General features: G+C 42.4%; 95 protein-coding genes, 1 tRNA gene and 1 riboswitch (2 of these 97 only partly in view). Of the genes, 50 read left to right on the forward strand and 46 right to left on the reverse strand.

Annotation, left to right across the window (positions count from 1 at the left end; translation table 11 throughout):
* Positions 1–691, forward strand: partial view of an FAD-binding and (Fe-S)-binding domain-containing protein gene (locus tag LX64_RS05230; RefSeq protein WP_245952556.1) — the final stretch only. It extends 2,237 nt beyond the left edge of the window; only the last 691 of its 2,928 coding nucleotides appear in the window; its start codon lies off the left edge, out of view; it ends in the stop codon at positions 689–691.
* 60 nt (positions 692–751) lie between these two features.
* On the opposite strand, the gene LX64_RS05235 is transcribed toward LX64_RS05230, so the two are convergent.
* Together LX64_RS05235 and LX64_RS05240 are read right to left on the reverse strand one after the other, a co-directional pair.
* Positions 752–1,177, reverse strand: coding sequence for a hypothetical protein (locus LX64_RS05235; RefSeq protein WP_111596570.1), 426 nt, complete (start codon positions 1,175–1,177; stop codon positions 752–754).
* Positions 1,178–1,400: 223 nt separating this feature from the next.
* Positions 1,401–3,647, reverse strand: coding sequence for a TonB-dependent receptor (locus LX64_RS05240; protein ID WP_111597036.1), 2,247 nt, complete (start codon positions 3,645–3,647; stop codon positions 1,401–1,403).
* Positions 3,648–3,821: 174 nt separating this feature from the next.
* On the opposite strand from LX64_RS05240, the gene LX64_RS05245 reads away from it, so the two are divergent.
* The 9 genes from LX64_RS05245 (at position 3,822) to LX64_RS05285 (ending at position 13,273) form a co-directional block, all read left to right on the forward strand.
* Positions 3,822–5,276, forward strand: a complete 1,455-nt coding sequence (locus LX64_RS05245; protein WP_111596571.1) for a TolC family protein — start codon at positions 3,822–3,824, stop codon at positions 5,274–5,276.
* Positions 5,273–6,262, forward strand: a complete 990-nt coding sequence (locus tag LX64_RS05250) for an HlyD family secretion protein (protein WP_111596572.1) — start codon at positions 5,273–5,275, stop codon at positions 6,260–6,262. Before LX64_RS05245 ends, LX64_RS05250 begins: the two co-directional genes overlap by 4 nt.
* Positions 6,259–7,431, forward strand: coding sequence for an ABC transporter permease (locus LX64_RS05255; RefSeq protein WP_111596573.1), 1,173 nt, complete (start codon positions 6,259–6,261; stop codon positions 7,429–7,431). Before LX64_RS05250 ends, LX64_RS05255 begins: the two co-directional genes overlap by 4 nt.
* The gene (locus LX64_RS05260; protein WP_111596574.1) at positions 7,418–8,617 is read left to right on the forward strand and encodes an ABC transporter permease; all 1,200 of its coding nucleotides are present in this window, start codon (positions 7,418–7,420) and stop codon (positions 8,615–8,617) included. The genes LX64_RS05255 and LX64_RS05260 overlap by 14 nt, the downstream gene beginning before the upstream one ends.
* Positions 8,607–10,034, forward strand: coding sequence for a DHA2 family efflux MFS transporter permease subunit (locus LX64_RS05265; protein WP_111596575.1), 1,428 nt, complete (start codon positions 8,607–8,609; stop codon positions 10,032–10,034). The genes LX64_RS05260 and LX64_RS05265 overlap by 11 nt, the downstream gene beginning before the upstream one ends.
* 84 nt (positions 10,035–10,118) lie before the next feature.
* The gene (gene murI / locus LX64_RS05270) at positions 10,119–10,943 is read left to right on the forward strand and encodes a glutamate racemase (RefSeq protein ID WP_111596576.1); all 825 of its coding nucleotides are present in this window, start codon (positions 10,119–10,121) and stop codon (positions 10,941–10,943) included.
* Positions 10,944–10,987: 44 nt separating this feature from the next.
* Positions 10,988–11,503 carry a ferritin gene (locus LX64_RS05275; protein ID WP_111596577.1) on the forward strand — a complete coding sequence of 172 codons (516 nt, stop codon included), beginning with the start codon at positions 10,988–10,990 and terminating at the stop codon, positions 11,501–11,503.
* Positions 11,504–11,572: 69 nt separating this feature from the next.
* Complete coding sequence (locus LX64_RS05280) at positions 11,573–12,445, forward strand: helix-turn-helix domain-containing protein (RefSeq protein ID WP_111596578.1); 873 nt, start codon at positions 11,573–11,575, stop codon at positions 12,443–12,445.
* 60 nt (positions 12,446–12,505) lie between these two features.
* Complete coding sequence (locus LX64_RS05285; RefSeq protein WP_111596579.1) at positions 12,506–13,273, forward strand: MBL fold metallo-hydrolase; 768 nt, start codon at positions 12,506–12,508, stop codon at positions 13,271–13,273.
* Positions 13,274–13,307: 34 nt separating this feature from the next.
* Here the strand turns inward: LX64_RS05285 and LX64_RS05290 are convergent, their stop codons facing one another.
* Positions 13,308–14,429: a hypothetical protein gene (locus LX64_RS05290; RefSeq protein ID WP_111596580.1), complete on the reverse strand. Its 1,122-nt coding sequence runs from the start codon at positions 14,427–14,429 to the stop codon at positions 13,308–13,310.
* Positions 14,426–15,058, reverse strand: a complete 633-nt coding sequence (locus LX64_RS05295; protein ID WP_111596581.1) for an ABC transporter ATP-binding protein — start codon at positions 15,056–15,058, stop codon at positions 14,426–14,428. The genes LX64_RS05290 and LX64_RS05295 overlap by 4 nt, the downstream gene beginning before the upstream one ends.
* Before the next feature lie 270 nt (positions 15,059–15,328).
* Between LX64_RS05295 and LX64_RS05300 the strand changes: the two genes are divergently transcribed.
* Entirely contained in the window at positions 15,329–15,961 is a 633-nt protein-coding gene (locus tag LX64_RS05300) for a tetratricopeptide repeat protein (RefSeq protein WP_111596582.1), read from the forward strand.
* On the opposite strand, the gene LX64_RS05305 is transcribed toward LX64_RS05300, so the two are convergent.
* The gene (locus tag LX64_RS05305; protein ID WP_111596583.1) at positions 15,955–16,488 is read right to left on the reverse strand and encodes a GNAT family N-acetyltransferase; all 534 of its coding nucleotides are present in this window, start codon (positions 16,486–16,488) and stop codon (positions 15,955–15,957) included. The genes LX64_RS05300 and LX64_RS05305 overlap by 7 nt on opposite strands.
* 439 nt (positions 16,489–16,927) lie before the next feature.
* On the opposite strand from LX64_RS05305, the gene LX64_RS05310 reads away from it, so the two are divergent.
* Positions 16,928–18,991 (forward strand): copper-translocating P-type ATPase, encoded by a 2,064-nt coding sequence (locus tag LX64_RS05310; protein WP_111596584.1) that lies wholly within the window; start codon positions 16,928–16,930, stop codon positions 18,989–18,991.
* A 593-nt stretch (positions 18,992–19,584) separates the two neighbouring features.
* On the opposite strand, the gene LX64_RS05315 is transcribed toward LX64_RS05310, so the two are convergent.
* Entirely contained in the window at positions 19,585–20,061 is a 477-nt protein-coding gene (locus tag LX64_RS05315; RefSeq protein WP_111596585.1) for a DUF4265 domain-containing protein, read from the reverse strand.
* A gap of 392 nt (positions 20,062–20,453) precedes the next feature.
* Between LX64_RS05315 and LX64_RS05320 the strand changes: the two genes are divergently transcribed.
* Positions 20,454–22,088, forward strand: coding sequence for an LVIVD repeat-containing protein (locus LX64_RS05320; protein ID WP_111596586.1), 1,635 nt, complete (start codon positions 20,454–20,456; stop codon positions 22,086–22,088).
* A 1,517-nt stretch (positions 22,089–23,605) separates the two neighbouring features.
* Here LX64_RS05320 and LX64_RS05335 read toward each other — a convergent pair.
* Entirely contained in the window at positions 23,606–25,228 is a 1,623-nt protein-coding gene (locus LX64_RS05335; RefSeq protein WP_111596589.1) for a hypothetical protein, read from the reverse strand.
* Positions 25,229–25,624: 396 nt separating this feature from the next.
* On the opposite strand from LX64_RS05335, the gene pepE reads away from it, so the two are divergent.
* The 6 genes from pepE (at position 25,625) to LX64_RS05365 (ending at position 32,190) form a co-directional block, all read left to right on the forward strand.
* Positions 25,625–26,329: a dipeptidase PepE gene (pepE, locus tag LX64_RS05340; RefSeq protein ID WP_111596590.1), complete on the forward strand. Its 705-nt coding sequence runs from the start codon at positions 25,625–25,627 to the stop codon at positions 26,327–26,329.
* A gap of 285 nt (positions 26,330–26,614) precedes the next feature.
* On the forward strand, positions 26,615–27,709 hold the full coding sequence (gene dinB / locus LX64_RS05345; protein WP_111596591.1) for a DNA polymerase IV: 1,095 nt from the start codon (positions 26,615–26,617) through the stop codon (positions 27,707–27,709).
* A gap of 9 nt (positions 27,710–27,718) precedes the next feature.
* Positions 27,719–28,459, forward strand: a complete 741-nt coding sequence (locus LX64_RS05350) for a YqjF family protein (protein ID WP_111596592.1) — start codon at positions 27,719–27,721, stop codon at positions 28,457–28,459.
* A gap of 41 nt (positions 28,460–28,500) precedes the next feature.
* A complete protein-coding gene (locus LX64_RS05355; RefSeq protein ID WP_111596593.1) occupies positions 28,501–29,346 on the forward strand; it encodes a tetratricopeptide repeat protein in 846 nt (281 codons plus the stop codon).
* Between the two features lie 164 nt (positions 29,347–29,510).
* Positions 29,511–29,903, forward strand: coding sequence for a BlaI/MecI/CopY family transcriptional regulator (locus LX64_RS05360; protein WP_111596594.1), 393 nt, complete (start codon positions 29,511–29,513; stop codon positions 29,901–29,903).
* Positions 29,904–29,937: 34 nt separating this feature from the next.
* Positions 29,938–32,190, forward strand: a complete 2,253-nt coding sequence (locus LX64_RS05365; RefSeq protein ID WP_111596595.1) for a M56 family metallopeptidase — start codon at positions 29,938–29,940, stop codon at positions 32,188–32,190.
* A 94-nt stretch (positions 32,191–32,284) separates the two neighbouring features.
* Here LX64_RS05365 and LX64_RS05370 read toward each other — a convergent pair whose 3' ends face one another.
* Positions 32,285–32,767, reverse strand: a complete 483-nt coding sequence (locus tag LX64_RS05370) for an SRPBCC family protein (RefSeq protein ID WP_111596596.1) — start codon at positions 32,765–32,767, stop codon at positions 32,285–32,287.
* A gap of 277 nt (positions 32,768–33,044) precedes the next feature.
* Here LX64_RS05370 and LX64_RS05375 point away from each other — a divergent pair, with 277 nt between their 5' ends.
* A complete protein-coding gene (locus LX64_RS05375; RefSeq protein ID WP_111596597.1) occupies positions 33,045–33,470 on the forward strand; it encodes a VOC family protein in 426 nt (141 codons plus the stop codon).
* 75 nt (positions 33,471–33,545) lie between these two features.
* On the opposite strand, the gene LX64_RS05380 is transcribed toward LX64_RS05375, so the two are convergent.
* A complete protein-coding gene (locus LX64_RS05380) occupies positions 33,546–33,953 on the reverse strand; it encodes a VOC family protein (RefSeq protein ID WP_111596598.1) in 408 nt (135 codons plus the stop codon).
* Positions 33,954–34,175: 222 nt separating this feature from the next.
* Between LX64_RS05380 and LX64_RS05385 the strand changes: the two genes are divergently transcribed.
* Positions 34,176–35,216: an Atu2307/SP_0267 family LLM class monooxygenase gene (locus LX64_RS05385; RefSeq protein ID WP_111596599.1), complete on the forward strand. Its 1,041-nt coding sequence runs from the start codon at positions 34,176–34,178 to the stop codon at positions 35,214–35,216.
* A gap of 113 nt (positions 35,217–35,329) precedes the next feature.
* Positions 35,330–36,286 carry a glycosyl hydrolase family 18 protein gene (locus LX64_RS05390; protein ID WP_158538532.1) on the forward strand — a complete coding sequence of 319 codons (957 nt, stop codon included), beginning with the start codon at positions 35,330–35,332 and terminating at the stop codon, positions 36,284–36,286.
* 60 nt (positions 36,287–36,346) lie between these two features.
* Here LX64_RS05390 and LX64_RS05395 read toward each other — a convergent pair whose 3' ends face one another.
* The 3 genes from LX64_RS05395 to LX64_RS05405 all read right to left on the reverse strand — a co-directional run bounded on the left by LX64_RS05395 (position 36,347) and on the right by LX64_RS05405 (position 37,748).
* Positions 36,347–36,760: a hypothetical protein gene (locus tag LX64_RS05395; protein ID WP_111596601.1), complete on the reverse strand. Its 414-nt coding sequence runs from the start codon at positions 36,758–36,760 to the stop codon at positions 36,347–36,349.
* A 4-nt stretch (positions 36,761–36,764) separates the two neighbouring features.
* Positions 36,765–37,121, reverse strand: coding sequence for a hypothetical protein (locus tag LX64_RS05400; protein ID WP_111596602.1), 357 nt, complete (start codon positions 37,119–37,121; stop codon positions 36,765–36,767).
* Between the two features lie 126 nt (positions 37,122–37,247).
* Positions 37,248–37,748: a DinB family protein gene (locus LX64_RS05405; protein ID WP_111596603.1), complete on the reverse strand. Its 501-nt coding sequence runs from the start codon at positions 37,746–37,748 to the stop codon at positions 37,248–37,250.
* A gap of 646 nt (positions 37,749–38,394) precedes the next feature.
* On the opposite strand from LX64_RS05405, the gene LX64_RS05410 reads away from it, so the two are divergent.
* The 8 genes from LX64_RS05410 to LX64_RS05445 all read left to right on the forward strand — a co-directional run bounded on the left by LX64_RS05410 (position 38,395) and on the right by LX64_RS05445 (position 48,136).
* Positions 38,395–38,736, forward strand: a complete 342-nt coding sequence (locus LX64_RS05410) for a hypothetical protein (protein WP_111596604.1) — start codon at positions 38,395–38,397, stop codon at positions 38,734–38,736.
* 29 nt (positions 38,737–38,765) lie between these two features.
* Positions 38,766–38,838 (forward strand) — tRNA-Lys (locus LX64_RS05415).
* Positions 38,839–39,095: 257 nt separating this feature from the next.
* Positions 39,096–39,680, forward strand: coding sequence for an RNA polymerase sigma-70 factor (locus LX64_RS05420; RefSeq protein WP_111596605.1), 585 nt, complete (start codon positions 39,096–39,098; stop codon positions 39,678–39,680).
* A 93-nt stretch (positions 39,681–39,773) separates the two neighbouring features.
* A complete protein-coding gene (locus LX64_RS05425; protein WP_111596606.1) occupies positions 39,774–41,030 on the forward strand; it encodes a FecR family protein in 1,257 nt (418 codons plus the stop codon).
* Positions 41,031–41,225: 195 nt separating this feature from the next.
* Positions 41,226–44,717, forward strand: coding sequence for a SusC/RagA family TonB-linked outer membrane protein (locus tag LX64_RS05430; protein ID WP_158538533.1), 3,492 nt, complete (start codon positions 41,226–41,228; stop codon positions 44,715–44,717).
* A gap of 10 nt (positions 44,718–44,727) precedes the next feature.
* On the forward strand, positions 44,728–46,248 hold the full coding sequence (locus LX64_RS05435) for a RagB/SusD family nutrient uptake outer membrane protein (protein ID WP_111596608.1): 1,521 nt from the start codon (positions 44,728–44,730) through the stop codon (positions 46,246–46,248).
* Positions 46,249–46,265: 17 nt separating this feature from the next.
* Positions 46,266–47,378, forward strand: coding sequence for a TlpA family protein disulfide reductase (locus LX64_RS05440; protein ID WP_111596609.1), 1,113 nt, complete (start codon positions 46,266–46,268; stop codon positions 47,376–47,378).
* Between the two features lie 179 nt (positions 47,379–47,557).
* On the forward strand, positions 47,558–48,136 hold the full coding sequence (locus LX64_RS05445) for a Crp/Fnr family transcriptional regulator (protein ID WP_111597037.1): 579 nt from the start codon (positions 47,558–47,560) through the stop codon (positions 48,134–48,136).
* Between the two features lie 70 nt (positions 48,137–48,206).
* Here LX64_RS05445 and LX64_RS05450 read toward each other — a convergent pair whose 3' ends face one another.
* Both LX64_RS05450 and LX64_RS05455 read right to left on the reverse strand, forming a co-directional pair.
* Complete coding sequence (locus LX64_RS05450; RefSeq protein WP_111597038.1) at positions 48,207–48,947, reverse strand: SDR family oxidoreductase; 741 nt, start codon at positions 48,945–48,947, stop codon at positions 48,207–48,209.
* Positions 48,948–49,067: 120 nt separating this feature from the next.
* A complete protein-coding gene (locus LX64_RS05455) occupies positions 49,068–49,859 on the reverse strand; it encodes an SPFH domain-containing protein (RefSeq protein ID WP_158538534.1) in 792 nt (263 codons plus the stop codon).
* Between the two features lie 163 nt (positions 49,860–50,022).
* Between LX64_RS05455 and LX64_RS05460 the strand changes: the two genes are divergently transcribed.
* Positions 50,023–51,441 (forward strand): S41 family peptidase, encoded by a 1,419-nt coding sequence (locus LX64_RS05460; protein ID WP_111596611.1) that lies wholly within the window; start codon positions 50,023–50,025, stop codon positions 51,439–51,441.
* 63 nt (positions 51,442–51,504) lie between these two features.
* Here LX64_RS05460 and LX64_RS05465 read toward each other — a convergent pair whose 3' ends face one another.
* Both LX64_RS05465 and LX64_RS05470 read right to left on the reverse strand, forming a co-directional pair.
* A complete protein-coding gene (locus LX64_RS05465) occupies positions 51,505–52,422 on the reverse strand; it encodes a YybH family protein (RefSeq protein WP_111596612.1) in 918 nt (305 codons plus the stop codon).
* 147 nt (positions 52,423–52,569) lie between these two features.
* Positions 52,570–53,091, reverse strand: coding sequence for a GNAT family N-acetyltransferase (locus tag LX64_RS05470; RefSeq protein ID WP_111596613.1), 522 nt, complete (start codon positions 53,089–53,091; stop codon positions 52,570–52,572).
* A 185-nt stretch (positions 53,092–53,276) separates the two neighbouring features.
* Between LX64_RS05470 and LX64_RS05475 the strand changes: the two genes are divergently transcribed.
* Complete coding sequence (locus LX64_RS05475; protein ID WP_111596614.1) at positions 53,277–54,008, forward strand: protein phosphatase 2C domain-containing protein; 732 nt, start codon at positions 53,277–53,279, stop codon at positions 54,006–54,008.
* Positions 54,009–54,061: 53 nt separating this feature from the next.
* On the opposite strand, the gene LX64_RS05480 is transcribed toward LX64_RS05475, so the two are convergent.
* From LX64_RS05480 to LX64_RS05505, 6 genes are all read right to left on the reverse strand, one after another.
* Positions 54,062–55,420: a TlpA family protein disulfide reductase gene (locus LX64_RS05480; RefSeq protein WP_111596615.1), complete on the reverse strand. Its 1,359-nt coding sequence runs from the start codon at positions 55,418–55,420 to the stop codon at positions 54,062–54,064.
* A complete protein-coding gene (locus LX64_RS05485; RefSeq protein WP_111596616.1) occupies positions 55,420–57,519 on the reverse strand; it encodes a S9 family peptidase in 2,100 nt (699 codons plus the stop codon). The genes LX64_RS05480 and LX64_RS05485 overlap by 1 nt, the downstream gene beginning before the upstream one ends.
* A gap of 18 nt (positions 57,520–57,537) precedes the next feature.
* Positions 57,538–58,968, reverse strand: a complete 1,431-nt coding sequence (locus LX64_RS05490; protein WP_158538536.1) for a RagB/SusD family nutrient uptake outer membrane protein — start codon at positions 58,966–58,968, stop codon at positions 57,538–57,540.
* Between the two features lie 10 nt (positions 58,969–58,978).
* Complete coding sequence (locus LX64_RS05495) at positions 58,979–62,731, reverse strand: SusC/RagA family TonB-linked outer membrane protein (protein WP_158538537.1); 3,753 nt, start codon at positions 62,729–62,731, stop codon at positions 58,979–58,981.
* A 174-nt stretch (positions 62,732–62,905) separates the two neighbouring features.
* The gene (locus LX64_RS05500; protein WP_111596619.1) at positions 62,906–64,075 is read right to left on the reverse strand and encodes a FecR family protein; all 1,170 of its coding nucleotides are present in this window, start codon (positions 64,073–64,075) and stop codon (positions 62,906–62,908) included.
* Between the two features lie 82 nt (positions 64,076–64,157).
* Positions 64,158–64,769, reverse strand: coding sequence for an RNA polymerase sigma factor (locus LX64_RS05505; RefSeq protein WP_111596620.1), 612 nt, complete (start codon positions 64,767–64,769; stop codon positions 64,158–64,160).
* A 182-nt stretch (positions 64,770–64,951) separates the two neighbouring features.
* Here LX64_RS05505 and LX64_RS05510 point away from each other — a divergent pair, with 182 nt between their 5' ends.
* The 6 genes from LX64_RS05510 to LX64_RS25960 all read left to right on the forward strand — a co-directional run bounded on the left by LX64_RS05510 (position 64,952) and on the right by LX64_RS25960 (position 69,387).
* Positions 64,952–65,170, forward strand: coding sequence for a helix-turn-helix domain-containing protein (locus tag LX64_RS05510; RefSeq protein WP_211324737.1), 219 nt, complete (start codon positions 64,952–64,954; stop codon positions 65,168–65,170).
* A gap of 7 nt (positions 65,171–65,177) precedes the next feature.
* Positions 65,178–65,513, forward strand: coding sequence for a HipA N-terminal domain-containing protein (locus LX64_RS05515; RefSeq protein WP_111596621.1), 336 nt, complete (start codon positions 65,178–65,180; stop codon positions 65,511–65,513).
* Positions 65,494–66,489: a type II toxin-antitoxin system HipA family toxin gene (locus LX64_RS05520; RefSeq protein WP_111596622.1), complete on the forward strand. Its 996-nt coding sequence runs from the start codon at positions 65,494–65,496 to the stop codon at positions 66,487–66,489. The genes LX64_RS05515 and LX64_RS05520 overlap by 20 nt, the downstream gene beginning before the upstream one ends.
* A 424-nt stretch (positions 66,490–66,913) precedes the next feature.
* Complete coding sequence (locus tag LX64_RS05525; RefSeq protein ID WP_111596623.1) at positions 66,914–68,518, forward strand: Na+/H+ antiporter; 1,605 nt, start codon at positions 66,914–66,916, stop codon at positions 68,516–68,518.
* 141 nt (positions 68,519–68,659) lie between these two features.
* Complete coding sequence (locus LX64_RS05530; RefSeq protein WP_148707201.1) at positions 68,660–69,196, forward strand: hypothetical protein; 537 nt, start codon at positions 68,660–68,662, stop codon at positions 69,194–69,196.
* A gap of 29 nt (positions 69,197–69,225) precedes the next feature.
* Positions 69,226–69,387, forward strand: a complete 162-nt coding sequence (locus LX64_RS25960; RefSeq protein ID WP_158538538.1) for a hypothetical protein — start codon at positions 69,226–69,228, stop codon at positions 69,385–69,387.
* Here the strand turns inward: LX64_RS25960 and LX64_RS05535 are convergent.
* Positions 69,384–69,593, reverse strand: coding sequence for a helix-hairpin-helix domain-containing protein (locus tag LX64_RS05535; RefSeq protein WP_148707202.1), 210 nt, complete (start codon positions 69,591–69,593; stop codon positions 69,384–69,386). The genes LX64_RS25960 and LX64_RS05535 overlap by 4 nt on opposite strands.
* Positions 69,594–69,636: 43 nt before the next feature.
* Here LX64_RS05535 and LX64_RS05540 point away from each other — a divergent pair, with 43 nt between their 5' ends.
* Positions 69,637–70,176, forward strand: coding sequence for a DUF4269 domain-containing protein (locus LX64_RS05540; protein ID WP_111596626.1), 540 nt, complete (start codon positions 69,637–69,639; stop codon positions 70,174–70,176).
* Between the two features lie 57 nt (positions 70,177–70,233).
* On the opposite strand, the gene LX64_RS05545 is transcribed toward LX64_RS05540, so the two are convergent.
* The 5 genes from LX64_RS05545 to LX64_RS05565 form a co-directional block, all read right to left on the reverse strand.
* A complete protein-coding gene (locus tag LX64_RS05545) occupies positions 70,234–72,516 on the reverse strand; it encodes a GH92 family glycosyl hydrolase (RefSeq protein ID WP_211324738.1) in 2,283 nt (760 codons plus the stop codon).
* A gap of 436 nt (positions 72,517–72,952) precedes the next feature.
* Positions 72,953–74,194 (reverse strand): NAD(P)/FAD-dependent oxidoreductase, encoded by a 1,242-nt coding sequence (locus tag LX64_RS05550; RefSeq protein ID WP_111596628.1) that lies wholly within the window; start codon positions 74,192–74,194, stop codon positions 72,953–72,955.
* A gap of 17 nt (positions 74,195–74,211) precedes the next feature.
* Positions 74,212–75,213, reverse strand: a complete 1,002-nt coding sequence (locus LX64_RS05555) for a 4-hydroxyproline epimerase (RefSeq protein ID WP_111596629.1) — start codon at positions 75,211–75,213, stop codon at positions 74,212–74,214.
* A gap of 31 nt (positions 75,214–75,244) precedes the next feature.
* Complete coding sequence (locus tag LX64_RS05560; RefSeq protein WP_111596630.1) at positions 75,245–76,771, reverse strand: aldehyde dehydrogenase (NADP(+)); 1,527 nt, start codon at positions 76,769–76,771, stop codon at positions 75,245–75,247.
* Positions 76,752–77,693 carry a dihydrodipicolinate synthase family protein gene (locus LX64_RS05565; RefSeq protein ID WP_111596631.1) on the reverse strand — a complete coding sequence of 314 codons (942 nt, stop codon included), beginning with the start codon at positions 77,691–77,693 and terminating at the stop codon, positions 76,752–76,754. The genes LX64_RS05560 and LX64_RS05565 overlap by 20 nt, the downstream gene beginning before the upstream one ends.
* 134 nt (positions 77,694–77,827) lie before the next feature.
* On the opposite strand from LX64_RS05565, the gene LX64_RS05570 reads away from it, so the two are divergent.
* Positions 77,828–78,706 carry a helix-turn-helix domain-containing protein gene (locus tag LX64_RS05570; RefSeq protein WP_148707203.1) on the forward strand — a complete coding sequence of 293 codons (879 nt, stop codon included), beginning with the start codon at positions 77,828–77,830 and terminating at the stop codon, positions 78,704–78,706.
* A gap of 6 nt (positions 78,707–78,712) precedes the next feature.
* Here LX64_RS05570 and LX64_RS05575 read toward each other — a convergent pair whose 3' ends face one another.
* The 6 genes from LX64_RS05575 to LX64_RS05600 all read right to left on the reverse strand — a co-directional run bounded on the left by LX64_RS05575 (position 78,713) and on the right by LX64_RS05600 (position 87,250).
* Positions 78,713–80,923 (reverse strand): DUF4838 domain-containing protein, encoded by a 2,211-nt coding sequence (locus tag LX64_RS05575; RefSeq protein ID WP_111596633.1) that lies wholly within the window; start codon positions 80,921–80,923, stop codon positions 78,713–78,715.
* A gap of 6 nt (positions 80,924–80,929) precedes the next feature.
* Entirely contained in the window at positions 80,930–82,801 is a 1,872-nt protein-coding gene (locus LX64_RS05580; protein WP_111596634.1) for a YaiO family outer membrane beta-barrel protein, read from the reverse strand.
* 5 nt (positions 82,802–82,806) lie between these two features.
* Positions 82,807–84,258: a glycosyltransferase family 2 protein gene (locus LX64_RS05585; RefSeq protein WP_111596635.1), complete on the reverse strand. Its 1,452-nt coding sequence runs from the start codon at positions 84,256–84,258 to the stop codon at positions 82,807–82,809.
* The gene (locus tag LX64_RS05590) at positions 84,258–85,409 is read right to left on the reverse strand and encodes a HEAT repeat domain-containing protein (protein ID WP_111596636.1); all 1,152 of its coding nucleotides are present in this window, start codon (positions 85,407–85,409) and stop codon (positions 84,258–84,260) included. The genes LX64_RS05585 and LX64_RS05590 overlap by 1 nt, the downstream gene beginning before the upstream one ends.
* Complete coding sequence (locus tag LX64_RS05595; RefSeq protein WP_211324739.1) at positions 85,406–85,780, reverse strand: response regulator transcription factor; 375 nt, start codon at positions 85,778–85,780, stop codon at positions 85,406–85,408. The genes LX64_RS05590 and LX64_RS05595 overlap by 4 nt, the downstream gene beginning before the upstream one ends.
* Positions 85,781–86,551: 771 nt before the next feature.
* Positions 86,552–87,250 carry a uracil-DNA glycosylase family protein gene (locus LX64_RS05600; protein ID WP_148707204.1) on the reverse strand — a complete coding sequence of 233 codons (699 nt, stop codon included), beginning with the start codon at positions 87,248–87,250 and terminating at the stop codon, positions 86,552–86,554.
* 104 nt (positions 87,251–87,354) lie between these two features.
* Here LX64_RS05600 and LX64_RS05605 point away from each other — a divergent pair, with 104 nt between their 5' ends.
* Together LX64_RS05605 and LX64_RS05610 are read left to right on the forward strand one after the other, a co-directional pair.
* Positions 87,355–88,593 (forward strand): thioredoxin family protein, encoded by a 1,239-nt coding sequence (locus LX64_RS05605; protein WP_111596638.1) that lies wholly within the window; start codon positions 87,355–87,357, stop codon positions 88,591–88,593.
* A gap of 59 nt (positions 88,594–88,652) precedes the next feature.
* A complete protein-coding gene (locus tag LX64_RS05610) occupies positions 88,653–89,819 on the forward strand; it encodes a TlpA family protein disulfide reductase (protein ID WP_111596639.1) in 1,167 nt (388 codons plus the stop codon).
* A gap of 687 nt (positions 89,820–90,506) precedes the next feature.
* On the opposite strand, the gene LX64_RS05615 is transcribed toward LX64_RS05610, so the two are convergent.
* The 7 genes from LX64_RS05615 to LX64_RS05645 form a co-directional block, all read right to left on the reverse strand.
* A complete protein-coding gene (locus tag LX64_RS05615; protein WP_111596640.1) occupies positions 90,507–92,000 on the reverse strand; it encodes a PKD-like family lipoprotein in 1,494 nt (497 codons plus the stop codon).
* A 24-nt stretch (positions 92,001–92,024) separates the two neighbouring features.
* Positions 92,025–92,795, reverse strand: coding sequence for a DUF4843 domain-containing protein (locus tag LX64_RS05620; protein WP_111596641.1), 771 nt, complete (start codon positions 92,793–92,795; stop codon positions 92,025–92,027).
* A gap of 12 nt (positions 92,796–92,807) precedes the next feature.
* Positions 92,808–94,253, reverse strand: a complete 1,446-nt coding sequence (locus tag LX64_RS05625) for a RagB/SusD family nutrient uptake outer membrane protein (RefSeq protein WP_111596642.1) — start codon at positions 94,251–94,253, stop codon at positions 92,808–92,810.
* A gap of 9 nt (positions 94,254–94,262) precedes the next feature.
* Positions 94,263–97,583, reverse strand: a complete 3,321-nt coding sequence (locus LX64_RS05630; RefSeq protein WP_148707205.1) for a SusC/RagA family TonB-linked outer membrane protein — start codon at positions 97,581–97,583, stop codon at positions 94,263–94,265.
* Between the two features lie 138 nt (positions 97,584–97,721).
* Positions 97,722–98,861, reverse strand: coding sequence for a FecR family protein (locus LX64_RS05635; protein ID WP_111596644.1), 1,140 nt, complete (start codon positions 98,859–98,861; stop codon positions 97,722–97,724).
* Positions 98,862–98,943: 82 nt separating this feature from the next.
* Positions 98,944–99,486 carry an RNA polymerase sigma-70 factor gene (locus LX64_RS05640; protein ID WP_111596645.1) on the reverse strand — a complete coding sequence of 181 codons (543 nt, stop codon included), beginning with the start codon at positions 99,484–99,486 and terminating at the stop codon, positions 98,944–98,946.
* Positions 99,487–99,603: 117 nt separating this feature from the next.
* Positions 99,604–99,843 (reverse strand): hypothetical protein, encoded by a 240-nt coding sequence (locus LX64_RS05645; RefSeq protein WP_111596646.1) that lies wholly within the window; start codon positions 99,841–99,843, stop codon positions 99,604–99,606.
* Positions 99,844–100,052: 209 nt separating this feature from the next.
* A riboswitch (cobalamin riboswitch) is annotated at positions 100,053–100,250 on the forward strand.
* Positions 100,251–100,404: 154 nt separating this feature from the next.
* On the opposite strand from LX64_RS05645, the gene LX64_RS05650 reads away from it, so the two are divergent.
* The 5 genes from LX64_RS05650 (at position 100,405) to LX64_RS05670 (ending at position 103,150) form a co-directional block, all read left to right on the forward strand.
* Positions 100,405–101,595 carry a uroporphyrinogen decarboxylase/cobalamine-independent methonine synthase family protein gene (locus tag LX64_RS05650; RefSeq protein WP_111596647.1) on the forward strand — a complete coding sequence of 397 codons (1,191 nt, stop codon included), beginning with the start codon at positions 100,405–100,407 and terminating at the stop codon, positions 101,593–101,595.
* Positions 101,596–101,675: 80 nt separating this feature from the next.
* On the forward strand, positions 101,676–101,909 hold the full coding sequence (locus LX64_RS05655) for a cysteine-rich CWC family protein (RefSeq protein ID WP_111597041.1): 234 nt from the start codon (positions 101,676–101,678) through the stop codon (positions 101,907–101,909).
* Positions 101,909–102,298: an acyl-CoA thioesterase gene (locus LX64_RS05660; RefSeq protein ID WP_111596648.1), complete on the forward strand. Its 390-nt coding sequence runs from the start codon at positions 101,909–101,911 to the stop codon at positions 102,296–102,298. Before LX64_RS05655 ends, LX64_RS05660 begins: the two co-directional genes overlap by 1 nt.
* 89 nt (positions 102,299–102,387) lie before the next feature.
* The gene (locus LX64_RS05665; protein ID WP_111596649.1) at positions 102,388–102,840 is read left to right on the forward strand and encodes a nuclear transport factor 2 family protein; all 453 of its coding nucleotides are present in this window, start codon (positions 102,388–102,390) and stop codon (positions 102,838–102,840) included.
* 64 nt (positions 102,841–102,904) lie between these two features.
* Positions 102,905–103,150, forward strand: coding sequence for a hypothetical protein (locus LX64_RS05670; protein WP_111596650.1), 246 nt, complete (start codon positions 102,905–102,907; stop codon positions 103,148–103,150).
* Here LX64_RS05670 and LX64_RS05675 read toward each other — a convergent pair.
* The 3 genes from LX64_RS05675 to LX64_RS05685 form a co-directional block, all read right to left on the reverse strand.
* Positions 103,117–103,542: a hypothetical protein gene (locus LX64_RS05675; RefSeq protein WP_111596651.1), complete on the reverse strand. Its 426-nt coding sequence runs from the start codon at positions 103,540–103,542 to the stop codon at positions 103,117–103,119. The genes LX64_RS05670 and LX64_RS05675 overlap by 34 nt on opposite strands.
* A gap of 68 nt (positions 103,543–103,610) precedes the next feature.
* The gene (locus LX64_RS05680; protein WP_111596652.1) at positions 103,611–107,039 is read right to left on the reverse strand and encodes an ABC transporter permease/M1 family aminopeptidase; all 3,429 of its coding nucleotides are present in this window, start codon (positions 107,037–107,039) and stop codon (positions 103,611–103,613) included.
* 1 nt (position 107,040) lies between these two features.
* Entirely contained in the window at positions 107,041–107,928 is an 888-nt protein-coding gene (locus LX64_RS05685) for an ABC transporter ATP-binding protein (RefSeq protein ID WP_111596653.1), read from the reverse strand.
* A gap of 194 nt (positions 107,929–108,122) precedes the next feature.
* On the opposite strand from LX64_RS05685, the gene LX64_RS05690 reads away from it, so the two are divergent.
* From LX64_RS05690 to LX64_RS05700, 3 genes are all read left to right on the forward strand, one after another.
* Positions 108,123–109,604 carry a sensor histidine kinase gene (locus LX64_RS05690; protein ID WP_158538539.1) on the forward strand — a complete coding sequence of 494 codons (1,482 nt, stop codon included), beginning with the start codon at positions 108,123–108,125 and terminating at the stop codon, positions 109,602–109,604.
* Positions 109,576–110,292, forward strand: coding sequence for a LytR/AlgR family response regulator transcription factor (locus LX64_RS05695; protein ID WP_111596655.1), 717 nt, complete (start codon positions 109,576–109,578; stop codon positions 110,290–110,292). The genes LX64_RS05690 and LX64_RS05695 overlap by 29 nt, the downstream gene beginning before the upstream one ends.
* 82 nt (positions 110,293–110,374) lie before the next feature.
* Positions 110,375–111,466 carry a metallophosphoesterase gene (locus LX64_RS05700; RefSeq protein ID WP_111596656.1) on the forward strand — a complete coding sequence of 364 codons (1,092 nt, stop codon included), beginning with the start codon at positions 110,375–110,377 and terminating at the stop codon, positions 111,464–111,466.
* A 183-nt stretch (positions 111,467–111,649) separates the two neighbouring features.
* Here LX64_RS05700 and LX64_RS05705 read toward each other — a convergent pair whose 3' ends face one another.
* Positions 111,650–113,401, reverse strand: coding sequence for a glycoside hydrolase family 9 protein (locus LX64_RS05705; protein WP_111597042.1), 1,752 nt, complete (start codon positions 113,399–113,401; stop codon positions 111,650–111,652).
* A 256-nt stretch (positions 113,402–113,657) separates the two neighbouring features.
* On the reverse strand, positions 113,658–115,343 hold the 3' portion of the coding sequence (locus LX64_RS05710) for a TIM-barrel domain-containing protein (protein WP_245952561.1). The gene runs 1,116 nt beyond the window's last position; only the last 1,686 of its 2,802 coding nucleotides appear in the window; its start codon lies off the right edge, out of view; it ends in the stop codon at positions 113,658–113,660.

Genomic DNA, 115,343 nt, shown 5'->3' on the forward strand with positions numbered 1-115,343 from the left:
CAACGATACGAGTGTTGGTATTAAAGCATTACAACTTTTGCAACGTTTGGGGTATACGGTAGAAATGATTGATCACCCGGAAAGTGCGCGAGCATTGATGTCGAAAGGCATGTTACGGAAAGCGAAGAAGATAGCAGAACAAAACGTACAAATCTTCCATGGTATTGTTTCAGAAAATACACCATTGCTAGGAATTGAACCTTCCGCGATTTTGAGTTTTAGAGATGAATATCCCGATTTAGTAAGTGCCGAACTGCGTACGAAAGCACAACAATTAGCGAAGCATGTGTACTTAATCGATGAGTTTATTGCCAATGAAATCGATAAAGGTCATATCACCGCTGCGCAGTTTACCGATGCACCGCAACAAATCAAATTGCACGGTCATTGCCAGCAGAAAGCGTTATCGGGTACAGCACACAGTAAGAAAATGTTGAGCTTACCGGCCAACTACAGCGTAGATGTTATTCCATCGGGCTGTTGCGGTATGGCGGGTTCATTTGGTTACGAGAAGGAGCACTTTGATATTTCCATGCAAATTGGCGAATTGGTATTATTCCCAGCCGTAAGAAAAGCGGCACCTGGCACTATTATAGCCGCACCGGGTACGAGCTGTAGGCACCAAGTGAAAGATGGCACCGGCGTAATAGCCAAGCATCCTGTAGAAGTGTTGTTTGAGGCTTTGAAATAATAGATAGCTTATCAATGATTGATATATACGCCTCACGGGTTTCGTGGGGCGTTTTTTTTATTATTCTTCGCTCAATGGTGCTTGCCCTTCAACGAAGTATTTTTTTGCATCTTTTTTGAAGTAACCATACAACACCCAGCCCTTGCCTTTCGGTTTCAAATATGCCCAAGAACCGGCATTCAATTCAAATTGCATTTCATTTCCATTTACGAGTACAGTTCCTACATACGAGCAAGGCCACGTGTTGTAGAGGTCGTGCAAAGTGGGGCCATCCATTTGCTTCATGTTCAACAATAAGTAGGCAATTTTATCAGCCGTTAATGTCCATTTTTCACAATCAACTTTTGAATCTTTCCACCAGCGACTAGATGTATCGTACTCTTTTTTGAAGGAGCATACTTTGATAGTGGGCTTTTTGGCTTGAAATGAAGTGAGGGTTGTAGTTATTCCTACAATGAGGAATACAACGAACAATGATTTTAACATGGCATAATTGGGTTTAATGTTGCTTGAATGTTTACGTCGTAACTCCTATCATTGTATAATTCTCTTCGAATGTTTCTATGTGTATCGTTCAAATAGCTTCGTTACCTTGGCGACTTATGTTGTTAGCTGTATTTGCTTGGGCTATAGCATCATCCCCATTTATTTTACCGGCCGAGATATTATCTTCCAACCGGTAAAATAAGATGTAGTATTTTATTTATTCTTAAAAGAAATACGACAAGCTCGCCTTTAAGAAAAATGGCGTACCCGGTGTAAAGTGTATTTCCGACACAGGCGCTACTTCATTGGCTAGCCTGCTTTCTGTATCGAATTGTGTTTCTTTCCACTTGGTATCGAATACGTTCTGCACATTCAAGCCTATTTCGAACTTGCGTTTGCTATAGGTTACGCCGGCATCGGCTACGAAATAACCTTTTGCGATTACGCTATTATCTTCGTTGGCTGGGCGATCGCCCATGTAGCGGTAACGCATAAACGCGTTGATACCCATTTTACTACGGTAGGTAATGCCGCCTGTGCTTGTAAAACGTGGGCTGAGTGGTAAGTAATTCTCGCCTTTGGCTTCTTCTACCGCGCGACCGTGGGCATAGTTTGCATCGGCATCGAGATACAACCAGTTAGTGGGTTGGTAACGAACGGATACATCGAATCCCATGCGGCGACTTTTCCCACTGGGTTCAACCACGCCTTCATCACCCACATATACAAACTCTTGGTCGAGCCAGAGGTACCACAAAGCAGCATTAATCAACAAGTTCTTCGTTGGTTTCAAGATAGTACCCAAATCGCTGCCATAACCTGCCGGTAAAACTTGGCGGCCATCTTGCTTTACTACTACGCGGGTATCGTTCGAGTGGAAGCCTTTACCGGAATTAAGGTACAAGTAAGCGAATTCGCTCGCTTTATATTGTAGGTTCAATTTCGGGCTTACCGTGTTGCCACCTGCGGTAGATTTGGTGTTATTCTCCAGCTTGTCTTTATACCCCATTTCGAAATGATCGAAACGTAGGCCACCACTGAGGGTAAAACGTTGACTTAATTCGATGGATTCCATCCAATAGGCCGCTAGGTTTAATTCGTTAATATCGCCTAGCTTAATAGGATCGATCAAAGTAGACCTGTCTTTTGTATGCGACAATTCCGAGTTATTGGTTTTATCGTACCGCACATTGATGCCTACTTCTGAAGATAGCTTCTTATTCCCCCAATACCCATTCTTCACATAGCTACCATTGTAGCCAAACAAATTACGATCCTCGTGTTGCTTAATTTGATCACCATTCACCTCGTCGTTGAGGAAAAAAGTGAAATTAGAGAACAAGGTGAATTTATAATGCGAGTAGAACACTTGGTTCTTCAAATACGCATCGTGGTTCAAAGTAGTAACTGTTTGTACATTCGCATTGGTACGCGACGTTTTACCACCTTCATTTGGATCAATAGCCCCAAACCAAGAGATACTGCCATCTTTCACCGCGCGATCGGGAATTTGGCCCGATGCATCCCAACTACTTGTAAAGGTAGAAGCACTGGCCGTTAACGTTGTTTGGGGTGAAATACGACCATGGTACTTCCCAAACAAGTTCAAACGGTTAAAATCTTGCGGATGATCGAAATATCCTTTGCTATACATGTATTCACTGGCAATGAAAGCAGATTGTTCGTTTGCTTTGGCTTTTTCTCCTAACAAATCGAACATACCTACACCCCGCCAAGTATTAAAGGCACCGGCTTCAAGTTTTACCATGCTATTCGTTAGTACATCCTTCGTTTTGAAATCGACGAAACCGGCTGTATTTAGGTTGCCTTTATCGGCATAGTAAGGCCCCTTCTTAAAATCGACTTGCTGAATGAGTTCCGGGATGAGGAAGTGCAAATCGGCATAACCTTGCCCGTGTGCGTGCGACACCATGTTCACCGGCATACCATCGGCCGTGATATTGATATCGGTACCATGATCGATATCGAAACCACGGAGGAAGATTTGTTCGGCTTTACCGCCACCGGCATGTTGACCAATAAACAACCCGGGAACCATGCGTAATACCTCTTGCGAGTTATTGACAGCCCGGAGTTTGATATCCATTTGGCTAATAGGCTTAAACGGGTTGTTGGCGGCCTGTGCCACGGACACTTCCTTTAGTTGAACACTCACCGCTGCGAGTGCCACTTTAAAATCGGCTTGTAGCTGAGCAACTGCGAAGGCTTGGGTGGTATAGCCAATCGCGGAAATATATACTGAATCTGTACCGGCTGGAATTTTCACTGTAAAGCGGCCGTGTACATCGGTATTAACTTGTTGGGTAGAGGAACGGAAACGCAGGTTAGCTGCTTCTATGGGTTGTTGGGTGCTAGCGTCGATCACGCGACCTTTGGCCGTTCGCTCTTGCGCTTGCACTGAAGCGCTGAAACATAACAATAGGGTAAAGAAAAGTAGATTTCTCCGCATAATAAGCATAGGTCAATTTGGTTGATGGGCGAAATTACTAAAAAGCGCCCGCTTTATCCTCTTAAATAGATAAGCGGTGCATACAATTGATTGTTTAACAAAATTTATGATTTGGGTGTTATAGTGGGAAATACGAACAATTTTAACCGGTATTACCAACAAATTATACCATGCATGAATTGGAATTTGCCACTAGCAACAATACTATCCGTACTGGTTTTTAGCATCCCTGCAGCCGCCCAAGAGGGCCACACCACGTTGGCAACATGTTTATCGATTGCACATCGCAATAACATCGCCATCAACCAAGCACAACGATCGCTGAACGCTCGTCAATACCAAGTAAAAGCCGAAAATGCCACGTATTATCCCAAGGTGGATTTATTGGCCGGTTACAACTATCTTTCTAAACCATTGGAAGTAAACTTGGAGCAGGTGCGGGGTGGGATTATTAATGGTTCTTCGGCACAAGTCACCAACGGCGCGAACGAGGTATTCAAACAAATTACGGGGAACGATTTACCACAAAATGTGCAAGACAATATCAACAAAGTATCGAAAGATATTTTGGGTGCATTTTATCCTAACTACAACCCGGCATTAGCCCAACAATCGTATTTCACTTCATCGCTCATATTACGACAACCTATTTACCTCGGCGGCAAATTAGCCGTTGCCAGGGATGTAGCCCATGCCGAACTCCGTTCTGGCGAAGCCAATATAGAATTGGTAGGTAAAGAATTGGATTACGCGGTGGCTACGAACTACATCCGCGTGTTATACAGCAATACACTTATGCGGGCGCAAGACCGGATTATATTGGCAATGGAACGGTATGAACGTATGGCAGAATCGTTGGTTCGCAACGAAATCATTCCTCCTTATCAAAAAAACTGGGCCAGCGTGGCCGTCATCCATGCGCGTACCCGTAAGAACAACCAGGAGTTGGATAAGATGAATGCCATGGTGGAGTTGAAGCGTTTATTGCAAATACCGCAAGATTCGAACCTCGTGATTACCGATACCCTTCGCTATGCTGTTACCGAAGTAGAGCAACCCCAAGCAGATTTCTGGCGCTCCTCGCCTACTTATAAAGCCATTGAAACAAAAACAGCACTGGCACAATCGACTGTTAAGGCGAGTAAATCGTTGCAGTTACCTAATATTTTCGCTATTGCGAATGTGCAATTGTACCAACACGATTTACCTATTACTATTCCGCCATGGTTAGTAGGCGTTGAATTACAATGGAACCTATTCAGCGGTTTCGCCAATACACGCCGGGTGAAAGCATCGCAGGAATTTTTAGCGGCGGCTAAACTAGCCAATGCTAATACCCAACAAATTATTGAAGCCGGTGCGCAAGTTTCCCGCAACCAAGTGATGATGTTACAGAAAGACATTGCCGCCTTAGATGCTGCTTGGAAGCAAGCGATGGTAACAACGAAGCAAATTAGTGAGCGATTGGAAAACCAAATGTCGTCGGTAAAGGACGTAAATGACGCGTTGTTGGTAGAAGAGGAAATCGGTAAAGCGTATAACACGGCGGTGCTGGGTTATTGGATTGCACTCGCCACATATTATAACATCTTGGGCACGCCCCAACAAATCGTATCGTATATCCCATGAAGCAATTTTTAAAGAATTACTGGGCCTTGTTCATCCCCGTGGTCATTCTCTTGATCGCCTTGTATTACTTGATGAAGTCGCCCGCGGAAAACACCAAACAACCCATTGGCATGGTGGATGCTTCTTACGTTGACGTAGCAGCAGAATTCCCCGGCCGGTTGGATTCATTGCTCGTGCATGAAGGCGATACAGTGCGTAAAGGTCAGCTCCTGGGCGTGTTACGAACCACGGAAATTGATGCCATTCGTAAACAAGCATTGGCAGCTATAGAAGCAGCGGAAAGCCAGGTGAAGTTATTGGAAAAAGGGGCGCGGCCGGAATTGGTACAATCGGCAGGGAAGCTGTACAAGATCGCCCAAGATCAATACGATTTAGCACAGAAAACTTTCCAGCGTATGGAAAGGTTGTACAATGATAGCGTAGTATCTGGTCAAGAAAAAGACATCATTTACTTCAAATACCAAGCGGCTAAAAAGGAAATGGAAATTGCCCGGCTCAACCAGCAGATGTTAGAAAAAGGAACACAACCAGAGATTGTACAAACAGCCACTGCTATTTTAAAGCAAGCGCAACAAGGCTACGAGCTTACCAAGGCGCTCACGGATAATACCCGTATATATGCGCCTGCCGATGGGATCATTTCATCTCTCATTACCCACGAAGGCGAGATTGTATCGATTGGTTACCCGATGATGACCTTGCAGAAAGACAATTCCTACATTTTGCGTTTCAATATCCGGCAGGATTTGGGAGGCAAATTCCCTGTAGGCGCAGTAACGAAAGCGACAGTACCGGGATGTACGCCCGAGCAGTTCGATGTACGCGTAAGTACCGTATCGCCTTCGTTAGATTTTGCGAATTGGGTGCCTACGAGCGACAAAGGCAAATTTGAAATGAAAACCTTCACGATAGAATTTAAACCCGTTGACTTGTCGTCTATTAAAGGCTTGCGCCCCGGGATGACGGCAGCGATTGCTATACCATGAGAAATGGATTGCTATATATCATCCTCCGTGAATGGAAGCGTATATTTTCGCGGCCCGATCATTACTTGGTATTGATTGTACTGCCGCCGATTATATTCTTTTTCTATGCCTTCATTTATAACAAACAAAAAGCAGAGGATTTACCCGTAGCTATTTGGGACGAAGACCGTACCGCGCTTTCTCGCCAATTGATGTTTATGCTGGAAGAAACCCCGAGCATGCACATTACCTACCAAATTTCGAGCATGACGGAGTTAGAGCAGCTGATGCGCGAAGGCAAGATATTCGGCGCTGTGCACTTTCCAAAACGCATGGAAAAGCAAATCAAAAGCAGGCACCCGGTAAACATTAGCGTATACACCAATGCTTCTAACTTAGTACCGGGCAAACTGGTGTATGCCGATGCATCGAAAGTGTTGATCACAGCAGGATCGGGTGTAGTACTCCAGAAGTTTGTAAAAACGGGCATGTCGCCCGCGAAAGCAATGGCCTTGGTACAACCTTTGAAACTGAACATCCAACAACTCTATAACCCTAATTATAACTACCAGCAGTACTTGGTGCCGGGATTGGTAACGGTGGCATTGCAGATGATGATTATTATGGTGGTGGTATTGGCGATTAATACGGAATGGAATGAAGGCACGATGCTGGAAATATTGCCCAAAGCGAATTATAGTGCCGGCAATATCGTGGTAGGTAAAACTATTGCACATTTGGGCGTATCCTGGTTGAATTTCATTCTCATGGTAGGTGTTTTATTCCCCTACTTCAACCTTACCCGCGATGGTAGTACTTTCCAACTATTTATACTTTTCAACTTTTTATCCTTGGCCTGTATCGGCATTGGGATGATGATTTCTACTTTAGCCAATGATACCATGTTGGCCGCCGATGTGGGGTTATTTTATACTTCGCCGGCCTTCGTGTTTAGCGGGTTCACCTTCCCACGTTGGGCGATGCCATGGTACGACCAATACTATGCGCAGTTAATGCCCTATACCGCTTTCTTAGACGGGTTTTTCCAAGTTTATTTTATGGGTTTGCCATTGCATTATGCGCAACCTTACATCTTGAAGTTATTGCTGTTTATCGGGGTAACCTTCTTCGTGTCGGTTTTCTTCCTTCATAAACGCATTCAAAAAATACATGCTTATGCAACCGCCTAGAACACGCAACCATACTACGTGGCGCTTGCTATTACGGGAAGTGCAAATGATTGCCAAGGATCATAGTTTACTGTTGACGTTACTGATTGCGCCCCTCCTCTACGCTTTCTTTTACGGTAGTATTTACATGAATAAAGCCGAAGAAAAAGTACCCCTCGATATTGTAGATAATGATCGTACTGGTTTATCGCGTACTTATATCCAGCAGATCAATAATATGCAAATGGTGCAGGTGAACCAGTTCACGAACTTGGAAACTGCGATGGAGAATATGCGCACAGGCAAAACCCAAGGCTTCTTAATGATCGAAAAGAATATGGAACGCAAGGTAATGTCGCTACAACAAAGCACCGTTACCTTGGTGGTGAATGCCGCGAAATTCTTACCTAGCAGCGACTTAATGCAAGCCATTACAACGGCCACCTTAACAGTAGGTGCAGGCGTACGTTTACAATATAATCTTAAGCAAGGCTACAACAACGATATTGCTTTGCAGGAAACGCAACCTGCCAACGTCGACTTTCACCCGCTGTTTAATTCCGGGGTGAACTATGGTACCTTTTTACTGCCGGGGTTGTTGGCCCTTATTTTGCAACAAACCTTGTTAATAGGCCTAGCCGGTGGCACAGCGGCAGAGCGACAAAAGCATACGTTCTACGACTGGTTGCAAGTGGCTAATGGGAACTATAGCCTGGCTTTATGGGGAAAGGGGCTTTTCTACTTCGTGTTATTTGCCGTGTACGGGTATTTCTTCATGAACGTTAACTATAGCGTACTCAATTTGGATCGTATGGGCAGTTCATTCCAATTAAGCATATTAATCGCGCTTTTTATACTCACCCTCATTCCCATGGCGATGTGGATTGGGATGCTATTTAAGTCGCAATTGCTTTGTACACAAATGATGGCATTCTCCACGTACCCAATTTTCCTTATTACGGGGTATACATGGCCCATATCTGAGCTACCGAAAGGTTTACAGTTGATCACCGCGTTATTGCCTACTACGCCCTTTATAAATGTATATACAGCCATTGTGCAACAAAATGCCAGCATGATAGAACGCATGCCGGCGGTGGTACATTTATGCGTGTTGTGGTTGTTCTACACGGTATTGTGTATATGGAAGATGCACCGTTTAGCGAAAGCGGGCAGCTCGTCATTAATTGTATTGCATGAAAAGTAAAGCAGGCTTACTGGTAACACTCATTCTTAGCACGCTAATGGCGGGTTTGGATTCTAGTATTGTGAATATTTCGCTGCCTACCATGCAAAAACAATTCGATGTACGCATGGATGAGCTGCAATGGATTGTAACGGCTTACATGTTGGCTTTCTCTGTTTGTATGCCGTTGACGAATTGGTTGAAGGACCGAATTGGGTTCTTTGCTTTGTTCAATATTAGTGTGAGTGTTTTTACTATTGGCTCGTTGTTATGCAGTCTTTCTACCGATTTACATTCCTTGGTGATTAGTCGTGTTATTCAAGCCATTGGTGGCGGGGCAATATCCCCGGTTGCGTTATCGATATTAACGTATTCATTTGATGAAGATACCCGCGGTAAGGTACTCGGGTGGTGGGGATTGGGTATAGTGATAGGCCCGGCATTAGGCCCTACGCTGGGTGGTATATTAACGGAGAATTATGGTTGGCCCTCTATTTTCTATATTAATGTGCCGATTGGGATAGTGGCGGTGTTATGTAGTTACCGATATTTGGGGTTCTTACGGCATCAACCCAAAGTGAAAACACCTTTCGACACGGGTGGTTATATCTTCTTTGCGCTTTTCCTCGTTTCCTTCCAGCTGGGTATTACCCGCTTAGAGAAAGATGCACAAAGCCTCGGTGGTATTATCGCTTATTTCGCCGTGGCGGTTATTTCCATTGGTATCTTTATCCGCTTGGCGTCGAAGAACGCATATGCGATTATTGATTTAAACTTGTTTAAGAACTTGCACTTTGTGAGTGCTTTATTGGTGAATATGAGTCGTTCTGCTGCATTATTTGGTGGTGTTTTCTTGTTACCGTTTTTATTGCAAGACTTAATGCATTACACCGAAATCCAAGCCGGCTTACTACTCCTGCCCGCCTCTGTAATTTTAGCGGCGATGATGCCGCTTTCTGGCACATTTACAGACAAGTATGGGCCACGGGGTATAACCATATTTGGGTTGGCGGTATTGGCGGTTACGATGTATTTGTTTGGTTATATCAGTATCGGGGTATCTGTATATGTAATTATTGCTGTGATGGTCATGCGAGGCTTTGGTTTGGGATGCTTACTAACGCCTATTACCATCGCCACGGTAGATTCGGTATTGCCGGCACAGGTAACCATGGCTTCTTCCCTAATGAACCTTAGCATCCAAATTAGCGGGGCGGTTGGTGTAGCGCTACTATCTGTAATACACCAACATAGCTTAGCGGGCTACCTAGCAGAAGGATTGAGCGATCCAATTGCGCAACACGAAGCCCTGCGCGATAGTTTTTATGTGTCTACGGTAATCCTTATCGTGTCGATTGTACCGGCCTTCTTCCTTCCCAAAAAACATTACAAACGCCTCGCGCCTGCCGTGGCTACTTCACAGAACTTACACACGTAAAATGGGAAGTTTAACAATTTTCTATACGCTTTAAAAATTCCATATCTCCGATAATCCGTAATTTACAGCCTCGAACATACAGCCATGAAAGTACCAGGACCAATAGGCGTATTCGATTCAGGATACGGCGGATTAACAGTATTAAAAGAATTTGTAAAACAATTGCCCGAATACGATTACCTCTATTTAGGCGATAATGCCCGTGCGCCTTACGGCACGCGTTCGTTTGAAACGGTGTACCATTACACGTTGGAATGCGTGCAACATTTGTTCGATATGGGTTGCAACCTTATTGTGTTGGCTTGTAATACTGCTTCGGCGAAAGCGTTGCGTTCTATCCAACAAAATGATTTACCGAAGATAGCCCCGGGTAAACGCGTATTGGGAGTGATTCGGCCTACTACCGAAATAGTGGGTAAGTATACCCAAACACAGCATGTGGGCATTATGGGTACGGCGGGTACGGTGGCTTCTGGTTCGTACCCCATTGAAATCGAAAAGTTTTATCCCGATATTAAAGTTACCCAAAAGGCTTGCCCTATGTGGGTTCCCTTGGTCGAAAATAACGAATGGAACAAACCCGGTGCCGATTACTTCGTACAAAAATATATCGATGAATTGTTGTCGGAAGATGATAAAATCGATACTATTGTATTAGGGTGTACGCACTACCCCTTACTCATAGAGAAAATCAAGCAATACGTTCCAAACGGCACCGCGATTCTTAGTCAAGGCGAGATCGTGGCGGCTAGTTTAACCGATTATTTGCAAAGGCACCCCGAAATGGAAGTGTTGTGCAGTAAAAATGCTACACGCCAATTTTATACAACAGACGACCCGGGCGTATTCGACCGTATGGCGTCTGTATTCTTCGATACACCGATCACATCACAGCACCTTGCCCTATAGATGTAGATCGTATTTATTTAGTAACTTTAAGAAATACCTTATTTATGCTAAGTCAAACAATTCAAGCGGCACTTAATACCCAAGTTAAAATGGAAGCCACGTCGTCACAAGCGTACTTGGCCATGGCGTCATGGGCGGATATTCAACCCGGCTTAACAGGCATTACGAATTTTTTCTACCAACAATCAGAAGAAGAGCGTGTACACGAATTGAAATTGATTAAATACATCAATGAAAGAGGCGGCTTCGCTGTGGTACCACCATTAGAACAACCGATTATTACATACCAATCCGTTAAACGCGTATTCGAAGAATTCTTGCGCCACGAGATGCAAGTTTCTAGCAGCATTAACGACCTTGTACACTTAGCCTTACAAGAGAAAGATTATGCTACGCATAACTTCTTGCAATGGTACGTATCTGAACAAATTGAAGAAGAAAACTTAGCGCGCACCCTCAACGATAAATTAGAGTTGATCGGGGAAGACAAAGGCGGGTTGTATTTGTTCGATCGTGACATTTTGCAATACCGTGCCCAAGTGTCGCAATCTCATAAATAACGGCTACTTACTATCTCATTCATATGGCAAGGCAGTCGTAAGGCTGCCTTGTTTTTTTATTAGCAGACCGTGCAAACAATTAAATTTCATAAGACTGATTGCGGGGTAGATTTTCTACTGAACGTATTAAACCACGATGCGATCAAAGCAAGGCATAGCCTTACCGACCGGTACAACACCGATTGCTTTGAAGTATTGTTTTTTAAAAAAGGGAAAGGGAAGGTGTTGATACATGAACAACAAATCGAGATACACGACTATAGTATCGTATTTCTCTCACCTTTCCAAGAACGCAGTTGGCAGCTCGAAGCCGGGCAGGAAGATTTTACTTTATTGATCTTTCAAGAGGATTTCTTGAATGAATTCTTTGCCGATAAATTGTTTACGTACAAGCTGCTATATTTCTATCAACACAACTACCCTGTTACCATACAAGTTACACCCCAAGCACTCGAACACTACTGTAGCTCCCTACAAGAAATCAAAAGTGAATTAGTACAAGTGCAACCCGATTCAGCCCATATTATCCGTTCCCTCGTATACTACTTGTTGCAGAAATTGAACCGTGCATATGCACAAGCGTATGCATTGCCGTTGGAGCAAGCGCAAGATCATTATGCCTTCCAGTATAAGAAATTGTTAGAACAGCATATTAAGCAAAAACAACGGGTGGAGGATTACACGGCATTATTGGGGATTAGTAGAATTACGCTCAACAAAGCCGTAAAAGATCAATTCCATGTAACAGCGGTGCAATTATTGAAACAGCGATTATTGTTTGAGATTAAGCACTATTTGCTATATACCGATTTAACAGTGGCCGCCATTGCCGATGCATTGAACTTCTCGGAATCGAACCATTTGATGCGTTTCTTTAAATCCCAAACCGGTCAAACTACAAGCGAATACTTAGCGGCTTATCAAAATGGTAGGAACCGGTAAAGTATTGGTAGAGGCCATACAACATTTCATCCCCAATTTTGTAAGAAATTAAAAGACCACATGTCACGTAATAGCATACAACTTGTGAGGAATGCCACGTTGGTGATCCAATATGCCGGCAAGAAAATCCTCCTAGATCCCATGTTCTCCCCGAAAGGCGCCTTTCGCTCTTTTGCCGGGATAGCTCCTAACCCCACCATCGATTTAACCGGTGATGCGCAGGATTATATCAAAGGCATCGATCTTGTACTGGTAACGCATACCCACCCAGATCATTTCGACGAGGTAGCGGCAGCCGTATTACCAAAAGACATTCCCTTATTTCACCAACCCGCAGATACAGCCTTCTTCCAAGAGAAAGGATTTGTGCATGCAAAAGCGATTGAGCAAGCAGTAACCTGGGAAGGTATTACCATTAGTAGAACCGGCGGCCAACATGGTAGCGGAGAGATATTGGAAAGAATGGGAACCGTATCGGGCTTTGTATTACAAGCAGCTAACGAGCCTACGGTGTATATGGTGGGTGATAGTATTTGGGTGGAAGAGGTACAGGCAGCATTACAAACATTCCAGCCGGGTATAGTGGTAGTGAATAGTGGAGGCGCGGCATTCCCGGGATTTGAATCTGCCCCTATTCTCATGGAAGAAACCCAAGCCATTCAACTTGTAAAAGCAAGCGGCCAAGCCGTTGTAATAGCGGTGCATATGGAATCGCTCGATCATTGCTTAACCACCCGTGCCAGCTTACGAGCAGCCGCGGAAGCCGCTGGTATTCCAGTAGAAAGATTGATTATTCCCCAAGATGGAGAAACCGTTTCTCTCAATTAACATACTCAATGCGAAGCTGCTCGTACGCTTCGCATTATTTCTCCCCTTCCGGTTGTTCGAAACGTTCGAACCGCAGCCTGTATATAGTAATGGCTAAAAGTAATTCCACCACTCCATATAGCCAGTACATCTTTAACAACATCATAAAAATGGAGAAAGCAAAAATAGTGAACAGGTACACGAGGTAGCGATCCATGTTCATACGTGGTAAATACAATAAGGAAAAGAAAACGCATAACTGCGCAGCCGAGAAGAAATAAATACCCCCTATTTCCGGGAGGGTGAACATGTGTTGACCATGAAGTATCATATACACCATTTCCGGTAGAAGTAAAATGAAACACGGGATAGCAGCTATGGTAAATCGTTGCCAGTAATGCAACGGCCATTGACGCAAGCCTGCGAGTTTATTCTCGAGGAACTGCACCATGTAGTAAATAATCACCGCGTGTGCCGAGATAATGATATGGTAAAGAATGAAGAACTCCCCTTTCTCAAAATTCGTTTCGTTCAATGTGAAAGCAATGTACAAGATCCCAAACGAGCCTACTTTTGCAATAAAAAGCGCCAGCTTCCGTTCGTGCAACATTTGCTTCAACAATACGAAGTAATAGCTGCGTAATTGGAATATTTTCAAGCGGCTTATGCGATCTATAAAGCCTAGCTCCTTCTCCTCCAAAACACCCATTAATTGCCGTACATACAAATAAGCCGAAATCGTGCATAATACGAAAGGGTACAGTAGGAAGAGTATCAATATACCATACGTTTTATCGGCTACAAATACTACACTAGCCACCCATGTGTATACAATCACCGGTAGCATCATTTCAACATGACTCACCCAAAAAATCCACCACCGCGTAGCAGGCGAACAGGCTTGGAGGTTAAGCAAGAACATACTTCCCTCGCTACGTAATAATTGCCGTGTAAAGAAGTTGATTTTCAAAGAGTATAAAGTCCAGCCGAGGAGCGCTAAGCCACATAACCAAGGCGTGGAGGCCATGCCTCTCATGAGCGACACATGGTAACCAACTATTTGACTGGCATCGATTAAACCGAATAGTAGCATGAACGCGAGGAAAAAGAACCCGGCATGCTGTTTATAAAATTGGAATTGTAGAACTTTCCTCAAGATGGGGAGTAATGTGCTCATAGTTGTGTAAGGTTTTTATCGGCGATTAAACAAGTATGCACATACTGCCATTGCTCGCTTACAGCAGCTAAGCCTTGGTGAGAAGTTAAAATTACTTGCACTCCTTGCTGCACATATTCATCTGTTAGCGCTAAAATAATCGCCTGCGCCTCCACATCCAATGTAGCTAGAGGTTCATCCAATAAAATTAATTCGGGGCAACCAATAAAGGCCAATACTAAAGAAAGCTTCTTGGCCATACCGCTAGAATAGCCACCCACCTTTTGATGCATATACTTCCGTACACCTAACGTATCGATGAGCTTATTCACTTGTTCGGGCGTACCTCGCTTCGTTTGCTGATACCACCGAATCAAATCTTCCCCTGTGAGAAATGCGGGAAAAATAGGTTCTGCTTCCGCATAATTAACTACGCTTCGCCAGTGTTGCAAATGTTTACGCATTTCCTTGCCATTCAAGGTAATGGTACCTTCAAAAGGAATGAGGGCGGCGAGGGATTTAAATAAAGTAGACTTCCCTGCCCCGTTCCCCCCTTTAATCCATGTACGGGGTTGATCGAACGTAACTGCGGGTATACGTAGTATAGTTTGGCCATGGTAGGCTTTATGGTAGCCCTCGATTTGCAACATTCCCTAAAATTTAACCGGAAGATAGGGAATTGTTAGGATGAAAATATTTGGTGGAACAATGTTTAACATATCAAATAATGCCGGTAACGGTTTCGACTACACGAAACATCTTCGCTTTGCAAGTAGTAGAGGCTGAATGGGTTAGTAATATTCAGCCTGCAAACGGCTTCAGCACCTCCAATATTTTGGCATATTATTCGTGTTATTACAAACAATATCTATATAGATTTTGTCTTTATTGATAACGCATCACACGAAAAACTTACGCTCATGAAGTTATTATTTACCATTGTTCTGTTCATTGCTTGTCGAGGTGCTAGTTTCGCTGCTACCGACGAGTGGAAAACCTCTTTACAACAACAGCTTAAGATATTAGAAACGTCCACTTCTTTACCACAATGGGAAAAGTCGAGCGCCTTATTGAAGCAATTGGCCGACCAGCATCCCGGGGAATGGTTGTTGCAATATTATGCGGGTTGGTCGTACACGCAGATGGTATTCCAAGCGCCGGATGATAAAGCTTCGAGCTATTGTAAAACGGCGGAACCGTATGTAGAGAAAGCATTGGCCCTGCAACCAACAAATACAGAAACGTTAACCTTAAAAGCTTATTGGTTATCGGCCCGCATTAAAGTGGAACCTACTTCGAGTGTAAAGAATGGACCGGAAAGTAAAAAGTATTCAGAAAAGGCCATTGAAGCCGACCCTAGTAACCCACGGGCTTATTTATTAAAGGCGTTAGTGGTGTATCATACACCGGGTATATTTGGGGGTGGTAAGAAGAAGGCGCACCCTATTTTCGAAGAAGCACAACAAAAGTTTGCGGCCTTCAAACCCAAATCGGCCTTACACCCAACTTGGGGATTGGCCATTTTACAAGAAAGCATGAAATCGTATCAATAATAATATTCGTACACCTGCTGGCGAATATGCAGTGCATATTGCAAGAAAGTAGGTTCATCTAACGCACGGGGGTAGCTCATTAAATGCATAGGAATGGGTGCCCCCGTTGGTTTATACGGTGGTTGCATATATTCATAAGGCGCTAATACAAACCCCAAGCGCTCGTAAAAACCAATTCGCCTTATAGCGGTATCATCATACGGCTTCTCCACTTCCAGCACAATGGTGCCTTTTAATTCTACCTGTAATATTTGCATCATTTGCTTGCCATACCCTTTCCCTCGAATTTCCTCGTTCACCGCAATATGCTCGATATACGCCCAACGTTTGAACTGCCAGTACACCACGAACCCCACGAAGCCTTCATCCGCTGTAAAAACAGCCAGTATCATGCCCGGGGCATTTTGCAACATAGCAGGTAGCATGTCGAATACACGGCGTTCTTCCGGTGGGAATGATTTTTCGTACAAGGCACGCACTTCGGAGAGTTGTGCATGATCGGGGTGAGTGATGATTTCTACTTGCATATCATGAAGTTACGCAATTTGAGGCATAAAAAAACCACGCAAGAAGCGTGGTTACAGCATTCCATACGACCCGGCAGGTAGCATGTTAGTTAGGAAAAACCGGGACATATCGCATCTCCACTTTCGTTTCGATACATATGCCGAAAAAATGCTTGAATACAGTTAATAGAATGGTCGTATTGGTTGCATTTAATCAGCAAGCTATTTTATGCAAACGCAATGCCACAACATAAACCATTGGTTTATAATACTTGTTATTTTTTAGGTGTTCGATAATGAACGTTCGCCGTCCGGTATCGTACATAAAATGCGTATACTTGTCGTGTTTTCTAGCAGGTAATTTGCAGTACACCTGCTAACGGGCATGCCTATACGCCCCTATTGCCCGAACAACCTTTTCATCCCGTAATAGTTATTTATACACTGAAAACCCAAGTACATGGAACATTCTATTCACCAACACGATAAAGCAGAACACATGGATCACGAACATATGCACCACGAACATGCGCATGGTGGTATGAAACACGATCATCACGACATGACCAACATGGGCAGCGAACACCACGAAATGATGATCAAAGATTTCCAAAAACGCTTCTTTGTAACCTTGGTGCTTACGTTCCCGGTATTGCTATTATCGCCCATGATTCAGCACTGGATGGGGTTTGAAATACATCTTTTATATAGTAAGTACTTGCTATTAGGACTATCAACGATCATTTTTCTATACGGTGGCTGGCCATTTCTAATGGGCTGGTTGCAGGAAATGAAAACGCGTAACCCGGGTATGATGACTTTAATTGGCTTTGCCATTACAGTAGCTTACGTGTATAGCACCGCTACGGTATTTGGTTTGCGCGGCATGGATTTCTTCTGGGAACTCGCCACCTTAATATTGATCATGTTACTCGGCCATTGGATTGAAATGCGTTCCATTGCCGGGGCTTCTAATAACTTAAAATCCCTTATTGCCCTTATGCCCGCTACAGCACATGTGTTGCATGGCGACCATGAAATGGATATGCCCATCACGCAGTTACAACCCGGCATGCAAATACTTGTAAAACCGGGCGAGCAATTCGCGGCCGATGGCACCATTGCGCAAGGCAGCACCAGTGTGAACGAGTCGATGTTAACAGGCGAATCGAAGCCGGTACAAAAGCAAGTGAATGATAAAGTAATTGCCGGGTCGATTAATGGCACCGGGGCTGTGCATGTGCATGTTACCCATGCGGCGGCCGATTCGTACCTATCGCGCGTAGTAAAACTGGTGCAAGATGCCCAGCAATCGAAATCGAAAACCCAGTTACTCGCCGATAAAGCGGCCCGCTGGTTAACCTTAATCGCGATTGTAGCGGGGATTATTACGTTTGTAGCTTGGTATGCATCGGGGTACGATTTGGCTTTTGCTATTGAACGCATGGTAACGGTGATTGTTATTTGCTGTCCGCATGCTTTAGGCTTAGCCATTCCATTGGTGGTGGCACGCTCTACCAGCTTGGCAGCTAAAAATGGGTTATTGATTAAAAACAGAACGGCTTTTGAAGATGCCCGTAAGATTACCACCTTAGTATTTGATAAAACAGGCACTTTAACGGTAGGGAAATTCGAGGTAAATAGGGTGGAAAGTATATCGAACCAGTTTGATACCCAGCAACTATTATCGTACGCAGCGGCCTTAGAGGCCGGATCAGAGCATCCCATTGCCGGGGGTATTACAGAAAAGGCTAAAAATGATAAGTTAACTATCCCGTCGGCCCAAGATGTGCAAGCGTTACCGGGGAAAGGTATACAAGGCAAAATTGACGGGCAAACCTTCGGGGTGATTAGTCCTAATTATGCCGCTACCTTTCAATCGCCCCTCCCCGCTTCTACCCAAGCAGGCGAAACACTTGTATACGTGTTGGCAGGCCAGCAATTAGTAGGGTACATTGGCTTATCCGATACCATTCGTCCTGAATCGAAGGGGGCCATTCAAACTTTGCATGAACAGCACATTAAAACGGTGTTGTTAACGGGGGATAATAAAACAGTGGCAGAAAGCGTGAGCAAAGAAATTGGGATCGACCAGTATTATGCCGAGGTATTGCCCCACGAGAAACTGGAGAAGATAAAAGAAATACAACAGCAGAACGAGTTTGTGGCTATGACGGGCGATGGAGTGAACGATGCCCCGGCTTTGGCACAGGCGAATATTGGGATTGCCGTAGGTTCGGGTAGTGACGTGGCGGCCGAAACAGCCGATATTATCCTCGTCAACAGTAACCCGGCCGACGTGGTGAACCTTGTATTGTTTGGGAAAGCCACTTATCGGAAAATGATGCAGAACCTTGCATGGGCTACCGGCTATAACTTGGTAACGATGCCATTGGCGGCCGGCATACTCTATAACCAAGGATTTTTATTAAGCCCGGCAGCCGGGGCGGCATTAATGAGTCTAAGTACCCTCATCGTGGCCTTTAACGCGGGTTTGCTTCGCTTGCAGCCTACCGGGAAATAGTGCCAATAGATAAACAGGTATTATCATCAAAAACTGCTATAATGGCCAATACGTGGATAATGTAGTGTTATAACTGGATCATTGTGCGGAAAAAGGGGCTTTGTTATGAAAATTCAAGCCTGGGTGAACGTGAAAATTCGGGGTGTGAACGTTGAAATTGGGTTCGGGAACGTAAAAAAGGGCGGAAAATTGTGTTTCGAGTAGTTATAAATAACTATTCTTTATAAATTATGATCCCTTTGCTTGCAAATGTAAAATATAGTCTTTAAATTAGAATTAGTTACCTGATCCTATGAAAAGACCGAATGAGCTAAGCGGTATAACGCGTGTACACTTAGCGAGATAATTTGATCTGTTCCTATAGAAAACCTAAGTAGTTAAGCATTTACAAACCGGGGATCCCTTGTTTTTATGGCGAGTATTCTTACTTGCAAAATGACAACCTAATGAAAACCTATAAGATTTAAAAGAAAAAACCAACGTTGATTTTATTGCTTACATGGGCATTCCATGTGCTAAATTAGCCTTGAGCGAATCATCAACTAATCATTTTATAAAAAGCTACCTGCCTTGTGCGCGGTAGCTTTTGTTTTTTATTGATAATCTTCTTTTTTATAGTTGCCTTTTACCCGGTGTGCTAAGTTCGATTCTTTAAAGTCCCATACTTTCGACTGGTAGCCTTCCAATAAATATTCGATCACGGGTTCGTAGGGTGTTGTGGCTGGAACATGTACGGAGATGTAGCCATCGTGCATACTGGCTTCCCAATCGCAACCCAGGGCTTCGAAATCTTCGCCGATTTGCTTGGTAAGCTGTACTTGTTTGATCATAATATGTACGGTAGAATTACCGGATGACTTCACCACGTTTTGGGCAATTATTTCCCCGTCTTTTTCAATAGCGTTTACGACATCGCCATACGACATGCCGTTGGTGAGGAACGGGATATTACAGATCGTATATTCATCGCCTACCTTCTCTGCCCAAACCTCTTCGCGCTGTAATTCGCCATCTTCGTTTGTGCTTTCGAGTATGATGCGTACATCTTCTACTTGAGCATTGTTTTCCATAAGTGCAATGATAGAAAAAAACGGTGTGATTTTACTTTGTGGTGGTAAGATATTTGAGGGATTTTGCTCGAAGAAGACATGGAAATTGGTCGACGTTTAGGATTCCTGATCATAAAAAACATACAAATTTTCGTGTAACAAGATCGTATAAAATCGGCTTTGGTATTCGATTCCAGCTGTTTGTTAACGACATTAACAAACTGACATTTAATTAATTAGAAATTATTGCTCTATCTTTGTTCCAGCAAAGAAAAAATACTTACGGCAAGTATCCAAAACGTCTTAACCATAACAAAGTTTGCTAATAGGCCATTGTAAACTTATCATTCTTCTTTATTGCAATAAGCATTGCTGAAAACCGGCTCATTTTTTTATTAAACCGAATACATTACATGAAGCAACACATTCTTGCGTTGTTAGGGTTCGCTGTAATCCTAGGAACTGCGTGTAACAAATCCAACAATGATAACCCGACTGAAGATCCAAAAATCATTGTAAACACCGACGCTGCTGCCTTAGCAAAAAGAATTTCTTTGGATGGCGCAGGTGTATTAACCTTAGAAAGTACTTCTTCAATTGCCCGTAAAGCAAAAGGCGAATTCGCAAAAGATGGCGATCAAGCTAGCCAGTATTTATTAGAATTAGTAGCAGAAGTAGCGCCTCCTACCTACAATGGCGTACAAATGCGTGCTACAAGCGTTGATATCAACGGTAACTACGCTTACGTTTCTTACAACCGCGAAGGTGAAGTATACCTCGGTGGTGTAAGCGTGTTCGATATCAGCAATATTCAACAACCTAAATTATTATCAGAAGCGTTGTTTCCTTCAACAGATATCAGCGCAGTTAAATATTTTAACGGTCGCCTTTACGTGGCCGGTGCAACAAGCGTAGACAAAGATCCATCGTTTACAACGCCTGGTATCGTTGGTTACGTAGATATTGCAAATAATATCCCTACAGGTAATTTCAAATTTTATAGCGTTCCTGGACAAGTAGCAACAGGTTTAACCATTTTGAATGGTAAAATCTATGCTGTATCTGGGGCAACAGGCGGGTTGAGCGTCATCAACGCTAGTACTTTTGCAGCAGAGAAATACGTAACCAGTGCCGACCTTCGTTCGGTAGTGGGCATGACAAACAAAGTAGCTGTGCTCAGCGGCACAAACGGTGTCACTACCTTCTCAACAGTTGGTGATATCATCAAAAACATAGCCTTGCCAACAGACGTCGCTGAAGCACAACGAAATATTGACGCCAAAGGTGATTACGTAATCGTAGCTGCCGGTAAAAATGGTGTACAATATTACAACTCAACAAGCGGTGCAAAAACCGGCCAGATCGATATTCCAGCAGTTCCTACAGGTGTAGATCCTAGCGATGTAGTAACCAACGGTGTTTCTTATAACAACGATGGTTTGTTCTTCTCTGCAAACGGTGCAGCAGGTGTGTATGTGGCGAAAGAAGGTGCTAACAATTCTTTGGAATTATTAGGTTCTTTAGATTTAACGGGTTCTTCTAACTACGTAAAATCTGCCGGTAATTACATTTTCGTAGCGAATGGTAGAGGTGGTTTGAAAATCATTAAAATGACGAAACCAACCACCAACCTTTGTGGTAACACCTACCCTTCTTACACTGGTAGCGCTTGGTTAAATGTTAACTCTGGTGAGAAAAAATACTATAGCGGCGCTGCTGCTCTACAAGGTGTAAACGTAAATGATGTATTGTACTTCTGTGGTTCTATGACTGTAGAAAGTCAATTAAACATTAACAGCCAAGGCGTATTCGATATCCATGGTTCATTAGCATTCGGTAAATACAATGCCGGTACTACTATGAACGTAAATGGTACTTGGAACGTAGAAGGTAGTGTAGTGATCTACGGTGATTTAACGTTGAATAGCGGTGCAAAAATTAACTTCCTTGGAAGCGGTGCTAGTATTACTATCTATGGTAAAGTAACGAAGAATAGCGGTGTTACGATTACTGGTACGTATACTGATACTTTTAACAAACTGAAGTAATATTCATACTAGGTTGATTATGTGAGATGCAAAGTCCTGGCGTATGCCGGGACTTTTGTTTTTATATATGATGCCGTAGGCGAGCAATGCCGTAGGCGAGCGATAAAGTATGTTTATTGTAAAAGTGATTTTAATATTCTAATTCTTGAATGCAATTATTTCTTTTCATTTCAAATCCCGTTGTTACTTTCTTTGCTTCTCCAAAGAAAGTAACCAAAGAAAGGAGGAAAAACGCCGAAAGACTGCGTCGGCGTTTTATCGGGATGTTGATTAGGCTTCGGTGCTACTGTGGTGAAGGGCGTTCGTTCTTTGTGGTGCCTGTTTTGTTGGGTGGGTTTGTTGTTGTTTGTATGGTGCTGGTTTTGATTGGGGGTTAGGGAGGTTGGGGCAAAACCTTTAGGGGCGTTAGGACCTAATGGTTTTGGAGGTGGGATATTTGAGGGTTTGGGGTGATGGAGGTTTGAATGGGTTTTGGGAGGGATTGGGAAACTTTTAGGGACGTTAGGACCTAAAAGTTTAGACTGGGGATGGGTGAGGGATTGGAAATAGTCGACTATAGGCTTACTTCATGCAAGTAAAATACGGGGTTTGATAAGGTTTTTGTCGACAAAAGGCTTGGAAAATGTCGGAGCGACCCGCGTCAATACTGGGGGTGTGTCGGTAAAAGTCGGTAAAGCGTCGGAGAAAACTTTGCAGATGCCCGTAAACACTGGGGGGTAATTTGGTGCTTACTGCGGTGAATAGCTTAATATATTGGAAGTCAATTGAATGATGATTTTTAACCTGCTTGGGTACTGCGGGGAATAATTGGGTGAGCCTTTGACTTCCCTTTGACTTGCCTTTGACGAGCCTTTGAAAACCCTTTGAAAAGCCTTTGACGACCCTTTGAAAGACTTGGACCTGCCTTTGAAAGACTTTGACTTGCCTTTGAAATGCCTTTAAACGGCTTTTGCATTTCTGTCATTTCCCTTTGGGTGCTTTGAGGGGTATTGGGAAATACTACACAGGAACATCCCGGGTATATCCCAAATATATCGAACATATATCTCCCATATTGAAAACACTGGGGTTTACCATTGGAAGAACATTAGAAGAACATTGGGAGATATTATATTTCACATAAATAGCGCAGTAGATCGGCTGAAATGTAGTGCTGGAGCGAGGTAAGCTCACTGCGGTGAATATTTGGGGGTATAGAGGTAGAACATATTGCGTTCATACTGTGTGACTTCTGAAGGAAAGCGGCATAAACCGGCATATTCCGGCATAAAGCGGCATAAAGCGGTTAAAAGCGGCATATTCCGGCACGGCGTTTTTTTAGTGCAGTAAGAAGGGGTATTTTCGTTTTGTGATGACGATCGTACATACCAGTTCTTTGAAATGATTGTTCTAAAAGGTTATGCTAGTTGATGTTGCAGGTGGGTAAGTAAGGGTATGAGGGTAGCCCTTAAACTACAAAAGCAGGCTGGTTGCCTGCTCCTGTCGAAAGATATTTGTTTGGGCTGCTGTGCAGCTTGTTATTGTTCTAAAAGGTCGAGCATTTTATAGCCTACGTCTTCGTTGGGTTCGATATAGGCGGCTTGTGAAAGGATTTCTTTGGTGCCCATGAGCCAGTTTTCTTTGCCCCAGCGTTCCAATACTTTTACGGCGTTATTGCGGTTGCGGATAACGGGGCTTAAGAGGCCGGTTTTAACGAACTCGAAGCCGTTTTGGGCATATTCTGGGAAGTCGCCGAGTTTGAGCAAGATGCAATCCAAACAGCGGTGAATGAGGAAGTTCTTGTGAAATCCTAGTTCCTTCGATGCCCCGGTGGCGATTTGGCTCAGCGGGATGTTTTGTTCCGCGAAGGTTAATACCATGGGTAAGCGTTCTGCTGTCATGCGCTTCATTACCAAGTACCAAGAGGCTTCGTCGGTCGGGAATTCTTGGAGGCGCGACCAACACCAATCCCATGTATCTACTTGTAAGAAGTCGGCTACTTTAGCGATATCCCACATTTGAGAAGGGTTGCCTTCGTTGATAGCGGCATGTAGTACTTCTTTCCAATGTGGTTTGGCTAGAATGGTGTGGATGTCGATGAGTAAATCGGCACGGAAGTCTTCACTCCAACCGTAGTCTTTGCGGGCATCCCAATCGGCTTTCTCGTCTTGTAAGAACTTGGAAAGGTCTTGCAGGAGGAGGTATTGTGAAAGGGTGTTGGCCCTGTATGTAAGGTGACTCAAATATTGATGGATCACCACGGCACCATCATCGTAATCGTCGATTCCTTCCATAGGACCGGGATTGATGAGGGCTTGGATAATATCGCCGGCTGCATGCAAAGTAACATCATCGATATCTTTGTACATCAATTCTGCACGGAGGTTACCGGCTACAGCACATTGGTAGGCCAAGTATTCGTTCATCACGGTGTTGCGGAATCCTTCCCGCATCAACCATTGCTTAATACCTTCGTCTTTCGTGTGCAATAATCGGCGAACGATGTGGATTCTCCCCCACCCGTGTACTTTCTTGGCTAAACGCCATAAGGTACCTTCCGGGTTGTCGGACATTTGTACGATGGCTACTTCTGCAAACAAAGTAAATTCATCGTGCGAACCAATCACGCAAATATTTTCAAGATCTTCCTTATCACCAATTAATCCCAACAAGGCAATACCAAACTTCACCGCGCCACGATCCGGGCTTTCGAATGCCAACCAACGAGCATAGTTATGCAAGTAAGGTTGTACACGTACAGAAAGCGTTAAAATCTTTTCGATCGTTGCATCCAAATAATGCAACACATCGTCGCGCATGAGAATGTCATAAAGAAGTGTAAGGTCCTTAAGGTGGTTATTTTCGGCAATCGCTTTTACAAGCCAAGCCATTTCAGTCGCTTTTTGATTGAGGTTATCATCGTTCGTATGATACGACAACACCCCGTCTCTCGCCCCAGCAGCCCATTGTAGTTGGCTACCTTCGCCATGCATACGATCTTCATCAGGCAAGGTCATCTCTTGCTGAATTGGATCGTGGTTTTCATCCAAGTTCGATTTCAACACGCCAAAAATACTCGGCCTGTTCTCCCAAGGTAAAACAGGTGAAGTATGCTCGTCGGTTGAGTCTTGATCTTTTTTAAAGATTGAAAAGATATTCATAGCTGGATGAAATTAAAAATGGCTTTATCCTCTGAAATGGAGCGCGAAAATAATATATTCATCGCTCTACAGCAAAGGATGTGGAATACTTTTCGCAGAAAATTTTATTTATCCACTTTGATGTTTTTTTCAAGAAAATTTCCCTTAGTTTTTTAAACAAAATTTTTTCTTTCGTATTACATTTTTCGTTCATTTTAAAAACAAGCTGAAACAAGCTACAGTAAAGACTTTAAGAGGATCACATCAGCACAAATTCATTCACCGGTATAGCAACACAATTTTTCGCAGTTGCAACAGGTAGCATGTTGTACATTTTACTTTTCTCCTGGGATTGTCAAACCAAAAATTGTGAATTTTAATTTACTTTGTCGATTATCATACATTAAAGCATACCACATGCAGAAAAATATTGTACTTGCCAGCACTTCTACTTTGTATGGACAAGACTATTTAGCATATTTATCGCCCGTTGTGCAGGCGTTGTTTGCAGGGGTGAACGAGATTATCTTCATTCCATTTGCTCGTCCCGGTGGCATTTCGCACGACGATTACACAAAACGAGCAGCCGATTTCTTTGCGCAACACAACATTGCCGTGAAAGGCTTACATACATTTGCATCGCCGCTGGAAGCGATCCAGCAAGCAAAAGGTTTCTTCACCGGTGGCGGTAATACATTTTTATTAGTGAAACAATTGCACGAGTTAGGATTGATGGGTGCATTGAAAGCTGCTGTTGAAAACGGTACTGCGTACCTTGGAACGAGTGCCGGTAGCAATATTGGTGGAATTAATATGCAAACCACGAACGACATGCCGATTGTTTATCCTCCAAGTTTCGAAACAATGGGACTTGTTCCTTTCAACCTCAACCCGCATTATCTTGATCCATTACCCGGTTTGCAACACATGGGCGAAACCCGTGAAACGCGCATCGCGGAGTTTCATACACAAAATGCCATTCCTGTTGTTGGCTTACGCGAAGGTAGCTGGATCAGAGTTCGCAACGAAGTAATTACCCTTGAAGGTACCCATACAGCGCGGATCTTCGAGCAGGGCAAAGTGCCTTACGAATTGAATGTGCAAGAGAAAATTGTTTTCTAAAATTCGTTTATATCCTATTATTGAGCCCCGCGTTTTTGATGCGCGGGGTTTACTTTATCCGCCCGAAGCCTTTCTCCTTGCGCTACAAGCACTGCATATCCAGCTCTATTTCAATTATAAAAATCTCGCCGCCTTCAGATTTGCGTCTATATAATACTGCCCGGCTTTATGCCGAAGAATACACGCACGCTTCATTCTCACCGCCTTCAAACCCAATAGCAGCAAGCTTTTACAGGTTGTATTTTGTAGCATATAATTCTTTAATTTTGATAGGCCAATTACAACATGAGCGACACTTCTCCATCACCCAGCCCGCAACGAAAGATCATTCATATAGATATGGATGCTTTTTATGCTTCCGTTGAACAGCGCGATAACCCCGAGCTGCGCGGTAAGGCCATTGCGGTAGGTGGCTCTCCTACTGGGCGAGGTGTTGTAGCAACGGCCAGTTACGAAGCGAGGAAATTCGGGGTTCGCTCTGCCATGTCGTCGAGAAGAGCCTTGCAATTATGCCCCCATATTGTATTTGTGCGACCACGTTTTGCGGCCTATAAAGAGGTATCGCAGAAAGTGCGGGAGATCTTTCGGAGGTATACGGATTTAATTGAGCCTTTATCGTTAGATGAAGCCTATTTGGATGTAACGGAAGACAAGCTTGGTATTGGTTCTGCCATCGAAATTGCCCAAAAGATTAAAGACGAAATATTTACAGAACTGCACCTAACGGCCTCGGCCGGGGTGTCGATCAATAAGTTTGTAGCGAAGGTGGCGTCGGATTTGAAGAAACCTAACGGACTTACCTTTATTGGTCCTTCCGGCATTGAGAAATTCATGGAGCAATTAGCCGTAGAGAAATTCCATGGTGTTGGCAAGGTAACGGCCGAGAAAATGAAACGCATGAACTTGCATACCGGGGCCGATTTAAAACGATTAACTGAAAACGAATTAGTAAACCTATTCGGCAAAGTGGGCCGGTTCTATTATAGAATAGTACGGGGAATAGATAACCGCCCGGTTGAACCACACCGCGAAACAAAATCTGTTGGCGCGGAAGATACGTTTGAAATTGATACAGATGATATAGAGCAGCTGAATGCCGAAATCGACCGCCTATCGGGCATTGTAGCGGAACGCTTGCAGAAGTATGATTTGAAAGGCAAAACAGTTACCTTAAAAGTAAAGTATAGCGATTTCAAACAAATAACCCGTAACCATTCTATTGCACAATCAATTAATGACATATCAAACATTTCCCACATCGCCAAAATGCTCTTAGAGAAAGTGGATATGGAAGAGAAGAAAGTGCGGCTACTGGGGGTAACGGTGTCGAATTTCCCGGAGGTATCGAATACGAACGGGATGCAATTGGAGTTGTTTTAAAATATTTACATGGAGAAGATAAATATCCCCCATTTATTAAGCACAACAGCGCATCTTAACAACCCTATTTTACCCACTTCAAAATGGCTATGGCACCAACTTTGGACCAATGCTTTATTTTTCCACTGGACATTTGAACCTAGTTTTATACAATCATTATTACCTGATGGTATTGAAGTAGATACGGTGAATGGGGCGGCGTGGGTATCGTTAGTGGCATTTACCATGGAAGACGTAAGGCCGAGGAATTTGCTGGCGGTAGACTTGGTTTCCTATTTCCACGAAGTGAATGTACGTACATATGTGAAGCGAGGTAACGATCGTGGTGTGTACTTCTTTTCCTTAGAGGCAGGAAAAAGGTTACCCACCTTGATTGCAAAACAATTTTCGGGTATGCCTTACGAATATGCCAATATTCAAAGGCAAGCTTCTTCCTATACCCTTCAAAACCAAAACAAGCAACGCGCTTTCAGTGCCGATTATACAGTAGGGCCTGCAATTGAACACAAAACGGCCTTGGATATATTTCTAACTGAACGATACCATGTAATTCAAAACATTGGTGATGATATCTATAAATATACCGTTCACCATTTACCATGGCCGCTTTCGCAAATGACCACCTCGCAGTTGCACATCCATTACCCATTAGGCGATCGATTGCTTACTGCCAACAACGTGTATAGTATGCAGTATTCGACGGGGGTACGCGTGGTGGCTTGGAAGAAGGAAATATACGCGGCGCTGTAAATTAATTTACCTTTGCGGGGTAACTAAATAGAAGAGCGCACATGACAGCCCGTTATTTCACGGTGGAAGAGTTTAATAATAGTTTCCGCGAGGAGATGTTGTCGGCATTTGCCGTATATGAACAAATGATAGCAAGTGGTTTTCAGCCATATGCCTTAGCCACATTCGAGATCATGTATTCGTCGAACGATATGGAGAACCTCCTGGGATTGAAGAATTTCTTAGAAGGTAACTATCAATTCGAGATGGAAGAAGTACAACAAGGAGCGGGTATTTATACCGTTTCAGGCAGAGCAGAGCCATTCCCGGTTGACAAGGAAACAATGCTGTATTGGGATATTGACCAGTTCTGCACGGCCTTTGAATATGATTGTAAGATTGAGAATTATACGTTGATTTCCCCTATTTCGGAACCGGAGTTCCCGACGATGGATAAAAACGCGGCGGGATACTATATGGAATTGGCGATGGACGCTTACCGTATGCGCAACTTGGGGTATACCATCATTCATCTGTCGACCTTTATAAGAATTAACGACCAGGATGCGCATGCATTTTATGCGAGGGCCATTGCGAAGGACGAATTAAAATTGTGGCACCCGGCGCGTTTGGATTATGATATGGCGCTTGCCCTTGATCCTAATTTTGTGGATGCATATATTAACCGTGCAGCGAATAAAGACGAACGAGAAGAATATGCGGCAGCCATTGAAGACTATACCAAAGCCATTGCTCTTTCCCCGAAAGACGAGGTAGCTTATTATAACCGTGGTAATACTAAGATCAAGATCGGTGATAAGAAAGGAGCTTATGAAGATTGGGTACAAGCCAAAGAATTGGGCGCGAGTTATGCGCAAGCGCAAATTGACAAGTATTTAGACTATTAAACGTAGCATATTTATATATAGAGGATGGCGAGCCGATGGGTTCGCCATTTTTATTTTCGCTCATACTGATTGATAATCAATAACAATTCCCCCTTCACCCAAAAAAAGTTTAAAAAAAGAAAGGTAATAATTTGTTCGTACGAATTTTTTCCTACCTTTATATCATGAAGAAAGACAAGAACACTTCCGTGCAAGCTGAGCCTACCAAATCGGAGTTGGAAATACTCCAAGTATTATGGCAGCATGGCCCGAGTACTGTTCGATTTGTGAATGACAAGTTGAACGAGGAAAAGCGCGCAGTGCAGTATACCTCTACTTTAAAGCTCATGCAAATCATGGTGGAGAAGCAGATGTTGCTTCGTGATGAAAGTAGTATGAAGCATGTGTATAGTGCGGCTTTAGAAGAGAGCAAAACGAAAGGAGAAATGTTAGACCGGATTGTTGACAATATGTTTGGTGGTTCGCCTAGCAACTTGGTGATGCAATTATTGGGTAATTCTAATCCCAGCAAGCAAGAGATCGACGCCATTAAAGGCATTTTAAAATCGCTAGAATAATTCCAGTTCACATCTACGAAGAAAAACAACCTGTATGCTGCATTCCTTATTACCCGGTTTTATACAAGAAGCCACGCTCCGAGCGTTGGGGTGGACCCTTATTCATTCCATCTGGATTGGTCTTATTTGCTCGTTGGTAGCCGGCGTGGTGATTGCTAGTACGCGGTCGTCGAAACCAACGGTACGGTATAATTTATTAGTGGGTATATTGATTAGTTTTTTAGCAGGTACGGTATCTATTTTTATATATGAATTACGTGAAGCCATTCATGTATATCAATTATTAGCAACACAACAAACATCGTTTGTAGTGATCCCCGAAGAAATGATTGTCGCTCCTTCCGCCTTTGCGATGTCCAATCGATTTTACACACCATTACTGCAATGGTTGGATGCCAATACAGCATTGATTGTGTATACATGGTTAGTTGTATTGGTGTGGAAATCTTTGGCCTTGGCGAAAGACTTGTATGGTGTTCATAGGTTAAGAACACGGCAAACTTTTGTTGTTGACGAGGTTTGGAATGAGCGTATAAAAGAATTGGCGCAACGTTTACAGATCAAAAAGGCAGTGCAATTATTAGAGTCGGGTATTGCAAAAGTTCCAATGGCCATGGGACATTTAACACCGGTGATCTTATTGCCTGTTGGGTTGTTAACGGCGCTCAGCCCGGCGGAGATTGAGGCTATTTTATTACACGAGTTGGCGCATATTCAGCGGAGGGATTACCTCGTGAATTTGATGCAGCGCTTGGTAGAAATTGCTTTCTTTTTTAACCCGGCTGTCATGTGGATTTCATCACTCATCAAAATTGAAAGAGAGAACGTAGCAGATGATGTTGCGGTTTCGTTGAGTGATAGTAAAACCACGTATATTAAAGCGCTTGTAGCGTTCCAGGAGTACAATCAATCCGCCTCTCCTATTGCTGCAGCTATTACAGGGCCGAAAGATTTTTTACTGCAACGTGTGAAGCGTATTGTTTATAACACTAACAAACCGCTGAACAGTATGGAAAAATTATTTGTCATTGTCTGCGTGTTTTTTACCGGCATCCTAACTATAACATTTGCTAAAGTAGAAGCGCAAGAACAAACAAAACAAACGAAAAAAACTGCTATTGATACTTTACCGAGTCCTCAAAGGCAGGTATATGTGATCGATTCATCTTACCAATTCAAAAAAGTTAAAAAGCATATTCAAAAAACATCCGATTCTGGTTTTGTATTGATCAAGCCAAATTTCTCTACGGCTTACCAAGCTATGTACAATCAAAGAATGGAGATTGCTAAGAATGGTACACAGGAACAAAAGGATTCTCTATTGACTTTGTTAGCATCGCCCAAATTCAATGTAACATTCGACACCTTAGTATACGGTAATAAGTATAAGTTGAAACCTTATGTTGTTGCAAGAAGAGGCGCTGATGGCAAAATTAAACGCGAGATCAAATATCACCGTGTTCCCAATACCAGCTTTAGAACTATCGCAAGCGATTCTGCCTTTAATAAGATTAGAATGATGGGACAAACGGCGTTGACAAGGAAAGCATTTGATTCTATGAAGGCGATGCATACGTTCCGCATGGTAGGTAATAGTGCATTTTCAGTAACACAACCTGCACCAAGAATTGTGTACACTAAAGCGATGATGGATTCAGTACAAAAATTATATAAGAACCATCCGAATTTAAAGTATGTGTATACGAAAGCCATGGCAGATTCTGCTTTCAAGAAATATGGCAAGAACCAATCAATGGTGTATGCAAGAGTAATTCCCGACACTGTATATACAAATCGCCAAGGGAGGGTATTTAATAATACCATGTTAAGAGATAGCGCCCTTCGTAATAAAGTGTACTTTATAGAAAATGATCAAAGAAAAAGAATTTCATATGATTCATTGATGAAAAACTACAAGTATGAAAGATTCCGTAAAGCAGCACCCAACAACGACACTGTTGTGAGTAGCGTTCCTTGGGATCAATTACGAGATAGTTACAGCAAGGATCAGCAGCTTCAACAAGTGATCAAACACAATAATTCTAACTATCGCGGGATGAATAGAAACAACGAAGTATTATATACTTCCCATGCGCCACGCCAAGCTGTTTATAATATTACTTCGCAAACGTGGGTAGGTGAAAGCGGTAGTTATAAGCCTGTTGTAAAAAATTTGGTTAACCAGGATGGCAAACCATCTAAAAATGTTATAGTGATGTGGGAACAGCAAGTAAAACGTCCACAATCGCGTATAATGGTACCTACATTACCAGGAGAAATGAACTAGTAAAATCAACAACCAACCAACATAACTTACCTAACTGTAAATGCGTTAACTTACAGCAACAAAAAGGCGTACAATCATGTACGCTTTTCCCCGTTTAAAGGCGTTTTAGCCAAGCTGTTAACTTCTCAATACTCTGCTCCCATCCCATCGACATTTCCATGGAAACTTTTCTTACTATTGGGGCGGCTTTTATTACGTCGATATTGATCGTCATGTTTGTTGTATGGCCCCCGGGTTGAAGCGAGAGGGAAATTAAATTCACCAATTGCGGATCACCTTGTTCGTCATCGAAAGCAGCCAGTGAAAAAACAAGGTTTTGTGGCGGGTGAATATGATGTACACGACCTGTTGCGGGGAATAACATCCCATCATCGCTTTGCATTAGGATGAGTATATCGCCACCAGGTACGAGATCAAACTCGCAATGTGTAACTGAAAAACCGGCAGGGCCCCACCATTGGGCTATTTGTGCAGCGTTGGTCCATGCGGCAAATACGAGATGACATGGCACCGGTAATGCTCGTTGTATAGATAAATGCGGCATCACGTGATGAAGGTTTGAAGCTGGATATGCCATGAATAAATGTTTGGGTAGTAGCGATCATACGCTTTTACAAACTTAGTTGAAAAGTGGGCCTGTTACGGGTGATGAATGCGACAAAATAAGGTCGCAAACCGACAATCGGTGTTGCTTTCGAAAATGGGGTGTTTTATGCTATAAAAATGTGACGCAATTACACCTTTGGAATGGCGGAATAATGGGTTGGCACGGGTAGAAATTGGCCGTAAGTTTGTATAAGATTTACCTACTAATCCATCTCACGTTATTCATACACCTTCAAAAATCTATTCAAATGGCTTCAGTCAACCCGTATCTTATTTTTAATGATAACTGCGAAGAAGCGTTTCGTTTTTATCATGGCGTATTTGGTGGACCGGAATTGGAATTCCGCCGTTTTAAAGAAATGCCGAAAGACCATTGTGGTGCAGGCGAGGAAAACAAAGTAATGCATGTTTTCTACCCTTTGAAAGATGGCACTGCATTAATGGGTAGTGATCGACCGGCGCAATCGGGTACAACTACCGTGGGCGATAACTTTTCCGTTTGCATATTTACAGAGAGCCGTGAAGAAGCAGACCGTATATTCCAAGGCTTAAGTGTTAGCGGCAAAGTAGAGATGCCCATGGGTGAAACATTCTGGGGAGCGTATTACGGGATGTTTGTTGATAAATTCGGCGTGAATTGGATGGTGCATTACTATCTTCCTCCAAAGCAATAACCTAACAAACATAAAAAAGGCTTTACACAAAATGTAAAGCCTTTTTTTATAGTGATCAATCAAACATGCGATGTATTATTGTTGCGGAATAGCCGACATATCCATATGAAACACTTCCCAAATGTGACCGTCTAGATCGTCAAAACTTTTAGAATACATAAAACCCAGATCGCTGGTTTCATTTGTTACCGTAGCACCTGCTGCGTATGCTTTCTCTGCAATAGCATCCACCGCATCGCGGTTTTCCATGGAAATTGCATTGATTACAGCGGTTGCATTTTTTGCATTCCCAACTGAACGTTTTGTGAATGTTTGGAAGAAAGGTTCTGTAAGTAACATTACATAGATGTCGTTGCTGATAACAATACACGCGGCTTTCTCATCTGAAAATTGTTGGTTAATGCTAAAGCCGAGGGCGGTGTAGAATGTTTTGGATTTTTCTAAGTCTTTTACCGGTAGGTTTACAAAAATTTGCGTTGCCATAAGATGTATATTTTAATAAGGTTTTACTGTGATTAATTACTCTACAAACTTACAAGATACTAGGTAGAATTTACCTGTGTATTACCGACAATCTAAAGGGCTACATACGACAAAATTATGCTGCTTTAACAACAAGGACAGCACATGAAATGTTATCGTAATTAGCCGGTCATGCTTCAAGATATATAACTATATTTACCTCGGTACATTAAAATATAACGTATGGAATTAGGCATTAGTACATTTGGAGAAGTAAACCCCAGCAACGGAGAATCGCTGTCGACGGCATCATTTATCCGCATGCAAGAATTATTAGCGGAGGCGAAGTTAGCTGATGAAGTGGGATTGGATGTATTTGCATTGGGAGAGCATCATCGCCCAGATTTCATTATCTCTTCACCGGAGGTAGCCTTAGGAGCTATTTCGGCGATTACTAAACAGATTCGTTTATCGAGTTCGGTTACTGTATTAAGTTCGGCAGACCCGGTAAGGGTGTACCAGAATTTTGCTACGCTGGATTTGTTATCTGGCGGTAGAGCGGAAATTATGGCGGGACGGGGTTCATTTACGGAGTCGTTTCCTTTGTTTGGGTATAGTTTGAATGATTATGATGCGCTTTTCACGGAGAAGCTCGACATGTTATTACAATTAAACCGCGAGGAAATTGTGAATTGGCGGGGTGAGTTTAGGCCGGGCATCCGGAGTCGTGGTGTATACCCGCGTCCTTACCAGCATTCTTTGCCTATTTGGTTGGCAGCAGGTGGTACACCGGCATCGGCAGCAAGAGCGGGCAGGTTGAATTTGCCATTAGCATTGGCGATATTGGGTGGGCCACCGAGTCATTTTGTGCCCTTTGTAAAACTCTACCGCAAATCGGCCCAAGAAGCGGGGCACGACCCGGCAGCGTTACCATTGGCTATTAATTCTCAATTCTATATTGCGGAGAACAGCGACCAAGCGGCCGACGAGTTCTACCCTACTTACGAGGCCTTGATGAACCGCGTGGGATTAGACCGTGGTTGGTCGCCCATGACACGCGAGCAATTCGAGTATATGCGTATGCCGGAGGGGCCGTTGTTTGTGGGTAGTGCGCAAGAAGTGATCGACAAAATCATTTACCAGCATACCTTGTTCCAGCATTCGCGATTTATAGCACAATTGGTGAAAGGTACCATTACACACGAGCAGGTATTACGAGCGATTCGCTTATTTGGCACCGAAGTGGCACCGGCGGTGCGAGAGGCATTGGGCGTGAAGCAATAGGTTATTTTATGCAAGATAATGATAGGAAGCAGGTTTGAAAAAACCTGCTTTTTTTATGTGCGTGCTTGGATGCCAGCGAATGAGTTTATATTTTGATGGAAATTACGTGCTACATGAAAAGAATTATAGCGATTTTATTATTGTTGATAAGTGGGCAAGTAGTGTTTGGGCAAAGCGTGGTAAGTGGCGATAAGAAGCCACTACGCGTATTGGGGTATTTGTTGAGTGATGAGAATTGGCAAACCGATGTTCAGCAGGTGGACCTAACTAGGATTACAGATATTTGTTTGGCCTTCCTGAATCCCGATTCTACGGGTGCATTCCACACGAAGCCTTCGCTTCGATCGTTTGTACAACAACTCAAGCAGCAAAAGATTCGCACCTTCATTTCCTTGGGTGGGGCCGATGCGCCACCATACATTGCTGAATTAACACAACCGGGAAATCGCCAGCAGTTTATTCGGCACATCGTTGACTTTGCTAGCACGTATGGTTTCGACGGGGTAGATGTAGATTATGAAGGCGAGTATGTGAATTCGAATTATAGTGATTTTATATTGGCTTTGGGAGAAGCATTACGAGCGAAGCAGCTATTAATGACGGCTGCATTGGCGACTTATAATTCGAAATTCATCAATGACCAAGCGATACAGTCATTTGATTTCATCAATATCATGGCATATGATAAAACGGGGCCATGGAACATGAAGAAACCGGGGCCGCATTCATCGTACGAGGCGGCGGTGCAGGATTTTGAATATTACCATGTACAGCGGAAAGTGCCGGCAGAAAAATTGTATATAGGCTTACCGTTTTATGGGTATGTATTTGGGGAAACGGCGGCCCGGAGTATGAAGTATAACCAAATAATTGCGCAATTCCCCGGTGCGGAATATGCCGATGAATGGCCAACTGCCGATGGCACTGTTTATTACAATGGAAAATCGACCATTAAGAGGAAAGTACAATTTGCGCAATCTGCGGGAGCGGGCGGTGTTATGATTTGGGAATTGAAGCAGGATAGTAAAAACGAGCATTCCTTATTACAAGTTATACAGCAATCTAAATAAGAAAAGGCCGGGTAAAACCGGCCTTTTGACATTAAACACATCTACTTGTTATAACACAGGTCAATCCCTTACTACCGTATTTGTTATGCGGGCTTCTTCAGCCATGCGTAACTTGGCGGCTTTTCTTCCTCTAAAAAAGAAGAATAGGTTTAAAAATAACATAGCCCCTAAATAGATACAGAATCCACCAATTTTTGCGCTAAGGCTTTCCATGAGTGCACGGTTTGAATCTAAGTAATGGTAGATTCTCATTGTGGCGAAAGCGAATCCCAAGTTCATTAAGTAAAACCCTGTTTCGAACAATTTATTGGTGGCAAAAGCAATGTCTTGTTTACCCCTGAAAATGTCGAGCATAAAGATCTTGCCGTTCTTGAATAGGGAATGCGATACGTACCAAGTAATGACCAGCACCACCGGTATATATACCAGGTAAGCGATGAGGTAAAAATCTGCTCCGATGTGTACGGGCTTCATATAGTTAGGTTTTATGGTGAGAGGATAAAATTTGTTTCCCGTAATTGTGTATCACGATCATATTCATCCAATGTAAACCAGCTAGGATGAGGAGTATTCGCCCGATCATTTCTACGATTGATTGTACGAGGTACGTCCAAGTAGTAATGTTATGCCAGGTAATAATAATGGCCGTGGCATAGCCGAGGTTTACCAGGTAATAGCCGGTTAGCAGCATTTTGTTTACAAAGAGGGTGAGCTTCTCATCGTTCTCTAACAGTGGTAACACGAAAACATATCCATTCTTAAATAACACGCGGCCCACCCTCGTGGTAATGTAAAAAGTTATAGTTAGGTAAATAGCATAAGCAAGGATGTTCATAACCTTATTGCTTTGATGAAACAAAGATAATTATACTTACCGAATTTTCAAAACTTTCTGAAAGTTTATATGAATAAAAAACTCTTTCCGGCTATGGAAAAGAGTTTTCGATTTAGTTTGAACATCTTACATGCTATGTGGCTCGTCGGCACTTGGGCCGTAGCTACCTGGAATGGGGATATCTAGCAGGCGGAGGTATACGCCTAGTTGTGCGCGGTGATGGATGATTTGACTGAGTGACATCATGATAACGCTGTATTTGGGTTGGGCGCTATGGATGGTATCGCCGGTGCGGAGTGTCCAAATTTCGTCTAATTGGGCTTCGTTGGTTTTTGCCAATGCATCGAGGCCTTGTTGGAGCGACTTTTCGAATAGATTGGTTAATTCCTCGCTGCTGGTAATGGGTTGAGGTTTAAAGTCCATTCCTTCGAAATTGAGTTCATTTGTATCGATTGTCATTTCAATCCATGAAGGCAATTCGGCAATATGGCGGGCAAGGTGGCCCAAGGGCATACTTTTGGGATGCGGGTTCCAATCGAGCTTATCCATGGGCACAAGTGCCAGCATTTTGCGCGTAGTAGGGGCTTCGTTGTTGAGTTGTTGCTGGAATAGTTGAATGATTGTCATGATAGTAAGTTTTATTTGCTGATGTAAAGATGCGAAGGGGTTGTGACAACCCTATGTCAGGAGGCTTTCAAAATATTTTCCGGGTGATGCAAAGGTGTTGATGGTGAATGGTAAATAAATGAAACGTATGGAGTTTGCATTGTAATTGTTTGTATGTGCCAGCAAGCGGTTTAACTTGGCTGTTAATTTGGATTCCTACCATTACCTTTCCTGCGGAAGGGGATGCGTGCCAACATGCGAATAGTTATTAATAACTATTACGTGCTGTATAGAAAAGGTATGTAAGAGTAATAAATGGGATCTTTTTATTGTTAATTGCTCGTTAACATGCATAATTATTTTTCTTGATATAATTCACAGCAAATATTTTCAATGCCATTGTGCTTAACTACTTACCACAAAGGGTTTCGAGGCATTACATTGTACTAATACCAGGATAGCATTAACGTAATTTATTGGAAATAGTTGCTTATTGGGAAGTTAAAATACCGGTTTCCTACAAAACGTTAACAAACGTTTTATAATACATTGTTTAAAAAAAGATGTTTATATATATTCAGTGTAGGCAATGAAGTATTGCTCTACCCAGTGTTAAACCATCATCTGCCACTTTAGTTTATTTCGTTGATTAAACTATTGACACAACATGTTTGATTTGAAAAACAAGCAACACCCAACCCTCACCAACTCCGATACCGATGCAAGTATTGTTTCGGCCTGGCAATTATTTTGTGCAGCCAATAATATAGCTTGCCCAGTATGCGAAGTTTTACATGTATCCCCTACCCAATACGCACAACTTCCATTGCCTCAATTGGTACAAACCATTAAAGCCTTGGAACTAAGTATTAACCAAAGCCTCTCCATGTTCGAAAGGTTGCAGCAGCATAAACTAGACAACTCTGCTGTTCGGGCTTATTTGTTGTTACTACAGGAGCGGTACGGGGTAGCTTTCACTGTTTTGCTGAAACGCAAGAAGGAATCCTAAAATTTCTTATATTTAGAATAGGTTTGATTGACTCCGTAGCTCAGTTGGTAGAGCAACAGACTCTTAATCTGTGGGCCCAGGGTTCGAACCCCTGCGGGGTCACTTGGTTGTACGAATAATCAAATATGCGTACACAATATAACTGCTAGGTGACTTGTTATCTACGGGGAATAATTACTTCCCTATTCTTCATTTGACCACTACATTGTGTTGATCACGTCATTGGGTACATGCAATAATTATCACCTTACACTTAAGTGTAAACTTCATCCACTTCCCTCCATCCTTACAACACTATTTACCTAAACGTTAGGATTATTATCCCGTAAAATATATATTTGGCCATAAAGTAGTCAGCATTGCAAAACAATGATTCCCATAGTGATAATGATCTAATCGTACTTTTAAACGAGGGTGATACGGCGGCATTTGATAAACTTTTTATTGAAATGTACCCTGCTCTATGCTTATTGGCGAATAAGATTGTTGAAGATGAGGCCGCAGCAAAGGACATTGTTTCGGAAGTGTTTCTTCAATTATGGAAAAGTAGAACCTTATTGCAGGAGGTGAAAAGCATCAGCGCCTATCTATACGTATCTACGCGGAACCGTTCCTTCAATCACTTAAAAAAACTACAACGCGAAGAAAGAAAAGCACAAGAGGCACAAACCATCCAAGCGAATGAGAAATCGTACGAAGATATTCTACAAGATGTTTTTAAGGCCGAAACTGTGCGCGTACTACATGAAGCCATTTTAACATTACCAACTGAATGCGCCAAAGTGGTGCAATTAAATATTGAAGGGTTTAGCACCAATGAAATTGCCCAACAACTAGGTATTTCCGCTTCGGCTGTAAGCCATCAAAAGGCCCGGGCTATTAGGCTGCTACGAGAAAAGATAGCACCCGGCATCGCCCTACTCTGCCTATTACTGGCCGAATAATTCACTATTCTTTTTGTGCCCGAAAAAAAAATTTGCCAATGGAAGTCAAATCCAGTGACTTACTGTTGTCTATTATAAAACAGACCTTGCCAGATGATGCATGAAGCCGATAAACTAGGAAACAATTTGCTTGACATATTAAGTGCTGCGAAACTTACCGCATTTGAGAAACTAGATAAGTTGTCGGAAGAAGAAAAGCAAGCTTTGGAAAATTGGTTATCGCAAAACAAGGAACATGCAGGTTGGAAATCATCGTTGGATAATGCGCAACAATTAGCTGCGCTTTTACAAGCGTATGCTCAATATAAAGCCGCTGCACCTGCCGCATTAGCAGCATTTCACCAGCAACACTTCATACAAGATAAGCATGCAGCGCCGCCTAGGCGTGTATCGTTCCTACAATTAACATGGCCGCGCTATGCCGCCGCTATTGTATTGCTATTGATGGGTGCTTGGTATTTCTGGCCAACGAACAATGTTCAAACGTTTAAACAAGCGAATAACGATACTATCCAAGTAATGCCCGGGCAAGAAGGTGCTATTCTCACCCTTGCCGACGGTTCTACCATCCAGCTCGATGCTGCCGGCAATGGTATCATAGCCCATCAAAACGGCACAAACTTAACGGTGAACCATGGCCAACTTGCTTATGAAGCCAATGGAAATGCGCCAGCTGAAACTATGTACAATACGCTTACAACGCCAAAAGGACGGCAATTCAAAATTTTGCTGCCCGATGGTACTACTGCTTGGTTGAACGCAGCCAGCTCCATTAGGTATCCTACACAATTCACGGGTGATAGCCGTAAAGTAGACATTACAGGGGAAGTATATTTTGAAGCAGCTACTATACATAAAGGGGGCCGGCTAGTGCCGTTCATGGTGAATGCCAACAACAAGTTTGAAATAACAGTACTCGGCACCCATTTTAATGTGAATACCTATTCCGACGAACCCACCATGCATACTACCCTACTCGAGGGCAAAGTAGCCATAGCCATGAACCGTCCAAATGGGAAAGAACAAATTATCCTTCAGCCTGGCGAACAGGCTTCGCTAACCATGCAAGGTGATATTGTAAAAAACAGGGTGATTAAGCCCGCCGATGTAGAGAAAATTATGGCTTGGAAGAATGGCGTGTTTGATTTTAATGATATGAAAATTGACGAGGTAATGCGCCAGTTAAAAAGATGGTATGATATAGATGTAAAATATGAATCCGGGGTACCGGATATTGAATTCGTAGGAAAAATGACGCGGGATATCCCGCTGAATGGATTATTAATAGCACTAGAAAAATCGAATGTTCATTTTAGACTAGAAGGCAGAACACTGATTGTTATGCACTAATGCACTAAAATTAAAAACCGGGACACGATTGGCGTCGTTCCCGGCAGAATTTTAGTCGCTTTTATAAAAGGTCTCGCAAACCGTTTTTTATTCACAACCAAAATTAGTTTACAAGTTATGCAAAAACCTGCGTATGGTAACCTGTATTTTTCTACGCGGCGTAGAAACAGGTTGCCGGCACAAATTTCAAAAATCATGCGGCTGCTACCTATTTTCTTGATCACGGCCCTCAGTTCCGTGCATGCGGCTGTTTCTGCCCAGTCTGTCACGCTTTCAGGTAAAAACCTATCGTTAAAAAAAGTATTTTCTGTGATAGAAAAACAAACGGGCTATGTGTTGTTTAGTAATAAAGAGTTGCTTTTAAACGCAAAGAATGTTTCAGTTTCTGCTACAGATCTTCCATTAACTAAAGTATTAGACTTGGTGCTCAAAAACCAAGGCCTCGATTATGTACTGCAAGGTAAAACCATCATTCTTTCTGGCAAACCTTCCACCACGCCTTCCGCTACTCCTTCTTCCGAAGTATCAGTAGCGGCAGCTATTACCGGTGTAGTAACCGATATAGAAGGCCGACCATTACCAGGTGTTAGTATTCAAGTAAAAGAAACTCAAAAGGGCGTTGCCACTGCTGCAGATGGTAGCTTTTCTGTGAGTGCAACAGAAGGCAATACACTTCGTTTCACTTACATCGGCTATACACCCCGTGAAATAACCGTAACTGCGCAGATGCTCAAAGAAGGACAACCACCCCTTCTTGTAAAATTAAGCCAAGCTTCTACCAAGCTCGACGAAGTAGCCATTACTATTAATACCGGTTACCAATCTATTTCTAGGGAAAGAATGACGGGCGCCTATTCTTCTATGCAAACCAAACGATTAGAAGGGAAGCTACAACCCAACTTACTTTCAATCATAGAAGGTCAAGCTGCCGGTGTGGCTATTACGAAAGAAGGTAAAGTAGAAGTACGCGGACGATCTACCTTCCTTGCTAATGGCGAACCTTTAATTGTTATTGATGGCTACCCTGCGCCTGGTGGTTTAGAAACCGTGAATATCGATAACGTTGAAACTATTACTGTATTGAAAGATGCCGTAGCAGCATCTATTTATGGTGCGCGTTCATCGAATGGTGTAATTGTTATTACCACCAAAACAGCGAAGAACGGGAAACTACAAATAGGCTATAAAGGTAGTACGGGTATGACATTACGTCCCACCCTCTCTTACCTCAATAAAACAAGCGGTGCTGATTATGTGGATGCAGAAGTTGATTACTACAACAGTGATGCTGCAAATGTTTCATGGGATTATGAAGGCATTGGGTATTATGGTCGTGTTACCCAATTAATGGTCATGAAAGACCAAGGTTTGCTTTCTGAAGATGAAGTAAATACCGAATTAGCCCAGTTGAGGAAAAATAATACCCTCGACCAGTTAGAGCGAAATTTATTCCGTAGTAGTCTTACACAACAACATAATATTTCGATCTCTTCCAACACCGATAAGTTCGCTACCAATGCTGCCATTCGTTACATCGCCAACCAAGGAAACATGAAAGGCATTAGTAACGATCGCTTGATACTTGATTTAAAGAACGATTGGAAACCGAGCAAGCATGTAACTGTTAAAATGTTTTCCAATATCAATTTCTTCAACAGTAAATCACCCATGGACGCTGGCGATATGCTCGATTTTACGAATTGGAAAATCATGAGACCTTATTACAATATCGTTGATCAACAGGGAAACTCGCAGAATATTCCAGCTGTAAGGCCCGATCTAATTGAGCGCTATAACGATTATGGTGGTTTAAAATCGATGTCTTACAACCCTTTGAAAGATTTAACGATGGCAACTACCAGCAACCAAGCTTTCTTAGCACGGTTAGGGGGTAGTATTTCTGTTAATATCCTAGATGGCTTAAACGCAGAAGCCGGTGGCTCTTGGACGCGTGGTAGTGGCATGCTTCGCAACTTACGTCAAGCGAACTCTTTCTATGTGCGCTCGTTGTACAATGCTTCTTCATCGGTTTCGAACCCAGGAAAGCATTATCTCCCAGAAGGTGCTATGATGAACGAAACGCGCAGTCAAAGCGAAGCCTATACTTTCAGAGCACAAATTAATTATAACAAAACCCTTAATAGGAAACACCGCATTGCTGTTATTGCAGGTAGCGAAGTAAATAAAGACTTAGTGGATAACAATGCTGCACCTACCAGGGTAGGTTATAACGAGCAAGCAGGTACTTTTGCCACATTCAATTACCTCGATTATAATAGTAATGCCTATGCTGCCGATTTCTTATTCCCTGAAGGAATAGATGTATTAAGTAACGGTTCTTATGCTTTACGTGATAACCGCTTCTTCTCGGTGTATACCAATGGCTCGTACGAGTTCGACAACCGTTTCCTCGTAAGTGGTAGTGTTCGTATCGACCAAGGTAACCTATTCGGCACCAATCCTAAGTATCGATACAAACCAAACTGGTCGGTAGGTGGTACCTATAAACTTGGCCAAGAGAAATTCTTCCATGTTCCTTGGATTGACAAACTAGATATTCGTGCATCGTATGGTATTAATGGTAATATCTCCTTTACACAAGGTCCTTACTTGTTGATTACACCAGCCAATTACTCCGCTATTACAGGCGGTATTCCGTATACGATTTCATCGTTACCAGATAACAACTTACGCTGGGAGCGTACCTTGATTACCAACGTTGGTACCGATGTTCGCTTAATGAGAGGACGTTTGAACTTTACACTTGATTTCTATAACAAATTGAGTAAAGATTTATTAGCGCCCGACTTCATTGATCCTACTTACGGTAGATTCATGATTACAAGGAATGCAGGTACATCAAGGAATACGGGTATCGAGTTATCGTTGGAATCTGATGTTGTGAAAAAGGATCGTTTCAATTGGAACGTGGCCTTCAATGGTAGCTACAATAGAAGCAAGGTATTGCAATTCAATTACGATTATCTAAATCCTAATGTACTCACCTTTAGTTATTCTAGTAACTTATTAGGAAGCAATGCAGGTGCTGTATTAAAAGCAGGCTACCCACTCGATGCCATTTTCAGTTACCAGTTTGCCGGCTTAGATAACAGTGGTACACCACAATATTATGCTGCCGACGGGAAAAAAATATATGGTAACGACCTTGCTGTAAAAGACATGGTATATTCTGGTACTGCTAGGCCGAAGTTTATACTTAGTCTTACCAATACTGTTAGCTATGATCGTTTTGACCTTTCGTTTATGATGATTGCGAAACTAGGTGCTGTATTCCGTAGAGATGCCTTTAACGGTGATAATATTGATCATAAGGATGTTTCCTTACGCTGGCGCAAACCAGGAGATGAGAACCATACTATTTATCCTAAATTGGCCGCGTTCAGCTCAGATGCATGGTATTTCCCGTATACATCTATGATGGTTCAAAAAGGCGATTTCATGAAGTTGCGAGACCTCACATTGGCTTATAGATTGAATAATAAAATATGGGGTAATACCGGGTTAAATAGTGCCAGGATCTATTTTCAAGGCCGTAACCTAATGACGGTAGCAGCCAATAAATATGGCATAGACCCGGAAACAATCGAGCAAAGTGTAAATATGAGCGTGAAAAGAACCTTGCCAATGCGACCTGAATTTTATATCGGGTTTTCTGTAAATCTCTAATCTAACTATTATGATCAAAGTAAAATATTCATTACTCTTTGCGGGTGTTTTGTTGATGAGCTCCTGTAAGAAGTATCTCGACGTAAAACCTAAAGGGAAATTGATTCCTTCATCCGTAGCAGATTATGATCACCTGCTCGACAACTCTGGTACAGTTGAACTGAACTTCCTCGATGGGAATAAAGGCTCTGTACTAGCTACGCTAGGTGATAACCTCGAAATTACAGAAGGGCAAGGCAAAGTGGGATTCATACTAACTAGTCACCCGAATATTGAGCGCTATTACGGTTATACCTTCCGCCAGCCTTATAAAAACCCCAACATCGATGATCAATTTTGGAGTTCGGGGTCTCAAGGTATGTATCCACAGATTTCTTATTTCAACAACGTAATTGAGGGTATCAAAAACCTGGGCCAGCAATCACCAGAAGATGAGGCATTGGGTAAAGTTTCCACTGCGCAGGCGATCGTAGCAAGGGCATGGTGCTATTTAAATGGAAACATGATATATGGCCCTGTTTACAAACCAGGAGGCGACAATTCAACGAAAACCATCCCTTACGTAGTAGATATTGATATTAACAAACCTATCCCTGGCCTATCTACATCGGAAGAAGTAGCTACCCGTGTACTCCGTGAATTACATGCAGCACTACCGAATCTTCCGGTACGCTCTACGTGGCCTTCCCGTGCTAGTAAATCTACCGGTTACGCAATGTTAGCCTACTACCATCTCTTTACCCAAAAGTATGATAGTGTAGCACATTATGCTAACTTGGCTTGGCAAATTGCCGGTACACCGGCAGCCGTTCTATATGATTATAACAAATTAAGATTAGCTGATCCTTCTAGGCCGCTTACTTCGCTGATTCTTAGTTCACAAGATGGCAATATCAACCTTGTTAATAGCCGGGAAATTCTATTCTATAGAGCTACGGATAAAGATGCCGGTCAAGGTGCGTCTTTATCTTATCCATCTGCTGAAATGATTGGTTTATACGATCACGCGAATGATCTTCGATATAGTTTCTTCTACATTAATTCCCCTGGTTATAAAACAACATTAGGTGGTGGTTACGATGATGGTATGCGTATTAGCAATTACCGTTTCAGGAAAACAAAAATGACGGATGGTATCTCTTGGCCTGAAGTATTGTTGATGCGTGCGGAAGGGTATGCTAGGATGAATAAATTGGATTTAGCCATTGCTGATCTCAATACACTTCGCCAGTACCGTTTTAAACCTGGCACGCCTGCTTTAACAGTGGGTACGCAAGACCAAGTTATTCAATGGGTATTGGAAGAAAGAAGACGTGAATTACCATTGGGTGGTTTTAAAAGATTCATGGATTTGAAACGCTTCACATTAGAAAAAGGGAAACCTTGGGCTAAGACACAAATCACCCACAAAGTTGGTGCACAAACGTATACCGGTACAATTGATTCTAAGGATTTCATTATACCGATTAGTAACGTGGTGTTGAAGTTCAACCCTAATTGGGGTATTCCATTGGAAACACGTTCTTATTAATCGTTTAATCAATTAACATGCAAAAATTATTCTCAGCTATCATAATGGTTGGCTTTGCCATCAACGCAAATGCGCAATCAAAAGTGGTGATTAAAGGAACCATAAAAGGTGACTTGAAAGGGTACAATAAAATCTACGTGTTTGGCGATAACATACAAGAAGATTCAACAATAGTAAAAAACGGCCACTTCTCTATCAGTATTCCTTACGTAAAAGATGCCATTCCGTATATACATGCCGAATATGATACCAAGGTAAAGAAAGGTCCACAAGCATTCCCAGTTGTAATTGACCGTCCTTGTACTGTGAATATAGAAGTAACAGATGTAAACAAGGGACTTCGTGCCGGTAAAATTAGTGGCAATAATGCAGCTATTGCATTCCAAGCCTTCGAGCAGGGAAGAGAGCAATTGAGAGACGACATGAGAGCCACCGTAGCTGCGCAATTCCCGAACAAGCCGCCGGGTGACTCTTCCTACAATAAAGCTTTTGTGAAACTATTACAGGAAAGAATGATACCCTATATTAACAACTTCGTGGAAACGAATGCTAATAACTACGTAGGTGCATTTATTCTAGGTCGTTACCAAGCTATTATACCACAAGAGGATCTCGAAAAGTTGTATAACAAGCTGGGTAAGGCACAAAAAAGTACAGCACCGGCGAATGAAGTACAAGGTCGCTTGGTTGGGTTTAAACGTGCTGTAACAGGTTTTGAAGTGAGAGATTTCTCTTTAAATACACCCAAAGACCAGGCCGTTGCTTTTAGTAGTTTCCGTGGGAAATATGTGTTGATTGATTTCTGGTCGAGCTGGTGCGGCCCCTGTAAAGCAGCCTTTCCTCATATGAAAGAACTGTACGAAAAGTACCGCAGTGATAAGTTTGAGATTTTGGGTATTTCAATCGACACCGACAAAGCTGCTTGGTTAAAAGAATTAGACAAGCAAAAACTGCCTTGGCCGCAATTACTGGATACCAAGAATATATCAATCAACAGCTTTGCTGTAACTGCCGTTCCAACAGCGTATTTAATTAGTCCTGATGGGAAGATAATGATGAAACAGGTAGGTTTTGGTGAAGAAGGTGATAGTGAAATTGAAGTAAAACTGAAAGAACTGTTTGGAAAGTAAAGCAATGATAATAACTATATCCAAAACTATATCCAACCATACATATTACCCATTCTAAACCTTGAGCGTTTACAAAACCTGCGGCATCGCAGGTTTTGTTTTTAGTGCATATTTCAACCACCTATAACATTATAATTCACCGCGTTACTTATGCCGAAATAAGCCGTAACTTTAACCATATGAATACCCATCCACCATTACAGTCATTCTTACAACACCACACAACGCTAACACCACAAGAATATGCGCTCGTATCCCAATACGCAGAAACCACGGCAATAGAAGCCGGTCATGTATTGCTTTCTGAAGGTAAAATCGCTAAAAAGTTATTCTTCGTGAATGATGGTTATCTCAAGATTGTAACGACCAACGAAAAAGGTAACGACGTCATCCAATTCTTTATCAAGCCGCATAAGTTCTGCACGATCTTGTATAGTTTTAAAGAAAATGTGCCTTCACAAGAAAGCATACTTGCTGCCACCGATGCATCTATTACATTTTTCACAAAAGAGAATTTAGCACAGCTTTATAGTGAACTTCCACATTTGCAAGAAGCGATAGAGAGAATTACACATAATGAACTACTTTCGAAAATACAAGCGCGCAACCAACTGATGGGGGAAGAAGCGACTATTCGTTATCAAAGGTTAGTGGCGAATAACCCCGATTTGTTGCAACATGTGCCTTTAAGTGATATTGCTTCTTTCTTGGGTATTACACAACAATCGCTTAGTAGGATTAGGAAAAGTATTAGTTAAAATGCATCATTATCCTACCCTGCCATTCATTGAATATATTGCTGAGTAGGATAACTTGCTACTAATTCCATTACACTAATACAGCACCTCCATCAATCACAAAAGTTTGTCCTGTTGCGAATGTTTGTTGCATGAGGAAAACAAATGTTTGGGCTATTTCTTCGGCCTCACCTACTCTTTTCAGTAATAGCGAATTGCCAACATTTGTATAGAATGCGGCACGTTCGGTTTCCGGCATGCTATTCCATAAATTGGTTTTAATAACACCTGCTGCTACTGCATTTACACGTATAGGCGACAATTCTACGGCCATGGCCCTACAGAAAGCTTCAATTGCACCACACATGCTAGCTGCTAAGAACCAACCTGCACCAGGTCGAGCACCTGCGATCCCCCCCATTAGGTTAATAGAGCCTCCGGGATTTATATGCGGAGTTGCATACTTTACGGCTGCCAAGGCACTCCAATAACGCAAGGTGAAAAAGGATTGAGCAGCTTTCAAATCGGTATTACTGAGGTTATGCAATTCGAGATTTTCGGCAGCAGTATACACGAGGTGATCAAACTGGCCAATTGTGCTAAAAAACCGGTGAATATTCGCTTCTTGGCTAAGGTCGACCGTATATCCTTCACTGCCCTTGGGTAATTCGTTTAATGCGTTCTCTAAGCGGGTTGGGTTGCCAGATACAATAACTACCTTTGCACCGCTCGCAGCAGCAGCTTTAGCGGTTGCTAATCCTATGCCGGAGCTGGCACCGAGTACAATTACGCGTTTTCCGCTTAAGTTGTTACGTTGTTGAAAAGTGTCCATTTGATATGATGTTTTATTCACCACAAAAGTCATGCTTCCACCCAGCAAAGCATTTAACATATGGTAAATAAAAAACCCGCCACTACAAACGTAGTAACGGGTACATATGGCAAGTATTTCTTACTGTACGTTTTTGAATAAAACAGGAGCACTACCATATAATGGTGTTCGCCCGTCCCATTTCTCGATAAACTGTTGTTGTATCAACAACGGTGTTAAGGATTGTAAGCGTAATTGGTTTGCCTTCGCTTCTGCCTCAGCTTGGATAATTAGTTTACGGGCGTTTGCTTCTGTTACCTTTAATTCATTTTCTACTTGCAAGGCTTGTTGTACTGCCCGGTTCTTCGCATCTATTGCTTCCGTAATGCTCGCAGGATAAATAATACCAGATGTAAGCTGTAATAGTTCAATACCTTGGCGGTCTAACTCGTGCGATAGTTGCAATTGTACCGACGTTTCAAAGCCTTCGCGGTTTGAAATCATGCTATCGGTGGTGTATTTATTGAACTGAATACGGAAAGCATCTTTTACGTAATTGTACAAAGTTGTGCTGGTAACTTCCTTCAAACTTTTACGGTATTCTTTAAAGATCTGCGGCGTATGGCCCGGCTTTACTTTAAAGGAAATGGTAGGATCTACTTGGAATACCGATCCATCGCGTGCATTCACTGAAAACGCTTCGTAATCGGCTGTTTGCACGAAGGTTGGAAACTCGTAAATAGATTCTGTAAACGGGTTGTACCACACGCGGCCGGTTACCAAAGAAATATCCTGCACACCACGCGATGTACCATATTGCTTGACTTTTATACCTTCATGACCGGCATCGATTCGTGTGCTAAAACTGAAGAAAATAATAATACAGGCTAGAATTCCTCCAAATACAACAATCAAGGGCTTGATCTTACTCATAGGCTGTTGGGCATTTATAGTTGTTACATGATAATTCGCGTTAGGCTCTTCACAATATAACACAAATGTGGTATAACAACAAATCATCAAGCTAAAAAACCCTTACAATTTTCAATACAAATTCCCGTTCTTTAGTCACCGCGATCTAAATCCTTTAACAACAATGAACCTTAGAAAACTCTTACTAGGATGTTGTTCCATCCTACTTATCAACCAAGCCTCGTCGCAACAACTAACCTTCACTCGCCAACAAATGCGCGAAGATGCCGACTCTTTCATTCATATTATTCAACGCGTATCGCCTCATATTCCTGTAAAAAAGGTAGCGTGGCAATACGATGCGATTACATTCATGAAGAAAGCAGCCAAGCGCATTGACACGGTTACCACCGACCTTAGCTTTTACCTTGTGTTGCAAGAACTGTTGAACCTTGCACAAGATCAACATACCAGTACTTGGTTTCCGCAAAGTGAATGGATGCAAACACAAAGTAACCATTACAACAAAACGAGGAACACCTTCAAAATGGCCATCCCTAATACTTATATCGATGGGCAATACATTATCCGTGAAGCATTTGTAGCACTCAACGATACTATTCCAATCGGAAGTGTTATTACGCACATCAATGGGCAACCGGTAGATGCCTATGTTAAAGCACGTGTTGGCGGCCGCAATTACAGTTACGATGCCAAACATCAAAAGTTCTATAGTGGGGGCTTTTTCAAAGATCTTTGGAGCATTTTCTCGGATAGTTTAACACTTACATTCGCTCCTCCTAACCAAGTTGCCAAGTCGTACAAATTGCCTACACGGGAGTTCACAAAGTACTTGCCTGTTAAGTTCAAATACGGCGATAAAACAAAAGTGGAATTCTGGGAACCGGAAAACATTTTGTACATCCGTTTAAAAGAAATGAACAGTGATTCTGTTCCCTTTTTGGAACGGGAAATTGCTAAGTATAAGCATCGTGTGAACGAGATCTCCCGTATTATCGTCGATTTCCGTGAGAATGGCGGTGGCAGTGATACAACATGGCAAACTTTGTATGCCAATATCATCCCAAGCAGCATTCAATACGATTTAAAAATTAGTAGTACCCAAGCTTCCAGTACGAAAAAGGAAACGAATAAGATGCTGGCACAATTGGGGTTGTATAATTTGATTGATAAGCCACAAGTAATAGAACCTGTTGCAAATTCTTTACGATTTAATGGGCCCATTATTGTGCTGTTTGAAAATCATTATTCCAGCGCCGGTAGTGCAATGGCCATACCCAATGCAAGTAAAACGGATAATATCCATGCCATTGGTCGAAAAACAGGCGAATTCTTAGGCGTAGGCTTTTCTCCTGTTTTGTATACGTTACCCCATAGTAAAATGCTTTTCCGCGTAGCGCCTTCTATCGAAACTACTCATCCAACTACGCCTGTTGCTCTTATGCATGACGAATTGGAACAGCAAGTGCCATATAGTATAGAACATTTTAAGTTGATTAGTGCGTATGAAGGGGCTTTATTTGATAGAGAATTTTTGTTGAAGCATGATTTGTTTATCAAAATGGCTTTGACTTATAAATAATTAGATAACACCCATGATGCCCGTATGTACATCATTATACGGGCATCATGGGCAATCATTATCCTAGTCGTGGTTCACCATTTGCCGATACATCATGTAACGGCCACCTGGCATGCGCTTCCACAAGTTTGTACTTTTACCCGTTACATTCGCACCTCCCCCATTCCAAGATACTTTCACAAAGTAATAACCATATTCTACTACGTACTCATCTAAATCTATCATCCGGCTAGCACTAATAACAATTGAATCAATGCTAACCCCATCAGGCTTTTCATGGTCCATGAAGTAAGGTTTTATTTGATCCATACCAACCAGTATTGTTGTGTCGTAGGTGAGATACATACCATCCTCGGCAAAAGTTTCAATTGCGTGTAGTTCTCCTTCGCGGTTTCTTACACGTTTACTTATGAGTGCATTTCGTTCAGCAATGGAATCGCGTAGGCTTGGGCGTACCGTACTTGCAGGAATATAGTTCGGTGTAGCTTTTTGAACGAATCCCAGCACATTGGGATCAATTCTTTTTGTGGCACCCCAAGCATCCGACACTAAAGATAGCTGGCCTTTCTTACCAATACGCCATACCGATAAATACTTACATTCATAAGTAAAGGGCGCCTTCCCTGTTTGTTGGAAGGTTTGGGATGATTCGCCAATTTCGATTAAATGATCGTTGATTTGTTGCAGTTGGATAATACGTTTTGCATACTCCAATGTTTTGGTATGTTTTGCCCACTGCCCGTAGTAGTTCGTAATATCGTTTTTGGTATAGATAGGTGGATGGTATTCCGGCATGCATACACTACTATCTTCGTAATACTGTACCATCCCTTTCACATCCCCACTTTTTGCTGCCCGGGCTTGCTGCGCATGTATTTTTGTTAAGGCTTTGTAATACGGGTAATCCGGTGTTAGTACTTGACTATAACTATGTAACTGGACGCTTACCAGTAAGGTGAGCAATATTAATGTGATACGCATAAATTGTAGCTGAATGGGGATACAAGAAAAGAAGCCGGTCTGAATGGTCTTAGCGGTAATTCGTTAAAGAAAGGCTGATCGTTATCCCTAATATACGCAGAATTTTTAGAGAGCAGGGATTTATTACAAATCCCTGCTATTCAATCTTTATGGTTCAAGCCTGTACTCCACAATGCCTGCCTCCATACCTACCTCTTGGAACCCAAGTCGGTGCAACAAGGTTCTACAAGGCCAGTTTCCTGCCATTGTACGGGCTTTTACAGTTTTTGTGGCAGGTGTTTCCAGTGCCCAATTTATCATGCCCTGTAGCGCCTCCTGTGCATAACCGCGGCCTTGGAATTGTTGATCTAACATGAAGCCTACTTCCACGATGCCTTCGTCGCAGGGCTCACCTACGAACCCAATACCTCCAATACTCAATTGCTTTTCTTCGAGTATGATCTCCCAGTTTGTATACCAAGGATAAGTGGCTGGGTGCTCGGCTGTTTGGGGCAACCAAAAATGCTGTAAGGCATCGTCGACCTCGTTGCGGTACAGCGGGTCGATTAACATTTCCGAAGGTTGTAAACCAATTGCTATTTCCATAGCACGACGATCAACCGTCCACTTTTGAAGCATAGCATGCGTTAACGGTAATAATCTTAACCGTTGGGTTTTTATATAAAACATTGATAATGATCATTGATATAACAATAAAATTTCCGTTCACCCTTTCTCATAAAGGGTTATGTGCCTAAAGGAGAGATTAGGCAGCGTTATACAATGCTAGGCGTTACAGCCTGTAAGTATGTGATAATATGTTGCAGAGGCGTTGTTATAATGCTATAAAGGTATAATTTTGTGCCCATTCTTCTATGAAAATATTTTCAACGCTCCACATCGGCTCTGCCCACCAAAACCATTGCGAAGATTACCTTGTTCATGCTCCTATCGGTACCCAACAGCACCTAATTGCTGTGATGGATGGATGTAGCATGGGAACCGACAGCTACTTCGTTGCCACCTTAACCGGTAAATTACTGAGGAAAATAGCTTGGGAACAATATTGTAAATCATTTGCGGAACAAGCAGCATACGACCCTCCGTTCCTACTCGATTTCACCGCCAAAGTTCTTTTCCAATCACTCAAAACCACCGTTCAAACACTCCAATTAAAACGCGAGGAAACCCTTCATACGCTCATCCTGGGTATTATCGATGAACACACAAAAAATGCCGCTTTCCTGTGCATTGGGGATGGACTAATTTGTGTAAATGGCCAGTTCCACGAGTTCGACCACGATAATCGCCCCGATTACCTCGGCTATCACCTTCACGAAAATGTCGATCATTACATCGATAACCATCCACAAAAAATCTTCATCGAACAACTACAAGACGCCAGCATTTCCACCGATGGTATTTACTCGTTCCGCCCGTACAGCAATAAACGCTTTCCTAACCCACCCAATTTATTACATTACCTGCTCACAGACCGGCAACTGGTAGACACCAACAATATGCTCGACCGTAAAGTAAAAGATATACATGCAGAATGGGGTCTTGCCCCTTTTGATGACCTCGGTATCATTCGCGTTACCTTATAAAAAAACCGCCTCTATTGTATAGAGACGGTCTTTACCTTACTAGTTATCTATCTTTATTTAGCGATTTCTTCCAACAACATTTTCTTCAATGCAGGTTCTGAAGGGCGAGGTGCATCTATACTAACCACTTCGCCTTTTTTATTGAACACCATGAAGCGTGGAATACCTTTGATGTTATAGTATTTCGTGATCTCGCTCCAGCCCGATGCAAATACCTGCGTACCTTTCAAGCCTTCCTTATCAACGAACTGTTTCCATTTCTCGTAATCCTTCTTTTCATCTACTGAAACACCTAAAAACACGATATCTTTTCCACGCAACGCTTCTTCCAAAGCTTTTAGCGAAGGTATTTCAGCTTTACAAGGTCCGCACCACGTTGCCCACACATCTACCAGCACTACTTTGCCTTTTAAGCTGCTCAAGGAAATTTGTTTCCCATTAGCGTCTGGATAGCTGAAATCGATGGCTGGTACTTTCGTATTAGCTAATTCCTTTTTCGCTATTTCGGCAACGATTTGTGTTTTACGTTCTACTTGCGATGGTGTTATGAAGTATTGACCATATGTTTGCTCTATCTCCTGCCAAGCTGCATACGTTTTCACATAGGCACCATTTTGCAAAGCTATTTCGCCGCGTAAAGTATCGTTTGAAATCATGGTAACAGCATTCTTCCAACTACGATCGCCCTCTACGTTTTTCATTTGCGTAGATACCATGCCTTCGAAAATGCGTACAGCAAACGGGTAGTTGGTAACACCCGGATAGGCCGACATCTTTTTCACATCTTCTGTTTTATAGAATGCAGGAAAATCTGTTGCTACAGGGTGCTTCGTACGCGGCGTCATTAAGTAATGATTCGCGTAAGCGTACAAGCTCATTTCGCGGTGAAAAGCAAAGGCAGCGTCAAATGTTGCGTTTTTTGTTTTATTGAGTTTGAAAGATGGGATCGCTTTTATGGTTGCTTCCAACTCTGGGAAAAAGTCGACGTAGGTACTTCTTGTTTTAGAGAAGTTAACCGCTTTATGCTCGATTGGAAACAAGAAATTGTGCCAACGTTCCATTTCTTTGTTCTCGATGCTGGCTTGGGATAGGGTATACGAGGAGTCGTTTACCGACACTGTTAACGCATCGTCTGTTTTGAAATAGAAAGTATACTTGTTGTTTAATGCATTACTTTCTTTATCACCAATTACGTAGAAGCTGGCTTGTTGGGGTTGAAAATAAAACCCGAATGCGCCATTGTCTCCCATGGTACTGCTACGCGCCATTTCCACCAGGCGACCATTCTCTACACGGTACAAGTACACGTTCCCATCACTTTTTCTTTGCCAAGTTCCTTTCACAGTAACGCCGGCAAATACACTGCTGCTTGCCAATAATAAGGCAATAGCACTATATAATAACTTCTTCATTATTTGTCTTTTCCGAAAATATATTTTGAAATAAAAGCTTCATTATCTGCCATGTAATGCTTCTGCTTGTTGTGTAAATAATACCAACCATGTGCTGCACCTGGATACAACATCACTTCAAATTCTTTACCTGCTTCTTGGAAAGCATTCATTAATTGAAATGTATTTTGTGCATGCACATTATCGTCGGCTAAACCTTGTGCTAAGCGTAGTTTGCCTTTGAAGTTTTTTACATAGGTGAATACAGATGAGGCATTATACCCGGCTTCATTATCTTTCGGTAAACCCATGTACCTTTCTGTATAATGAGAGTCGTATAAACGCCAGTCTGTTACGCTACCACCTGCTAAACCATGGGTAAATACATCGGCTCCGCGTGTAAGTGCCATACAAGTTAGGTAACCACCATAACTGAAACCGCTAATTAATACCCTGCTACCATCAAGGCTTGGATATTTTTTCAACAATTCCTTTACAACGAAACTGTAATCTGCAATTTCCCAATGTCCTAAATCACCGTATAAATAATCCATACCTTTCTTACCGAAATGACCCGAACCGCGGTGGTCCATAGAAATTTGAATAAATGGTTCTGCTTCTACTTCCCCGTTATCGTAAATATTAGCATAGCCATCGTTTACGTTCTTTGAGTTCGGGCCACCGTAAATACGTACATATACCGGGTATTTCTTAGCAGCATCATAGTTTACAGGCCATTTAATACTTACCGGCAAATCGAAACCATCACCGGTTTTGATACGCAAGATTTCGTATTTAGGGCCTTTATATTCAGCAAAGAACTCCGTTTTACTATCAGCTATTTGGCGAATGAATTTGCCATTCGTGGTGTACAATGCAGCAACAGTTGGGGTGCTAACATTGCCGTACGCGGTGATGAAATAATCTCCACCGGGCGACAATTTCACGAAATGGGTAAAATCACCAAAAGTGAGCCGTTTCAATTTCGATCCATCGAGCTGCACACTGTATAGGTCGATACGGGTAGAGTTCTCTTTCCTAGCTGTAAAGAATAGCGTGTTGGTTTTTTCGTTGATATATTGAATATCTTCTACTTGCCAGTCGCCACTTGTAATAGGAACCAGCGTTTTACCGTTGTTGGTACCTAAATAATAATGCATCCAACCCGACTTATCGCTTTTTAAAATGAAACGTGGTGTATTCTTTAAGAAGGTAATACGATTCTCTTCATCCAAAGAAATCCAAGTACGCTGGTGTTCCGTATAGATATTCGTTTTGGTACCGTTGGCTAAGTTAATCGCATCTATCTTCAAGCTATCTTGCCTACGGTTCATCCACTGTACCCACAGTGTTTGACTATTAGGTTCCCAATAAGGTGCACCAAAGTATTGATCAGCTTTTGCATCATAATCTGCGAATACAACATGATTCGTAGCCAGGTCTACAATACCCACTTTCACTTCCGGGTTAGGATCACCGGGTTGTGGGTAGTGTGTTAGATCGTCTTTGGCATGAACAGGCATTTCATCCCGCATATTGTACACCGGTACTTTTGTTTCATCGCTACGGAAGAAGGCAATGTGTTTGCTATTAGGGCTCCACCAGAAAGCGCGGTAATTCATCCCTCTGCCTAAGATTTCCTCGTTGTACACCCAAGATGCATAACCGCTATAAACATCGGCGCTACCATCGGAGGTTATGCGTGTTTCTTTACCCGATGCTACATCTACTACGTATAAATCGTGGTTACGCGTAAAAGCAATCTTTGTTGAATCGGGAGAAAACATGGGCGTGGTTACATGTTGAATCGCAGCCTTTGATTTGTCGGCGAAAACGATTTCGTTTTTCCGGGTGAACATAGCAACGGGTTGTTGCTGGTTCCTAGCCGGTCGCTCCAGTATAACTTCTGTATTACTCTTTGCATCTACCAATACGGTAACACCCATCATATAGTTTTTACTGGTGTCGCGGGTCATGGTGAAATGGGTATTATCTACCCAGTTAAATGGAGGAATACGTTTGTGACCTTTATTCCCCATTGTTTGTGCAAAAGAGGTCTGCGAAAATGTTACCGCTAAGCATAGTAGCGGCCACCATTTTTTTGTTGATAAGTTGATCATGTTAGTTGGCAATTGATTTTACAAGTTCATTTCATCCTTCGCATTCTGTTGAATGTTCGGGTTATTTAAAATAACACTTTTATCAAAAGGAAGTATATATAATGGCGAATTTGGTGGAATAGTGTAGGTTACTTGCGGCACTGCTGTGTTCACCACTGGGAATTTACGCACCACGGTAATCGCATTTGCCGGGTCGTTGCCTAACCTACGCTGGTCCCAGAAGCGGTTGAACCCGAATAGCAATTCTTTCCTACGTTCCGTCAAAATCAATTTCATTGCATCGGCAGGGGTACTCGCGTTACTTGCTTGGTAGCCTTGCGGTAAAATACGCTTCTTCCGCACCTCGTCGAGGTTTTGTAAGGCAGCATTCACATTCCCTTCCCTCGCAAAACATTCTGCCAAGGTGAGGTACATTTCGGTTGTTTTAATACCTACCGTGTTATAACAAAAACGGCTATTACCGGTGGGCAATTTGATAAATGCGGCAGTACCGGCTCCTACTTGAACAGCCGGTGCCGTAGTACTAAAGAATGCCAAGCCCCGGGTATCGGAAGCCCCAAACGACTCGTACATTTCTTTGGAAATAATGGAGTTATTAGGTGTTGCAATAGCCGAGCCACCAATCGCGTAGTACAAGTTCTCCGGCATGGCCATATCTACGTTTTCAGTTTGGCCATTTTGGTAATACTTTACCATATCGTACACATAGTTATTAATGGCTAACGATTGTTGCGCAGCTGCTTTTGCTTTGGCATATTCACCTTTGTATAAGTACATCTTTGCCAATAACCCGTAAGCGAATGCTTTCCCGGGATGAAATTGATTTTCACCTGTATTTGCCAAATCATTCACTGCAGCTAATAATTCCGCTTCTACAAAGTTGTAAACCTCCGCTACGGTCGCTTGCTTTTCAAGTACTTCCACGTTGAACGTACTTTTAATGCAAATACCACGATCGGTAGCTGCCGTAGCAGCATTGTAAGGTTTTGCATACGTGTTTAACAACAAGAAATGCGCAAAAGCTCTTAATGTGCGCGCTTCCGCCATTAATCGTTTTATTTGTGCAGGTGTACCATTAGTGGCCTTCTCCACGTTATCAATCACTAAACAAAAACGGGCAATGGATGCATAGGCCGCTCCGTACAAACCGTTTGTTCCCGATAATAGGAAGTTAAAACGGCTAATCGTAGAATCGCCCAAGAAGCTAATAGTAGCAATCCCAGGGTCTCTACCTATGACGGCTAACTCGTTTATCCAAACTTGGTCGTTCAGATATGCTATTTCTGCATTGTTATAAATATGGAGACTTGTATTATTCAATACTTTATTGTAATCGTCGTAGGTAGTCAATAATACTTTCCCAGGCGGTTTCACGTCTAAGTATTTACTGCACGACGAGAAAGTGAGTATGGCTAATAATATGAGGGCGGAATATTTTAATAGTTTCATGAGCTTGCTTTTACAGGGTGACATCTAAACGTAAGAGATAAGAAACCGGTGTTACATAATTACGCGTACCGCTTGTACCGTCGAATGTTTCGGGATCGATATCGTTTCCACCCGAAAACCAATACCAAGCATTATTCGCTTGTGCAGATACTTTCATGTTTTTCACCTTCATCATTTGCAAATATTTGGCAGGTACCGTATAGGCTAAGGAAATATTGCGTAGGCGGATATAATTTGCATCTATCACATGTACATCTGCATTGCGCCAGTAGCCATCTAAGTAAATAATACTCGGGCCTTGTGCGATGGTATAATCCGGGAACATTTTAGGATAACCTGTATTGGGATTTGCTTCTGTCCAACCCTTTGTAATATCTTCCGGCAAAGCACCACCATATACGCGGGTATTATAAATACTAGCAATAGGCTTACGTATTTTATAGCCGCCATACATCACAAATAGTGCGTTGAATTCTACTTGCTTGAAGCTTATGCCTTGTTGGAAAGAGGCATTCCATGTTGGCACAGTTGAACCCATGTATTTCACTGCATCTACAGCGGTAATTTGCTTTAAGGTAGTACCGTTGCCATTGGGCGTCATGTTCAGTTCCTTTCTATCATTGTTGATGTAGAATAATGGAATCCCATTTTGCTCATACGTACCGCCACTGCTAATGCCTGCAAATTGGTAAGCATACATGGCATCTTTAGGGTAACCTACCACATAATAGCTCGACGATGAAATCAATTGGTCGGCATTACTAGGCACAATATCAATACGTTTAATTTCATTCTTGTTAATCGTAAAGGTTCCGAATGAAGTAAAGGTCCAATCTTTCGTTTTCACCCAATCGCCACCTACACTTACTTCAATCCCTTTGTTCAACATAGCACCGTTATTAATGCGGGCAGTCGTGAAACCATTTGTAGGATCGAGTGTTTTTGTGGCCAATAAGTCGTCGCTGTATTTATGGTAGGCATCGATTGTACCACGAACACGGTTGTGGAACATAGCAAAGTCGAAACCGATGTTGGTAGTAGTAGTTCTTTCCCAGCGTAGTAATGGATTCGGGGCGCTGCTAATTACGTTGTAATCTAAGCTAGGTTCGTAACCCGAGGTAGTAGTACCATTGGCAACAATGTATGGGCTGGATGTTTGATCTACGTTGCCCGTAATACCATAAGAAGCCCGCAACTTCAACATATCTAACCATGTAACGTCTTGTAAAAATGGCTCGTTCACCATATCCCAACCTGCACTCACCGACCATAACGGCCTGTAACGGTATTGTGGATCGGAACCAAACAAATCGGCTTGGTCGATACGGAAACTACCCGCCAAGTTGTATTTACTTTTGTACGTATAGTTTGCTGTTGCATAAGTAGAGAAATAACGGTGCTTCACAGGTACATACACGGTAGTACCAGCTAATCGTTGTAACCCACTCTTTGCCCAGATATAAGAATTTACGCCGGTATTGGCCAAGGAATATGCATCAAAATCCTTGCTAGCCATTGTTTGTGGATTATAACCGAAGTAAATCTTCTCAATGGTACGAGGCGTGTAATATTGGCGAATTTCTGTACCTGCAATAGCCGACAACATATGATCCTTCCCTATTTGCTTGGAGAAGTTTAATTGGTTACGCCAAGTATAGTTCGATGTTTCATTAGATGTTTGCTGCAGCCTACCACCTGTTTCTGAAATTGGATAGGTGAAATTACCCGGGTTGGTGAAAGGATCTGCCGTAATATTGGCCAAACGGTTCACCAAGAAACGCATTTGATAAGCGTTCTCATTCACTTGGTAATCGGTTTTATTGCGGCTGGTTTCGTATTGGAAGGAAGAAGTAAAATTCAAATACTTCCACAACTTCACATCTACATTCGCGAAGCTACGTACAGCAAAACGGCTGCTACGGGTTTGATTCGCTTCCAACTCATCTAAAATATTAAATGAAGTAGATTTTAAACGGTTTGCTTTCACGGCATTAATAGCCGCGATTTGTTCTACTACTTTGCCATTTACCATTTGGCCACCATTCGCACCAAAACCACCAAATCCATCGGAACGATTAACATAATCGCGGTATACACGGTTACCGTTTTCATCGAGCATGCGGGTATAAGGTTCCATAAAAGCAGTAGGACTAGTATAATCTGCTTCTTCCATCACACTAGCACGATAATACTGCGTATTAATGCCGGCGTTGAATTTGATGAACTGGTTGATTTGTTGCCCAGCTTTTAAATAGATATTGAATGTTTCATTGTTATTAGTGATCATTCGGTCGTTCTGCCCTTGATAGTTCAGTGACAAGTAAATATCTTGTTTATCATTCGCTGCACTAACGGCGAGATTGTAGTTCTGGCGGAAAGAATTACGCCATATTTCTTTCGCAAATTCTTTTCTATAATCGAGCTGGCGATAGGCATCGAGTTGATCGTTCATTTCTTTTTCAGTGATACGACCTTCTGCTAGCAATCTTTGTAAATTCATTACCGGCGTATAATAACTAATAGCACCGCCAGAACCAATGTAGCCACCGGCCCCATTCGCGCCCCAATATTGCTTAGGATCGTTATTATAGTTCTGTAAATTCCGCTTGTACAAAGCCAATTCATAATCTATGTAACCCGATGTACTTGCATAGTGCATTTTATCAAGATCGGGCTTCGCTGTAATAATGAAATCGGTACTGAAGGTTACTTCCGGTTTGCGGTTACGGGCAGTCCCTTTGCCGCTTTTCGTGGTAATAACAATCACACCATTCGCAGCACGTGAACCATAAATAGCGGCGGCTGCGGCATCTTTCAGTACCGTAATGCTTTCGATATCATTAGGGTTTACAATGGCCGACAATTTGCCGCGTTCTGTTGAGGCGTAACTACCTGTAGAATACGTAGCACCAGAAGGATTATCGCCCAACCCCAAGTTCGACACTTCTGTAGGCAAGCCATCAATTACCACAAGCGGGCGTGTACCTACAGTCGACGACAAGGTGCTGCTTCCCCGGATAATCATATTATTCTTAAACGTGCTTAAACCCGCAACGCGGCCTTCCAAGGCCCCCATTACATCCACGTTAATTTGCTTGTTCAAGGTTTTATTATCTACTACTGTATAGGCAGCAGCCGTATTCTTTCGCTTCAAATCCTGGTACCCGGTCGACATAACCACTTCCACCGCTTCAATTGCCACCGGCTTTGTTTTCAATTGTACAAGCATGTTCCCTGCATGTGTTACTTTATGCTCTTGCATATCGAAGCCTACCCCGGTAAATACCAACACGGCACCAATTTCCGCATCAATGGAGAACGAACCATCGGCGGCAGTAATGGCGCCACGTGGTTTGCCCTTCACAGATACCGTAATACCTTGTAATGGCTGCCCTTTCTCGTCTTTTACGAATCCTTGGATGGTTTGATAAGCGACTGTTTCTGTTACCGCTTGCTTTTGGATAACAATAATGTTATCAACCTTTGTATAACGCAAGTTGGTATTAGCTAAACAAGTGTTGAGTACATCATACAAATTCGCATCTTTAGCGTCTAAGCTTTCAATCCTTACCCCATCTAACAAACGCTCTTCCCACAAAATGGAAACACCCGTTTGTTTCTGCATCCCTTTTAGCACAGCCGACAGCGTTGTTTTGCGCGCAGCCATTGTTACCTTCTGCGACCATGCATTAGCACTAACGTGCATACTGGCTACCATCAATAAAACCGTGGTAAGCTTCATTACCCGTAGAAATTTTTTCATTAAGAGTCCCGGTGGACAATACAATCCCGGTCCCAAGTAAGCGTTGAATTGCATAACTTTGAGAAGTTTTTGGTTGAGTGAAATATGTCGTGCCGACATGAATAAACTGCAAACAGAAACAGCTGCCGCTTCGTCTAGCCACGAGGCGGTTTTTGTTTTATGTTCGGCGATCAATTATTCGACGATCAATACATTATGTTCTAGTTTAGTGTTGATACCATAGAGCGAGAGTGCTTTCAATACGGTTGATAATTGTACATCCCGGTTGATTGTTCCGCCAAAAAGTTTTCGATCACTTGGTGTGTTCGCGAATCGCACGTCAACATTATACCAGCGGCCAATTTGTCGCATAAACGAAGCGAGATCGATGCCATCGAGTTGGAATTTGCCTTCTTTCCAAGCGATCACACTTTCTACATCTGCCAATTGTTGCAGCGAAATATTGGAGCTTGCTGTAAATACGGCTTGTTGACGGGGCAATAGTAATTGACTACCGTGTTGATTTCGCACGCGTACGCTACCTTGTACAAGCGTGGCTTTTATAGTTGGTTCGTCGGCATAAGCATTAATATTGAATTGTGTGCCAAGTACTTCGATTTGTTGTCCACTGTTTAATTGAGCAATGAAAGGTTTGTTTGCTTCTTGGGTGACTTCAAAATAAGCCTCTCCGCTAATTTTTACCCGGCGTTCCTTACCATTAAACGCTGTTGGATAGGTAATAGAAGAAGCTGCATTTAGCCATACCCTTGTACCATCGGGCAGTTGCAGGCAGTATTGCCCACCACGAGGCGTGCTAAGGGTATGTTGTACCACTACATCTTCGTTACCTGCGTAAGCAATGCCGCCATTGTTTTGTTTATGTAGGCGGCTGCCGTCGCTTTCTTGTAGTTCTCCATTTGATATATCATCTAAGTTCACCGTTTTACCGTTCGACAGGGTGAGTGTAGCCTTATTACTACCCGGCGCCTTATCGAGGTGAGAAGAAGCTATAATGGTTGGTTTTGATGGAGAAGTGGTTTGTATTTTCAAAGCATAATACCCTACAAGGCCCGTAACCATAGCTGCGGCAGCCCAGTAAATGTATTTGCGTAATGGTTGTACTATAGGTTGTTTGGAAGCAGGGAAAGCAGCATGAATTTTCGACCAGCTGGCTTTTTCGTCATAACGCGAGAATTGATCCACGGCGGTGGCCATCAGTGTAGGATCGCCAAGTTGTGCAAGAAACGCTGCATTGGCTGGGTCGATCGCCAACCAAGCATCCAATTCAGCTTTTTCTACATCATTTAACTCGTTCGCCCAATACTTATGAATGAGGAGTCCTATACGAAATGATTGATCTTCCATAAAAAAATACCGCCCTTTTGAAGTAAACGACAACCAGGATCATTTACCCCAAAGGCAGGAAAAAAAATTTTTGACTTTGATTTTAAGCCTGCATTTTGTGCAAATAGAATAGGCAGAGGACGAGTAACTCGGGGCGAATGGATTTTTTAATGAGGGCATTGCGAACCAGTTGTAATCCGCGAGCCTTTTGGTTTTGAACCGTTTTATAAGCAATTCCCATATGTGCAGCAATTTCCTGGATCGACATACCATTGATAAATGATAATCGAATGACTTCCCGGCACTGAGTGGGCAACTGTTCAATTTCGTGGTACACCGCTTGCAACGCTTCCGATTGGATACGTGCATATTCGTAGGGTGCTTGCGTAGTGCTTTGCACCTTTTCGATTTCTTCGTGCGCTAATTGATGGCGTTTCTCGGACTTTATAAAATCCAAAGCGGCGTTATGTGCCACTGTAAACATAAATGACTTCAACTTGGCCAAAGTGGCAAATTGGAAATTCCCTTCTAATAGCTTGATAAAAGTATCGGTTGCAATATCTTCTGCAGCAGTTTGCTGCTGGGTAATTTGCTGGGTATAATAACACAATTGACGATAATACAAGCCATGCAAGGTTTTAAATGCCTCCTCCTGCATGCTTTGTAAACCAGCCAAAAGGCTGTATTCGTCGTATGTGCTACTTCCTAAATTCAAATTCCGAATGTAAAAACGATAAAATTAGTAAAATCCGGGGTTATAGGCTAGGAGAAAAAAGGAGGAATGGCTGATTTTTGGGGTGAAACGTGGTATAACACCTTGTTTAAAGCGAAGTTTAATACGCTTTTGAACAATATTTTCTACTTTTTTTTGTAATTTTAATCAAAAAGCAAAGTATAATGCGTAAAGAGATGGAAGAATTAGGGCACATATTACGGGAAAGAAGAGTGATGTTGGGGTTATTGCAACCTCAACTTGCAGATATTGCTGGAATAAGTACAAGAACTATTCAACTAGTAGAACAAGGAAAAGGCAATCCATCCTTAACCACTATCATGCAATTAGCAACACCTTTAGGCTTACAATTAGCATTAACATTAAATGACCCAACCAAATAAGTAAAAGATGAAAATCGTGCAGGTATATTATAATACTGAACTAGCAGGCATCTTGTCTAAAAATGGCGGCATTTACCGCTTTCAATATGACGAGGCTTACTTAAACAAACCAGGCAGTAAACCTATCAGCCTAACGATGCCATTAAAATTGAGTACTTATGAGAGTGACACACTTTTCCCTGCATTTGTTAACCTTTTAAGTGAAGGAGCCAATAAAGCCTTCCAATCGAGGTCGTTTAAAATTGATGAGCGTGATTATTTTTCGCTTTTACTAGCAACTGAAGGAGGAGATAGAATTGGCCCTATATCAATCAAGCAATACCATGCACCAACACAAGATTAATGTTTGCCCGTCAACACTACGTGCAAATTTCAATACATATAGCCCCTTAGCGCAAGCAAACCTATTTGGTGAACGCACCAGGAGAGTATCACATATCTTACCGATGCTTTCTCCTAGCAACAATGTGAAAATGTTTAACGAAAAGCGTCAACATATCAGCATTAGTGGTGTCCAGGAGAAATATTTTCTACGCCAGGTAAAGAACAATTTGAGTTTAACAGAAAATAATAGCACGCATATATTAAAACCAATCCCTTTAGAAAGGCTAGAACGTTTAAATGATTTACCTGCAAATGAGCATGTTACCATGCAAATTGCTAAACAAGTATACCAACTTAAAACCGCCGAATGCGGCTTGATCTTCTTCGAAGATGGCAGCCCTGCCTATATTACCAAACGATTTGATTACAAACCTAATAGCGTCGATAAATATGCTTTAGAAGACTTTGCAAGTTTACTTTCTAAATCCCCAATACATGAGGGGGATAGTTTTAAGTACAATGCTTCTTATCTTCAAATGGCTGAAATTATACAGCAATATGTTGCAGCTGCCCCTGTAGCATTAGTTGAGTTTTATCAATTAATTGTTTTTAATTACCTGTTTGGGAATGGGGATGCACATTTAAAAAACTTCTCCCTCATGGAAACCCAGCAAGGGGACTTCATGCTATCACCTGCTTATGATTTACTCTGCACTAAACTACATATCGATGATAGTGCATTAGCTTTGTATGGTGGAGATTACGATGAAGCATCATATTATCAGCATGGCACTTATACAGGTATGTCTTTTGTTGTTTTTGCTGAAAAAATAGGCATCTCCCCAAAGTTAGCGAGCCGTATAATTGAAAAGTTCCTAGAAAAATTACCCAAAGCCATAGCATTCATTAACCATAGTTTTCTAAGCGAGGAAGCAAAAACGCACTATATCTATATCCTTCAAACACGTAAAAAGCTATTATCTATTCTAGCCTAAAATAGCACAATTCATTCACTATCAATTATTCATACAATACGGATGAATTTAATTTAACACTAAACAATTGATAATCAACACCAAAAAACTGCTGGGGATAGGCTTAGGATAGGCTTTAGATAGGGTCGAGATAGGCTTTAGATAGGGTGAGGATAGGGTAAGGATAGGCTTTAGGTATATTTGGGATAGGGTACCCCCTTTTGAGTACTCGGTAACCATTATTCTACCCTATGCCAGGGACATATAATGATTTTTTTACGACCTTCTATAATAGTGTATTGTTTAAATGCACCCTGTACCTATACACATGATTGTGTAATCCGCACCATTCATCAAAGATCTTAATGTTTTCTAATCCGATGATTTTCAAATAGATTGTATTTTTGTTAGGATTGATGAACATTATTAAAACCAGCGAACTAGAATGATCCACCAGAATCTTTTATTGATTATGTTATTATTCTTCGCCATGGCCATGCTGTTTATGCTAAGCCAGCGCTTGAAGATATCATATCCTATTTTCTTAGTGATTGGCGGGCTTGGGATTAGTTTTATCCCTGGTATGCCTAAAATCAACATCCACCCGGATATCGTTTTCCTTATATTTTTACCGCCTTTGCTCTTTGAGGCAGCGTGGTATACCAGTTGGAACCATTTATGGAAATGGAAACGGTCGATACTGATTATGGGCTTTGGCCTTGTATTAGTTACCTCTACTGCCGTGGCTTATTTCGCGGTAGACATTATTCCAGGGTTTACGCTTGCATTGGGTTTCTTACTGGGTGGTATTATTTCCCCGCCTGATGCCGTAGCTGCTACCTCGGTGTTGAAAGGCATGCCTGTGCCCAAACGTGGTTTGGCCATTTTGGAAGGGGAAAGCTTGGTGAACGATGCGGCTTCGTTAACGGTACTTCGTTTCGCGATTGCGACGGTTATTAGCGGCACCTTCGTATTTGAGAAGGCAGCCACCGATTTTCTTGTATTGGCGGTTATGGGAGTATTTGTAGGCCTCGTGATTGCACACATCTTGTATTTGATCCTTCGTTTTTGGGTGAAATCGTCGAGCATTACTACGCCTATTACATTGATTGCCCCTTATTTGATGTATATCGTGGCGGAAGAATTCCATTGGTCGGGTGTACTGGCCGTGGTGAGTGGCGGGTTATTCCTGTCGTTTAGAAGTAGCGATTTCCTCGACTTCAATACGCGTATGCAAACCAAGGAAGTATGGGCTACATTGGGCTTCTTATTGAACGGGTTCGTATTTATATTGATTGGTTTAGAATTACCGGTGATCATTAACGGCTTAGAGGGGTATAATATTCAAGAAGCAGTGGAATACTCGTTATTGATTAGCGCCATGGTAATTGTATTGCGCATTGTGATGGTGTTTATTGCCGATTATGTTCCGAGAATACTTTCTAAACGCATCCGTGAAAGCGAGAAAAGCCCGGGCTTTAAACTGTCGTTTATTACAGGTTGGGCCGGTATGCGCGGTGTAGTTTCTTTAGCATCGGCATTGGCCATTCCGCTTACTTTGGATAGTGGCGAAGCGTTCCCTCATAGGAACCTCATCATTTTCATCACATTCGTGGTCATTCTTGTAACCTTGGTGTTCCAAGGTTTAACCTTGCCATTGTTTATTAAATGGTTGAAGGTAGAAGAGATTGATGAAGTGATCCCGCACGAAGAACAAATCGAAAGTATCCGTTTAGAACTCGGCAAGCAATCGATTCAATACCTGGATGACAACTACCAATACGAACTGAAACAATACGATAGTATTAGTCGTATTAAAGACAATTTAGCTACTACTGTAGCCACCCTTGAATCGCTCCACGAGAACGAGAAAACAGCGCATGATGTAAGTACAGTACGTGGTTTGTATAACAAGGTGATGTTGGAATTGGTAGGTATTAGGCGTGAAGGCTTGATGAAACTCCGCGAATCGAAAAAGTATGATGATGAAGTGATTCGTATCATGGAAAACAACCTCGATTTAGAAGAAGCTCGCTTGTATAAAAACTAAGTGCTGCTCACTCATAAGAAAAGCCTTCTCCATGGTAGAGAAGGCTTTTTTCGTTATATTCGTATTGAAGAAGAGCACCCCAAAACGCAAACATTTACAGTACTATAGCTCATTACCCCAACCCCAAAACGCAAACACCCCATGAAAAATTTTTATCCAGAGAAGCCCATGGTGGGCTATCTGAACACCCAAGTTCCCATGACGGAAGTCATTTCCCAGCTACAAGCACTCGATGCTTTATTCGAAGTAAAACGCGCTTCGTATATCATGTTTCGCATCGAAAGTGCCAATGGTACAAGAGGCATTAATAACAACTTCGTTGGCGCCCAAGCCGATGGAGCCCGTTGGCCACAGAAATACGACGATAATATTACGGGCATTGTATTACGCAACGAAAACACTACGAACAAACCCCGGTTATTCGTGGCTTTTGATCGCTGGCAAACAAGCATCGACTTCTTACTAGAACGTGTATTCAACCGCGGGTTGTACGTAGGTGGCTATGCACACAAGATTGCAAAGATGCCGGTAAGGAGTGCGCACGACTTTGCCGTGGCCTATAAAAGAGATTGGGTTACAGGCAAATCTACCGCCAATCCTACGTCTACAGAGCTTAATGGCATCCTCTCGATGTACAAGCAAGCAAGCAAATTTTTCCAAGCGCCGAATATTTCGTAACTTAAGGGGAAACCTAGCTACATAAAAACATGAGTAATTCAGTACAACAAATCGGTGCAAGAGACCGTAAAATTCAAGCTGCTATGGAGAAGAAAAGATCCGTTGTGTTTGTGCGCGTGATCGCTATTCTCTTCGTATTGGGCATGTTAACATTATTAATCCTTGGCAAGTTCAAAGGATTGGCTGATTAAGCCGAGGTTGCGAAATGCAAACCGTGTTCGTTCATCGCTGCTGTAATAGCAGCGATGGCGTTCGGCCCGATAGCATGCCATGCAGCAAACTCGCTTAGTGTGTATTTGCATAAGTCTTGCAAACAAGCAATATGATGCGCCTGTAAAGCCCGCTGGGCAGGTTTGGCCAGCTTAGGCAGCGGAATAGGATCTACTTGCTTTTTCATACTTTGAAAGTAAGTTATTTCTATCACACCGTACCTTCGCAGCATGGAAAACCAATTTCTACAACTGGCTTATTTACAGGATGGCAACACCACCCAACAAGCTGCATTCGATTGCTTACAACAACACCAAGTATTCCAAGTACTTGCTGATTTCCAGCCCATTCTTGTAGGCACTATTCCCATTCAAATCGATATCCCTGGTAGCGACCTGGACATTATTTGCTCCACGAGCGATACAGCGGCTTTTGTTGATTTGATGTGGCAACAGTTTGCTAGCATGCCGGGATTCCAAGTGAAGGAATTTGTATTACGCGGGCAACACAGCGTGGTAGCAAATTTCCTGCTGAATGGGATGCCTGTTGAGATATTCGCACAAAATACGCCGACTACCCTGCAATTTGCCTATATCCATATGCTGGTTGAAGATGCTATCATACGGGAAAAGGGCGAAGACTTCCGGCAATCGGTTATCAACCTTAAAAAGGCAGGACTAAAAACAGAGCCTGCATTTGCCGAATTATTAGGCTTGAACGGTGATCCTTACGAAGCTTTATACGAATTGTATTTCGCATCTTACCAATAAAAAAAGTCGTCTCCACTCAGTAGAGACGACTTTTTCTTTTACCATATATCTTTATCACTACTCCATTACAGAAGCAGGGCGATTTTCTGTTGCTTTACCAAATTCGTAATTCGGTTTATTACCCATGTAAATCTTTACCGTACCGCCTTTCAGGATGTCGGCATGACGAATGTAGCTCTTCGTATAAGGCTTACCATTCCACTCGATTTTTTGTACATAGATATTCTCTTTACTATTGTTGACCGTTTCTACCACGAATGTTTTACCGGTTTGTACTTTGAAAGAAGCTTTATCGAACAATGGGCTACCAATTACATATACACCGTTGGCTGGGTTTACTGGGTAGAAACCTAACGACGACATAATGTACCAAGAACTCATTGCACCACAATCTTCGTTACCTGCCAAACCTCCTGGTTGATCGAAGTAGAAATCTTTCATCACTTGGCGTACTTTCTCTGCTGTTTTCCATTGTTGACCGGAGAAAGCGTACATATATGTTACGTGGTGAGAAGGCTCGTTACCATGTGCATACATACCAATTAAACCAGAGATATCGTTGGAAGCTTCTTCACCCATGTCGCCATGCGCTGTGAACAAGCTATCTAACTTCGTTGCAAAGGCAGCATCACCGCCCATCAATTCAATCAAACCTTCCACATCTTGCGGCACTAACCAAGTATACTGCCAGCCGTTACCTTCTGTAAAGTCGCCTCTTTCGTGTTTAGAATGGAAAGGATCGTACGGTGTTCTCCAAGTACCGTCATCCATTTTAGGACGAACGAACTTGATATTGGCATCCCAGTAGTTTTTGTAATATTTCGCACGTTTAGCGTAGTATTCGTAGTCTTTGGTTTTACCCATTTTCTTCGCCATCGCTGCAATACACCAATCATCAATAGCATATTCCATGGCTTTGGAAACGGATTCTGCTTCTTTATCTGCCGGGATATATCCTTTCTCTTTGATGTACTTCATACCGAAATCGTCGCGGGTAGAAGAGGCTTTCAATGCTTCGAATGCAAGTTCTGCATCGAAACCTTTAAAACCTTTCAAGTAGGCATCTACAATTACCGGTACGGCGTGGTAACCCACCATGCAATTTGTTTCACTACCCATTAAATGCCAGATAGGCAATTTACCTTGTTGTTGGTAAATAGCCAGTAAAGTGTTCACGAAGTCGTTCACTTTACCTGGGTTGATAATCGTTGTAAGCGGGTGTGCTGAACGATACGTATCCCATAAAGAGAACACGCTGTAGTTATCGAAGCCTGGGTTGGTATATACTTTCTTATCGGTACCACGGTACGATTTATCGTGGTCGTTAAATAAGCTAGGGGCAATCATGGTATGGTACAATGCTGTGTAGAATGTACGTTTTGTAGCATCGTCTTTTGTTTCAATGCTGATTTTCGACAACACATCGTTCCATTTCTTAGCAGCCGTTGCCGCAATACCATCAAAGTTCCACCCTGGGATTTCTGCTTTGATATTCGCTAAAGCGTTCTCGCTGCTAACAGGAGAAATACCCACTTTTAGCAATACAGTACCCGGGTTCTTATCGAATGAAATAACACCTTTCGCACGCTTGCCTTTTACTTCTTTGCCTTGTTCAAGGGCTTGGTCGTTATACACGGCGAAATGTTTAATGGGTTGATTGGTTTGAATAGCAAACCACAAGCGTTGATCTTCTGCCCAACCTTTCGACATTCTATAACCAACGAACGTGTAATCGTCGATTTGTTTTAAGTAGGTATCGGTAGATTGGTCCCAGCCGATGCCTTCTTTTAGATCGATAATGATATGTGCAGGATCGTTGGATTTGAAGGTATATTTATGAAACCCAACACGCTCAGAAGCTGTGAGGGCAACGTCGATATTGTAATCGTCGAGATGCACGGCATAGAAACCTGCTTTTGCTGTTTCGCGCTGGTGAGAATAATGAGAGCCGTAGCCGCTAGTAGGATCTTCTTGCTTGCCTGGGTTTACGCGTACTTTACCTGTGTAAGGCATAATCAGTACATCCCCTAAATCGCCAATACCCGTGCCGCTTAAATGCAACTGTTGGAAACCAATTACTACGCTATCGCTATAATGGTACCCACTGCACCAGTCCCAACCTTTTACAATGTTGGTAGGCCCCACCTGTACAGCACCAAAAGGCACGTTAGCCCCTACAAAAACGTGACCATGATCGCCGGAGCCAATCAATGGATCTACGTATTGTACGAGTGAAGCTTGTTTCTTACTGGCAACCGCCTTCGTTTGCGCTTGTACATGCACTGTGGAAATAGCCATCGCAGCCATGGCAATACAGCTGCTTTTCAAAATTCTCATCATTCAGTCGAATCTTTAATAAACAAAAATCAATTGGGAACCTCGTATAGCACCGGCATAGTGGCATTCACTACTATTACGTGGAAGCAGCAAGACACCTTGCCCATCATACTTGTTCACCTGTTTTCTCTGCCCCCTTACAACGCAAAAATGCAAGGGGTAAAGAACAAATATAATAAACCAGGCTATACTGTGTGCATCAGTAACGACGGGCATCTTGGATTGCTAAAGCGTTTTAGCAACTCAAGTCCACGCTGGGCGTGAAAAAAGCCCTTTTTTAGGGCTTCCTACAAAATTCGTTAGCACGGAAACTTTTTGATGATCGGCGACTAGAAAGGTTTCCGGGCAATAGTATTGTAACAAAAATGCATACTTCTTGAATGGGCATAAAAAACGGCCTCTTGTGGGGGAGACCGTCTTCATCTGCTGCTTCTGCTATTTAAAACCTGTTAGGATCAAATGCTGTTGTTGCGATACTGGTTTGTTTACCGGTAATTAACTCGGTGATTAACTTACCCGTGGCCGGTCCAAGGCTTAGGCCCATCATAGCATGCCCCGCTGCCACCACCAGGTTGTTACACCCTTTTGCGTAGCCAATAAGGGGTAAACCATCGGGCGAGCAAGGGCGATACCCGAACCACACCTCTTCCTGTTTGGGCATGGTTATACCTAGCCCCGGGAAATAGCGTTGAATAGAATTTACAATGCCCTCTACCCTACGCATATTTACTTGTTGGTTGATAGTGGTTAACTCCATGGTGCCTCCGTAGCGTAATTGTGCTTGCATAGGCGTTAGCGCTACGCGGGCTTCGCAAAGGATGGCGGGAATATTCAGCGTAGCAGTAGGTTGTTGCAAAGTAACAGAATAACCTTTACCCGGCATGAGCGGTACTTTTACACCGGCCATTTTTGCCAATTGGGGCGACCAGCTACCTGCTGCTAGCACGTAAATATCGGCCGTATGTTCTCCCTTCTTGGTGCGCACGGATTGAATACTATGCTGTTTTGTTTGAATACCTGTGACTTCGGATTCAGTCAAAAAGTGAACACCCCGTTGCTGTAGATACCCTTTTAACCGTGCCATTAGCTTATTGGGCGTAAGGTGTGCATCGCATTTATAATGTACGCCACCTAATACGTTGGCTTGCGCATTGGGTTCTAAAGCTTGTACTTGTTGCTTTGTTAGTATATCTACATCCAAACCCATGTTAGCTGCTTGGGATGCCAAACGTGCTTCTTCGTGTTCAACGGCAGGGGTTTGATAATACATGATAATACCATCTTTCCGTAAGCCTACATCTTCTTTCAACACTTCCACCATTTCCGTATACAATACTTTGCTGAGCAAATTTATATCTCGTAAGGGCAAGGCGGCTTGTTGTACATTTTGCGCATTGGCATGTTTAATAAACTGCAAACCCCACTTGATGAGCTGCCCGTTTAAACTAGGCTTCACATAAAAAGGGCTTCTACTATTCAACATCCACTTCAAACCTTGCGATACAATACCCGGTGCTGCTAATGGAACAAAATGACTAGGCACAATCATGCCCATGTTGCCAAACGAACAGTTATTATCAATATTTGTGCTATCAATAATTGTTACCTCATACCCTTCTGCCAGCATATAAAACGCTGTGCTCATACCAATAATACCACCGCCGATAATGATAGCTTTCATGTGTGATTGATTTAAGATTAGATAACTTGGAAACCGTGTGCATAAGGATCTTCATCATCGATGATGATGGTATTGTAGCCGTACACACGTGCCCAGCCTTCAATACCCGGCACGATGGCAGGTTTGCCGGCCACTGTTGTAACCGCTTCGATTGTACCCGCAAACTTAGAACCAATAATACTTTCGTGTACAAACCGATCGCCGGGGTGCAGTTTCCCTTTGGCAAACCATTGCGCCATGCGTGCCGAAGTACCCGTTCCACAAGGAGAACGGTCGATGGCTTTATCTCCATAAAACACGGCGTTCCGCGCTGTGGAGGTAGGATCGATAGGCGTTCCCGTCCACAGTAAATGACTTAATCCTGTTATATGCTCGTTTTCTGGATGTATGAATTGATATTTTTCGTTCAACCTTTTCCTGCATTCGCGGCTCCAGGCAATTAACTGCTCGGCTTTGTAATGTTCTAAACCGGGGAAGTTCGCTTGTGGATCAACGATTGCATAGAAGTTACCACCATAGGCAACATCTACTTTTATTTCGCCTAAGCCAGGGCATTCTACCGTTAAGTCTTCGGCGTAAAGGAAAGCAGGCACATTGGTTAGTTTAACCGATGTGACTTTATTCCCTTGTTGTTGGTAATCTATCAGCACAATACCGGCCGGGGTTTCGAGGCGAAGCTTACCGGGGGTTTTAGGTTGAATGAGCCCTTGCTCGATTGCAATGGTAACGGTACCGATGGTGCCATGCCCGCACATAGGCAAGCATCCGCTGGTTTCAATATACAGCACGCCTACATCATTAGCGGGGTCGTGCGGTGGATAGAGGATGCTGCCACTCATCATATCGTGGCCGCGGGGTTCAAACATCAGGCCGGTGCGAATCCAATCGAATTCGCGGAGAAAATGTAATCGTTTCTCCATCATGTTATGGCCTTGCAAAGTAGGACCACCGCCGGCTACTACCCTTACCGGGTTGCCACAAGTATGAGCATCGATACAGAAGAATGTTTTCGTAGCCATGGATAGATATTGGTTGAAGATGACAATAAAATTAAAGGGCCGCTTGCGTAAGCTGTGCATCTACCTTCCGCCAAATATGTAGCGGGTTAGCATCTTGCAAAGCTGCCGGTAGAAAAGCATCGGGGCAATCTTGCCAGCATAGTACGCGTGTAAAACGGGTGATGGCGTCGGCACCAACAGAGGTGCTATTAGCCGCCGTTGTAGCCGGGAAAGGGCCGCCATGTACCATGGCATAACTGACTTCCACACCAGTTGGTACGCCGTTGTAAATTAAGCGGCCGACCTTCTCGGCTAAAAGATGAACATCCATTGCATAGGATGTAAGATCTTGCGTGTTGGCCATTACGGTGCCTGTTAGTTGACCTTGTAAGGCTTCGAGACATTGGCTTCTTGTATGATCATCACACCATACAACGAGCGCCGTAGGACCGAACACTTCCACTTGCATTTGTGCATGTTGTACAAACTCCTTGGCCGTAACGGAGAATAAGGCAGGGCTTCCTTTTCCGCTAGCTTGTGCTACATCGCCTGTAAAGAGCGCTTGTACACCGGGTTGTGTTTGCAATGCATTTCGATTGACATAGTAATGTTCGCAGATACCGGGGTTGAGCATGGTACCTGCTGGGATGGCAGAAAGTGCCTGTTGTAACGCGTCGACAAAAGTTTTACCATCGGCATTATTGGGTACAAAGAAGATACCCGGGCTTGTACAAAACTGGCCAACACCTTGCGTAATGGAAGTGGCAAATTGCGTGGCGCATTGCTGGGCATGCGATGATAAGTATGAAGGTAAAAGCAGTACTGGGTTTACACTGCCCATTTCTGCGAATACTGGGATTGGTTCGGTACGAGCTTGTGCTGCGCGGAATACAGCCATCCCACCAAGGTAAGAACCCGTAAAACCTACGGCTTTCACGCTTGGATGTTGCACCAATTGTTGTCCTACCGTAGCGTCTCCAACAATACTGGCAAATACACCGTTTGGCATACCTGTCGTTTTCACAGCGCGTTCAATCGCTGTGGTTACCAAGGCATTGGTGCCTAAATGCGAGGGATGTGCTTTTAGGAGTACCGGGTTGCCGGCTGCTAAGGCCGATACGGTATCGCCCCCGGCTGTAGAGAAGGCTAATGGGAAATTACTAGCCGCAAACACAACAACGGGCCCAATGGGTACCCGCATTTTACGAATAGCTGCACGTGGCAAAGGTTGCCGTTCCGGCAAGGCGGTATCGATTACAGCTTCCACATAACTGCCTTCGCGGAGAATATTGGCGAATAGCTGTAATTGCGAAACCGTTCTACCGCGTTCGCCGGTAATACGGGCTAAGGGTAATCCCGATTCGGCAACAGCCCTTTCTAAAAGGGTGTCGCCGAGTGCTAGGATTTCTTGGGCAATACTTTCTAAAAATACAGCACGTTGCACGGCCGTTGTTTGCTTGTACTGCGTAAACGCGTACACGCTATTTTGCACGGCTTGTTCTATAACAGCTTCAGTAGCTGTTTCGAACGCACCTGGGAGATACGATTGGGTCGACGGATCAAACGCTTGCAAGATCATTCGTAAGAAGGTTGTGATAGTTGGGTAATGTTGGACGAATCGCCAAAGCATCGTCAATTACTTGCTGGATGGCTTGTAACTCTGCCCCTTCCAATGGTAAGCGTGGTGCACGAACATGTGTAGAACCGATACCGGTAGCTGTAGCAGCCAGCTTAATGTACTGTACCAGCTTTGGATGAATATCGAGTTCTAACAAAGGCATAAACCAACGGTATATTTCGCGGGCTTCTTCAATACGACCAGCTTTTGCCAGCGTATATATAGCCACGGTTTCGCGGGGGAAGGCATCCACTAAACCTGCTACCCAACCGTGTGCACCCATTACGAGGCATTCAAGGGCCAACGTATCTACACCACATAATATCCTAAAACGATCTCCGAAGCGGTTAATCATGCGGGTAACATTGGTAATGTCGCGGGTTGACTCCTTCACTGCTTGGATGTTCGGGCATGCTGCCAGCTCTTCGAACATATCGAGGGTAACGAGGATTTTATAATCAACCGGGTTGTTGTAGATCATAATCGGTAAAGAAGTACTATTTGCTACGGCTTTAAAATAGGTAACCGTTTCACGATCATCTGCTTTATAACGCATGGGCGGTAAAAGCATTAAACCCGACGCGCCTGCTTCCTCGGCCGCTTGCGCACTTTCTACAGCGGCAGCCGTGGTTTGTTCCGCGATATTCATAATTACCGGCACTGTACCTTTTAAAGCGGCTACGGCGAAGCGCACCATTTCATATTTCTCGCTGTTAAGCAAGCTGCTGGCTTCTCCTAGCGAACCGCCCAAAATAATACCATTCACACCGGCATCAAGCTGTGCTTGCAAATTCTTGCTAAAAAGTTCATAATCAATATTACCTAACGCAGTAAAGGGGGTGAGCAAAGCTGGAAATACGCCTTGCCATTGCTGTTGTACCATAACGCGACCTTGATTTTGTTAATACAAAAGTAGGTGGCCGCGCTGGGGGATTTCCACAGCTAATTAATCTTTTCTTTACATATTTTAACCCATTCACTATATTGCACCCATCAACCAAAAACAATATTCATCCAGTGAAAGTACTTGCATTTACCATCCCGCTCGCGCAACAAGCTACCGTAATTGTGCAGGAAGACCATATGCCGCATTTCTATGATCACCTGCACGAACATCCCGAAATTCAAGTAACCTATATTATCAAAGGCGAAGGAACGCTATTAGCAGGCAACTATATGGGCAGTTTCGCGCCGGGCGATATTTTCTGGATCGGTGCTCACCAACCACATATCTTTAAAAGCGATCCCGCTTATTTTGCGGGGAATAAAGACGTATATATACATGCCCTTACCTTCTTTTTCAACCCGGCAGAAACAGCGAAAGAACTACTGCATTTACCAGAAACGAAACAAGTGTTCGAGCGTATTAAATTGTTACAAAACGGGGCACGTATACTGCCGAATAATGCCGATCATTTCGTAGCACAACTAAAAAACCTGTTCGTACAACATAACTTACCGCGGCTGATTGTATTCTTGCAATTACTCGATCAAATATTGCATGAAAGCCAGTTACAGCCACTATCTACCAACGAAGCGAATTTTCATTTTAGTGAAGAAGACGGTGTGCGGATGAATAGGATTTACCAACATAGTATCCGGTACTTCAAACAAAACATTACCATTGCAGAAATAGCCGGTGTAGCACACATGACGGAGCCCGCGTTCTGTAGGTACTTTAAGAAAAGAACCCGCAAAACGTACATCCGCTTTTTGAATGAACTACGCATTGCTTACGCCTGTAAATTGCTGAAGAAAGAAAGGGACCGCTCGTACTCGATGATTGCCATGGAAAGTGGCTTTAATAATGTGACGAGCTTTAACCGAACTTTTAAAAGTATTATGGGCATGGCGCCCGGTAGGTACCAAGCGAAAGACCGTGATTTATTATTGTAATGATCGCTATTCTACCCACACTTCATCACAAGCCGTCATTACCTTCCGGTTGCGGGTAAAACGCCAAGCAGGCAATTGATCTAAAGGAATAGCTGTGAGCTTAATATAACGAATCTCTTGCTGCACTTCGGCCGCTATTTTCAAGAAGGAAATATCGTAATCTTCCAACGGTTCCGGTGTAGAAACGGTATCGATGGTTGTATACGTTTGACCATCGCGGGAGACTTCAATTTTCGTAAAATGGGGAGCAAAAATCCAATGCCGTGCATCTTGCAAGAAACGGGTTTGGATACGTTGTACTTTCATCACCTTCCCAATATCAATGGTAGCCTCGAGTGGATGATCGTATACCAATTGCCAGTTGTAGCTGAAATCGTTGTAACCCGGTGTTTCGTCGATAAGTGTTTGCAACCCGTTGGCAGGGTAACTGGCTTCGAATGGGTACTTCAATTTCACCGTACCTTTAGCAGCTAGGTTGGTGCGTACACCGGCTGCAAATATTTGTTGCCATTCCTTTTCATACGCATCGAGATGTATACCACCTTCCGATAATTCTTGCACGCCTGCATTTTTAGCGACCTTTAAAAAATGATCTACGCGGCGTGGGAAGTTTGCTTTTACTTGCCAAGTACCTTTTACTTGCTCGAAAATACCGTTCGCACGATGATGGTAAAAACGGGCTTGTTGCAAGTATACATACTCTTGCGACAGGCGTACTTCTGCTACTCGCCTCATACGTAGGGTATCGCCTTCTACAGCGGCTTCTGCTTTATCGAGTGCCGTACTAAATGCATCCATGTGAACGGGAGAAAGATACCTGTTATGATCGTTTACCGGGTTACCATAAATATCCAACCGTGTTTGCGCGGCTTTAATGGCATCGGTGAGTAGTTGTAAATAAGTGCGAATATATTGTGCGGCACGGCCGTAATAGTTATCGAGGAAATCGCGTTCCCATGTTAATGGGTCTACCGTAGGTGCCCATAGTGTTTTGGCGCTTACATAGCTTTTTAAAGCTGCCATATCACTATACGTATATCCACTACCCTGTTCAAATACACCACTGATACCCTGCGTTTCGAAGTATTGCAAATTTTGGGCAATTAGCTGGGCATTCATGAAAGGGGTTAAGTAATTCGTGAATTGCGTACAATAGTCCCACACCATGAGATGCGAAGTTTTATCTTTCCATGCTTGCAAATCCGCTCTAAAACTAGCCGCGGAAGGATCTTCGGCGATATTCTTCGACCTGAACGCATTGATGGTACTTAACATGATGTGTACATTATCGACAGGCTTTACGTGTTGCGGAGCACGTGCTGTATATAGGTAAGCGAGTGTTGTAAATTGTTTGGTAGGGAAACGGGCAGCAATTTTATTCACGAAGTGAATGAGCGAGCCTGTTGGGCCACCTTCCGCATCATCTACTTTCCTACACAAATCGCATTCACAAAAGCCGAGGCCATCGTTGGCGGAGATACTCCAATATACGGCTTCGGGGTTGGTGCGCATGGCGCTATCGAGGTATTGAATAGCGATTTGTAATACGGCTTCATTACTTAAACAAAGCTGTTCGGGTTTTCTTTCACCATTTACCAAGGAGAAATATTCCGGGTGTGCTTTGAAGTATTGGCGAGGCGGTACCAGCTTATAGAACGAATGTCCCCATAAGCCCCATAAAGCTTCGAACTGTTGCAGCTTGTGCCAGTCGCGGTATTCTTCATCCCAAGTAGCGGGGAAATATGTTTCGCGGTATATAAATCTTGGTGAGGCTTGTACATGGTAATTAGCCGGTACGGTTAAGTTAGCAGTAGCAGGAACGAAAGCCTGGGCTTGGTCGTACTTACGAGCTTTCATCACCTCTTCAATAAAGGCATATACACTGTAGATAATTCCTTTCCCTTTTGCTGCTGCGCTGAATTGAAGTTGTTGTGCATTCGCGTCGATGGCGTAGGCGCCGTCTTGGAACTGGTCGCCGCTGAGGATGAGAATGTTTTTATTATTGGTGGATTTCTCTAACACGGGAATTTGAGCACCTGTGCCACGGTAGATATAATCTTGCAAGATAAACGCTGCTTTTGTTTGTTCTTTGGAAGCTTTTGGTGGCAATACAATGTTGTATTGCGATTGATGGTTTTCAACCAAGGCAATTTGCTGTGCGAATGATGTAGTATGCATCACGATGAAACTAAGTAAACAAACAAAAATTCTCGACATATATCTTTAAAACCGTTGTTGCAAGCTAATGTAAAAATCGTACTGGTTATAACTGCCACGGGGTAAGTTTTGCTTCGTCCAATTGGCTATAAAACCCAAGGTAGTACTATACCCGATCGATTTCTGTATGCCTGCACCTATGTTATATGCTTTGTATTGATAGATCTCGTTGAAAAGGTTATTACGACTACGGTCGTCGGGCGATATGCCATAACCACCGAGTAGGGTAACGTAACTACGACGATCATCAAAGTAATAACGGTTTGTTAAGGCAAAAACCGGGTATACTGTTCCATTATCGAAGGTCGTGTAATTACGAATATTCACCCAATAATTATTCCACGATTTTGCAATGGAGGCCGTAGGTATGTACAAGTTGGCGCTATCGATACGTAAATAGCGTATACCTAGTTCTACCTCCCAATCTTTCGGTAGTGAGCGGAACAGGGAATAGCCTAATCGTACTTCCGGGAAGGCCGTGGTATTGGGCGCATAGCTAACGATACCATATGAGTAATATTTTTTACCATGTTTGATGTATGCTTCTAATTCAGCTTGTACGCCATCATCGGCACGGTTCGCGTAGTTTACACGGGCGGCGATGGTACCGAAGTTAAAATAGCGTAGGTATTGTACGCTCGTCATACTAGCGGTGGGAATATTGTTGCTATAGAACGATTGTAGGCGGAATACGCCGATCATGTTTTTATACGATTGATATTTGAGTTCTTTCGTGTATTGCTGCCAACCTGGCTCGGCGGGTGTTACTTGTTTGGCGGTATTATACGCGGCTTTGTATTCGTTTTTATTTTCGAGGGCAATGGTTTTATAGCGTAATAGGCTTGTTTCGCCGGGGAATAAGCCGAGTGTATAATTGGCGTAGCGCAAGGTGCTATCGTAATTGGATTGCAAAAGGTAATTGCGCGTGATTTGTGTGAGCAAAGTGCTATCATTGGGCTTCATCTTATTTCCCCCGTACAAATAGCGCAAAGCTAGTGGCAAACTATCGGCCTTCTCTGCTTTCCTGGCGGCTACTAAGCTTTGATCGATATAGAAATCGCGGTAATGATTATTCGATGATGCCATGTTTTGCGTAATGTATAGGGCACTATCGTGCTGGTTTTGCGCGGCTTTTACCGTGGCATATTTGAATTGATACGCTGTATCGGCCGGGTATTGGTGGCGTAGCAGTTGCATGTAATCGCCGGCTTGTTGCAACCGGTTTTCGCCCATCGATAAATTGAAGCTTTGTTCTAGGGCGTCTTTTTGTTGCGGGTCGATTTGTAGCACAGCGTGGTAGTATTGTAAGGCTTCGGCGTAATGGCCTTCGTTTCTAGCCGTGCGTGCTTTAAATAAGAGTTGGTCAACTTGGAGCTGTTTAATTTTCTCTTCTCCCGGGTATAAATTCCTCAATTGCGCCAATGTTTCGTTGGCGGCGGGTAATTGTAACTGCTGTTGCATATCCCATTTTCGCAATAACCAAGCTTGATCGTTCGGCACGTACAATAATGCTTTGTTGGCATAGGATAATGCGTTTTGTAATACACCGCGGTTAACTTCCAGGTTATATAAATATTGTAGTACGGTTAAGTTATTCGGTTGATGTTGCAATACAATGCGCCAATCTTGTAAGGCTTGCTGCGGCTGGTTTTGCAAAGCAAAAATCCTTCCTCTTACCACATATAAATCCCAATAATGCGGGTCTATTTCAATGGCTTCATTTATCAAATCCATCGCTTGATCATATTGCTGGGTTTGATTCAGTGCTGTAAGTGCTTTCTTATACACCTCATCTACACTTACCTTCTTCTGTCCCATTACAACCAAGCACGGCAACAAACTGCAACTGATAATGAGCACGAGTTTTTTCACTTGCATGTTGATTATTTATGGGGTGAAGGCAAAGCCACTTGTTGTTTAAATCCTTTCCGGAGCATATTGCCCCAGCTATGTTTCTTCCCGAATAGTTGGTAACAATATCCTTTCAAGGCAAAAAACACCACTAAAGGATGGTATAAAAGGGGTTCTATAAATGCCATTAAACATAAGCTCGCCGCTTCTTTCCATGTTTTGTAATAACTCGTCGTAATTTTATCCCAGCAAATAGCCATCGTAGTAATCAATATCGAATAAGTATAAATGAACACGAGTAAAATCAAGGCAAATTCCCAATTGATTTTCCCGGTTACTACGATATAGATGTAATACAGGATGCCTACTGTTTCAATAATAGGAGCCAATAATTCAAAGAAGAAGTTGTAAGGAAATACAATCCAACCTAAGCGTTTATACTTAGGGTTGAAAAGGATTTTAAAATGTGAGCCAAAAATTTGCAGCAAGCCACGTCCCCAGCGGGTACGTTGACGACCGTATATTTTTAAAGTAGACGGGCCTTCTGTCCAGCATAAAGTTTCGGGTACATATCGAATGGCATAGGGTTCTTTCTCCCGGCACATGTAGGCTGCCATGCGAATCATCATATCCATATCTTCCCCGAAGCTGGCGGGGTCGTAACCACCGGCTTTAATCACAATTTCTTTATCGAATAATCCCAAACCGCCGGAAACATTGGGTACAGCGTTCATCATCGACCAGCCTGTTTTTCCCAGTACGAATGAACGAATATATTCTACCTCTTGGAAACGCGGGAGCAATTCCCGTGGCGGACGTACACGCGTAATCATACCGGCGTCTACTTCGCAGGAATTGACCATGCGCAACGTGGCGCCGGTAGCAATTACGCGGACTTCCTCATCCATGAATGGTTGGATAAGTTTCAGTAGTGTTTTCGGGTCGAGGATGCAATCTACATCTGTATTCAAAAAGTAATTAAAGTGCGCAGCATTAATGCCTGCATTAACGGCGTCGGCCTTGCTTTTACCATTGATTTTATCGATCACCAGTAACTTGGCATATGCCTGGTTGGTAGATTTATAGAATGCCTTTACTGGCTGTGAGGGTATTTGTTGATAATAGGCATAAGGTACTTGCACAAGTTCGAACTCGGCGATAAGTTTCGTTAATGTATCGTCGGTACTGCCATCGTTTACGATAATTACTTCGAAGCGTGGATAGTTCAACGTAAGTAGTGAACGAACGTTGTAAATAATAGTAACCCCTTCATTGAATGCAGGTGCAATCACGGAAATACCCGGTGTAAGGGGGCTGGCTACGAGCGATACTTGGTCGCGCAGTACACGTTTTCGTTTATAATTGAGAACGCCTACATACGAGAGCATGGCGAGTAATGCATACAGCATGAAAATGGCTGTACAGTAAACGAACATCGCGTTTTCATATAACGATTGAAAAAATTGCCAAGTAATGTTCTGCATCAATATTTTATTAAAGGATTGAGTGCATGCTGCAAATGCAAATGTTCATCGCCTGCGCTTGTATTCAATAACTTTTCTATTTCGATGCCCGCGGTAAAGCGGTGCCGCTCGATGGATTTTGCGCTGTGTTTCCGAAGGAGGAAATCGTTGGCACTAGTATGGAAAATGTATTCCAAGAAAGGTAAATATCTACCGGTGCCGATTCTTCCTATTGCTTTTAGAATCTCAATTTGTACGGGTAGCTCTTCATACGAATAACGCATCACCAATATATCTTCGGCTTCTTGCGCCATAAGTTTACCGAGGCTATTCACCGCTTCTGCGCGGATGGCTACAAGTGGAGAATCCAATAAAGCGATCATGCGCGGGATAGCGTCGAACTGCATGAAGTGGACGGCCAACTTCAAGCTGAAAGACACAACGGAAGGATGATATTGCTCGTTCATCCACTTTGCAAATGCCGGGATGGCAAGCCCTTGCCTATCTGTAATAATTTTAAATAATTCGAACTGCTCCCACGATACGAGGGGGGCATTGATATGATCGAGGAAGGAGAAGGGATGATCTTCGCTGATTTTTACGATATAGCACCTGGCCATACCGCGTACATACCGGTTACGATGCTGGGTAAGGTGGAGGGCTTGGGATTCGTACCCACCAATTTCCATATTAAACAATTCGCCCAAGGCCCCTACTTTCTTACTCCAACTTAAAGCGTGTAAATCCCTAGCAGCATCCTTCTGTAAGCCAAGCGCGATATACAATTGGCGTAAACTCTCCGACACACTGCCGCTGAAATTCGATCGATATTTCTGTAACCTGTGTACTAAAATACGGCGCGCCCAACGTTTGTGTAAAGGCAAATGTTGGAACGCTGCCGTAGGTAAAAAAACAATTGTGGCAATATCTCTAACAGGTTCGCTGGAAATAATATGTTCCATAATCAACATATCAATCTGCGAACGTAAACGTTGTCCGCGCCTACGATAATAAAAACGTATCACACGAATCATCAATATACGGAGAAACACCAATACTGTAGCCCCGATAGCGAGTAACGATACAACAATCGCTCCTTGGATGAACACAGGTAAATCGTAGAACGATTGTGTTTGCCAGCTATACGGGAGTATGGTGTATCCTAGTTTCATACAGCAGTTTTTTCTATCAGCCGGTTGACACGCAACACGAGCTCTGATGGTACAAATGGTTTCCTCAAATAATCGTCCACCCCTAGTTCAAAACCATCTGTGATGGACGATTCATGTGTGATCGCTGAAATAATGATTACCGGTACATTCGTGTTGGTGCTACTATTTTTAATCTTGCTCACTAATTCGAAACCATTGGCGAATGGTAACATAATGTCGGTGATCACAAGATCATAATGATTGCCGGTTAAGGCAGTCATCGCATCTTTCCCGTTGGCAGCTAAATCAACTATATATCCTTGTTTTTTCAAAATAAGCTCGATCGTACGCAACATCAGCGTATCGTCTTCGATTACTAAGATCTTTTTCATAATCATCTCGTTCAAGTCAGTAAATACGGGTTCGATCGGTCGTTTTAACCAATGATTACAACCAATGCGATTGAAAATTTGAGGGCAGTAAAGCGAGAGGAAATTTGTGAATTACGGTTTAAATTTAGATTAGACGAAATTACTCTCTGAAAATACTCGTTGTAAAGTCTTTACACTGCTAACGCAAGCCCAACGAGGTTTTTGGTGTATAAAGATATAATATCAATTTTTGCTATGCCAATTGTTCACTAGGGTGCATAGATATATGCGAAGGTTACAACAACAATAAGATCAAACTTGCAAAGCATTAAATAAATAAACACTATATCGCTTTGCTTAATTTACTAGTTCTATCTGCCGCGAAGATACGATCCCTTTTTATGCAACCCAAGAACCTTTGTTGTATATTCTATCCCTTAACTACAATTTAACAACTTTAAATAGTCCTTCCCTGGAAACAAAGCACCCATCTACGTTTGAGCACCTTTGCAAAATACATACGTAGCTAGATGCGGAATAGATGTAATAATTTTGTTAATATGATTTAATAAGGAAATATAACCAGAAAGACTACACGAAATAATATAATCATTGTTGGAAGAATAGCCTTGAGTGTTTGATTGACCTGGTTGAAGATTTGCGTAATGTGCTGTATGCATTGCAGGACAATAATTCGTGTAGTCATTTTAGTGAATGACATCTTATATTGAAATAAGTAATTACTTACCTAGTTGCCAAGTTATCTCACTACAGCACGCATAGAAATTTATCTTAATTGAACAAGTTCGATTCCCCTCCTAGTTTCTCGCGGTAGTAGGCAATTTTGAAAGCTTGTACAGGGCTTTTCTCGCTATTGAAACGCTCTTGATGTTGCAAGAATGCTTTGGTTTTGGTAATACTCCTATTGGCTACACCTGATGGGGAGTACAAAACGGTGAGCTTTACGGGGCGACCAAATATGGCTGGGTCGGCCACCCAGCACCTATTTTCGCGCATGCTAGCGGGGATTTTCACTTGTAAAATATTTTCCATGAATATTTTACAGGCGTTGTTTTTGCCGAAGCCGCTGGTGAATAGCACTTCGTTAATTTGACTGTTCTGGATAGTAGAGATGAGGCCGGTGTTGAATTGAAGGGGCACGAGGTCTTCATCGAGGGCGGTTACTTTGCCATTAACGGGGATGCGTTCACATTGTAATAAAACATCACTCATGGCTATTTTGCGCTTTTCTAGGAAAGCGATAATGGCTTGTAGATTGTTGTAGGCAGGTAATTCCCCCGGAAAGGCGGCGGCTATTAAGCGCCAGATCGACATTGATTTGCCATAGAAGAAGGGTAATGGGAAATGTTGGTGATCGTGCGGGTGAATGGTGCCTAGCACTAGCTTTTCGGATGAGGGAGCAACGGGGTATTGGTGTATATATTGATGTTCCGTGATAATCGCCATAATCAATCGCCTACAAGTTTTCACAAAAATACCATTATTCTCGTTTATAAACCGTTAAACAAAATATCACTAAAATTCCCCCCAGCAACTTATCTTTACGGGTAATAAATCATAAACCACCACCAACCATGACAACTTTTAGCAAGCTAATTCTTGCTTGCGCGTTCGTATTCGCCTTTTCCGGCCTACATGCGCAAGAAACGCAATTCCTACAAGGCAAATTTTCCGAAGCCTTAGCAAAAGCCAAAGCCACTAATAAACCCATCTTTGTAGACCTTTATTTCGAAGGTTGTATGCCATGTAAAAAAATGGACCAAGAAACTTTCAAAGATGAAAAAGTTTCCAACTACTTCAATGAAAACTACGTTTGTTACAAAGTAGATATTTTCAAAGAAGAAGATGGTAAAGTTCTTTGTCGCAAATTTGCTGTAAGTGGCTTCCCTACTTATCTTTTCTTAACACCGAGTGGTCAATTCGTAGAAGGCTCCAGCGGTTTTACCGGTGCTGATCGTTTCTTGCCATTAATGCAAGCTTCGAAAGCATTGGCCGATAAAAACCAAACGCGCCAGTTCTCCGCGAAACTCGATGAGAGCTACCCTGCTTTCTATTCCGACGGTTACTTAAACCCGAAAAGCGGTATCGACACAAAAGCGGCGATCGCTACGTATGCTGCAGAAACGAACAAGTACACAGCAGAAGTAAACTTCGTAGTACAATCACGTTACTTCAACAGCATGCCAACCAACATCAAAGAAGCTTATTTCGCTAACATTCACACGAATGCGAAAAACTTCAATGCTAAAACAGTCGCTAATTGCATTTATAACTACTGTAAAGTTAAAGCCGAAGGCTTTGCCGCGAAAAACGACCAAGCAGGTTTCGATGCCATGATTAAACATGTTCGTCCTGTTTTCACAGAGCATGATTGGGCTATTTTCGGTAAAATTATGTACGATGGTTATTACACGAAATTGAACAATACGGCTGCTTATATCGATTACGTAGGTGCAAGTTCTTTTTACGATATTATAGATAAAGCCAACATTGTATTCGAAATGTTACCCAAATTGAAAGACAACGCTGCCTTAGCTACGAAAATGGGCGCTTGGTTCAATGATAAAGAAATCAATGCGGTACCTTACAAATATTCAATTGCGAATGTTTTTTACGCGGCTAGCATTGCAGAATACTATGCGAAAAACCAAGCAAAAGCATTATCTTATGGTAGAAATGCAGCGGAATCGGCTGCTGCCAACAAAGCGCCTAATTTAAAAAACATAGAAGATTTCTATAAAGCATTGCAAAATAACCAGCAGGATTACGTGGTAACACCTGCTCATGCTATTAAGCCAATGATTATGAACTAATTCATCCTGCACCTCGCTACAGCGGGGTGCCGTTTTTCTTATTCCTAACATTTACCAGTATGCTTAAAACAACCATTCTAGGCACATTTTTGACGGCCATGGCTATTGGTGCATATGCACAAGACAGCCTAACCGTGCAAGCGAATTTAAAAGGCTTGAAAGGTGGTACCTTAATCATTTCCTACCCAGGTGCTCCTAAAGGAGGCCAAACGATTGAGGCTACATCCGACAAGGTTTCTTTCAAATTACCTAAACGCGAAGAGTATTACGCTGTTTCAGCCCGTAATTCAAATTATGCAACGCGTACTTATGTGAATTATAAGAATGATACTATTCGCACACCAACAGGCTTTTTCGAGTTTCTTGCGAAAGAAAAGGATTTAAAAATCGAAAGCGCTACGTTGAGTTACGAAGACTATTATGCAACCGGCGATGATACTAACAATGACTATTCAGCATTGAAGAAATCACTCGCTGCTAATAGGGCAAAGCGTGATGCATTAAGTACACAGTATGCTCAAACAGATCCTGCCACCAACAAGGAATTGCTGGAAAGCTTGGGTAAACAAATGTCGGCTTTAAGTGGAGAGCGTTCTAAAGCGGAATACACTTACATCAAAACCCATCCAGGTAATTATTTGAGTGTGTATTTATTGAGCAAGATGCCGTATTATTTTTCAACGCATCGTTATCAAGAAACTTATAACAACTTAGCGGCTACCTACAAAACAACAGCAGCAGCAAAGAGTATCGAAAAAATTATTGCTGATAATGCGTTCATGAAAAATGGGGATGTTACCACTAACTTCATCAAAACTGGCTTGGATGGCAAACCGGTTGATTTAGCGCAATATAAAGGTAAAGTAGTGATCCTGGATTTCTGGGGAAGCTGGTGTGGCCCTTGCCGTGCTAGTCACCCGCATTTGAAAGAGATATATGAGAAGTACCATGCAAAAGGGCTTGAAATTATTGGTATTGCTGCTGAACGTAGTAAAACACCTGAAGATAACCAAGCTGCATGGCGCAAAGCAATTGAGGAAGATGGCATCCATTGGGTGCATGTTTTAAACAACGATCCACAAGGTATCGATGTTGTAAAGACCTACGGCGTACGTGCTTTCCCAACGAAGATTGTACTCGACCGTGAAGGCAAAGTAATTATGCGTATGACTTCTGCAGCTGCCGGTGATGAATTAGATGAAATTCTAGCTGGTCAACTTAAGTAGTTTTCATATCCCACGACAGAGCGGTCATTCATTTTTGGATGACCGTTTTTTTGCTCCAATAGTAACCCTCCCCCATGGTTACTACTACAGCCCAAAGCCAGCTAAAGGTTACAAACAACATGTCAAAGAACTGGTAAAACGTTGTTACACCCCGAAATTACCGCAAGCCTTTGCAATTACAAAACGACGTGCCGGAAAATGCCGCTTTTAACCGCTTTTGACCGGTTTCTGCCGGAATATGCCGCTTTATGCCGCTTTATGCCGGAATGTGCCGGAATGTGCCGGTTTTTGCCGCTTTTTACAAGGTAAAGCCAAGGAATTGTAAGGTGGGTGTTGGCTGAATGTCGACAAAAAGCTTAGGTAAGCTCAGTAAAATGGGCGAAAAACAAGGAAAAAGTCGACAAAATGTCGGCTTTTAGTCGGTAGCCCCCTTGAAAACACTGGGGGTTTGTCGGTGAAATGTCGGTGGAGAGTCGGTGAAAAATGATAAAAGTGTTGATTTTACAGGGGTTCTTTGTGGAGATCATTCGAAGTGATTGAGTAACAATACACTTTTAAGAGGGAAAAATACAGGTTGGCTATGAGAGAGGGTTTACACAAACGTCATATAAAATAGAGGCCCGCATGGCAAGCATGCGGGCAATTATTTACTCAGATAAATACACCAAGTGCAAAATGATTGTGTGCTTATTGTGGTTTATAAGCTACGCTTATGATTTTACCAAAGCCATTATTAGAAACGATTAATTTTAAAGGATCAGAAAACTGCGGCACTGTGAAGCGCTCCCAAGTACCACACGATTCTGCAGGCAAGCTTGGATCGTATGTAGCAATACCTAAACTACCTCTTACAAAAGTTTCTTGGAATGCCATGAAAGAAATTTTCTTGTTGCCATAATCTTTTGCAACGTAGGAAGCATAAGTACTGATATCGTATTTGTACACTTTACTACCTACGTTATAGAACACGAAACCGTAGTTATCATCAATGCAAAAGTTCTCGCCCTTTTCAATATCAATACCCTTCATTTCTTCCCAATAAGTTTTCCTAATATTTGCGCCAGTGGTTGATATACGCAATAAATGGAGTTTTTTAGTTGTTTTATTTTCCATGATAGCGAATGCTTCACCACCACCGAAATGGCTTCTAACCATGTAACGCAAATTGTAATTACGATCTTGGTAAGAGAAAGTACTATCTGCAGCATCGGTTGGCATCGACACACAGTTTACGGCACCTACAATATGGCGAACAAATCGATGATTTGTTTCATCATACAAGATACTTGGTTCGCTGCTACTACCACTGATTGAAATGTATTTAGATGCTTTAAACGTATAAGGTTCTGTAGAAATTTTATTGATGGGCACACCGTACCTAACACTCCTAGAATAGTTGTAATAATAGATATTCGTGTCTTCCTTCATGTACGAAACTGTTTGAATTTTTGAACGTACCCAATCCGGTGCAAAGTTATCTTTGATATCACCAGAAACTTCATAACGAATATTATTCAAAGCATTCCATTGCATGGTTTCACAGTCAATACGCTGGGTTGTTTGACTTGTTCCCACATGGATGCCGTAGTAGATTTTTGTGCTATTATTTTGTAAGCAATAGCAGCTTACAAATTTCGGTGATCCTTGCAAGGTAACGCCTGATTGTAGTTTATCAAGCACGTCATAGTATAACCTAGCAGAAGAATCGTTTCCTGCAACCATATCCAAGCGGGCTTGACCATTTATATCCGACAATAACATCCAACCTACGGAAAAATCACTTGTGATTTTCAAATTCCATTTGTTGTACACGGCGTAGTTGGTGCGCTTATCGGTGATTTTTAGATAGAGTGCATAATCGCCGGTTAATAGCCCTATTGGGAAGCGTAAATCGCGACCACCACCTAAATCCTTTCTTTTTCCTGTGATAGCTGTTAAACTACCTGTAAAAGCGTAATATTCGAAGGTATAGTTAGCTGTATCGACTAGCGGTTTTCCATCCATTAAAATCTCTGGATCGATTTTCAAGGTATCTCCTACTTTGGCAGAGAAGCGGTCTACAGGCAGCACTACCGTCAGTTTTTCAGGATCGGTATAATCGTAATTCCCTTTGTCTTTATAACAAGCTGTGAGCATAGCACTGGCTACAACGGCTATCATCACAAATATTTTCTTATACATACTGTTTGGTTGAATTGATTGGCATTAAGAGTTCGACTGCGTACCCATGGTCATTTCTGATCCATCGGCTTCATACACTGTTTTACCTTCCCGTTTTAAGTCGTTCAATTTTCTTTGGATCAATACGCCGTAAGAATTAAACAACGGGATCTCTTGAATATTGATAAACTCTAATGGTGTAATGCCTAATGTTTCACAGATAAAGTAAAATTTCAACTGGCTAAATTTGCCGAATGTTCCTGATAACCAGTTACGTGGTTGGGAAACCAAGTCGGTAACAAAGATCTTATATTTTACAAAGCTGCGTGTTGCTCCTGTAGCTACATTCGTAATGACAGTATGCATAGTAGTTTGGAAGTTTTCATTTTCAAACAACTCAAACTCCAGCACAACAGAATCTTGCTTCATGGCTGCTGTTCGGTGAAAACGAATTGGCAAGTTGGCTACAACTTGATTTGCAGGGATTACAACACTATCGATATTAAAATCATAGTCTTCATGTAATATGGCTGTTGTATTAGCCCCTAATCGAATTCCTACTTTTCGATCGTACGGAAAAATTTGACCTTGTGTTTTAATAGGCAACACAAATACAGAGTCGGTTAAAGTAGGCAAGCTAAAGCCAAAACTCACCACGCTGGAGTCGACTAAGTTGCTATTATTCTGTGATACTTTTTCAGCCGACCACATAAAGTAAATATTATTGACCCCGTGGTATGGGTCCAAGTTTTGTTTATCACAGGCGGAAAACATGGCCAATATGCTACAAGCAAAAATGATTGGATATAATTTCATGCGAGTTAGATTTTAGTTACGAACATTCGTCTCAGATTCTGGTAATGGCACTACATAAGTGCTTTTGTTCATTGTAACGTTGGCACCTGTAGTTGCATTTACGATGGGCGTGGTACCTTTGCGTTTATAGTAAAAGAATAACTGTCCTTCCCCGATAAACTCTTTTTGATATTCTTTCCTCAATTCGGTTTCAACTGTTGCATTTGCACCTAATGCATCAATACCCCTGTTTTGGCGAACGGTATTCAAATAGGTTAATGCTTCTGTTTTATCGGTTGTTGTTTCGGCAACGATATAGAACAATTCACTCATGCGTAACATAGGTACAACATACCCGCGTACCAAAGTTTTATCTGTTAAACCTGCGTATTTGAAGAATGTACGAGAGGCTTTTGCACCACTTGAAGGCACCATCCATAAAGCTTTTAAACGGTAATCGTTAATAAGGCCTTCGAATGTTGTACTCGTTAAGCGGGTATCGTTCTTTAAGAGGATATTATTATCTGTTAATTCCGGATCATAATAACGTTGGTAGGCTTGTACCATTTGTTGGTTATATACACCAAAAACGATTTCGGTACTAAATACTTTATCGGTGGCTCCCGTTATACCAATGATATTGGTAGCTTGCACCCAGTAATTAAACTTCAATACTTCAGTAATGGCATCTTTCGCTAATTGGTAAGCTTCAGCTTTATTGCCACGGTACAACAATACTCTTGCTTTTAAGACCAAAGCAGCATTGTAGTTAAAATGTAATTGACGAAGACCATCCACATCAGCATCTGAAATAGCTTCATTCGTTAAGATGTTCGTTTTACCCATGTTTTTGATGGGGTCTTCGGCCAAGTAACTTAACGCAAGATCGATATCTCTCAATACACTATCCATTACAGCATTAGCCGGTAGAATTGGCGTTGTTTTAGCCGTTCCGTTTGAATAATACGGGATAGATAAATTGATAGAATCTACCGTACTATACATGGGACCGAACAAGCGCAACATATCAAAATGGTGCATGGCTCTTAAACCATAAGCTTCACCACGCATGATTCTTTCACGCGCTACCGGCACTACACCGGGATAGCGATTTAACCCCTCTAAGAACTTGTTGATATTTAAAATCGTAACGTATGATTCCGACCAAATTTTATTCATTCTGCCCTTGGTTTTATCATCAGCATATTGGTAACCAGGGTATGTATTGAATGCATGGTTAGCATCGGCCATAAATTGCTGGCCTAAGTATTCTACATCTGCCATCGTCATTGCACCACCATAACTAAACTCTTTCATCATTCTCATGTAGATACCATTCAATACCGATTTGATGCCCAATTCGGATTGATACACTTGTTCTTCAAGAAATTTATCATTTGGCTGTATATCCAAGTATTTACCACAAGCACTGGCAAAAACTAATACAGCAATAACCGGTATATAAAATAATTTCTTCATTTCTATGGTTTAAAATGATGCGCCAATACTAAACGCTACTGTGTTCGCAAATGGGTAGTTAATACCTCTTTCAACTTGAATAGAACTTAACCTGAAAATATCGTTCATGTAGGCATTGAATCGTAAACTCGATAAGCCGATCTTTTTTAGCATCGCGCTTTCATCACGACGTAACGTATACCCCAAGTTGAACGATTCTCCAATGATTACATTCTCTTCTTGTACAAATCGGGATGACTTGAAATTATCATCGGTGATAGCAATGGATTTAAAACTAGCTTGGTCACCAGGTTTTTTCCAACGATCGTATAACGCTCTTCTATCTTGGTTTTTCAGCAAGTCGTCGTAACTAATATTTTCTACTTTATCGAATAAAGCAGTATTGAATATGTCGCCACCGAAGCGGTACCTAAAATTGGCGGATAAGTTGAACTGTTTGTAAGTAAAGCTGGTGCCGAATACACCCTCTGCAGTTGGTTTTGTATCTCCCATTACGCGCACATCTTTTGCGTCGTACGTGAATGTATAAGTCCCATCTAATTTCATGAATACTTCCTTACCAGTTGCAGGGTCAATACCCATTGATGGTACTACCCAAATAGCACTTGGGCTGGCCCCATCATAATATCTTTGCAAACTGCTATTCGATTGTTCTTTCGTATTCAGAGAATAGAGCGAGTTATTGAAATTCCTGTACTCGCTTTTAAATATGGTCCCCATAGCATTGAAAGAAAGAATAATACGGTCCTTCAAATTGTAAATGGGTGCATACTTGAATTTCAATTCAAAACCGCTGGTATACAATTCACCCGTATTAATAGGGTAACCTACTACACCTGTAGAAGATGGCATATCTAACATCACTACTAGAGGGTTAGTTGGCTTCCAGTATTTTTCAGCATTTAACGACAACCTGTTATTCCACAAGGAAACATCCACACCTATGTTGCTTTGTTTCGTTGTTTGCCATTTCAAACCGGCATTTCCCATGGCGTTTAATTCAACACCTTGTCCATCTAAGTTGACACTAGGAAAGTAGTTGTAAACATCTACTGAAGAGAAGGAGCCCATGTTTACGTTAGAACTAGTACCAACTGTACCTCGTATTTTCAACATTGTAATCCATGGATATTCGTTGCGGATAAAATCTTCGTTATGTAAATTCCAACTGGCACCAAATGACCAGAAAGGTGTAAACTTGTTATCACGACCAAAGGAAGTGGTACCATCAATACGGTAGTTCATATCCAACGCATAACGACCATTGTAAACATAGTTCAACATACCGTTGAAATTGAGTCTACGGAAAACGACCTCGCTAGCAGAAGGTTTATCACCATCTCTATAACCAAAAGCAAAAGCGGGGTTACCATTCGAAGCAGTAGGGAAACCCACGGCACTAAAACTAAGGTTCTTGCGAATTTCTTCTTCCGCGGCAGTGCGTAAGTTCATCGTTAACATATGCTTATTAATTACTTTTGCATACGTTATCATAGCGCTTGCCTGGTAGTTAAAACGGTTGGAATTCGAATTATCGAAACGCCCTTTCTGCATCACAGATACATTATCGAACTGCGCACTCAGTGGCGATACGAAGCGATTAGATACAGTGTTTGTATTCGACACTTGGATACCGGCTTCAGCGCGAAATTCGCGGTTGAGATTATACTGAATTTGGAAGTTGTTTGTAAAGCCGAATGACTTCGATTTGTTGAAGTTTAAAATATTCGCTTCATACAAAGGGTTCACTACATTATTCTTATAGATTTTAGAGCGAATAATCGTATCTAAGTATTTATCTCCTGTTTTTTCATAATACGGGTTAGCATTTACCCAGTTAGCAAAGCTACCATAATTGGATTCTGCAGAGTTATATCCACTTACGAATAGCTTATTTGAGATATTGAGGTTTTTCTTTCTATAGGTTAAATCTATGTTCCCGCCCCATGTATCTCTACCCGAGCCTTTCATAGCACCAGAAGTTTTCTTATAGTTAAGCCCCAAACCATAGGTAAAATCGTTAGAACCTCCATCTGTGTAAATAGAGTGCCCGTGCGACAAACCTGTTTGCAATGGTTCACTTAACCAATAAGTATTAACGCCTCTTAAGATAGCGGCCAAGTGCTTGTTATATTGCTCTTGGTGTTCTTGAATAACGTCGTCGGAACCTGTGCTATAACGGCCGGCTAATCTTTCGAATTCCAACTTCTCGGTGGCGTTCATAATATTGAAACCAGAGAGGTCTGGGATTTCAGCTCTGAAATCGGCAGTATACGAAAGGCGTAGTTTACCGGGTGTAGGGCGTAATGTTTCGATCACCACTACCCCGTTGGCTGCTTTCGCACCGTAGATAGCGGTGGAACCGGCATCTTTGAGGATCGTTACCGACTTTACGCGGTTCATATCCAAATCGGCAATTACGCGCAAGGTGGTTTCGAAACCATCCATAATGAATAATGGCTGGTTGGGATCGGAAGCAAACGCATCGTTAATAGCATTACCGGTGGTGCTAATACTTGTAGTACCACGAATTTCGATATTGGGCAATACGTTGGGGTTAGAACCAGCCAAGTTGTTTTCCATCATGATAAACGAAGGGTCCAACGTTTTCAAACTTTGCAGGATGTTGTTGTTACCGATCGTTTTCAATTCGGCGCCTGTGAAGGTGGCAACGGCACCGGTGTAACTATCTTTTTGACGCGTTACGATACCAGTTACCACAACTTCTTTAGCGCCTGCCCTCAAAGAGAGCTTGGTGGTTAGGTTGGTTGGTTTTGTGATTTTTTCACGTTGGGGTTCCATCCCAACGTAGGATATGATAATGTGTCCCGGTTGAGACAATGTAAATGTATACTCACCTTCACTATTTGTATATGTACCCCTAGCGCTATTCATCTCGCGGATGGTAGCCATTTCGAGTGGTTTGCCGTTATCGTCGTATACCTTACCTGTTACCACGATTTGCGTTTGCGCAGCACTTGATAAACCGGTGCTTTTAGCTTGCGCATAGCGAACCACCAATACCCCGTTATTGATATTGTACGATACATTCAAGCTACCCAATGCTTTGGATAATACTTGGTCTAATGGTTCATTCTTCGCGTTGACGGTAATCTTTGGTAATTGTTGTAACTCGTCGGCATTGTATACAAAGCGAAGTTTTACTTGTTTACTCAACATGCGTAAAAACTCTGGAACGCTTACGGCTCCTTTCGTTTGTAACGTAACTGGTTGTTGTTGATTAGTCTGTGCTACAACAGTGCTAGCACTAAATAGGGGCAACAGGATGAGAGGACTAAATTTTGGTTGGATTTGTAACCTTAGGCGCATAGCTATGCCTAATAAGTAATTTTTTTTCACTACTTTTACCTTGAAAAATTAATTAATAAGATATCCTCGCTATTGCTTCGAGCAATCGGGCGTTAAAGAAAACGGGCATTACTATCCTAGTGGTCCGTTTTTTTTGTTTTACTTGCGTTCTACCATAATGATGCGTTTAGATTGGTTGATTGTAAATCGAGTATCTGTAACTTGTTCTAAGAAACTTAAAATGGTTGATATATCTTCAGTTGCCAGTAGGTTTGCGCCACAACGTTTTTCAGCCACAGCAGCATCTTTAAACTCAATCTCGTAATTATACCTTCGTCCTAAACCTTCCATGATTTCCCCGAGTGGCATATCTTCAAACTTCAATTCATTATTCATCCATGCTGTGTAGAGATCGGAACTCACATTACGTACAAGCATAGCTCCATCATGCGCAACGGTTACTTGTGATTCTGGTCGTAGGTACACTGAATCTGATGCACATTTCACCATTACTTTCCCTTCTACCAAGGTGGTTTGCACCCTATTTTTATAGGTATTGATGTTAAATCCTGTTCCTAGCACGGTGATGGTTACTTTATCGGCTGCTTTCACTACAAATGGGTGTTCTACATCCTTTGCTACATCGAAGTATGCTTCACCCAGCACTTCCACTGTTCTTTGCGCACCGTGGAAATTCACGGGGTAACGTAAAGAACTGGCTGCATTTAACCACACCTTAGTACCATCTGATAATACTAAATGATACATCTTCCCTTTGGGGATGATTAAGGTATTATATACCACTACGTTCGACTGTGCACTTTGTCCATACACCAAGGCTTCATGCCCAGCAGACAAATCCGTTCCATCCGCTTCCTTTAATTTACTGACTGTATCCAAGCGCACAACTTCTCCATTTCCCGTAATTAATTGAATGCTAGTGTCTTTCAATGCTGCTTTAGGGGAATCATATACGAACTTACCAACCGGTGAGTGTAATAAATTATATGCCCAGGCCCCTACTATCAAACCTCCTACCATGGCAGCAGCAGCGTACCAAACCATCCGTTTTTTACGTATAGGCACAACAGCTGTTGCTTGTATATGATTTTTCTTAAAGTCATTCCATACCACGTCTATGTCCTCTTCTTCAACAGCGGCCATTTGTTGCATAGCTTGTTTGATGCGTAAACTATCTTGCAATAGTTCATCATCAACAGGCAATACGCCTTGCTGCTGAAGCTTTTCTATAATTGCTTCCCAATGTTTGTCTTCGGGCGACAGTTGATCGTTTGTCATGATATCAGTAATAAGACAGGTAAATGGTAAAAAAGGGTAGGTAGAAATTGAAAAACTTTTAAAAAAAGTTTTGAATGGTTGATTAGAATCTTGGCAAAGCCCCTATGAAGGCCACGATAGTTAATAAAGAAATATCTTTCCCCTGTTCCCGTAAATATTGGTAAGCTGCTTGCATATGGAATTTTACGGTATTAATACTAATACCGGTATGTTCGGCTATTTGTTGGTAGCTCATTCCTTCTTTCACGGATAGTAATAGTATTTTTCTTCGCTGTGGGGGCATTTCTTGTAGGGCATTATATAATACAGTATAGAATTTCTCCCGTAATGCTACCTCATCCAATCCATCAGGCACATTGGGCAAAGAAGCTTTTCGTTCTTCCTCTCGTTTTTGGTTGGCCAAATAATTCAAACAGGCATTCCTGATTGCTTTCGATGCATAAGCTTCAAAGCTCACATTGAAAGTAAGTTCATGGCGTTTTTGCCAGCATTTCGCATAAAAATCTTGTACAAGGTCTTTCGCCACCTCGTCATCTCCTATGATGCCGATGGCAATAATTCGTAGCTTTTTATAATGCGCGCGAAATTGTTGTTCGAAAGAATCCAGTAAGCACTGTTCCCCCATAATCCCGTTTATAATAATGGCTGTTGACTCTAAGTGGGCGATAAAACTAATAAATTTAATGTAGAATTAAAAATAGCGCCACGCCTAATGGTGAAATTACCCCTTTTCGATTCCTGTTTAGTTATCGCGGTTCATACTTTCTTGCATCGTTTCCCAATTTCGCATATACCTATCAACAAAATGATGCAACTCCAGTAAAGCCCGCTCTACCACTAGCAAAGCGGCTTCACGTTCTTGCCTACTTAATTCATCTCGCTCTAATTTCATAACAAATTCATCCACAGGATACCGTAATGCTGCACTCAACAAAGGATAGAAATACAGCTTTTCTTCATTTGTATTAAATAAAAATTTCATTCTCTTGGTGTTAACAATTCAAACAATGGAATTTAAATATATGTCAGTATTCCTATTTAACTTCTAAAAAAACCACATTTCTTATTTCTACTTTCAACACAGCTCTTCAAACCCAATACCATTAAATATTCCAGCAAAAAAATATTTTTCATTTTTATGAAGGCTTGGTAATAAGTAGTCGATTCCATTATATTTGCAAGATCGTTCTTTACATATTCAAGTGAAAAGGTAAGCAGTTCCATCACTGCTTTTAAAAAGGAACCGTGTGCAATTCACGGGCTGACGCGCAACTGTAAGTAACACATACAAGTTATTGCCCTTGTAGTTCATTGTCTCTCCCTTGTAGAGATGAGAAGAACGGCAACAACGTTACAAGCCAGGATACTTGCCTTATTACTAAAAAGACCAATGCTTTCGCGGATTTGAAGCAGTAGTCGAAAAAGAAAAACCAACCAAGCATACGCTACCGGTAGGTTCCCTCTTTTAACATCTACATTTTTCCCGGAAGCATACGTGAACTGTAAGGAGCATTATTCCCATAATGTTTCATAAAAAAGTTGCATGCGTATGCTCAAACACAACCTCGGGTACCCACAAACAGGTGTACACCTTGAATTACAAAAAGCCAGTGAATTATACTGGAATGGCACAATTGGTCGTACCGACCTTTTCCTTGTTGCCAAAAGAATGCAAGAGAATAGCTGGCGCTTACAAAAAGAAGCCGGCATTGATCTTATTCCTTGCAACGATTTCAGTTTCCATCACCAAGTACTTGATATGAGCCTTATGCTAGGCGTGGTACCTAGTCGTTATATGCCCGTGGTAACCGATATTCCTGGCAATACTGAAATTGATCTTTACTTAGCCATGGTAAATGGCTACGAGCATAAGGGTGTTACCATAAAAGGCATGGAGCAGGCCCGTTGGTTCGATACGAATGCTACGTATGTTATCCCCGAACTCGATGCGCAACAAACGTTTCAAATATTCTCCAATAAGATATTCACTGAATTTAGCGCCGCCAAGCATATTACGCAGCAAGTACCTAAGCCTGTATTAATGGGGCCTGTATCTTATTTATTATTGGGTAAAGAAACAACAGGTGACTTCCATCGCTTGGATTTGTTACGGAAGATGATGCCCACATACTTGACAGTTTTAAAAAAGCTGGAAGAAATGGGCGCCACTTGGATTCAATTTGATGAACCCTTTCTTACACAAACGCTTTCTATTGAGGCGAAAGCTGCTTTCAACTATGCCTATGGCGAGATTAAGAAGGCTTGCCCTGGCATAAAAACACTTGTTACCAGCTTCTTCGGTGCGCTCAATGATAATACAGCACTTGCGTTAACATTACCGATCAACGGGCTTCATATCGATTTGATTGCTGATGCTACACAACTGGATCAAATACTACCACTTATGTCGAGTAAGTTGGTGTTGAGTGTAGGAATAATTGATGGTCGCAATGCTGCTATTACTAATTATGAAGCTGTGCTGCCCTCTCTACAACAAGCCGTTCATGCTATTGGCGAAGGACGAGTAATGATTGCTCCTTCTTGTTCATTCGCATATTTGGATTCGTCGCTGGAAGATAAACTGCCGGCTATCATAGCACAACAAAAGCTTCGCGAAGTACATGATTTATCGTGCATCGTGGAGGGAGATACTGATAGTTTGGAGCGGAATAAAGCGGCTATTTTTAGGGCAAATACCGTGAGTAATAATCATACTACGCCCATGACTATATAAAAACCAATGGCCCTGCTAACCTAAGCGGGGCTTATTTTAACATGGTTTATACACAACATCGTACCTTTAAAAAAAATATCATGGCCTGTCACGAAACGAAACATTGCGAGCGATGTGGTACTCCCTTCGAGTGCAAAATTGGAAATGTGTTGCATTGCCAGTGTAGTGGTATTCGTTTTAATGACCAAGAAAAAGCCTTTATAGCGGCCAATTATGTCGACTGCTTATGTAGGAATTGCTTGCTGGCGGTGAAGCGCGAGGTGAGGTATAAATCGAAATTGCAATTAATTTTCTCCATTTTAAAATCGAGGTAATGACTATAGAAGAAAGAATTCAACATTCGAAAACAAGTATTTTCAAAGCGGTATTTCCTAGCACCACTAATCACTACGATACGTTATTTGGTGGTACAGCCATGCATTTAATGGATGAAGTAGCCTTTATTTGTGCGACCAGGTTTTCGAGGAAAATGGTGGTAACAGTTTCCAGTGACCGTATCGATTTCAACAAACCTATTCCTGCTGGTACCATTGTTGAATTAATCGGGAAAGTGAATCATATTGGTAAAACAAGCTTGAAAGTATTGGTGGAAGTATATACAGAAGAAATGTACAGCGAATCGCGTGAATTAGCGATTACAGGCACTTTCACATTTGTGGCTGTTGACGATCAAAAACGCCCCGTACAAATTTTGATCGATTAATTTTTATTACTCACGTCTTTATATTATTTTAATTGGGTGTATTGGAGTAGTGTGTTTGGCATTCAATCGACACCATAACACCCAATTATATGAAATTACTTCTTTCTTGTTGCGCTTTTCTATTATTGCTAGCAGTTGCTTGCGAACCGGTTCCTACCACTGAAAAAAGCGCTCATAAAACAACCACAATTTCTCCTTCAGCCGTTGTAGATAGCATGTTTGCAGCCTTTAATGCGCATAACTGGACAGCCATGGCAAATTGCTACAGTAACGATGCTAAGTTCCTAGACCCTTCCATTGGGCAAGACTTCATTACACAAACCCATGCAGAAACTATTGAGAAATACAATGGTTTACAACAAGCCATTCCCGACATTCGCGATAGTATTGTGCATAAGTACGTTGATAGTAATATTGTAATTGTAGAATTTATTTCTAAAGGAACGGTAGAAGGGAAACCTTGGCAGATACCTATTTGCGCGGTATTAACGGTAGAAAATGGGAAGATCGTTCGCGATGCTACTTACTACGACAATCAATAATTCTTTTATTATTTCGCTGTTGGAATGATAAAACTTCTTTACATTTATTAAAACCATACACCACATGAAAGTTGTTAACCTTAGCTCCAAACGCTCTGCCGTTTTGGATTTTCTTGACTATTACGATGAAGAAGTATTCCATGCCGATCATACTAAAATATTAAACGCGCTGGTCAGTAGCCCTGTTTTTGCAAAGTGGGATGCTGCTCAGCGCGTTCAATTAGCTCAATTCTTTATCGCTAGCGAGAAGCTTGTTAAACAAGCTGTAGCGGCCTATTATAATGGCAAATTATCTTCTGTAGAATCATAGATCTTACGTTGTGCTTTGGGCAATAAATAGGTGAGCGAAATAGCTAACAATAGCTCTGTAACGAGATACGTAACTTCTAACATTGAACCTGAGATAGATACAATATTATCGGGATTGATGTTAAAGAAACCTATTGCCAAAACGAACAAGATATGTAAGAACAAAGTTGTGCGTATATCTTTTACCGAGTAATTGATAAAGTAACTAGCGATGGCGACGAACAATGTATTCAATACAAATACGAACGCAAAGCCAACGGGTAATAAGAAATATAATTCACGAACAACTTGATCTTTATAAAATAACAATCCAAAAAATAAAGTCCATGCGAAAAGCCAACAACCATTAATAATTTTAAAGAGGGCCCAGAACGTGGCACGATAGTTTTGCATATTAGATTGATTTTGGGAGCGAACGGAATACTACTAATTTCGTAAAAATCTCCCGTAAATCCAAGCCCCTATTGCAAAATCTCCTGCTCTACCGCTCCTTGTTTGTTAAGCACCCTTAATTCTTCATCCATAATCACTTTTGCAGGCTTCCTTTTTACTATATATGTAGCCGTGGAATTGGGTGTTGAGAACCGTGTCCATTCTTTTGCAATCAACCGGTTATTGGCATCGTAGAATGCAATCGATACGGGACTAGGCAGTATATAGCCTTGCTGTAAGCTGATATCTACTTGGAATGCATTTTTGCTTATTCCCTTTACTTGCACTTGTTTAATTTCAAAATCGGCTGTTTGTGTACTTTGAAATAAGGCGGCGGATTGCGTACCGGGCAATGCCTGCATGAGATCGAGTACAGTGGCTTGCGGGTTGGGGTATCGATGCTGTTGTAGCAAAGAACGTAAAGCAATATTAATAGCTTCCTCCCCTTGCTCCATGGCTAAGCGATTCATGGTATATGCTCCCCGTTGGTAGTAGATATAGGGTGCATCGTGTGCTAACCAAAGCGGCACTTCTGCTATGTCGGCATAATATTTCCCTTGGAAATAATTGGCTTGGATGTTAAGCATATACTCGCGGAATGCAGGTGCGCTGTATTTCTTTTTTAGCAAACTTAATTCTGTGTACATAGCCAAGGTTTCGGTGAGCACTTTCCGGCCTAATACAGGAGCAGGATCGAGTTGACCAGCCCACCATTCGTGGGAAATTTCGTGTGCCAGTACAGCGTAGGATTGGTTTATTTTGGTGGCATCCCGGTAGGCAGTCATGTAAATAGGTCCTTCTGCGCAGAACACGGCTGCAGGGTACGCCGTAGCTGCACCTCCATAAGCCGGGATTTCAGCGATTTGTAACGACCTATATTGGTAAGCACCAAAATGGGTGCTGCAATAGTCTAAGGCATCCTTCGCCGCCGCTTGCATAGCAGCTAGGTTGTAGGTATGACCGGGATGGTAATAGAAACTTACAGCAATCCCGTTATGCTGGAAATGCTGTGTTTCATATTCGGCGGAAGAAAAGGCAAACATAAATGGCATGGGGTTACGTGAAGCATAATGGAAGTATTGGCGATTATGCATCGACCAAGTTCTTTGCAATTCCCCGGCACTTACGACGGTTTGACCGGCTTCCGTAGAGAAGGTAACGTCGTAGGTAGTCCATGTGTAATGGTATTGTTTACCGGCAGTAGGCTGATCGCGTGTGACAGGTGGTAGCTGATACTTTGCCCTAGTAGCGGGATCTTCAATGGCAATACTGGCGTTGTAGCCGACTTGGGGTATCCACTTCTCTAATTCAACATAAGTACCATTACTTACAATCGCATGTTCCACATTGAATTTTGAAAACCCGTTACGCAGTACATCAAAAGAAAACGTTAATGAAATGGAATCACCGGGTTGCAAGGGTTGCGCGAAGGTTAGTTCATATGCTTGTATGCCGTCGCTGTTTTGTTTAATTGTTCCGTTTGCTTGCAATGTAACTTGGCGAACCGGTTCTTGGAAACTCAACAATACTTGTTGAATAGCACTGGCTGAATCATTCTTCAACATGTATTGCCCATAAACTGTATAGTGGTGTTGTGATGGGAATAGGTCTACTTGTAATTTAACGTCTTTAATGACAGGTTGTGGTATACTGGCGTAATGCACGAATTGTTTTTCATACACTGCTGCTCGTTCAATTTTAGCTGCTTTGGTTTGATATACTTGTTGGATATTGGTTTGATAGTAAATACCCCAACCTGTAGCTACCACAGCTAATATACTACCCACCATCGCTATACGAAACACCGGTGTAGTTGCCTGTTTCGCTGCATGAAATCCACGCGGCCAGTGCTTCACTGCTAATAGGAAAAACAAGGCTGCCCAAGCCGTTCCGTATAACATATTCAGCAAGTGAGAAGGAGCGTAGTACCCCCAACCATTGAAATCCGAAAAGTTTAATTCAGGGGAGGCTGCATAACGGAATAAATAATGCGAGAAACCCAACCTTGCATGGAAGTTTAATACACCCACCATTAATATAGCCACACCTAAACCAACGAACCGGTTCTTAAAAATAACTTGCACCGAAAACACCAATACCGCCCACAATAAAATAGGCCATCCATTCACCCAGTACAGTTGAGCATACACCTGCCAACGTACCGGTTCATCACCACCTAATAACTGGAAACTTACGCCTACAAGTATATTTAAAGTAACGTACGAAAATACGGCCATCACCAAAGCGCCTAACTTCGCGCTTGCCCAAGTAAGATTGCTGATGGGTAATGCATCCATTATACCGGCGATACGAACTTGTCGTTCACGCCAAATCAATTCATTCGTTAAAAACAACAATACACACACTACTCCCCAAACATCTAACATCTGTACAGCAATCATCCCGCTCGTAGGACGGAAATTGATATTGTACCGGGTAATGAAAAATTCATCTCGTAATGAAATACATAACATCACCACCCAACACAAAGCCATTAACCAAGAAATAGGATGTAATAGAATTTGACGCGTATTTAACATCAATAAGTTAGACCAACGTTTTGCCACATGCCCATGTAATGTACTTGGTACAGTGCCATAAGGTTCGGCAGCTACAGTTTGGGCAGGCGTTGCTTTACGTTTACTTGTAGTTAACTGTAACGCGAACTTGTATTGTTTGTATGTAATCCATGTGATAAATATGCTTATACCGATCCAGCACAAGCGGTTAATGGCAGATACACCCGAAAAACCGAGTAACTGGGTATTCTTCTCTTCCACCGTTAAAGCAAACTTATCTTGGAAAAAAGCCATGAATCCAAATGGATCTAATAAGCCCGGCCAAATACTAGGGTTAATAGCAGGTGCCGAATTGGCCAGCACCGGCGAATTCCCCAACATCGATCCCAAGAAATATAAAAAGTACATGCCAATGGCCGCAAAGTAAACCGCCATGGCACTTCTTGAAAAAATAGCCGTTGCAAATACAATACTTACACACAATAGTATATTAGGCAACGCCAACATAGCATAAGGCAATAAAAAATAAGCTAGGTTAAAAGGCCCTTTCACCAATGGCGAAATCATTGTTGTGCCGTACATCATACCCAATACCGCCACCAAACAAAGGAGCGACATCAAAAACAATATGCTCAAATACTTACTAAAAACATACGTATGCTTTTGCAAGTTCGTCGTAAAAATGAACGACTCCATTTGATATTGCCGATCGCGTAATACAATAGCATTTGTAAACAAAGGCAAAGGCAGCAAAATAAACAGCGACACCAAGTTCATGTTAAACGCAATGTTATACGCAGCATTCTTGTGTAATTCTTCACTGCTAGGTGCCCCTTGCATGGCTAATATGCCAAAGCCAAAGAACACTATAAGACTGATCCACGTAGCATATTGCCTAACTAAAAAGCGACTTTCGAATGTCAATAGTGCACGCATCATATTATACCTCCGCCGTTTGATGGTCACGTAATGTTTGGAAATACAAATCTTCCAAATCTGCTTCTACCAATGCAAAACCATCACCGGGCAAATAATCGGCAATGACGTGTATTTCGATCATACCACTTTTAAGGCGGGAAGAAACAATGGGGAACATAGCTTGGTGCTGTTGTAATTGATCTTTAGGAATAAGCTTGGAGAAGGTGCGGCCTTGAAGATTAGCCAGTAAGTGCCTCGGCGCCCCTTGTGCTACTAACTTACCACCGGCCAGGATAGCCATTTGTGGACAAAGTTCTTTTACATCATGTACAATATGGGTGGATAAAATAACAATCACTTGTTCACCTATTTCGCTGAGCAGGAAATGGAACTTATTGCGTTCACTGGGATCGAGGCCGGCGGTAGGTTCATCTACGATAATGAGTTTAGGGTCACCGAGCAAAGCTTGCGCTACCCCGAAACGTTGTTTCATACCACCGGAAAAGGTGGCCACTGCTTTATGTCGTACTTCGTATAAATTAGTATGGTGTAATAGGCTATTGATTTGCGCTGTGCGCGCTTTGGATTGATGTAGCCCTTTCAAAATGGCCAAATGCTGCAATAAATCGAAGGCCGACATGCGTGGATATACCCCAAAATCTTGCGGTAAATACCCCAATTGCGCCCGCATATACTGTGGGTTAGTCATTATATCCACCCCATTAAATAGTACCTCGCCATTACTAGGTGCTTGCAAGGTGGCCAAGGTACGCATGAAGGATGATTTACCGGCACCATTCGGACCTAATAGGCCAAAGATGCCGTTTGATATATCTAGGGATACGTCGTTGAGCGCTTGAAACCCATTGGCGTAGGTTTTAGAAAGCCCGGTGACTTGTAAACGATTCATAAGATTCAATTTTCATGCAAATTACCCGGCGCTCGAACCGTTATATAATTTATATGACAAGCCGCCTAAACACCTTGTTAAAACGACTTCCAAGGCCGACTATCACTTCAACATCCCAAACAGGCTGTTTGTCATTATTATTTGCCGGGTTGCCCTTCGAATCGATACATTTACAGCAAAACCCAATTCCCCGCATGATCAAAAAACTCTTACAATACTATGAAGCGTGGATGGTTACAGTAGTGGCAATACTCATGTCGTTACTCGCCGTAAACAACCGCGAAGAAAGTACTTGGTCGGCTTTTGGAACGCATTTCATACAGTACCTTGGTATTGTAACGCCAATGATAGTTTTGCTCGTCGTTCGGGCTAATACTCTGGATTCAAAGCGTGCACATCAACTGTGGTTAGCAGCTTATATTTTATATGGCGGCACTTGCTACGTTATTCTACAAACCATCTATTATCAAAACGCATATTTAATAGGTACTATCTTAGTATCTATTGCCACAGGTATAGTGAATGGGTTGTACAATTACTTCTTTTCTGAAAAACAAACCAAACCTTGGTGGCAGATAAATTTCAACACCTTTCTATTGATCATAATGTGCTTGTTTGCCTTGCTGATGGCGATGATGAGTATTTCCAGTGAAGGCAACCCTGCATACGATAGCCAGGAGCGTTTGTTAATAGGCCCCGTGATAGACGGGAAGAAAATATTATTCGGCTTCCCGGGCTTTATTGGGTATTTCGTACAGTACTTTACGTTGTACTGGTTTGGATATGCTTTCTTTTACATCAATCAAAAGCTGCTTATCCCTATCTTATTTAAGCAGCGCGGTTTGTTCGTGTATACCGCCGGTGTATTTGGCACTATAATGATTTGCTACCCATTAATGGCACAAATTGCCAAGTGGATGCCTTTAGACAAAAGGCTTGGTGGGATATTCGCGGCTTCTCCTTTTGATATTGAAAATGGGTTTATTGCATTTATCATTATGCTTTTTAGCTTGCCTGTGATTTGGGTGATGGATTGGTTACAACAACGCCATCAAATCACGATTCTACAAAAGCAACAAGCAGAAACAGAATTGAATTTATTGAAGCAACAAATCAACCCGCATTTCTTCTTCAATACACTCAATAATTTATACGCGCTTAGTCTTACCCAAGCGAAACAAACACCTGCTAAAATTCAACAATTATCGGAATTGATGCGCTACGTGATTTATCAATCACAATCCCCTACTGTACCCATTACCGCCGAGATTACTTATTTAGAAGATTACCTGTCGTTGCAATCTATACGAAAGCATCATCCTGTAGACATTTCATTTGAGAAAGATATCGACGATGACCAATATCAAATTGCACCATTACTACTGGTCATACTGTTGGAGAATGCAATTAAACATGGCATAGAACCATCTACGCAAGAGAGTTTCGTTGACTTGGTGTTAACGGTCAAAAATAATAACCTTACATTTGTTTGTACGAATTCCGTGGAAACCAACCCAACAAGCCATAGTCGCGGTATAGGATTAGAGAATTTAGCGAGGCGATTACAATTATTATATCCAGGGAATCACAGCTTGGAAACAGGTTATACAAACAACACTTTTACGGCCACTATCAAAATATTTGCGCATGCAATTAAAAGCATTGATCATAGATGATGAACCACTTGCGCACGATGTAATTAAAGAATTAGCGCAAGAAGTACCTTACCTGCAAATTGTGGGCGATTGCTATTCGGCCACGGAAGCGATTATTTATTTGCAACAGCATCCTGTAGACTTATTATTTCTTGATATACAAATGCCCAAGTTGAGTGGTTTGGATTTCCTTCGTACGTTATCGAAAAGGCCACTCGTTATAATTACAACGGCGCATCATGAATACGCAGTAGAAGGATTTGAGTTAGACGTAATGGATTATATTATGAAACCATTCCGTTTCGACCGCTTTTTAAAAGCCACCAACAAAGCTTGGGAACAATTCAAAACGCAACAAACAACCTCGTCATCTTCCACCTTACCAGCAGCCACAAATGCCCCTGCTTCCCTTTTTGTAAAACAGGATAAACGCCTCGTACAAATTCACTTACAGGATATTTATTACGTAGAGAGCTATGGCAACTATGTAAAAATTTGGTTGAAAGACCATGCTATTCTTACCCCGAAAACCATGCTTAGCATGGAAGAAGCGTTACCTGTAGAACAGTTTGTACGCATTCATAAATCTTATATCGTGAATAAGTTGAATGTTGACTATATTGAGGGCAATATGGTGGTATTGAAAAATAAACAATCGCTTTTAATTGGTAAAAGTTATAAGCCTTTGTTGAAGGACTTTTTCGAGTAATGTTATATTTTAAGTCATCTTTAATCCACCGCCATTGTCAAATACGTACATTCATGCACGTTATTAAAACTGTACAACAATCATGCGATCGAACCTGCAAGCCCTGTTGAAAGGGGCATTTACTATTTTTTGTTGTGTAATATCTACTGTTTCATTTGCACAAGACGGCCCGTATATTTTTTATAAATCGAAAGATTTATTATTGAAACGAATTGTGGTAAAGAAAGACCAAACGGCTGTAGCGAAAGAAGAGATACTTACTAAGAAACGTGCGAAGCGTGTAAAGGTGGAAGTGCCCGGTAACCCAAGTTGGAACTTCGAAGTAGCCTTACATGATGCGCCGCAAAACGAGGTACCTGTAAGCGCGGGTGCTGATAAAATGTTGGTGTTATCCGACATTGAAGGTGAGTTTACAGCAGCTAGAAAGTTGTTTATTGGCACGGGCGTGATGGATGAAAAATACAATTGGACATTCGGCACAAACAAGGTGGTTATTTGCGGCGATTTATTTGATCGTGGCAAGGAAGTACCGGCATATTTGTGGTTGTTATATAAGCTGGAAGCAGATGCTGCAAGGCAAGGCGGGAAATTACACGTGGTGTTAGGTAATCATGATATTATGAACATGAACGGGGATTTCCGCTACGTGGATTCTAGTTACTTTGTATATGCCGCTTTAATGCAACAACAATACCACGATTTGTACACAGCGCAAACTGTGATGGGCCAGTGGTTGAGAAGTAAGAATATTATGGAGAAAGTAGGCGACGGGGTATTTATGCATGGTGGTGTATCGCCTGAAGTAAACGCCATGCAACTTTCCCTGGCAGCGTTAAACGATACTTGCCGCCCTTACTACGATAAGAAAAAAGCCGATATCCCAGCACCGCTAAGACTTTTCTTCGATGGTAAAACCTCGCCTTTCTGGTACCGCGGTTACCACAACGATCCCAAAGCCGATATGAAAGACATCGATAACACGCTACAATTATTCCAAGCGAAATACATCGTTTGCGGCCACACTATCGTAAAAGAGGTTGCCCGCCTCTATGATGGCAAAGTGTACGCTGTAGATGTGAATCACCATAAAGGCCATCACCAAGCACTCCTTATCGAACAAGATAAATTCTATAGAGTCGACGACAAAGGTAATAAAACCCTATTAAGCGAATAAACAAAAAGCGGGTATTCACTTCATGAATACCCGCTTTTTTTATGCCCTTTTGCCCATTATGTTGAAGGAACGGGAGACATCCCAAATCCTATAAATGAAAAAAGCGGGGAAAACCCCGCTTTCGAAACATAGCATATAAAATCACAAAAGACTCACTAGGAACATGTCCCAGCGTTTATTAAACTACTTTATAGTATCGTTTTTAATATAACCCGCCTTTCCTTGCAACGCTTCTACAGCATTTAACAAGTACACGATCGGCGCATTCCAGTTAATGGCAATTTCATTACTCGCGTAAGAACACCATTGATCGGTATAAGCCCTTTCTGGCTCGGTAAATGTATAACTACATTTATCCTGCATGCCCGGGTTCGGCCCTCCTACTAACAAACCAGGCACCGGTGCATCGATCCCATCTGCTTGGGAAGGACGGTGGTGTGGATGTTGTGGACTTTTTGTACCCAGCCCCGTTACGAAGCAATACCCGGTTGCATTCCTGCCCAACAAATAATCGATGTTCGACAATGCTGCATCCAAATATGCCTGCTTCCCACTTAATTGGTAAGCTGCCACGAGGATCATGCCTTGGTTAGCTGCGTTGGAATTACTTCCCCAGTTGAATTCTTTTGTACTAAGCCCCATTGCTGTTCTAAAAGCATTCCCTGGTACACCGCTAACATATTGATCTGCTAATGCAAAGAACTTTTTATTTAGTTGTTTGAACCGCTGCGGGTAGTAGCGCAATATGCTTAACACCCCCATGGTTCTTACATTCGACCAAGTGGGTATCGTTACCGCTTGATCGAATTGTTGTTGTATTACCTCCAAGTAGCGTTCATGCTGTGTTGTAATTAACAATTCAGCTGTCGCCCAAAACCGTTCGTCTTCTAAGTGCTGGTCGCCATAAGCGCCTGTACTAATGGTCGGCTGGTATTGTTGGTTCATTTGATCTTGGTTGTATACTTGGTTGGGATGCATTTCTGCCCACTCGTATGCAAACAAGGCTGCATGTAAACAACTATCACCTAAGGCCTTTAACGATGCGTATTTCGACAAAATCCTGGCTGCTTGGGCCGTTACCGCCACAAAATCTAAAGTGGCTGCTGTACTTTTTTGTACGAAATACCTTGGTAAGGTGGTGACGCCCGGCATTACCGTCCCATCAAAACTGGCGTTTGTCAATTTATGATACACGCCGCCATCATTGGGATCTTGCATGGTTAGCATCCAACGTAAATTATAGATGGCTTCGTCGAGCACATCCGGTATGCCGTTGAAGCTTTCCGGGATATTATATTGTGTGGCCGAGCTATAAAATGGGAAGTCTTCATACAAGTTGAACAAAGTACCCATAGTAATACCCGAATTCACGATATACTTATTATAATCTCCTGCATCGTACCAGCCGCCGCTACTGCTAAACGTGCTGCCTGCAGGTCTTTCTGCGCTTGCCGCAGAAGGATGTATTTGCACTTTATCATCTGGATGCCCTGCCTTTCTTGCCCATTTCCCTGCAAAGGGTGAATCGAGCGGTATAGAAACACGTTGATAATAAAACCCTTTCAGCACCGATACTGCAGCAGGTGCTAGCACCCTTGGTCCAATGTTGAACAGGTAAGAATTACCTACACCTGGTACATATACGTAAAACCGCCCCTCTCCTTGCAAACGACTGAAATCACCCGTTTTGGTATGCAAGGATGAATGTTTAGAAACCTGCCCTTCACTTAAACGGCCGTTGAATACGGTGTCGTGGGTAATGCTATTCACGATAAAGAACTCGGTGGCGGTTACCTTCTCCACAACCGTACATATTTTCGGTCCTTGGGTATAGTAACCAACTTGATTAATGCTGATCGATTCGCCTTGTTGTGCAAACACAGGCATAGAAAGCATCAGTAGTAAAATGGCACTCCACGTGTTTTTCGTCGGCATACTTTTATAAAAATGTCCCCGGTTATAGGGCGTACGAAAAGAAATAAACAGTTGCATGGCAAGCATATTTTCTTTTCATAAACGTTTGCGTGACTACATTCAAACAAACGTAATAAAATATTGCGATTGCCTATAATAACTACCTTCTTTTACAAAAATTTCTACTATTTCAATGAAAAAAAAGAACGTGCTCCATGAAAGTTTGTCAATCAAAACCTTCACAAAACACGTTCAACAACTGGTTATGTAGGGGGCCTTATTTCATCCTAACTACCATCTCTTTTCCTTTATAGTGCAGGGTTTCATTAGGTGCAGCTTCTAAGTCAAATGGTTTAGCTCCTACCTGGTTTACCCATACTATTTTGAACGTTCTTTGTGTAAGCATGCCTTTAAAATTTCCTTGGCGTTGACCAATGGTAAGCACCTTTGAATTGTCATTGTATTGTAACGTAATTTTAGCATAAGCCCCCTTCTCGTAATTGTAATTCAACCCTTCATCTTCATATAAAGTAAAGGAAGCATCGGCACCAGTGTACACGTAAAGGGTGATCGGGTCGGCTGGTTTTTCGGCTACATATTGCAAGGAGGGACCATAAGGCATGATAGAACCGGCTTTAACGAAAAGCGGCATTCTTTCATAAGGTGCATCGGCTACAATAGTTTGACCACCTTCGTAGTATTTATTTGTATAGAAGTCGTACCAACCCGGTCCTTCGGGCAAGTACATCTCCCGCGAAGTAGCTTTGTATTCATATACCGGGTTCACCAATAGCGATGGGCCCAATAAATATTGGTCACCAATATTGCGCACTAAAGAATCCTTCGGGAAATCCATTACAAGGGCACGCATCGGTGTATAGTTCGAGAAATACGTGGCCCCGGCCAGGCTATAGATATACGGTAAAAAGCGGTAGCGCAAGTGATCGTAGTAGCGCATACTTTGATAGGCCGGGTGCGTTCCTGGAGCGATGTTATAGATTTCGCGGTAAGGATATTGACCATGTACACGGAAAATAGGACTGAAAGCACCGAATTGGTACCAGCGAGTATTTAGTTCACGCCATTCGTCGAGGTCGGCGCCTTGGGCGTTTTCATACCTTTTCTCTACAGAAAACCCGCCAATGTCCATTGTCCAGTAGGGCAAACCACTTAGCGAAAAATTAAGACCGGCGCTGATTTGTGCTTTCATATCACTCCAACGGGAAGCAATATCACCGCTCCAGATGGTAGCAGCATAACGTTGCGAGCCACCATAGCCCGAACGCGTAAGCAGGAATACACGTTTATTTGGATCAACTTGTCGAGCATTTTCATAAATACCGCGGGCATTTTCTAAAGGATAGGCATTCAATGTTTCGGCCGCTAAACCGGCTGCTGTGAAGCCCATTTGTTCCTTTCGTTTGGCAGGCGATACGTTACTTAAGATATCCGGCTCACTGGCATCCATCCACCATGCGTCGATACCTTTTACATATAGTTTACTATAAATTAAATCCCAGAAACCTTTACGGGCAGCAGGGTTGAAAGCATCGTAAAAGGTAGATATATACCCTTGCCCTATCCAATCGCGCTGGCGATCCGCGATGTTGCGTGTATATAACCAGCCGCTGTCATTGAATTTTTTATACGCTTCTATGCCTTCGTAGAACTTCGGCCATACCGAAATCATGAACTGCGTTTTGTATTGCTCGTGTAATACTTTAATCATACTATCGGGATTCGAGAAGCGCGTTTTATCAAACTCTTGGCTTCCCCAATCGTCTTGCTTCCAATAGCTCCAGTCGAGTACAATATTATCTAATGGTATTTTCTGCTGCCTGAAGGTAGCTACCGTGGATAGAATTTCTTCTTGTGTTTTATAACGTTCGCGGCTTTGCCATTTACCGAAGGCCCATTTCGGGGCTATTTGTGCTTTACCGGTTAGGGTTCGGTAACCACTAAT

Origin of the sequence: Chitinophaga skermanii (assembly GCF_003259335.1) — a bacterium.
Taxonomy (GTDB): Bacteria; Bacteroidota; Bacteroidia; order Chitinophagales; family Chitinophagaceae; genus Chitinophaga; species Chitinophaga skermanii.

Excerpts from the sequence above, each read along its gene's own strand:
- LX64_RS05235 (WP_111596570.1), bottom strand. The coding sequence starts at position 1,177 with ATGTTAAAATCATTGTTCGTTGTATTCCTCATTGTAGGAATAACTACA.
- LX64_RS05240 (WP_111597036.1), bottom strand. The coding sequence starts at position 3,647 with ATGCGGAGAAATCTACTTTTCTTTACCCTATTGTTATGTTTCAGCGCT.
- LX64_RS05245 (WP_111596571.1), top strand. The coding sequence starts at position 3,822 with ATGAATTGGAATTTGCCACTAGCAACAATACTATCCGTACTGGTTTTT.
- LX64_RS05250 (WP_111596572.1), top strand. The coding sequence starts at position 5,273 with ATGAAGCAATTTTTAAAGAATTACTGGGCCTTGTTCATCCCCGTGGTC.
- LX64_RS05255 (WP_111596573.1), top strand. The coding sequence starts at position 6,259 with ATGAGAAATGGATTGCTATATATCATCCTCCGTGAATGGAAGCGTATA.
- LX64_RS05260 (WP_111596574.1), top strand. The coding sequence starts at position 7,418 with ATGCAACCGCCTAGAACACGCAACCATACTACGTGGCGCTTGCTATTA.
- LX64_RS05265 (WP_111596575.1), top strand. The coding sequence starts at position 8,607 with ATGAAAAGTAAAGCAGGCTTACTGGTAACACTCATTCTTAGCACGCTA.
- murI (WP_111596576.1), top strand. The coding sequence starts at position 10,119 with ATGAAAGTACCAGGACCAATAGGCGTATTCGATTCAGGATACGGCGGA.
- LX64_RS05275 (WP_111596577.1), top strand. The coding sequence starts at position 10,988 with ATGCTAAGTCAAACAATTCAAGCGGCACTTAATACCCAAGTTAAAATG.
- LX64_RS05285 (WP_111596579.1), top strand. The coding sequence starts at position 12,506 with ATGTCACGTAATAGCATACAACTTGTGAGGAATGCCACGTTGGTGATC.
- LX64_RS05290 (WP_111596580.1), bottom strand. The coding sequence starts at position 14,429 with ATGAGCACATTACTCCCCATCTTGAGGAAAGTTCTACAATTCCAATTT.
- LX64_RS05295 (WP_111596581.1), bottom strand. The coding sequence starts at position 15,058 with ATGTTGCAAATCGAGGGCTACCATAAAGCCTACCATGGCCAAACTATA.
- LX64_RS05300 (WP_111596582.1), top strand. The coding sequence starts at position 15,329 with ATGAAGTTATTATTTACCATTGTTCTGTTCATTGCTTGTCGAGGTGCT.
- LX64_RS05305 (WP_111596583.1), bottom strand. The coding sequence starts at position 16,488 with ATGCAAGTAGAAATCATCACTCACCCCGATCATGCACAACTCTCCGAA.
- LX64_RS05310 (WP_111596584.1), top strand. The coding sequence starts at position 16,928 with ATGGAACATTCTATTCACCAACACGATAAAGCAGAACACATGGATCAC.
- LX64_RS05315 (WP_111596585.1), bottom strand. The coding sequence starts at position 20,061 with ATGGAAAACAATGCTCAAGTAGAAGATGTACGCATCATACTCGAAAGC.
- LX64_RS05320 (WP_111596586.1), top strand. The coding sequence starts at position 20,454 with ATGAAGCAACACATTCTTGCGTTGTTAGGGTTCGCTGTAATCCTAGGA.
- LX64_RS05335 (WP_111596589.1), bottom strand. The coding sequence starts at position 25,228 with ATGAATATCTTTTCAATCTTTAAAAAAGATCAAGACTCAACCGACGAG.
- pepE (WP_111596590.1), top strand. The coding sequence starts at position 25,625 with ATGCAGAAAAATATTGTACTTGCCAGCACTTCTACTTTGTATGGACAA.
- dinB (WP_111596591.1), top strand. The coding sequence starts at position 26,615 with ATGAGCGACACTTCTCCATCACCCAGCCCGCAACGAAAGATCATTCAT.
- LX64_RS05350 (WP_111596592.1), top strand. The coding sequence starts at position 27,719 with ATGGAGAAGATAAATATCCCCCATTTATTAAGCACAACAGCGCATCTT.
- LX64_RS05355 (WP_111596593.1), top strand. The coding sequence starts at position 28,501 with ATGACAGCCCGTTATTTCACGGTGGAAGAGTTTAATAATAGTTTCCGC.
- LX64_RS05360 (WP_111596594.1), top strand. The coding sequence starts at position 29,511 with ATGAAGAAAGACAAGAACACTTCCGTGCAAGCTGAGCCTACCAAATCG.
- LX64_RS05365 (WP_111596595.1), top strand. The coding sequence starts at position 29,938 with ATGCTGCATTCCTTATTACCCGGTTTTATACAAGAAGCCACGCTCCGA.
- LX64_RS05370 (WP_111596596.1), bottom strand. The coding sequence starts at position 32,767 with ATGGCATATCCAGCTTCAAACCTTCATCACGTGATGCCGCATTTATCT.
- LX64_RS05375 (WP_111596597.1), top strand. The coding sequence starts at position 33,045 with ATGGCTTCAGTCAACCCGTATCTTATTTTTAATGATAACTGCGAAGAA.
- LX64_RS05380 (WP_111596598.1), bottom strand. The coding sequence starts at position 33,953 with ATGGCAACGCAAATTTTTGTAAACCTACCGGTAAAAGACTTAGAAAAA.
- LX64_RS05385 (WP_111596599.1), top strand. The coding sequence starts at position 34,176 with ATGGAATTAGGCATTAGTACATTTGGAGAAGTAAACCCCAGCAACGGA.
- LX64_RS05390 (WP_158538532.1), top strand. The coding sequence starts at position 35,330 with ATGAAAAGAATTATAGCGATTTTATTATTGTTGATAAGTGGGCAAGTA.
- LX64_RS05395 (WP_111596601.1), bottom strand. The coding sequence starts at position 36,760 with ATGAAGCCCGTACACATCGGAGCAGATTTTTACCTCATCGCTTACCTG.
- LX64_RS05400 (WP_111596602.1), bottom strand. The coding sequence starts at position 37,121 with ATGAACATCCTTGCTTATGCTATTTACCTAACTATAACTTTTTACATT.
- LX64_RS05405 (WP_111596603.1), bottom strand. The coding sequence starts at position 37,748 with ATGACAATCATTCAACTATTCCAGCAACAACTCAACAACGAAGCCCCT.
- LX64_RS05410 (WP_111596604.1), top strand. The coding sequence starts at position 38,395 with ATGTTTGATTTGAAAAACAAGCAACACCCAACCCTCACCAACTCCGAT.
- LX64_RS05425 (WP_111596606.1), top strand. The coding sequence starts at position 39,774 with ATGATGCATGAAGCCGATAAACTAGGAAACAATTTGCTTGACATATTA.
- LX64_RS05430 (WP_158538533.1), top strand. The coding sequence starts at position 41,226 with ATGCGGCTGCTACCTATTTTCTTGATCACGGCCCTCAGTTCCGTGCAT.
- LX64_RS05435 (WP_111596608.1), top strand. The coding sequence starts at position 44,728 with ATGATCAAAGTAAAATATTCATTACTCTTTGCGGGTGTTTTGTTGATG.
- LX64_RS05440 (WP_111596609.1), top strand. The coding sequence starts at position 46,266 with ATGCAAAAATTATTCTCAGCTATCATAATGGTTGGCTTTGCCATCAAC.
- LX64_RS05445 (WP_111597037.1), top strand. The coding sequence starts at position 47,558 with ATGAATACCCATCCACCATTACAGTCATTCTTACAACACCACACAACG.
- LX64_RS05450 (WP_111597038.1), bottom strand. The coding sequence starts at position 48,947 with ATGGACACTTTTCAACAACGTAACAACTTAAGCGGAAAACGCGTAATT.
- LX64_RS05455 (WP_158538534.1), bottom strand. The coding sequence starts at position 49,859 with ATGAGTAAGATCAAGCCCTTGATTGTTGTATTTGGAGGAATTCTAGCC.
- LX64_RS05460 (WP_111596611.1), top strand. The coding sequence starts at position 50,023 with ATGAACCTTAGAAAACTCTTACTAGGATGTTGTTCCATCCTACTTATC.
- LX64_RS05465 (WP_111596612.1), bottom strand. The coding sequence starts at position 52,422 with ATGCGTATCACATTAATATTGCTCACCTTACTGGTAAGCGTCCAGTTA.
- LX64_RS05470 (WP_111596613.1), bottom strand. The coding sequence starts at position 53,091 with ATGTTTTATATAAAAACCCAACGGTTAAGATTATTACCGTTAACGCAT.
- LX64_RS05475 (WP_111596614.1), top strand. The coding sequence starts at position 53,277 with ATGAAAATATTTTCAACGCTCCACATCGGCTCTGCCCACCAAAACCAT.
- LX64_RS05480 (WP_111596615.1), bottom strand. The coding sequence starts at position 55,420 with ATGAAGAAGTTATTATATAGTGCTATTGCCTTATTATTGGCAAGCAGC.
- LX64_RS05485 (WP_111596616.1), bottom strand. The coding sequence starts at position 57,519 with ATGATCAACTTATCAACAAAAAAATGGTGGCCGCTACTATGCTTAGCG.
- LX64_RS05490 (WP_158538536.1), bottom strand. The coding sequence starts at position 58,968 with ATGAAACTATTAAAATATTCCGCCCTCATATTATTAGCCATACTCACT.
- LX64_RS05495 (WP_158538537.1), bottom strand. The coding sequence starts at position 62,731 with ATGAAAAAATTTCTACGGGTAATGAAGCTTACCACGGTTTTATTGATG.
- LX64_RS05500 (WP_111596619.1), bottom strand. The coding sequence starts at position 64,075 with ATGGAAGATCAATCATTTCGTATAGGACTCCTCATTCATAAGTATTGG.
- LX64_RS05510 (WP_211324737.1), top strand. The coding sequence starts at position 64,952 with ATGCGTAAAGAGATGGAAGAATTAGGGCACATATTACGGGAAAGAAGA.
- LX64_RS05515 (WP_111596621.1), top strand. The coding sequence starts at position 65,178 with ATGAAAATCGTGCAGGTATATTATAATACTGAACTAGCAGGCATCTTG.
- LX64_RS05520 (WP_111596622.1), top strand. The coding sequence starts at position 65,494 with ATGCACCAACACAAGATTAATGTTTGCCCGTCAACACTACGTGCAAAT.
- LX64_RS05525 (WP_111596623.1), top strand. The coding sequence starts at position 66,914 with ATGATCCACCAGAATCTTTTATTGATTATGTTATTATTCTTCGCCATG.
- LX64_RS05530 (WP_148707201.1), top strand. The coding sequence starts at position 68,660 with ATGAAAAATTTTTATCCAGAGAAGCCCATGGTGGGCTATCTGAACACC.
- LX64_RS25960 (WP_158538538.1), top strand. The coding sequence starts at position 69,226 with ATGAGTAATTCAGTACAACAAATCGGTGCAAGAGACCGTAAAATTCAA.
- LX64_RS05535 (WP_148707202.1), bottom strand. The coding sequence starts at position 69,593 with ATGAAAAAGCAAGTAGATCCTATTCCGCTGCCTAAGCTGGCCAAACCT.
- LX64_RS05540 (WP_111596626.1), top strand. The coding sequence starts at position 69,637 with ATGGAAAACCAATTTCTACAACTGGCTTATTTACAGGATGGCAACACC.
- LX64_RS05545 (WP_211324738.1), bottom strand. The coding sequence starts at position 72,516 with ATGATGAGAATTTTGAAAAGCAGCTGTATTGCCATGGCTGCGATGGCT.
- LX64_RS05550 (WP_111596628.1), bottom strand. The coding sequence starts at position 74,194 with ATGAAAGCTATCATTATCGGCGGTGGTATTATTGGTATGAGCACAGCG.
- LX64_RS05555 (WP_111596629.1), bottom strand. The coding sequence starts at position 75,213 with ATGGCTACGAAAACATTCTTCTGTATCGATGCTCATACTTGTGGCAAC.
- LX64_RS05560 (WP_111596630.1), bottom strand. The coding sequence starts at position 76,771 with ATGATCTTGCAAGCGTTTGATCCGTCGACCCAATCGTATCTCCCAGGT.
- LX64_RS05565 (WP_111596631.1), bottom strand. The coding sequence starts at position 77,693 with ATGGTACAACAGCAATGGCAAGGCGTATTTCCAGCTTTGCTCACCCCC.
- LX64_RS05575 (WP_111596633.1), bottom strand. The coding sequence starts at position 80,923 with ATGTCGAGAATTTTTGTTTGTTTACTTAGTTTCATCGTGATGCATACT.
- LX64_RS05580 (WP_111596634.1), bottom strand. The coding sequence starts at position 82,801 with ATGCAAGTGAAAAAACTCGTGCTCATTATCAGTTGCAGTTTGTTGCCG.
- LX64_RS05585 (WP_111596635.1), bottom strand. The coding sequence starts at position 84,258 with ATGCAGAACATTACTTGGCAATTTTTTCAATCGTTATATGAAAACGCG.
- LX64_RS05590 (WP_111596636.1), bottom strand. The coding sequence starts at position 85,409 with ATGAAACTAGGATACACCATACTCCCGTATAGCTGGCAAACACAATCG.
- LX64_RS05595 (WP_211324739.1), bottom strand. The coding sequence starts at position 85,780 with ATGAAAAAGATCTTAGTAATCGAAGACGATACGCTGATGTTGCGTACG.
- LX64_RS05605 (WP_111596638.1), top strand. The coding sequence starts at position 87,355 with ATGACAACTTTTAGCAAGCTAATTCTTGCTTGCGCGTTCGTATTCGCC.
- LX64_RS05610 (WP_111596639.1), top strand. The coding sequence starts at position 88,653 with ATGCTTAAAACAACCATTCTAGGCACATTTTTGACGGCCATGGCTATT.
- LX64_RS05615 (WP_111596640.1), bottom strand. The coding sequence starts at position 92,000 with ATGTATAAGAAAATATTTGTGATGATAGCCGTTGTAGCCAGTGCTATG.
- LX64_RS05620 (WP_111596641.1), bottom strand. The coding sequence starts at position 92,795 with ATGAAATTATATCCAATCATTTTTGCTTGTAGCATATTGGCCATGTTT.
- LX64_RS05625 (WP_111596642.1), bottom strand. The coding sequence starts at position 94,253 with ATGAAGAAATTATTTTATATACCGGTTATTGCTGTATTAGTTTTTGCC.
- LX64_RS05630 (WP_148707205.1), bottom strand. The coding sequence starts at position 97,583 with ATGCGCCTAAGGTTACAAATCCAACCAAAATTTAGTCCTCTCATCCTG.
- LX64_RS05635 (WP_111596644.1), bottom strand. The coding sequence starts at position 98,861 with ATGACAAACGATCAACTGTCGCCCGAAGACAAACATTGGGAAGCAATT.
- LX64_RS05640 (WP_111596645.1), bottom strand. The coding sequence starts at position 99,486 with ATGGGGGAACAGTGCTTACTGGATTCTTTCGAACAACAATTTCGCGCG.
- LX64_RS05645 (WP_111596646.1), bottom strand. The coding sequence starts at position 99,843 with ATGAAATTTTTATTTAATACAAATGAAGAAAAGCTGTATTTCTATCCT.
- LX64_RS05650 (WP_111596647.1), top strand. The coding sequence starts at position 100,405 with ATGCGTATGCTCAAACACAACCTCGGGTACCCACAAACAGGTGTACAC.
- LX64_RS05655 (WP_111597041.1), top strand. The coding sequence starts at position 101,676 with ATGGCCTGTCACGAAACGAAACATTGCGAGCGATGTGGTACTCCCTTC.
- LX64_RS05660 (WP_111596648.1), top strand. The coding sequence starts at position 101,909 with ATGACTATAGAAGAAAGAATTCAACATTCGAAAACAAGTATTTTCAAA.
- LX64_RS05665 (WP_111596649.1), top strand. The coding sequence starts at position 102,388 with ATGAAATTACTTCTTTCTTGTTGCGCTTTTCTATTATTGCTAGCAGTT.
- LX64_RS05670 (WP_111596650.1), top strand. The coding sequence starts at position 102,905 with ATGAAAGTTGTTAACCTTAGCTCCAAACGCTCTGCCGTTTTGGATTTT.
- LX64_RS05675 (WP_111596651.1), bottom strand. The coding sequence starts at position 103,542 with ATGCAAAACTATCGTGCCACGTTCTGGGCCCTCTTTAAAATTATTAAT.
- LX64_RS05680 (WP_111596652.1), bottom strand. The coding sequence starts at position 107,039 with ATGATGCGTGCACTATTGACATTCGAAAGTCGCTTTTTAGTTAGGCAA.
- LX64_RS05685 (WP_111596653.1), bottom strand. The coding sequence starts at position 107,928 with ATGAATCGTTTACAAGTCACCGGGCTTTCTAAAACCTACGCCAATGGG.
- LX64_RS05690 (WP_158538539.1), top strand. The coding sequence starts at position 108,123 with ATGATCAAAAAACTCTTACAATACTATGAAGCGTGGATGGTTACAGTA.
- LX64_RS05695 (WP_111596655.1), top strand. The coding sequence starts at position 109,576 with ATGCAATTAAAAGCATTGATCATAGATGATGAACCACTTGCGCACGAT.
- LX64_RS05700 (WP_111596656.1), top strand. The coding sequence starts at position 110,375 with ATGCGATCGAACCTGCAAGCCCTGTTGAAAGGGGCATTTACTATTTTT.
- LX64_RS05705 (WP_111597042.1), bottom strand. The coding sequence starts at position 113,401 with ATGCCGACGAAAAACACGTGGAGTGCCATTTTACTACTGATGCTTTCT.